We start from the raw sequence: 115,343 nt of genomic DNA on the forward strand, positions 1-115,343 counted from the left end.
ACCATATGCGGAACGATCTTCACCCAGCGTTTCTGCATCATAGCAGAACCCGCCCATTTCCAAAAAAATCGTAAAACAAACAATACAATACTCAGGGTTACAGTGAACAGATGCAGATACTTGATCCAGACATATGCCATGACCCGTTTCCTTTAAATTTACTTTTTTGGATTGATTTTCTTAGAATCCGCGTTAAGGGTGCCACTGTCCGAGGCTGACCCGATCGTTATCACCATAGTCTTTAATCGTCGCGATCTGCTGATAACCGGCATCGTGCAATAACGCCTGGACGTCAGCCGCCTGCTGCCAGCCATGTTCGAGCAGTAACCAGCCTCCCGGATGAAGATACGCGGGTGCAGCCTGAATAATATGCGCCAGATCAGCCAGACCGGCATTTTCTGCCACCAGCGCACTGGCGGGCTCAAAACGCACATCCCCTGCCGCCAGATGCGGATCGGCGGCATCGATGTACGGCGGATTACTGACTATCAGCGCGAAACGCTCACCGGCTACCGGTGAAAACCAGCTGCCGTGCAAAAAACACGCATTCAGGATATTTAACTTCTGCGCGTTATGTCGCGCGAGCCGGACGGCATCCGGTTGCAGATCGACACCGGTCACCTTGCAGTCAGGGCGTTCGCTGGCCAGCGCCAGTGCAACCGCGCCGGTTCCTGTGCCGAGATCCAGTATACTGACGGGTTCAGAAGGCAGACGGGCCAGTGCCTGTTCGACTAAGCATTCGGTATCAGGACGGGGAATCAATGTCGCGGGAGAGACTGACAGAGGCAACGACCAAAATTCACGCTCGCCGGTCAGATAAGCCACCGGTTCACCCTGCTCACGTCGCGCAAGCAAAGTATCCAGGCGTTGCAGTTGGTCGGCCGTCAGCGGTGTTTCACCAAAAGCCATAATAAAAGTTCTTGCCCGGCCGGTCACAAAGCCGAGCAAAATTTCAGCATCCCGCTTCGGGCTTTCACCCGCAGCAAGACGGCGGGCAGCCTCACGCAGCCAGGACTGAAAATCCATCAGTCCTGCTCAGATAACGCGGCGAGCTGATCGGCCTGATATTCCTGCACGATCGGCTGGATCAGACTGTCCAGTTTGCCTTCCATCACTTCATCCAGACGGTAAATGGTCAGATTGATGCGGTGATCAGTGACGCGCCCCTGGGGGAAGTTATAGGTACGATTACGATCTGAACGGTCACCGCTGCCAAGCAGGTTGCGGCGCGTCGAGGCTTCTTCAGCCTGACGTTTTGCCACTTCTGCCGCGCGGATACGCGCGCCCAGCACAGACATCGCTTTGGCTTTGTTTTTGTGCTGTGAACGTTCGTCCTGACATTCCACCACGATACCGGTTGGTATATGCGTAATACGAATGGCGGAATCGGTGGTGTTAACATGCTGACCGCCAGCGCCCGATGAGCGGAAAGTATCAATACGCAAATCACCCGCGTTGATTTCCGGCAGTTCAGCTTCCGGTATTTCTGGCATGACTGCGACGGTACAGGCCGACGTATGAATGCGTCCCTGAGATTCCGTTTCCGGCACACGCTGGACGCGGTGGCCGCCTGATTCAAACTTGAACTGACCATAGACGCCATCACCACTGATTTTGGCGATCACTTCTTTATAGCCACCGTGCTCGCCTTCGCTGGCGCTCACAATTTCCACCCGCCAGCGGCGCGCTTCGGCGTAACGGCTGTACATACGGAATAAATCACCGGCAAAAATAGCCGCTTCATCACCGCCGGTTCCGGCGCGAATTTCCAGGAAGCAACCGCGCTCATCATCGGGATCTTTGGGTAATAACAGAAGCTGTAGTTTTTGTTCGAGTTCTTCGATAGTCGTTTTGCAGTCTTTGATTTCTTCCTGCGCCATTTCGCGCATCTCAGGATCATCGAGCATCATTTCAGCCGCTTCTAAATCGTCCTGCGCCTGACGCCAGGCAAGGAAACATTCAGAGACGGCGGTTAACTGAGAATACTCGCGGGAAAGACTGCGGAATTTATCTTGATCGGCGATAACGCCGGCATCGCCAAGCATCGCCTGCACTTCTTCGTGGCGCTCTTGTAACGCTTCCAGTTTGGCAACAATAGAAGGCTTCATGCGTGGTGTATAACCCTGTGAGAAAAGGAGAACTATTGCTGACCCAGCCCGAGGCTGTCGCGTAAAATTTGCAAACGCTCCACGTCACCGTCGCTGGCTGCCTGTTGCAATGAACGGGTTGGCGCGTGAATAAGACGGTTTGTCAATTGGTGAGCTAATTCATGGATCACCGCTTCGACGTCAGCGCCCTGCGCAATGGCGGCCAGAGCTTTGGCCTGTGCGTCGGCGCGAATGATATCAGCACGCGAGCGATAATCACGAATAATTTCAACGGCTCCCTGCGAACGCAGCCAGGCCATGAAATTGGAACTCTCCTGCTCAACGATGGTTTCCGCCTGAACAGCCGCGGCTTTACGTTGTGCAAGATTGTTTTGAATGATGCTGTGCAGGTCATCGACACTGTACAGATAGGCGTTAGGCAGCTTACCTACTTCCGGTTCAATATCGCGCGGAACGGCAATATCCACCATCAGCATGGGTTGGTTACGGCGGGCTTTTAACGCACGTTCCACCATGCCTTTCCCGATAATGGGCAGCGGACTGGCGGTAGAACTGATGATAATGTCGGCTTCCGCCAGACGGGAATCGATATCCTGCAGGCTGATCACTTGTGCATTCACTTCGGTCGCTAGCGCCTGCGCACGTTCACGCGTCCGGTTGGCAATCATCATATGACGCACATTATGCTGATGCAGATGACGCGCGACCAGTTCGATCGTTTCACCTGCACCGACCAGCAACACGCTCACATCAGAAAGGGATTCGAAAATTTGGCGTGCCAGCGTACAGGCAGCAAACGCGACAGAAACGGCGCTGGCACCGATATCGGTTTCCGTACGCACTCGCTTGGCCACGGAGAAGGATTTCTGGAACAAACGCTCCAGTTCACCTGAAACCGCCTGCCCGTTTTGTGATTCTGCGAAGGCTTTTTTGACCTGCCCGAGAATTTGCGGCTCGCCCAGTACCAGAGAGTCCAGCCCGCTGGCAACACGCATCAGGTGGCTGACCGCTTCATTATCATGATGCCAGTACAGGCTTTTGCGCACTTCATCTTCACTCAGATGGTGGTAATCGCATAACCACTTCACCAGCTGTTCCTGCAGGTTTTCCTGCTGCTCAACACTCAGGTACAGCTCAGTGCGGTTGCAGGTAGACAACACGACGCCGCCCTGCACCAGCGGTTGCTGGAGCAGACTGGAGAGCGCCTGATCGAGGGTCTCGGGTGAGAATGTTACCCGTTCACGCAGAGACACCGGGGCGGTTTTGTGATTGATACCTAATGCAAGCAGGGTCATAGGGAGAGCGATTTTCGGCTTATACTTTATAATAGTATGGGTTTACGTCTGTTGCGCATTCTACAAGATGCGCGAGATCAATAAAAGGTGAACAGCATCTTCGGTTAAATATGATGTGGGTTTATGTCTGTCCTGGGTGAAAAAACGCACAGATAGCGGCTTGCAGCATGATTTTTGGAATGTATCGCCCATACTGTTATTCCTGTTATTCATTTGCATTCAGCGCAGCATTGCCCCCCAAGAATTTTCATCGCAATGCATCATCCAAAAAAATAATTCGCCTGCACTTAAATTTGATGTTCCATCGTAAAAATAAGTTCCGTTTAATTGCTCAACCGTATCCATTCGTTATATCCATTCAATTTGAAGGGTTTTAAAATACTCTTGGTGGCTGTTGCAGGCAAGATTGTAAGGTTTGCTGACCCGCGTGTCGCGTGTCATGCCTTGAAAGATGTCATCTAAATTAAATCGTTTTACACATCAGCATTGTCCCAAAGTCTTTCAATCGCTGATCATCTGCGCTGGGTTGAGATCACCCGCCGCGCGGGCTGTGCTAAACTGACGCTCGCCACATTTGTCCTGGTAACTCATTTCGCCAAAGCACAAAGGATTTAATCGGTTATGCCAATGCGTAAAGCACATTTCGTTCGCCTTCTTCCTCTTGCAAGTTTAGTTCTTGCCGCCTGTTCCATAAATGCACCCAAAGGCCCGGCAACCAGCCCGACCTCTGCGCAATGGCGTGAGCATGAAGCTCAGGTTAAACAGCTTGAGCATTATCAGACCCGTGGCTCTTTCGCTTATCTTTCCGATAAGCAAAAAGTTTATGCGCGCTTCTTCTGGCAACAATATTCCCCGGACAGCTATCGTCTGTTGCTGACCAATCCGCTGGGCAGTACGGAAATGGAATTGAAAGTGCAAAGCGGGATTGCGCAGCTGACCAACAATGAAGGCAAGCATTACACCAGTGATAATCCGGATGACATGATCCAGAAGCTGACCGGTATGTCGATTCCGCTGGCTAATCTGCGTTTGTGGATGCTCGGTTTGCCAGGTGACGGCACCGATTTCACACTCGACAGCCAGTACCGCCTGTCACAAGTTAAGTTCACGCAGAACGGAAAACCGGGTACCGTGGTGTATCAGAGTTATGATGAAGATGCCAAACCGTCCCTCCCGCAACGTCTGGAAATGACTCAGGGCGAACAGCGTATCAAGCTCAAAATGGATAACTGGACGCTAAACTGATATGACGCAGCAATGGTGGCCTTCTCCGGCTAAACTCAATTTGTTTCTTTATATCACCGGACAGCGTCCGGATGGCTACCATAATCTGCAGACCCTGTTTCAGTTTGTAGATTACGGTGACAGCCTGAGTTTTAACGTCCGCGCCGACGGCAATATCGTGCTGGCCACACCTGTTGAAGGCGTGGCGGATGCAGACAATCTGGTGACACGTGCCGCACATCTTCTGCAACAGCACACAGGCACGTCTCAGGGCGCAGACATTACATTGCAAAAACGTATTCCGATGGGGGGCGGTCTGGGGGGGGGGTCTTCCAATGCCGCCACCGTGCTGGTGGCACTGAATGCAATTTGGAACTGCGGTCTTTCCGATCCTCAACTGGCTCAAATAGGGGTGACGCTGGGCGCGGATGTGCCCGTCTTTGTGATGGGCCATGCTGCGTTTGCTGAAGGCATCGGCGAGATCTTACAGCCGGTCGAACCGGCAGAAAAATGGTATCTGATTGCACATCCGGGTGTCAGTATTCCGACGCCGGTAATTTTTGGTGATCCTGATCTGACCAGAAATACACCAAAACGCACTGTTAATGTGCTTTTGGACACGCCTTACGCAAATGATTGCGAACCGATTGCGAGAAAACGTTTTTACGAGGTTGAACAGCTACTTTCTTGGCTGTTAGAATACGCGCCGTCGCGACTGACCGGAACCGGTGCCTGTGTGTTTGCAGAATTCAACACCGAATCTGCCGCCCGTCATGTTTTAGATAAAACACCGTCGTGGAGTCGGGGTTTTGTCGCACAAGGTGTTAATGTATCGCCATTACACCGTTTTCGTGACGTCTGGTTGAGAACTGCGGGCAAAGCGTAGAGAGTCACAGAGATTTTGTGTCTGTTCTTTGCCAGCCAATTATTCAACAGATTTAAGTAGTAAGATTTAGAAGTATCGTGAGCATAATGCTTTGGTACCGCTCACCGCCCGGTGGTGCCAAAAGCCAATGTCTTCCCTGGACGCAAGCCTGAGGTTCTTCTCGTGCCTGATATGAAGCTTTTTGCTGGTAACGCCACCCCGGAACTAGCACAACGTATTGCCAACCGTTTATACACCAGCCTTGGTGACGCCGCCGTCAGTCGTTTCAGCGACGGCGAAGTAAGCGTGCAAATTAACGAAAATGTACGTGGCGGAGATATTTTCATTATCCAGTCCACCTGCGCGCCTACTAACGATAACCTGATGGAACTGGTGGTCATGGTTGATGCCTTACGCCGCGCCTCCGCTGGTCGTATCACCGCCGTTATCCCTTACTTCGGCTATGCACGTCAGGATCGCCGGGTGCGTTCTGCCCGTGTGCCTATTACCGCTAAAGTTGTGGCTGATTTTCTGTCCAGCGTTGGCGTTGACCGTGTTCTGACCGTAGACCTGCATGCAGAGCAAATTCAGGGTTTCTTCGATGTGCCTGTAGACAACGTTTTCGGCAGCCCTATCCTGCTCGAAGATATGCTGCAACAGAACCTGGAAAACCCGATTGTTGTTTCTCCGGACATCGGCGGTGTTGTCCGCGCCCGTGCCGTGGCAAAACTGCTGAACGACACTGATATGGCTATTATTGATAAACGTCGTCCACGCGCAAACGTTTCTCAGGTAATGCACATTATTGGTGATGTCGCCGGTCGTGACTGCGTACTGGTTGATGACATGATCGATACCGGTGGCACGCTGTGTAAAGCGGCTGAAGCACTGAAAGAACGCGGTGCTAAACGCGTGTTCGCGTATGCCACTCACCCGATCTTCTCCGGAAATGCAGTAGAAAACATCAAAAACTCCGTGATCGACGAAGTGATTGTATGTGACACCATCCCGCTGTCCGCAGAAATCCGTGCACTGAAAAAAGTACGTACCCTGACCCTGTCAGGCATGCTGGCTGAGGCTATCCGCCGCATCAGCAATGAAGAATCCATTTCTGCAATGTTCGAGCATTAATCATCATGCCCCTGTGTTCAGGGGGCATTTTGCTTTTGCAGAACCTGAAATGCAAAAACCGTTATCGCGAAAGCGACAACGGTTTTTTTATGACCCGGAACATCAGAACATTCTCTGATACACTCAGGAATGACGGTGTGATTTACCGTTCGTGCAGCGGGAATCGAAATGACGCACCCACCAGTACCTGTCTGCAACACGCTCTTGCCCACCGACTCTGGCACCGGCCAGCCATAAAATAGCACCGATAAAGATACTCCCAATGGCTCCGTGGGCCAGAAATTGCGGTAACCCCAGTTCAGGCATCTGATTCAGGATAGAATAACCAACACCACCGACCATTGTGAGCAAACCGAGTCCCATCAGGCCATTGCCGATTATTGTTGCGGTTTTACGTTTCATAAGTCACCTCCGGTTGTCGATAGTCTTAGCATCATTGCTGTCTTGTCTTTTCCTGCCTTTAACTATAGACGTCCCATCCGGTTCACTTTGCGGTCATGATCACAGACAGAGCATATTGAATGACAAATCTTTACGTTTTCCAGACAGATACGTTCGAAAGGTTAATAGTCAGCGCCATGAACTATTCAGTTTCTGATGCATCGGCAGGAATTAACGCTGCCAGGTGTTTGGCACAACCACCAGCGACAGGTAAACTAGCCCGCTACACCTCACCGGATTAAAGAAGCGAACATCGTGAGCAGCATTAAATTGATCGTTGGGCTGGCCAATCCCGGCGCAGAGTACGCCCAGACCCGCCATAACGCCGGCGCCTGGTACGTCGACCTTCTCGCCCGTCAGCACAATCAGCAACTGAAAGAAGAAAGTAAGTTTTTTGGTTACACCGCCCGACTGTCACTGGCAGGTCAGGATGTCCGGCTGCTGGTGCCGACCACCTTTATGAACCTCAGCGGTAAAGCAGTTCTGGCGATGGCTCAGTTTTATCGCATTGAGCCGGATGAAATTCTGGTGGCACATGATGAGCTGGATATCCCACCCGGTATGGCGAAAATCAAACTGGGTGGCGGCAATGGTGGTCATAACGGCCTGAAAGATATTCAGAGTAAATTCGGCAATAACCCGAACTTTTACCGTCTGCGTATCGGTATCGGTCATCCTGGCGATAAAAGTAAAGTGGTAGGATTTGTGCTGGGTAAGCCACCGGCCAGCGAACAGAAGCTAATCGACGATGCGATTGATGAATCACTGCGCTGTACTGAGTTGCTGATGAAAGAAGGTTTGGAAAAAACCATGCGTCGGTTACATACTTTTAAAGCAGAGCTTTAAACACCACTTTGCGATCAGTACTGACGATAACGGGCGCAAATGTTTGCGCCCGTTTTACTTTCCATTAATTTATCTAAAGTGGTTCGTCAAAACGCAGCAAACGTCCGGCATTGCCCAGCACCAGCAAGGTACTCAGATTATGCAGCAGTGCCGCAATCAGCACACCGCCTACGCCCAGTAAACCGGTGGCGGCAGCCACCATCACTAACAACGTCCAGCCCAGCCCGATGAACACATTGATTTTGAGCGTTTTACGGCACGCCCGGCTCAGGCGGACACAGGTGCCGAGACGACGCAAATCACTGCCAATCAGCACCACATCGGCGGAGGCCAGCGCAATATCGCTACCGCCCGCGCCCATCGCAATGCCGACAACGCCTGCTTTTAACGCCAGAGAATCATTAATGCCGTCACCGACCACCATCGGCCGGAATCCTTGCGCAATTTCCGCTGATACCTGATGCAGTTTATCTTCCGGTAAGGCCTGTGCGACCACATCACTGATGCCCAGCTCACTGGCAATACGCTCAGCCACACTGGCGCGGTCACCGGTCAGCAGAAGCTGTCGTTGCAGACCCAACTGACGCAGTTCGGTTAAGGCGGTTAGCGCCTCAGGCCGTAAAGAATCTGACAGAAGTAACCAGCCGAGAAAACGCCCGTTTAGCGCCAGCCCGACCAGCGGTCCGTCATGCTCAGGTTCGGCAGTCACCGGGATAGCATTCCGGCTGAAAAATGCCGGACGCCCTAACAGGGCCTCGCCTTGCGCCGTTCGCGCACGCACTCCCATCCCCTGTTGTTCTGATATATCTTCCAGCGGCAAGTATTGTTCACGCGGCAGTAACTTCGCCAGCGCACGGCTGACCGGATGGCTGCTCGCGGCACCGAGACTGGCTGCCAGACAGAGCACAGCGTCAGAAGATTCCTGTCCGGCCAGAACCGTACGCTGCAAATGCAATTCACCGTGCGTCAGCGTGCCGGTTTTATCGACCACGATGGCATTCAGATCCGCCAGTTCCTCAAGAAATGCCGAGCTGCGGATCAGAATGCCGTGACGCGCGGCCACAGCGATACCGGCTATTGCCGTCGCGGGTGCGGAAAGCACCAGCGCGCAGGGGCATGCTGCCACCAGCACCGCCAGCATGGAATGGGCATCCTGCGTGACGAACCAGGTCGCGGCAGCAATCAGCAGAATAAGCACCAGGTATTGCCCGGCATAACGCTCAAGCAAACGGGTGATCGGCGGTTTGGCATGCTCCGCTTTTTGCATCAACGCAATCACTTTTCCGAGCGTAGCATCCGCACCGGTGCGCGTGACTTCAACGCAAAGCAATCCGTCGAGATTAATGGCACCGCCGAACACATCGTCACCCACGCGGGCTTCCTGTGGTACTGATTCTCCGGTGATCGGTGCGGTATCGAGGCTGGCGCTGCCCGTTAACACGCGGCCATCGGCGGGTAACCGGTCACCGGCGCGCACTTCAATCCGGTCACCGGTTCGCAACCGGTGGTTATCGATTTCCTCAATCTCACCGCCGGGCAACATCCGCCTGGCGCGGCTGCGGGTCAGATGGCTGAGTGCATTGATGGCTTCCTGCGAACCGATAACGCTGCGCTCTTCTAGAATATGACCCAAAATCATAATGCCCGGTAACAGTGCCGCGGTCATCAGATCACCCGTAGCCCACGCCCCCAACATCGCCAGCGCAATCAGCTGATCGGTAACGCCATGCAGGCTGGGGCTGCGTAAACTGTACAGGGCCGAGCGCAGCACCGGAACCGCCACCAGCAGTGACGCCACACCAAATAAAATTTGCCCGATGTCACTTTGCTGCGCAAACAAGCACTGCCAGATCCAGCCGCACAGCAACAGACCAAACGCCGCCATTGCCAGAAGTAACTGCATCGCCATGTTTCGTTGCTCATGACGCGTTAACAGCACACTTTTTGCCGGCGATGTTTGCGGTTCTTCAGAAGAAAAAGAAGTCACAGGAGCAATACCTCAGGGTTGAGATGATGGACGGTCTGGCCCCGGCAGGATCAGATGCGCGTCGTCATGGGGATCAACAGCCGTGACGCTGCCGGCATGAGCGAGGATCCCCGGCATCCGTTCACGCCATAAACGCCACAGCAATTCAGGCGAGTGGTCGTTAGCCAGTTGTACAATGGTTGCTGTATCCGTTGAGGCGCGCGCGATCTGCTCGCTGGCTTTGGCATGGGAAACCTGCACGGCACGATCTGCCGACTGAACCGCCTCCTGATGAACATGTGCGGCCTCGTTACGGGCAGTGGCGATGTTCTGTTCCGCTTGCTGGCTGGCCGTCAGTACGGCATTAAAGGCATCAACCGCCGCCGGTGGCAGTGAAGATTGCACATCAACGCGACGGACTTCGATCCCCGGGCTACTGCCCGCCGCCGTCAGCGCGGCAAGTTGCTGATTAATTGCCTGACGTAAATCACCACGCAGCCGCTCACGGCGTTCTGCAACAGAGATGCCGTTACTCACCATTTCAGGCCGGGCGACCAGAATGGTATCCAGATCACGGGAAGCACAAATCGCGACCGCCGCATGCTCAGTTAAACGATCCAGGGCCGGTAACACATGTTCCCCTTGCAACACAAACGCGACCGGATCGGTTATCACGTAATATACCTGCACATCCAGCTGAACCACGCCGGAATCGCCGGTCAGTAAATACCCCGCACCTGCGACAGCATCATTTTTCTCACCGCCGGTATTGGTCCAGGCAGGCACAATATTCTCTCTGAGCAAAGCCGTAACGTGATGTTCGATCACCCGGTCGGCGGCAGGCAAAATTTCAACATGTTCCAGCGGTTCCGGCCAGGCCAGCAGCAGCCCGGCCCCCGCCGTACGCGAAACGGCCCCGAAGCGCATCACCACCGCGCGCTTATCCGGTGCTATCTGCCGGACATTAGAGAACAGCCAGTTTGCGGCCGCAATCAGCGTCATGGCAAACAGCGCCAGGTAGGCCATACGCCCTGCCTGAAACCACGCATTTCCGTGAAAACGGGACAGCGGATTCATGGCGGCGTCCCGTTACTGGCGGCAGGTAATGACGGCGGGCCTTCCACCAGTTGCCGGAACGGTGCCGCATCAGTGCGCAATATCAGCTGAGTGCCTGGCGTGATCACGTTGTTGAGCGTGTCCAGCGATCGCAGCAGATCGTACAATTCGGGGTTACCGGCCCGGGCTTTGGCGTATATTGCCGTGCTCTCCAACTGCGCCTGCGCCTCAATATTGGCCGCGCTGACCAATGCATCGGCCTTAATCACGCGGGCATCGCGCTCAGCGGATGAGCGGATTTCTGCCGCCTGACGCTTGCCTTCAGCAGACCGCTCGGTGGCAATGGTTTCGCGTTCTGCCCGCATACGATCTACCGTGGCATCTAAGGTGACCGACGGCAATGTCAGGCGTTCAACGCCAACCTGCACCAGTTCGATGCCGTAGCTGTCAAGCAACTGACGGGCAATCTGATCATGCAAATGCTGTTCGAAGCCGGAAAGGCGGATTTTGCCGGCGTCTGTGTTCACCAGATCAGCCAGCGCAAAACCGCTGGTGGTGGTTTCCAGCGCCGAGCCGATAAAGGTGCGTATCTGCGCGGCGGCGATATCCGGCTGATTTTGTACCGCACGGATAAAACGCTGTACATGTTGGGGATCGTTTTTCACCTGCCAGACGGTATAAGCCTGCACGATGATCCGTAGCCCGTCACGCGTGCCGACATCCTGCAAGCCACTGGACGTTGTACGGATACGTAAATCCACCGGGATCGCCGTTTCCAGCGGCACCGGCAGATGCCACGCCAGCCCGGGTTGCAGCAGTACACGCACCGGATTACCAAAGCGTGTAATTACCATCGCCTCACCGGAACGCACCTGTACCAGACAGGCTGTGGCGGCAATCAGCGCCACCAGGACAACGGCAATCGTGACCCGCCGCCAGAGTCCGGGGGTTGCAGGCCCGGAATGATGATGGTGATGATGTCCGGCGCCGTGATGATGCCCACCATGTGCGTCATGATCATGTCCGTGGACTTCAGGTTGTGGAGAATCAGTCACCGGGTAATCTCCGCTTTAACAGAATGCGCCGCTTTATCCGCTGCGGGCGTAAATGGCAGGGTAAAACTTCTCAGATCCAGCACCGGTGGCGTTCCGCCGCTGATACGATGATCGATAATCAACACCTTCGGATGCTGCTGCATTGCCAGCGTCAGCTGACTGAAATAACGCCCGGTCAGGAACGACTGCCCGCCGGCCTGATATGCCTGATTTTCTGCGTTGAAGCGCAGCGCCATGATCTGCGCCTGATCGCGATTTTCGTCATTTTTGGCGCTGGCGGCATCCAGCGCCAAACGGGCAAATTGCTGTGCCGCATTCAGTTGCTGTGCAGCTTGCCCTTTCTCACCGGCAATCGCGCTTTGCGCCAATATTTGTGCCGCCTGTACGCCATGATAAGCATCCGCCGCACCTGCAGGCGGATGGATAGATTCAATCACTGTGGCCAGCAATTCCACGCCACTGTTGAGATGATCAAGCTGACTCTGTACTTTCCGGCCAATGTCAGCGGCAAGGCGTGTCTGTTCGCTACCCAACAGACTGTCGAGTGTGCGCGAAGAAAAATCATGTACCAGTACCTGATTGGCGATACTGCGGATCAGCACCGGTATATTTGCGGTGTGATAAAGGCTTGCCATGGCAGCATCATCGTTCATGGCGACCCGGTATACGAAGCGCACGTCCATGTCCATGATTTGGAAACTTTGCCGGTCGTTCGCGGCGCTGGCGATAATTTGGGATTTGTCGCTGCTGTGGCCGGAGTCCCACAGACGGTTGGCACTTTCCGGCGCCGGACCTTCGGCGGTGTCAGCCACCGTGACGGATGCGAGCGTCGCAGCGTCTTCTGACCCCGTGGTAAGTTCATGCACCTCACCGTTATCGACCAACAGCGTGCGGCCAAAAGGCCATGGCAGCCCGGCATGCAAACCCGGTTGCCTGACTGCCACCGGTTTACCGAAGGATTCATAGATCCCACGCTGGGTCAGTGGCACCTCGCTGATGCCCGTCAGCAGCCAGCCGGTCAGTAACAAAATTGCGGCCAGAGGTAACAGCGCACGGCGCATAAAATGAAATGCCCAAATCTGACGAAGATCGATACCAAAATGCTGATGCAGTTCGTTTTGCACAAACTGTAACGGACGCGGCGGCCAGCAAATTTGTGCAGCCAGCAGACTGCCCGCAATAAACTCAGGTTCTTTACCCTCCCGCAGCGGCGAAAACATCGCCATCAGCGCCCGCAGGACAAGCTCCAGCGCCACCAGTCCCGGTAACAATCCGGTAAACATCAGCAGATGCGCCGGCCACACCGAAGCACCATGGGCAAACATCAGCGCTAATGCACTCAGCAAAAAAACGCCAATCAGCATACGCAATATTGGCGCGAGTTTTGCCGCTTCCGGCCATTCCAGCGGGCTTTTAAGCGTCCAGTGACGTTCCAGAACCAGCACCGCAAAAGCGCAAAGAATGAATACCGTACCGGCAAAATACCCCGCAGCACCGGCGTCATTTGCCGGTAACGGTAATCGCCACAATAATGCGATAAGTAATAGTGCCGCTAACGCGGGAAATGCCTGAAAGAACACCTGCGCGTCGACATAACGTAAAACCGGGCGTATCCACGGCCGGGACGCCAGGCGCTGAGAAAATCCTGAAGAGGTATGTGGTGTGGTGTTTTCAGCCGCCATGTCAATGGCAGGCGCAAACTGTTGCTCACGCCAGCGACTGATGCGCCTCGCGCATTGCAGAGAGGCCGCACAAACCCACATCGCGGCCATGATATTGCCGGTCACCCACGGCCAGACTGAGTCAGGGGAAACTATATACAGCATCAGCAATATCAAATATAGCACGCTGCTGATCACCATGATGCCGTTGATAAGCCCGGTCAGCCAGCGTGTGTGGGAGGCGGCCACCTGAAAACTCAGAGGTTTACCGGCGTCATCAGTCCCGGATGCCTTGTTTGTGCTCATGTCTGCTCCGGCAGAGAAAAAATAACCCGCGACGCGGGCACGGAGCCAGCAATTACGCAGTCAGATGAGCGTAACGGTATAACATTACAGAATTTTCAGCGATATGAATTTGGCCGTTTTTTGCCACGAATTGTAAGCGTTTATCTTAAAAGTATGCGGACAGGCAGGCCTGCCCGCTGTCAGCGGTTTGACATCTGCGAGGCCAGGGAATGACACCCACAGATCTTCACCGGAGGCTCCGTTAATCTCTGCATTACTGACTAACGACAATCTGCCCGGAGAAATAAAAACGACCGTATAGGTTGTAAAGTATTGCCTCTATTTCTTTATTAGGATCTCTGCCATCTATGCGATATAACCCATAATTAGGATCAAGAAAATAAGTCAGAATCTCACTCATTCTTATAGCAGCGGTAACATGAAGGTTCTGATTTTCCCTGAGAAGATCAACAGATATGATCACCCCTTGTTTCGTAGATGAGTATGCATTCTCAACATCCAGCCCTTTAATATCCCTGTAATAAGTAAGTGGGTATTCTCTGTAGTATAACCCCGGGACATTGCGTTTAATTTCATTTATTCGTTGTTTTTTGTCCTTGTAAGCGGCTAAGAATTTCAAATGGGACTCTTTACCACCTGATAATACGTAGGCACGAATTCTGTCCATATAATGCGTCTGTTTTCTTGTTGAACGCTCAAATAAGACTTGCAGTGCTGCCTCATCAACATCTTTCGGGAAAACAGACTTTTGTAAGCATTTTTCAGCACTCTGACCCATGGGGCTTTTTAAAACATCGCCAAGCCATGTCAGCACCATTCCCATACACGCGCCTTTAGTTCCAATCTTATCCGCATACCGAACATAAGCTGGCATAATATTACTTATTAATCTATACATAGATCATCCTTAACTTCCCTTCCATTTAAACGAGTTTAATCTGTTAACAGCGAAAGCTATTCACCACCCCGCTGAATGACCAGGATATGAAAACCATACGCTTTTTATATAACAATCAATGATTAATAACTATTAAATATGATTCAGAGTATACCGTTCGGAAAATGAGATGATTATAGTAAAGTGTAAAAATAAAATAGATAACTGAATTTATAATTTCAAATTCAGTTATCTGTCAGATCCACAAAGATGGAAAATAAATTACATTTAACCTATTCGTTACAAATTATCTTCCGCAACATAATATTGCGGATCGTCGAGTTCATGAGAGCAGAAAGGCCCGGCTTTCTTAAGCAGACTGATGCAGTCATGACTCAGATGGCGCAGGCGGATGCTTTTACCGGCTTCAAGATAACGCGCAGTCAGCTTATCAATCGCCTCAACCCCACTGGAATCCATGACCCGCGTACCGGCAAAATCCAGCACCACATTTTGCGGATCGTTTTCAGGATTAAACAGTTCAGCAAATGTCGCCGCAGAACCGAAGAACAGCGGCCCGTCTAGTTTATACACCGTCAGATCGCCTTTGGTTTTGTGCTCACGAATACGGATACGCGCCTGTTGCCAGGCAAAAACCAGCGCTGAGATAATGACGCCGCTGATAACCGCCACAGCAAGATCGGTGAAAATCGTGATGACCGTGACAATCAGCATTACCAGCACGTCGGCTTTCGGCATACGGCGAAGACGCCGCAGCGAACTCCACTCAAAAGTGTTGTAGCAGACAACCAGCATAATCCCGGCCAGCGCCGCGACGGGCAGCAGACCAATATAACCGGAGAGACTGACCACAAACAGAATCAGCAGGATGGCCCCCACCGTACCTGAAATCCGCCCGCGACCGCCGGAGGTAAAATTAATGATCGATTGCCCAATCATCGCACAACCGGCGAAGCAACCGAACAACCCGCAAATGGCATTGCCCGCGCCCTGGGCGATACTCTCGCGGTTACCGTTGCCCTTCTGATTCCCCATTTCATCCAGCACCGTCATGGTCAGCAGCGATTCAATCAGGCCGACCAGCGCGATCACGACGGCATAGGGCAGCACGACTTTCAGCATATCCACATTGAACGGTGCAACCGGCAGGCTGAAATGCGGCAATGCTCCTGAGATATCCGCCAGATCACCCACCCGCAAGGTATGCAGGTTAAAACCGATCGCGACGGCAGAAACGATGATCAGCGCCGCCAGCGAAGCGGGAATGATTTTGGTCAGTTTCGGGAACAGCACCACCACCAGTATCGCCAGTAGCACCAGCCCGTACATCAGTGGCCCCTGCCCGGCAATCATGTGCAACTGAGCCAGCATAATGACAATCGCCAGACCGTTCACGAAGCCGTGAACCGCAGGCAACGGCACCAGCCGGATAAATTTTCCGAGGCGGAAAACCCCAATCAGTATCTGGATCATCCCGGCAAAAATGGTCGCCCACAACACGTATCCCATACCGTGTTGCGCCGCCAGACTCATCAGCACAACTACAATGGAACCCGCCGCGCCCGAGACCATGCCCGGTTTACCGCCAAACAGTGCCGTTACCAGCCCGATAATAAACGCCGTATGCAGACCGACAATCGGTGACAACCCGGCAACCAGTGAAAAGCCGACCGCCTCAGGGATCATTGATACCGCCACCACGAATCCGGCCAGCGTTTCATTCTTCACTTCAGACAACTTCAGACTACGCGGACTAAACATAGAACATCCGGTACATTTCCCGATCAGTTAAAAAATTGTGACAAGTATCTAAAAATGAACCAGACGAGGCAAGGTTTATCCTGTGTGCTGATATCAGGGACGGCCACAAGCGGATCGAGATAAATGTGGTTCTCGTGTATAATGCGGGGAATTGTGGTCATTACATCGTGCGGTTATATTTAATCGTTTGATAATTAAGATATTAAGGTGAGAAAAACATGGGATTCAAATGCGGTATCGTCGGCCTGCCGAACGTCGGTAAATCTACGCTGTTCAATGCGCTGACCAAAGCGGGTATCGAAGCGGCAAACTTCCCGTTCTGCACCATCGAACCGAATACCGGTGTGGTACCTATGCCCGATCCGCGTCTCGACCAGTTGGCAGAAATTGTAAAACCCCAGCGTATCCTGCCTACTACCATGGAATTTGTGGACATCGCGGGCCTGGTAAAAGGTGCCTCTAAAGGCGAAGGTCTGGGTAACCAGTTCCTGACCAACATCCGTGAAACCGAAGCGATCGGCCACGTGGTGCGCTGCTTCGAGAACGACAATATTATTCACGTTAACAATAAAGTGGATCCGGCTGATGACATTGATGTCATCAATACCGAACTGGCGTTATCTGACCTTGATACCTGCGAACGTGCGATTCATCGTGTGCAGAAACGCGCCAAAGGCGGCGACAAAGACGCGAAAGCAGAACTGGCCGCACTGGAAAAATGCCTGCCACAGCTGGAAAACGCCGGCATGCTGCGCGCGCTGGCTCTGACTGAGGAAGACAAAGCGGCCATCCGCTACCTGAGCTTCCTGACACTGAAACCCACCATGTACATCGCGAACGTTAATGAAGACGGTTTCGAGAACAATCCTTACCTCGACGTTGTGCGCAAAATTGCAGAAGCGGAAGGCTCAGTCGTCGTTGCTGTTTGTGCTGCGGTTGAATCGGACATCGCTGAACTCGACGATGCTGACCGTGAAGAATTTATGGCTGAGCTGGGTCTGGAAGAACCGGGCCTGAACCGCGTGATCCGCGCCGGTTATGAGCTGCTGAATCTGCAAACTTACTTCACCGCCGGCGTGAAAGAAGTCCGTGCATGGACCATCCCTGTTGGCGCAACGGCGCCGCAAGCTGCAGGTAAAATCCACACTGATTTTGAGAAAGGCTTTATCCGCGCACAAACCATCGCATTCGACGATTTCATCACCTACAAAGGTGAGCAAGGCGCGAAAGAAGCGGGCAAAATGCGTTCAGAAGGCAAAGACTACATCGTTAAAGATGGCGACGTGATGAACTTCCTGTTTAACGTCTGATTCCAAACTCAGCGCATATTGTTCTGAAACCTCTGCGAAAATCCACGTCATGGCGTGGATTTTTCTTTTTATCGCAAAGGTCTGCTTAAAAGTGGCTGTCCGGGCCTTCTTTCATTTCTCCTTCTGCCGCATTACGGGATATATTAGCGGCACAAACGTAAAATTATCTTTTTGTAACGGATAACATTTCAATGGCACTGATCCCAAAAAACTACCAGCGTCTGGAAAGCGGATATCGCGAGAAAGCGCTGAAAATCTATCCGTGGGTATGCGGGCGCTGTTCGCGGGAGTTTGTTTACTCAAACCTGCGTGAATTAACGGTTCACCATATCGACCATGATCATACCAATAATCCGGAAGATGGCAGTAACTGGGAGTTGTTATGTCTGTATTGCCATGACCACGAACATTCAAAATACACTGAGGCTGACCAGTACGGCACAACCGTTGTGGCAGGAGAAGATGCACAAAAAGATGTTGGCGAAGCCACCTACAATCCCTTTGCCGATTTGAAATCGATGCTTAATAAGAAAAAATAGAATCCGATGCCGTAACCCTGCGCATTCGCTTAAAATCCACGCCCTGCCGTGGATTTTTTTATGCTGTCTCCGCCCGCTCTCCCGAAAACATTTGCCCCTGAGATTTTTCTTGCATCCCAAAGCGCCATACGCATAATCGCAAATTCAAATAATAATGATTCTCAGTCCTTTTTACATTAGGGTTACACTATGCGCGAAAAAATTTCACCTGCGGGGTTTACACCGACCCTGCTGGCCCTGTTTGTCAGCGTCAGCTGCACGCCTGCACTCGCGGCCACAGCCCCTGCTCCGGCGACCGGTTCAACAGCTGCGGCGGGCGATACGATGACCATCGTCAGTACGCCGGATAATGAATTCCGGCCCGGCGGTAATCAGCTGGTTCCGGCCTATCTGGACGGCCAGGTGGCACATGGTGGCCGTCTTGGTATGCTTGGCGAACAGAATGCGATGGATGTGCCGTTTAACATCATCGGCTTCACCTCAAAATTGATGCAGGATCAGCAAGCCAGAACCATTGCTGACGTCGTGCGCAATGATGCCGGTGTTCAGAACGTTCAGGGGTATGGCAACTTCGCGGAAACCTACCGTATCCGTGGCTTCGAACTCGATGGTGATGACATGACGTATGGCGGATTACCCGGCGTGGTTCCCCGTCAGGTAATTGATACGTCATTAATTGACCGGGTGGAAATCTTCAAGGGTGCGAACGGATTACTGAACGGCGCGGCGACAAGCGGCGTTGGCGGCATGATTAACCTTGAGCCAAAACATGCGGATGACGCGCCGCTGACCCGCGTGGGTGTGGATTATACCTCTTCCTCGCAGGTCGGCGGCACGCTGGATCTGGGCCGTCGTTTTGGTGATGACAATCAGTTCGGTGTCCGTCTCAATGCCGTTAACCGCGAAGGTGAAACCGGTATTGATGGTGAGAAAAAACGCACCACCGCAGCCTCGCTGGGCCTTGATTATCGCGGTGATCGACTTCGTACCTCGGTGGATATGGGCTATCAAAAGAAAACCTTCCACGACGCCCGTCTTGGCGTAAATATCAGTGGTGTGGATTTCATCCCGAAAGTGCCATCCAACAGTCACAATTACAGTCAGGACTGGATATACAGCAATATTGAGTCCGAATTTGGTATGGCCAAAGCGGAATATGATGTGACCGATAACTGGACAGTGTATGGCGGCGTGGGTGCACAACATTCGCATGAAACCGGTGACTATGCCTCCCCTGCGCTGAAAGAGGCTGACGGAACGGCAACAATAGGCCGTCTGGATACCAACCGCATCATCAATAACTTCAGCGGAATGGCAGGCATTCGCGGCAATTTCGATACCGCATTTATTACCCACAAGGTCAATTTCGGTTATTCCGCCCTGACTTCACGCAATAATACCGCGTGGCGTATGGCCTACGGTGCCAATGCCGAAAACACCAATATTTATCACACCACGAATGTCCCGAACCCGACACCTAATCTGTCTGGCGGTCATTATGACGACCCGCTGACCACCGGGCGTAACCGGACTCAGGGCTATCTGTTAGCCGACACGCTGGGCATTCTGGATGACACCGTACTGTTCACCGTCGGTGCCCGTCATCAGAAAGTGATCGTACGTAATTACAAGAATGCGACCGGCGCTGAAGACGTGTCATCACGTTACAGCGACAGCCGCTGGATGCCGACGTACGGCGTTGTGTACAAACCGTGGCAGGTTATTTCCCTGTACGCCAACCACACCGAATCTTTACAACCCGGTGATGTGGCACCGGACACAGCGAAAAACTACGGTACAACCACCGGCATTGCGCATTCAAAACAAAACGAAGTGGGTGTAAAAGCGGACTTCGGGCGTGTTGGCGGTTCGTTTGCGTTATTTGAAATCAAAAAACCTTCAGGCATCCTCAACAGTCAGGATTTCTACGGCATGGACGGTGAGCAACGTAACCGGGGTGCAGAACTGAACGTCTTTGGCGAGCCGGTGCTGGGCCTGCGTCTGAACGGCAGCGCCACCTGGATTGATCCGGAAATGACCAAAACAGAAGACAATACCTACAACGGTAAAGATGCGATTGGCGTGCCGCGTTACAACCTGGTTCTGGGGGCGGAATATGACATTAAACCGGTTGACGGCCTGACGGCCACCGCGCTGGTGAATCATTCCGGCTCCCAGTGGGCAGACTCCGCCAACACGAAGAAAATTGACGCTTATACCGTTCTGGATCTTGGCGTGCGCTACCGGACCAAAATTAACCAAAATGATATGGTCTGGCGTGCGGGTGTTGATAACGTGACCAACGAAAAATACTGGTCAAATATCGACAGCACCGGAACCTATATCTATCAGGGAGAACCGCGTTCGCTCAAAGTCTCAATGACGTACGACTTCTGATCCTGATGTAAAAAACCGATATAAAAAAGGGATGCACACAGCATCCCTTATTTTTTGCAGTGCGGAGTTTTTATTGGCTGTTTTCCGGCGGCGGTAAGATGACCGTGATCTTCAGCCCGCCCTGCGTTTTCTTCGCTGCACGGATCTGCCCGCTATGAGCTTCACAAATCGCACGGGCGATGGATAAACCTAATCCGCTACCCCCGGAATGCCTTGCACGAGAAGATTCTGCCCGGCTGAAGCGTTCAAACATAACAGGCAGAAAACTGTCATCCACACCCGGCCCCTTATCCTGAAACGTTATCTCATAACCGCCATTGCGGGGGGCGATCGCGATGTCCAGACGCTGTCCTTCCAGCGCATAACGCAATGCATTCTCCATCAGAATGGTAAATACCTGCCCGAGCCGGAACGGATCACCGATATAACGGCACGGGGCACCCGGCGTCAGGGTGATATCAAAACCGGCTTTCGCCGACTGAGGTTTCAGCCATGTAATCCGCTCGCGCAGCAGTTCTGCCAGATCCAGCTCTGTCTTACTGAGGTTCAGCTGACCGGCATCCGCCAGCGACAGCAAATGCAGTTCGTCGATCAGACGGTTCAGATGCAAAAGCTGTGTCATCACCATCTGCAACTGCTGCGGCTCCGGGCGGAACACACCGTCCAGCATGCCCTGTAAACGCCCGACCGCCGCCGTGAGCGGCGATCGCAGTTCATGCGCCATCGCCACATGGGAGGCCCGCAACTCCCGCTCATAGCGTGAAAGTTGCAGCATCATGGCGTTAAAATCATCGGTGAACTGTATCAGCTCCGCCGGGGCATTTTTCACCGGCTCAGCCCGCGTATTGAAATCCCCCTGCGTGACCGCACGCGCCACCTGCGCCAGACGGCTAAATTGCGACGAAAGCGGACGCGCGGCTTTTAATCCCAAAATAGCGATAAACGGCGTCACCACTAATACCAGGATGCCAACCATAAGCCAGTCGGCCGAAGCGATGGAAGGATCGGAGTACCGCGCCCCCCAGCCCTGATCGACAATCTCATGAAAGCGCGTGAGGTTAAGATCCGGATTGTCCCGCAGCAGGTAGAATTCTGCCCTGAGCGCGGGAGACATATGGTGCAATACCCAGAGATTCTGAATGGCAAAACGCAGCCACATGCACAACGCGATCACGACCACACTGCCGATGGCCAGCGTCAGGACCCGCACACAAATCCAGCGCCACAAGGACTGATAATTTGACGGATTCATGGTTGTCTGAACCGGTAACCGACGCCACGCACGTTGACTAATACGTTAACGATACCTGCGGACTCGAGTTTTTTGCGCAGGTTATAGACATGCGTATCAACCACCCTTTCCAGCGCCTCGCTTTCCGGCAGACAATGTTCCAGTAAGTACTGACGTGAGAACGGTCGTGTCGGTGCCCGCATCAGTGTGCTCAGAACGCCAAATTCTGTTGGTGTTAAATCAAGATAATGCGATTCGCCCGAGGTTGAGCGAACCGCCGCCGTCAGCGCCTCGACATCCACGTCGAGTCCCTGCCAGCGCAACACGGCGGGGGTGCTGTTTTCCTCTGCTGCAACACGGCGCAGCACTGCCTGCACCCGGGCCACCACTTCCCCCGGATTATAAGGTTTGACCACATAATCATCCGCACCGAAACGCAGCGCGCCAATTTTATCGGGCATGTCGCCCATCGCTGTCACCATGATCACCGGCGTGGTGCTTTCACGCCGCAGCGATGCCAGAACATCGGTGCCACGCATTCCCGGCAGCATGACATCCAGCAGAATGAGATCCGGCTTCCAGCGCAGCGCGTGCTCCAGCCCGGAAAGGCCGTCACCGGCAATTTGCACGTCATACCCTTCACGTTTTAAATAAGCATCGAGAACATCTGCCGCATCGGCATCATCTTCAATAATCAGGATCCGCTTTGTCTGCATCGTGGTCGCCTTGACTGTTTCATCATAAATTCCCGGCAGTTTACTGCACTGCCTCTTCTTACTTCAGGTTTCAGACGCGGCTGCAATCCGCTACGAAACATACGTTTGGGTGATGAGGGATTATAATGATATCCAGAAAACTAATACTGCACATTACCTGTTTCAGTGTTTCCTGTATTGCCTCCCGGTTCGGCCTCCGGCGGGTGATCGTTACTGTCACCCGATCCGCAGGCAAAACCCTGCAAATTTCGCGGGCCACGCGCTTTCTGAGGGCTCAAAAGCATAAAACCCCGGATCCGGTTCATGCGATTATCGGGCGGCTATTTCGGGGATAATTGTCACAGGCAACGCCCCGCTTCCAAATTTATCCTTCAGGAAAAAAAGATGACGACCTTAAACGAAAAACTGGCCTGGCGTTACGCAACCAAGAAGTTTGATGCGACCAAAACGGTACCGGCCGAAAAGATTGAAAATATTATTGAGGCCGTGCGTCTGGCACCGACCTCAAGCGGCCTGCAACCCTTCGAACTGTTAGTGATCACCAATCCTGATATTCGTGCAAAAATCCGCACCGTTTCCTGGGATCAGGCACAGGTTACTGACTGTTCTCACCTGCTGGTATTCGCAGCATGGGATGACATCACACCTGAACGCGTGAACATGATGTTTGACCTGACCAATGAAGTCCGTGGTTTTAAAAACGAAGGCTGGGAAAGCTACCGCCAGAAGCTCTTGGCTATCGTTGCTGAACGCGGTACCGAAGCCAATTATCAGGCCGCCGCGCGTCAGGCCTACATTGGTTTAGGCGCCGCGTTGATTGCCGCCGCGTTTGAAGAAGTTGATGCGACGCCGATGGAAGGGTTTGATCCTATTGCCGTGGATGAAATCCTCGGCCTGAAAGACAAAAACCTGCGCAGTGTCGTGATCCTGCCGCTGGGCTATCGCGCCCATGAAGGTGACTGGCTGGTGAACCTGAAGAAAGTTCGCCGCAGCCGTGAAAACTTCGTGACCGAAATCAAATAATATCAGGCCACCGGCCCTGTCCGACCGGTGGCCTTGCCCCCTAAAAGTCTGCGTGCTTTACTGACTCCCTCTTGTCCACAGTGATCAACACCACAAAAATCCGCAATAAACAGATCCCTTATTAAAAAAACCGTATCCGGGCTAAATATCTGCATAAAAATGCCGATAACACATGCAGATAAATTATTTTCACTGACTTTGTGACTTATTGTGAGGTTATATATGTTAAGAAAGCTTCGCAATAAGGTAAAAGTCGAGTTGTATTTTTGGATCGGGTTATTCATAGTAATTTATTTAATTTCTCTGTATTTTAATATGAATGAAATTCTTTATTCTTTCTTTACTTCATATGAAACCTACAATTTAGATGAAATTTTCATCGCACTCAATGTGACTGGTTTTCTTGGCCTGATTTTTTCCTTTATGAGAATAAAGGCCATGGAGAAGGAAGTGACCCGTCGAATGGAGGCCGAACAGAATTTTCATTGGGTTGAATGTCATGATCCCGTGACGGGATTACCCAATACAATCACATTAACCTCTGCCATTGCCCAATATAATAATGAAAACAAAAACAGCTTCGGTGTATTCACTATAGAAATAAACAGACTGAAGGATATTAATGATATTTTCGGCCATGACTATCATAATGGAATATTTAAGATCGTGGCAGAGAGACTGGTGAATATTTTTCCGGGTTGCGTTTATAAACTCACAGCAGATAGTTTCCTTGTTCTGAAAGCTAATATTGATAATACCAATCTGACATTGCTGTCCGGGCGGGTTATGCGCACCTTATGTTCACCTGTTAATCTGGACGGAATTACATTCAATATTTCTGCCAATATGGGTATTTCACGATTTCCGGAAGATTCGTCCGATCTTAAAAAGGTCATTCAGCAGTCCGATTGTGCCATGCACGTTGCTAAAAAAGCCGGCAGAGAGCAGATCAGAGCATTCGCTGCGGGCATGGAAGATTCTCTGTTATCCATGGCACAACTGGAACGTGATTTTAAATCAGCGTTGCAAAACAAAGTTTTTGTCAGTTATTACCAACCCTTAGTGGATCTGAAATCAGAAAAAACTATAGGTTTTGAAGCCCTTGCCCGATGGGAAATCTCGGAGGGAAAATTCATCCCACCCTCCAGGTTCATTGCTCTTGCTGAAGACACGGGGGCAATAGCGGAACTGACAGAATATCTCTTACGGGAGGCTTGCCTTGATGCGCTAAAATGGCCATCTGACAAACTGTTGTCCTTTAATCTTTCACCTTTACTTTTATGTAACAAGGATCTTAAATCAAGAATCATAGATATTCTTGACGATGTGGGTTTTCCGCCGGAGCGTCTGGAAGTTGAAGTCACGGAAAGTGCGTTGTTTAGCGATAAACACCTTGCCAGGCATACCCTTAAAAGACTCCGTGACGCAGGCGTTAAAATTGCTCTCGATGATTTTGGCACAGGATATTCAAGCCTTTCCCAGCTCTGCAACTTCCCTTTTGATACCTTAAAAATTGATAAGAGTTTTATTGATACATTCCAGACGAATGAGAAACAGAATAAAATTGTTTGTTCGATTCTCTCCCTTGCCCATGCACTCAACGTGAAAGTTGTTGCTGAAGGCATTGAATATGAAAGTCAGCTTGTTATTTTACAGGAACTCGGATGTGATATTGGTCAGGGGTATTTCCTCGGAAAACCGGCCCCTGTAGCCCATATTCATCAATCAATAAAATCACCTTTAACAGAAGCCTAAAAGGTCACACCGGCATGACGCGGTGACCGGCGGGTGAACTGTTGTTCGGTCATCGTCATGCCCCACTGGTCGCCCTGCCATTCTTTCATCAGTTCGAAACCAAACGATTCATACAGACGTCGCGCAGCATTAAGACCACTGAAGGTCCAGAGCTGAACAGCGTCGAATCCGCGCCCGTCGCAAAACGCTATCGCTTCACTGAGCAGTTTTCTGCCCATGCCCGCTTCCCGGCAGCGGTTATCAAGAATAAACCAGCGCAGGTGGGCTTCGTTATTTCCCAGATCCTGACCGTCTATAGCCACTGAACCTATCACCCGACCATTGCTGACCGCCAGCCAGACCCGGTTGCAGGGTTCATGCAGACGCCCGCAGAACTCGGCCAGTCCGCTGGCAACCTTTCCCTCAAAGAAATGCCCGAAGTTGTAATTATTGGCGTAATACGTGCCATGCATTTCCACAATCCGGCCAATCATGCCCGGCTGATATCCCGTGACGATTTCAATGGTTTGTTGGGGTGCAGCATTGTCCGCGTCGCGACAGCGTTCAAGGGCGCGGGCATACGCCGTCAGGCCGTTGGCGACGGCTTGCTGCTGCGTAGCATCCAGATTTTCCAGCGCCTTGATCACGCGCATGGCGCCGTATTCATTAATCCGCCCGACCGTCTGTATGCCCTTTTCCGTGAGTGTCAGCTGTTTCACCCTGGCATCATTTTCCACCGGTACTTCCTGCAGTTCACCCGCAGCCAGCAAGCGGGCAAGCATGCGGCTGACGCTGGATTTTTCCAGCCCGAGGATCTGCACCAGCTGTGCGGCGGTCATCGCGCCCTGATTTTCAATTTCCACCAGGCTGTGTACGGCAGAAGGTGAATATTCCGTGGCTGCCAGTGTGGCGTTCATAAAACCCAGTTCGCGTACCATAAGGCGCGAGGAGGAACGGATTTCTTCGATTAAGGCGTGGTCTGGCATGAGTTTACCCGGGCTTCTGGTTGATAGTTGTATCATACAACCATCAACCTCTGTGCACTGTCAAGATCGCGATACAGATTGTGCATGACAATCCGGCACGTTATGTGCAGGATGGATTTTTTCTTTCCGGGGATCATTCATGAGCGTAAAAACGGCATCGCTGGAAAGCCGTATCCGGCAGCAATGGGATCAGCTTTCGTTGCATGAACAACGTTTAGCCGATGTCCTGTTAGCAGCGCCGGGCCAGCTGGCGATGAATACCGCGACTGAACTGGCGCAGAGCGCGGGCGTATCCAAAGCGACCGCCACACGATTCTTTCGCCACATCGGTTATGAAAGCTACGATGCTGCCCGCCGTCAGGCGCGTGAAATGCAAAACAGCGGCTCGCCTCTGTATCTTCAGGCCGCACCCAGCGCTTCGCCTCTCGGCACGCTGATACAAAATCATCTGGAAAAAGAGGTTTCCAGCCTGGTGAACACGTTCCGTTCACTGGAAGATGACCAGATGGAAGCCTGCGTGAAGGCCATTGCCAAAGCGAAGCGTGTGGTGGTGATGGGCTGGCGTCACAGTCAGACCATCGCCATGCTGATTTACCGCGACCTGATCCACGTTCACCCCGACGTCCGCCTGCTGCCGCGCGCCGGTGATTCGCTGGCAGAACATCTGGCAGCGCTCGGCCCGCAAGATGTGGTGATCTGCGTCGGGCTGCGTCGCCGTATGCCTGTACTGGAAACCGCCATGAGTGCCCTGGCTGACATGCAGGTGCCGATGCTGTATATCTCCGATGTGTTGGCCGGTAAACCGGCGAAATATGCCAACTGGGTCTTGCGCTGCCATACCGACGTTAATCTGATTTTCGACAGTACCGTGGCGCTCTCCGGCGTCTGTAACCTGCTCTGTTCACTGGTCGCCCGTAGCATGGGTAAAACCGGCAGCTACCATCTCGCCACCATCGAAACCCTGCACCAGAGCCTCGAAGAACTGGAGTAATGCGCCGCACTGGCGCAACGGTTGAACACTTATCCCCAAATCAGTGCAGCGGCGGATCTTTCCGCTGCTTTTTCATTCCCGCCAATGAAACCAGAGAAATAAAAATATTATAATAAGAAACGTTTGTTTCTCATTGATTATCGAAGAAAAAAATGTTTCCCATCATATTCAGGCGGCGACTGTTTAAAAAAGTGGCATGGAAACTGCTCTGTGGTCAGTGACATTTCACCCACACCAGGGAATCACCATAATGAGAAAAATAGCACTGCTGATCGCTGCTTTAATCACTGCTGGCGCGGCCGGCACCGCACACGCTGACACGCTGTCAGACATCAAAAGCAGCGGTAAAATCACCGTCGGCATCGACCCGACCTTCCCGCCTTATGAGTTCACCAACGATAAAGGCGAGATCACCGGCTACAGCGTGGCGATCATGCAATCTTTCGCCAAAGACCTCGGCGTGAAACTGGAGTTTCAGAAAACTGCGTTCAGTGGCATCCTGCCCGGCCTGATCTCCGGCTCATTCAATGCCGAAGGTTCTTCCCTTAACGTCACCGCCGAACGCGCCAAAAAAGTACTGTTCACGGTGCCTTACAGCAAAACTGTCAATGGTGTGCTGGTGCGCGCGGAAGATGTGAAAAAATTCAGCGGCAAAACGTTGTCGCCGGAACAGTTGTCTGGCCTGAGCGGAGCTGTGAAAAGCGCCAGCGTGCCGGAACAATTGCTGAAGGGCTTTAACGAAACGCTGACCAAAGAAGGCAAAAAGCCGATCACCATCATCAGCGTGGATACGCTGGATCAGACCGTCAGCACGCTGATGACTAAACGCGCCAATTTCGTGTTTGACGACATTTCGGTGCTCGCGCCGATCGTTAAAAAATACCCGAACAAAGTCGCTCAGGTTGGCGAAGCCGGTCCGTCGCAGTGGATGGCGTGGGCAACACGTAAAGACGACACCAGCCTGAACAAAGCCATCAGCAATCATATTTTGGCGATGCAGAAAGACGGCGAACTCACCACGCTGCAAAAACAGTATCTCGGCACCACCTTTACCGTACCCGCCAGCGATTTCATTCCTCAGGAGTAAGTTATGTGCCAATCCCTGCTGACGGTGCCCGCCGGTCATGGCAAAACCTTTACCGTGAACAAAGGGCAATTTATTACCGTCACTGATGCCCAGGGGCAGCAGGCCGCCGATTTTGTGGCCGTGAATGCCGCCGACCTGAATGAAAAACTGTCGCCGGTGCATACGCGTCAGCATCTTCGTTCGCTGCTCTTCAAACCCGGTGAGGCGCTGTGGTCAAGTGAAAACCGCCCGATGTTGCGCATCGTCGCCGACACCATTGGTATTCATGATGCCAATGTTCCGGCCTGTGACCGCACGCGTTTCAGTATTGATTTCGGCGTTGAAGGCCATCGCAACTGCGTCGATAACCTGCTTGAAGGCATGAAGGCACACGGCGTGACCTATTTCAGCCTGCCGGAACCGTTCAACCTGTTCCAGAACGGGCCGGTCACCGCCGATGGCCGCATGGAAGTCACGGATCCGAACAGTAAAGCCGGTGACTGTATTGTCTTTGAAGCCCTGTGTGACCTGATTTGCGCGGTGTCGTCCTGCCCGCAGGACATCATTCCCGGCAACGGTTTACAGGTCACGCCGATTGATATTCAGGTCAGCAATCATTACCACGGGGGAAATTCAGCATGCTGTTAATGCGTCAAGGCTGGGCCGAAAGCGAAGTCCGTCCGCTGGCCAGGCCGGTAGATATCAAAGCCGGTGAGACGGGCTCCATTCGCGTGCTACGCGGGCAACTGTTACGCATCACGGCAGCGGGCGAAGGCGCGGTGGCCTCACTGTTTGGCTTCAGCCTGAGCGACCCTGCCGTCTGGCTGTCGGTTCATCACACCCGCGTATTCAGCAACAGCTATCTGTTGGGTTCCGGGATGCGTCTGGTGAATAACCGCCGTCGTCCGGTGATGGTGCTGGGCAAAGACAGCGTAAAACGCCATGACCTGCTGCTGCCGGGTTCGACCACCGCATGGCTGACTGAGCGTGGTTATCAGGGGGATGGCTGCATTGAATCGGTAAAAAGTGAACTGGCACGTCTGGACATGAACGTGCCGAAACTGCCGGATCCCATCAATCTGTTCATGCACGTCCGGCTGACACGCGAAGGTGATATTTTGCCGGAAACCAACCGCACACAGCCGGGCGACAGCATTACCTGTCGCGTGGTGGCCGACACGCTATTTATCGTTTCCGCCTGCTGCACCGGTATTGAAGGCAATGATAAACCCGCGCCGCTGAAGCTTTCGGTCGCGGAAAATCTGTCAGCATTTGACGAGGAATAACGCATGTTGGGGCTGGATAACCAGGTGATTGCAGCACTTCCCGAATTAGGCCATGGCCTGCTGATGACGCTGACACTTACCGTCCTGGCGGCGCTGCTGAGTCTGTTGTGTGGGCAAATCATCTGCTTTATCCAGTTGCGCAATGCCAGGCTATGGCGCGTCACCGGGCGGTTGTATGTCAGCCTGATGCGTGGCACACCGGCTATCGTGCAGCTCTTTGTGGTGTTCTTTACCCTGCCGCGTCTCGGCCTCGGTGGTCAGCCAATGCTGGCGGCCGTGCTGGCGATTGGCCTGAACAGCGGCGCGTACGTCGCGGAAATCTTGCGGGTCAATCAGAGTCTGGTGACCCGTGGACAACGTGAAGCGGCGCGCACGCTGGGGCTGAACCGCTGGCTGACATGGTGGTATGTGATCAATCCGCAGGTGATCCGCGCCAGCCTGCCGATGCTGGTGAACGAGTTTACGATTTTACTGAAAACTACGCCGCTGGCGTCCGTTGTGGCGCTGACCGAACTGACCTATGCCGGACAAATCGTGATCGCCCGTACCTACGACGCCACGCAGGTACTGTTACTGGTATCAGCCGGATATTTGCTGATCGCACTGCCGCTCATCAGCGTAGTACGACATCTTGAAACAAAACGGAGGATGGCGTAATGGACTGGCAGGCAATTCTCATGTCATTGCCGTCGCTGGGCGATGGCATGTTGTCGACCCTCGGCCTGTGTGCCCTGGCGGCCATCTGTTCCCTTCTCTGGGGCACACTCATGGCCGTCGCACTGATGCGTGCCCCGCCATTCTGGCAACGGTTACTGCATCTTTACACCAGCCTGACGCTGGCGCTTCCGCTGCTGATCGCTATTTATCTGCTCTATTTCGTGCTGCCGGAATACGACATCACTTTTACCTCACCGCAGGTCGGTGTGCTGGCGCTGACATTGTATTACGCGCCGTATATTGCGCAGGTTGTACGCTCGGCGATTGAGATGTTGCCCCGCGGCCAGTGGGAAGCCTGTCGTGTGTTAGGGCTGAGCCGTACGGAACAGTTGCGCGATGTGGTGTTACCGCAAACGCTGCCGCAGATGCTGTCACCGCTGGTCGGGCTGATGATCGGCCTGATTAAAGACTCCGCCCTGCTGTCGATTGTGTCAGTGCAGGAGTTTATGTACGCCGCCAGACAGGCGATTTCTGAGACTTACGCGCCGCTGGAGATTTATCTCACGGTCGCGCTGTGTTACTGGATGCTGAACAGTTTGATTGACTGGCTGGCGCGCCATATTGAATTTCGCATGACGCGCTATCGTCGTGGCATGCAACATTAACCAGGAGAAAAAAATGTCGGTTGAATTTGAGCATCGTGACATCCGGTTGATCCCCGCCCGCCACGGTAAAGCCGTGCGTCTGGCGAAAGGCGAAGCCGTGCAGGTCGTGAATTTGTACGGCACACAAGTGGTGGATTGCTGGGCGTATAACGCCGAAGACGTCAGTGAATATATGTGTATGGAAGCCACGCGCGTGTGGAATCAGAGGCTGAATCCACAGGTGGGTGACAGCTTTATCACCAGCCAGCGCCACCCGATTCTGACGCTGGTCGCCGACACCTCACCCGGCGTGCATGACACTTTTATGGCCGCCTGCGATGCGCGTCGTTACGAGTTACTCGGCTGCACCGAACCGCACCGCAACTGCCACGACAACCTGTTTGAAGGCATGGCGGAACTGGGCGTAACACTGCCGCACGGCAATCTGGCCTCGTTCAACATCTTCATGAACATTCAGGTACAACCGGACGGCCGTACCCTGAAAACCCTGCCCGTGGTCACGCGCCCTGGCGACTACATTATCCTGCGCGCCGAAATGGACTGCTACGTCGCCTTCTCCGCCTGCCCGCAGGACATCGTCAGCATTCAGGGCCAGGGTGATAACACCCCGCGAGATGCGGAGTTACGCATTCTGACCTCAGGTTTCCCGCAGGTACAGTTGCAGGGGGCCTGGGTACCTGAAGGGGTTTAAGGCGGCGCAAAGAAACGGGCTGATAGCCCGGTCAGATCCTCCCCTGCGCAGGGGGAGGAGCAAAATCCCCTTTATCTTCCTGCCGGTTCCGGCCGGACTGCGCCTTCCAGCGCAGCCTTTAATTCACTTTCGGTCATCCGCACACAATAGGACGGCATGCCGCACTGGAAGCGCCAGCCTTCGGAAAGTGCGCCGACATCAACGGCGTCAAAACCAAATGCGTCGTATAACGCAATGACCGTTTTTTTCGTTTCCGCATCATCGCCGGCGACAGGCAATGCCCGGCGTTGCGGGTTTCCGGCAGGTAAGCCGTCTTTTTCAAGATCCGTCATCTGAATCGCATTGAACGCTTTGGTGATTTTTGACTGTGGCAGGGAGCCTGCAAGATATTCGCTGGTGGTCGTGGTCTGATTGTCCAGTTCTGCCACCTGACCGTCACGTTCGGGATAATAATTCACAGCATCGATGACCGGTTTTCCGGCGATTTCCGCGACCGGCAATTGCCCGATAGCCGTCAGTGGCACAGCAATCACCACGATATCGCCAAAAGCAGCCGCTTCTGTGGCCGTACCGATTTCACACCCGATCATCGGCCTGAGGCTGAATAACGTCTGAGGCCCCCGCGAATTACTGAGCATGACCTGATGTCCGGCTTTTATCGCCAGTTTCGCCACTGCCCGGCCCACAAAACCTGCCCCGATAATGCCTATTTTCATGATTTTTACCTTTCATTTTGTTGTCGATAGGTTAAGAATAATTCCCTACTCAATATTGATAAATCGTCGCTATCGACACACACAAACAACATATAAGAGGGAATCGTGGATCGTTTAACCAGCATGAATGTATTCGTCAGAACGGCCGATCTCGGTTCTTTCGCGGCCGCAGCTGAGGCATTACGTATTTCCCCGCAAATGGTCGCGAAGCATATTGCCCGTCTTGAATCGCGACTGGGGACGCCACTGATCAACCGCACGACACGGCGTCAGCATCTTACGGATATCGGACGCAGTTATTATGAGCGCTGTAAAATCGTGCTTTCAGAAGCCGAAGCGGCGGATGCCATCGCCCTTGAGATGAAAATCACGCCTTCAGGCACTTTGCGCGTTAACGCTCCGGTTACCTTCGGCACATCCTCGCTGACGCCTTTCATCACGCACTATCTTGCACAATATCCGGAGACACAAATAGAGCTGACCCTGAGCGACCGTCTGGTCGATCCGGTTGAAGAAGGTTATGAGGTGATCCTGCGGATTGGTGAACTCACTGACAGCCAGATGATTGCTTATCCGCTGCGACCGTACCGGCTGATTGCCTGTGCGTCTCCGGACTATCTTGCCCAAAATGGGGTGCCGGAAACGCCTGCAGAACTGGCCAACCATTCATGTCTGGTTTACGGTATCTGGTCGCCACAGGCCCCCTGCCGCTGGCAATTTTATAAAGAAGGAAAAATGCAGGAAATTCACCCAGAGGGCCGTTTGCGCTCGAACGACTGGCGCGCGCTGCTGCACGCCGCTGTCAGCGGATATGGCGTGACACTGGGGCCGGAAGATGTGCTGAAGGAAGAAATAAATGCAGGACGGCTGATACAGGTTTTACCCGGCTACGAAGGCCCTTCGCGACCAATGCATGTACTGACACCTGCCGGTTTACGGCAAACTGTGAAGATCCGCAGTTTTATTCAGGCGGTAAAACAAGCATTTGGCTGAACCCCCGGGCCAAAAAAAATCCACGCTTGTGCGTGGATTTTCACTTTGACGCGGTGAACAGTCAGAAGGTTACCGTTTCGCCAGCGCCGCCGCATTTTTACCGGCCAGAATGCCGAAGATAATAATATCGGCGACAGCATTACCACCGATGCGGTTCGCACCGTGGATACCACCGACCACTTCGCCTGCGGCCCAGGCACCGGTGATCGCCTGTTTCTGCACATTAAGCACGGCGGTATCAGGGTTAATGGTCACGCCACCCATGGTGTGATGCACACCCGGTGCGATGCGGATGGCAAAGAACGGGCCCTGATTAAGCGGGTGACGCAGCGCAGTCGTGCGGCCAAAGTCTTCGTCTTTTTTCTCCACGACAAACAGGTTGTAGCGCAACAACGTTTCCGACAGCGTGTGCGGATCCATATTCAGCTTCACCGCCAGTTCTTCCGGCGTAGGCGCGCTGATCACAAAGCCTTTGGCGATATACTCGTCGGCCGCTTTGTTACCCGCCCGCACCTGTTCGTCGAAGATCACCCATGCACTTTTTTCCGGTAACGCGATAATCCCGGCAGATACTTTGTCGCGGGTTTCCATTTCATTATAGAAACGCTTCCCGGCCTGACTGATCAGGATCGCACCCCCGCCACGGATCGCCTCTGAAATCAGATAAGAAGTCGTCTGCTCTACCGTCGGGTGGATCTGAATTTCGCCCATGTCAACGGTATCTGCGCCCAGTTTTTGCAGCAAGGCAATCCCGCTGCCGGTTGCACCTGCATGGTTCGTGGTCACGAAACCATCCAGTTCAGGGCGATATTTCACCACCATCTCGCGGTTGGCACTGAATCCTCCGGTGGCGACAATCACGCTTTTGGCATTCAGAATGCGGCTGTCATTGTATTCATCCACCACTTTAACGCCGGTCACCACGCCATTTTCAGACAGAATTTCGGCGACGGTGGTTTCGAGCAGCACTTCGATATCGCGCTTGTTGATGTTTTTCACCAGACCGCTGATCAGGAAGCCGCCGACTGCTGAACGATCCGCCGGACGATGCGTGCGGTCGATGCTCATCCCGCCGGTGATGGTGATATCGTTCAGTTCGATCTCTTTCGCCGCCAGCCATTCAACCGCTTCCGGGGCCAGTTCCACAAACTCTCTCAGCAGCACCGGATTGTTTTTGAATTTGCCGCCCTTCAGCGTTTCGTCATAAAACAGCTCTTTGCTGTCTTCGATGCCTTTCAGTTTCTGGAAACGGGTTTCTGCGGCGTTCATCCCCACTGAAGCTTTGATGGTATTGCCGCCGATGGTCGGCATTTTTTCGATAATCACCACATGCGCGCCTTCGTCATGTGCCTGAATCGCCGCAGCCAACCCTGCGCCACCGCTGCCCACCACCACAACATCATAGTTTTGCGGCGCCTGCGGGTTACCGCCCTCTTCAATAACATGTTCTTTACTGGACGTCGCCAGCGCACGTGAGACCGCTTTTTTCAGCGCCTCACTCTGGGTGGTCGCGCCGGTAATGGCATCGACATGCGGACTGTTGGCGACCAGCATACGGGTTCGCAGGCTTTCAAACGTGGTGGTGAAATCGACGTCCAGCGAGTCATCTTTGACCAGTGCAATATCAGTAATACGGTCAGTATCGAGCGTAACGCTGATCTTCAGCTTCAGCGCTTCAGCTTCGACTTTTTCCTGATAAACCCCGGCTTTGTATTTACGGCCGGTGACGCTGGTGTCGCGGATCATGGCATCAACCAGCGAGAAGCGCCACAGCGGCTCAGGGATGTTCAGTTCTTCGCGTTTATGGCTGTCGATAAACAGCTCGAGATGATCGTTATTGATAATACGGTCAGCCCAGTCCGGATAAGCAATACAGGCTTTCCCGACGGCGATCAGATCAAAGCCGTATTCCAGCCCCTTTTCGGCATCAGCTTTATTGATCACCCCGCCGACGCCAATCACCGGCACTTTGGCGAGGGTTTCAGATCGCATGGCACGGTATTTAGTGATGAGTGGCGTCGGATCCTGGGTATCGACAATGGAAGGACGCAACAACTGCCCGACTGAGAAGTGTACGTAGTCCAGCCCGCGGGCGGCGAGTTTTTCCAGCAGATATATTGTATCGTCAAAACGGATACCGGGGACTTCCAGTTCTTCCGGCGAGAAGCGGTAGCCGATAATAAAAGACGCATCCGCCAGGCGTTCCGCCATTTTGTGGGTGATCTCGAGGACTTCCAGCGGGAAACGTGCGCGTTTGTCGCGGTCACCGCCCCATTTATCAGTGCGCTGGTTGGAGTTCGGCGAGTAAAACTGCTGGATCAGGTAGGTGTTTGCGCCATGGATTTCCACGCCATCGAAACCGGCTTTAATGGCACGGTTCACGGCATCACCAAACTTGGTGATCAGCGTGTCCACTTCTTCGCCGGTCAGCTCTTTCGGCCGGGTCGCACCTTCACGCGGCGCAGCAATGGCGCTTGGTGCCACTGGCGTACGGCCGCCGATCAGTTCCGGCTCCACCATTCTGCCGCCGTGATAAATCTGCAGAATCGCTTTTGAACCTTTAGATTTAATGGCATCAGCAATTTTCTTCAGACCGGAAATTTTGTTGTCGCTGTCGATAGCGATCGCGCCCGGGAACGCCGGCCCCATACGGTCAATGAAGCAGCATTCGACGATGATTGTACCGATACTACCGGCACGGTCGCGGTAGTATTCCACCAGTTCACTGGTCACGGTACCGTCATAAAAGCCGGTACAGGTCGTCATGGGGGCCATCAGCAGACGGTTTTTCAGTACCGCACCGTTAGGAAGCGTGAGCGGATTAAGTACCGGTGTCAGCTTATTCATTATGATCAACTCCGAAATGTGTAAGTCTTGAATTTTTTCGTGGCCGCATTGCTTATCCTTGCTTACCGTAAATAAAAACTACCATTTAATTAAGCAACCCGGAGCAGGTGATGAATACAGAAATCTGTGGGCTAATGTATTTATATCAGACGATAAAATTAGCGTTATAAACGTTGTTTAAGCAGGAGTTGTTTATTTAACCGGCATGAAAACCGATACCATCATCAATTGTTAATGATGAGTTGACAAAAATCAACTTTAGAATAACATAAAAAACTCCACCTTGAAAATCAGTACGTTGACCGCAAAACTGGCGTTTACTCAAATTTACTCTACAGTCATTTAAACGGATTAACGTCAAAAAAAATTAACCACAATTTCTGTAATGTCATGGGTTGCTGAATGAATGCATTACGCCATTTTGCCTGAGAACATTTACCTCAGAATAATAGTAACGTCTTAATTTCGTCACAAAGGATCCACCATCATTACGTACCGCTTAACGCATTTCAGATCGAAAGAATAATTAATGGTTTTCTGAATCAGAACACCCTCTCAGATAACCGTGGCGTAACGCTCACTCTCAATTACGGGCAGACAAAATTTATGAAACCCACATCCACATTGAATGATCCCGGCACAGCCGATCCGGCCTCCGGGGTACTCACAAAACGTCTGATTATGCTGTTCCTGCCGGTGCTGGTGGCGGTGCTTTTACTGCTGACCCCGGTCCCTGCCGGGCTTGAACCCTATGCGTGGCATTTCTTCGCTATCTTTGTCGGCGTCATAGTCGGCCTGATTTTTGAACCCTTGCCTGGCGCCGTGATCGGCCTGACCGGTGTGGTGGTAATCGCCCTGTTCAGCCAGTGGCTGTTATTCAGCCCGGCCGAAATCGCTAATCCAAAATTTAAGATGCCCGCCGAGGCATTCAAATGGGCGGTGAGCGGCTTCGGCAACTCGACGGTCTGGCTTATCTTTGGCGCGTTTATGTTCGCCGCCGGGTATGACAAAACGCAGTTTGGCCGCCGTCTGGCGCTGATCCTGGTGAAATATCTCGGCCGCCGCAGCCTGACGTTAGGTTACGCCATTACCTTTGCGGATCTGCTGCTTGCACCTTTCACGCCATCCAACACCGCACGCAGCGGCGGGACCATTTACCCGATCATTGCCAACCTGCCACCCTTATATGGCTCCAAACCGAATGACCCGAGTGCGCGTAAAATCGGCTCTTATCTGATGTGGGTAGCGATTACCGCGGCATGTATCACCAGTTCGATGTTCCTGTCGGCGCTGGCCCCGAACCTGCTGGCGCTGGCGTTAGTCAAAAGCATCACCGGCTTTACTATTTCCTGGGGGATGTGGTTCCTGGCCTTCCTGCCCCTGGGCGTACTGCTGATCCTGACCATGCCACTGCTGGCCTATTGGTTCTATCCGCCGGAAGTGAAAATTAATGATGAGGTGCCGCGCTGGGCGAAAAGTGAGCTGGAGAAACTGGGTAAGCTGTCGCGCAACGAGATCCTGCTGCTGATCTTCGTGTGTTCTGCGCTGCTGATGTGGATTTTCGCTGCGGCGTGGATTGAACCCGCGCTGGCTGCACTGCTGGTCGTGGTGCTGATGCTATGGACCGGCGTGCTGAACTGGAACGATATCACCAGTAACAAACCGGCCTGGAATACCTTTGCGTGGTTTGCCACCCTGGTGGCGCTGGCGGATGGCCTGGCCCGTGTCGGTTTTATCGCCTGGCTGGGTAAAGAAGGCGGCCAGTTGCTTAACGGTTTCGACCCGCAGGTCGCCGCTGTTATGCTGCTGATTGCATTCTTCCTGCTGCATTACCTGTTCGCCAGTACCACGGCACACACCACCGCTCTGTTACCGGCTATGCTGACAATCGCGGCGGCCATACCGGGCATAAACATGCCGGTTTACTGCCTGATGATGGTGACCTCGCTGGGTGTGATGGGGATCATCACCCCGTACGGCACCGGCCCCAGCCCGATTTATTACGGCAGTGGCTATCTGCCGACCAAAGATTACTGGCGTCTCGGTACCATTTTTGGTGCGATTTTCCTCGGTAGCATGATGCTGATTGCCTACCCGTGGATGGTCATGATGTTCTGATACGTGCCCCCGCCAGACCGCCTCCCGCAGTCTGGCAACCCTTTCTGCATCACCGCAACAATCTGTCATTCCTGTAGAAAATAATGCTTACTCAGGATGGCCGCGCCGTCATCAATCGATTTGTGGATAAGCTTCACGCAGCGTTTATCATCACCGGCTTCCAGCGCCAGTAACAACTGATCGTAATTGTGCTGCCCCTGCGCCATATGCGGCGACTGGGGATAAAGATAGTTAAAGCAAGGGCCAATCTGCACCCACAGTTGCTCAATCAGCGCGGTCAGCGTGGGCATCGCGGCCATGTCATACAGCGTAAAGCGAAACTCCCGGTTCGCCTCTAAAGCGCCCTCCACGTTATTTTCCACTTTCGCTGCCATAAATCGGGCATTCAGGGTTTTCAGTAAGGCAATCTGTTCCGCAGTGATCTGCCCGCAAGCTTGCGACACCGCCAGACCTTCAAGATTTTTACGTATAAGCGTAATTTCCTGATAGCGCGCAGGCGCAATTTTAGGCACAAGAAAGGCCTGTGCCGGTGTGGCATCAAGCGCACCGGCCGATACTAAACGCAGCAACGCTTCGCGCACCGGCGTCACGCTGGTACCCAGTTTTTCAGCGATTTCTTTGGTCACCAGCCGCGCGCCTGGTTTGAGTACGCCGACGATTAATGCCCCTTTCAGTTTGGCTTCCACCTGCATGGTCAGGCTGACACGCTGCGCTTTTTCCATCTCAAACATGTGACGTTTTCCTTTAGCAAAATAATGGCTTTTCTTTTGCGGTTTAATCCGTAGCTTGCAAAAAATACATTATATAGGATATATCATGTATTGAAGAATTGAATATTGACTGACCTTTTTTGTGACGCACACCTTCACGTTAATTCCGTCAACTCTTCTGACGGCTTCACTTTGGGAATGACCGTAATGAGAATACCTGCCTTCAAACTGGCTTCACTCGCCCTGCTTATCAGCCTGGCAACACCGGCTGCTTTCGCCTCTGAACTGGTGATCGCCCAACCGGCTTCCGCCACGGCCATGGATCCGGGCTTCCTGAAAGAGTCTGCCACGCTGGTGGATAACCTCTTCGATACGCTGGTGCTGCGCGACGCCAATATGCAGTTGCAGCCTGGGCTGGCGACAAGCTGGAAACCACTGGATGATACCACCTGGACCTTCACCCTGCGTCAGGGCGTGAAGTTCAGCGACGGCGAGCCGGTTGATGCGAAGGCGGTAAAATTCTCCATTGACCGTATTCTTGACCCTGCTAATCACGCACCGACCATTTCCTATATCCGCACCATCAAATCCGTGGAAATCACCGGTGAGTATCAGGTGAACATCCACACCGCCGGCCCCGACCCGCTGCTGCCAACGCGCATGAGCCGCTACCCGACCTATATTGTGCCACCGGCGTATGTCACCAAAGTCGGTGCGGCAGAATTTTCCCGTAAGCCGGTCGGTTCAGGCGCCTATACCCTTACCGCGTTTATTCCCGATGAAAAAGTGGTGATGCAGGCCAATCCGGATTACTGGCGCGGCAAACCCGCCATTGATACCGTGACCTGGCGTCCGATCCCGGAGGCTACCGGACGCATCACTGCTCTGCTGACCGGCGAAGTACAGCTGGTTGATGGTGTACCGGCTGATCTGGTACCGGCGCTGAAAAACAAGCCGGGCGTACATCTTGAGCAGGTAAAAAATGGCGGGCTGACCATTTACCTCGGACTGAAGAATGACCAGAAACCGCTGAACGATGTGCGCGTACGCCAGGCGTTATCACTCGCACTGAACCGTGCGGCTTATACCCGCGATTTATTGCACGGTTTTGGCACACCGACCGGCACCATGGCCGGACCGAAAGATTTTGGTTATGAGGCCATCCCCGCCCCCGCTCAGGACATCGCCAAAGCCAAAGCGTTGCTTGCAGAAGCTGGCTATCCGCAAGGTTTCACCCTGCGCTTCCAGGCTCCCCGCCGTTATATTGCCAGCGCCGACGTCGCCCAGGCGATTGTGCAGGATCTGGCTGCGATCGGCGTGAAAGCGCAACTCGAGGTGCCGGAATGGTCGGTCTATACCCAACAGGTAGCGGCGCAAAAACAGGCACCGATGTACATGCTGGCATGGGGTTCAACCCAGACGCTGGACGCCGATGCCGCGCTTTATCCGATCCTGCACTCCGGCGAGCCGTATTCCACGGTGAATTCGCCAGAGCTGGATACTCTGCTCAACAGCAGCCGTACCCTCGTCGATCCGGCCAAACGTGAGAAAATTTTGCAGCAGATACAGGAGTTTGTCGCCAGGCAGCAACCGCTTATCCCGCTGTACAAAGAAGATTCCCTGTATGCCAGCGCCGACAACGTAGCCTTCACCGGCCGCGCTGATTCGCGGATCCCGCTGTTTGATCTGAGGATTAAATGATTTCACTGCGTACAACCCTGCAACGGAAATCCCGCCGCCGGTTTTATGGCGACGGGGTCCTCGGCGCACTGTTGCTGTTACTGGTGATTGTCCCGGCGCTGCTGGCGCCGTGGCTGCCCCTGCCTGATCCGCTGACAAACAATCTGGCTGCGGCCTTTTCACCGCCGGACGGTCATCATTTGCTGGGCACCGATCAGCTGGGGCGTGATTTGCTGTCGCGGATTTTATCGGGTACACGTCTCTCGCTGATGGTGGTGATGCTGGCCGCAGTCATTGCCGCCGTTATTGGCTCGGCGCTGGGCATGATTGCCGGTTACACCGGCGGCTGGCTTGATGCGCTGATCATGCGTCTGATGGACATTCAGCTGGCGGTGCCTTTTATCCTGCTGATCCTGCTGGTAATGGCGCTGTTCGGCGCGTCGCTGACTAATATCATTCTGATCATGGGCGTGACCAGCTGGGCGATTTATGCCCGCGTCGCCCGCGCCAAAACGCTGGAGATCCGCGAGCTGGAATTTATCGAATCGGTCAAAGCCATGGGATTTTCCACCCCGCGTATTGTGCTGCGCCATGTGCTGCCCAATCTGATGACGCCGCTGATTGTGCTGCTGACGCTGGATATCCCGCGCCTGATCGTACTGGAAGCCTCGATTGGTTTTCTCGGCATGGGCATTCAGCCGCCGACGCCAACACTCGGCAATCTGATCGGCGAAGGCCGTTCTTACATGCTGCTTGCACAGTGGCTGGTGCTGTACCCGGGGCTGGTGATTGCGGCACTGGTCATTGGCTGCAATCTGCTTGGCGACAGCCTGCTGCGTAAAACCCACACGAGGCTCGACTGATATGCTGCGTTATATTTTGCAACGCCTCGGACAATCGGTACTGGTGATGTTTGGTGTGTCACTGCTGATTTTTTACAGTCTGCACCTGACCGGTGACCCGGCGGCGGTGATGATGCCGCCGGGCTCCAGCCAGCAGGAAATTGATAACTTCCGGCACAGCATGGGTTTTGACCGTTCACTGACATGGCAGTACTGGCATTATCTGACCGGTGTTTTACAGGGCAACCTTGGCGAATCGCTGCGCTACAGCCAGCCGGTCACTGAACTGATTGGCCAGCGCGTTCCCGCCACCCTGCTGCTGGCCTTTACCGCGTTACTCTGGAGCACTGCCGCCGGTTTACTGCTCGGCATCATCAGCGCGTTATATCAGAACACAGTGTGGGATCTGATTTCGCGCCTGCTGGCTTTCAGCGGCCAGGCGGTGCCGGTGTTCTGGCTTGGCCTGCTGCTGATTATCGCCTTCAGCCTTAACCTGCGCTGGCTGCCTTCCGGCGGTTATGGCAGTGCCAGTCAGCTGGTGATGCCTGCCATCAGCCTTGGTGCGTATTACATGAGCGCCATTGCGCGTCTGATCCGTGCCAGTCTGATTGACGTTCTTCAACAAGATTACATCCGCACCGCCCGCGCCAAAGGGCTGAGCCGCTGGCGTATTGTGGTTCGCCACGGTTTACGCAATGCGCTGATCCCGGTCATTACGGTGCAGGGCATGTATTTTGCCTCGCTGCTTGGCGGTGCGCTGGTGACTGAAATCATTTTTGCCTGGCCGGGTATCGGCCGCCTCGCGGTCCAGGCGATCCAGAACCGCGATTTCCCGCTGGTACAGGCCATTGTGCTGCTCGCCGCGCTGGTGTTTGTTGGCATTAACCTGATCATCGATTTGCTCTATGTGGTACTCAATCCGAGGATCCGCCTGTGACACGTTCCATTTCCCCCTCACTGCAAGCGACGCTCGGTTTACTCAATGCGATGACGCCGTTTGCCAGTGTGTCCGGCCAGCTCAGCCAGCAGCGCGAACTGGCACAGTGGCTGGAAGACTGGATCCGTGAGCAGTTGAACGGCATGCCGGTGTTGCCGGTCAGCCTGCAAAACGACGAAAGCACCCCGCCGCTGGTACATATGCGCATTGAGCGTCAGGCGGCGAAAACGCTGGTGCTGTACAACATGTACGACGTAATGCCCGCCACGGATGAAGGCTGGGAATTCCCGCCTTTCACCGGCGGCATGACTGAATGGCCGGGCACCGGCGCGGTGTATATCTCACGCGGTGCGGAGAACAATAAAGGGCCGCTGGCAGGCATGCTGATGGCGATAAAATCGCTGTACGACACTGGCGGGCTGGACGTCAATCTCGAGATCATCCTCGAAGGCGAAGAAGAAACGGGCAGCGGCCGGTTACGCCGTTATCTGGCGCAGGAACCGTGCCCTGTGCCGCCCGCCGGGGCAGTATTTTTCCCCTCCCTGTGCGAATACGGCGGGGGCGAACCCCGCGTGTATCTTGGTTTCAGCGGACTGAGCGGCGGCCGTTTACGCGTCAGTGGCGGCGCATGGGGCGGCCCTCATGCAGCGATCCACGCCAGTAATGCCAACTGGATTGCCAACCCCGTCTGGCGGCTGGTTCATGCCCTTCATACCATTGCGCCCGCCGTAAACAGCGGCGTCATCGCGCGTCTGCCCGTCGATGAGGCGGCAAACGAGCTGCTGCATACGCTGTCGGAACACTTCAGCATTCCCGATGAACTGCGCTTTCGCCACAGCGAAACCTTATCGGTCAGCGGCGATACGCTGGCCTGCCTGCAACAACTGATTAACGGCGCGGTGCTTAACATTTCAGAAATCCGCAGTGACCCGCAACAGGCACGGGGTGTAATCCCGCACAGCGCCAGCGCGGAACTCGCCCTGCGCGTGCCGCCGGGCATTGACGGTGAAAATCTGCTGGCAGACGTCCGCCGGACGCTCAGCCAGGCGGAATTTGGCGGCGTGGAGCTTGAGCTGGACGACAGCTATCCCGGCCACCGTTTCCCGCGCAACAGCCCCGGCGTCGATGCCCTGCTTGCCAGCTACCAGCTACAGGGCGCAAAACCGCAGATCTGGCCGTGGGCACCAGGCTGCGCACCGGCGTATACCTTTGCCCGCATCGCACCGGCCTTCCTGATTGGCGGCCTGGGTCACGGTGGCAATGCGCACGGCGTGAATGAATTTGTCACCCTGCACGGGCTGGAGCGCTTTCAGCAATCCGTCACTGACTGGATCCGTTTTTATACCCATGACAGCTCTTTTTCTGCTTTGCCGGAATAAGCCGGCGAAGCTTTGCGTCAACATCCGGGAATGTTTAAAAGATAATCAGCAGGAAAATTATGATGAAACAAACAGATGATTTTGAACGTGTTTCACTGGGATTTTTCCCCACACCGCTGGAGCGCCTGAACACACTTGGCGATTCACTTGGCATCACGCTGGATATTAAACGTGATGATTACACCGGTTTTGGCGGAGGCGGAAACAAAGTCCGCAAACTGGAATATCTGATGGCCGACGCCTGCCGTCAGCAGATCAATGTGGTGATCACCACCGGCGGACATCAGTCCAACCACGCCCGCATGGTAGCGGCAGCGGCACGTAAGTTCGGCATGAAACCGGTGCTGGTGTTGCGTGGCAATCAGCCGGATGTCTATCAGGGCAATCTTCTGCTCGATAAGTTGTTCGGTGCGGAGCTGGAATTTCTCGATCCCGAGGGCTATTTCACCCAAATTGAAGGCGCGATGAATGCCCATGCCGACGCCGCACAGGCGCGGGGCGAAAAGGCGCTGATTATTCCGCTCGGCGGCGCCACACCGCTCGGGGCACTGGGTTACGTGCGTGCCATAGAAGAAATGGACGCCCAGCTGAGAGAACGCAATCAGTTGCCGCCGGACGTGATTGTTGCCCCGACCGGTTCCGGCGGCACGCTTGCCGGGCTTTACGTCGGCGCACGCAAATACTGGCCGGACACCAGAATTGCCGGCATCAGCGTCAGCGCCAAAGCAGAATGGTTTCAGACACGGATTTCCGCTATGGCGCAGGATTGCGCGGATTTGCTGGAATGGTCGCAAAACTGGACGCCGGAAGATATCTGGATTGAGGACGGATTCGTCGGCACCGCGTATGGCGTGCCGTCTGACGGCGGCATTGAAGCCATCTATCGCGTCGCCCAGGCCGAAGGTTTACTGCTGGATCCGGTCTACACCGGCAAAGCCATGCACGGGCTGATCAGTCTGGTGGAGCAAGGTAAAATCAGCGCCGGTTCACGGGTGATTTTCGTCCATTGCGGCGGCTCTCCGGCGCTGTATCCCTTTGCGCAGACCTTGCTGGAGCACTGAGATGACGCAGGGTTTCCGCTATCTGAGTCAGCAGGATGTGATGACGCTCGGCGGTACGCAGGCGCAGGCTGCACTGGATGATATTCGTGACGTTGTCACCTTAATGCGTCAGCAACAGGCGCAGATGCCGTCGGAAACCCATGTCACTCTCGGTGGCGACCGGGGAAAAGCCTACGCGCTGCCCGCCAGTGTGGGTGGCCGTTTCAATGCCGCAGGAGTGAAATGGACGGCACATCGCCCCGATGCACACGACGGTCTGCCGCAGGCGATGGCGATGACGCTGATTAACCGCGCAGATAATGGTTTGCCGCTCGGGCTGGTGGAAAGCGCCGCGCTGACGGCCACCCGCACCGCCGCCGTCTCGGCGCTGGCGTTGCGCCATGCCGCACCGCGCCCGGTTCAGCACGTCCTCCTGCTCGGCACCGGCGTGCAGGCCACGGCGCATCTTGAGATGCTGCGCCAGCTTTTCCCTGAGCTGAAACAGGTCAGCTGGTGGAGCCGCAGCGCAACGGTTTTTGCCCCGGACAGCGAAAACCTGCCGTGGCCGCTGATCAGGTTCAGCAATTTACAGCACGCCTGCGCACAGGACGCCGGTGCGGTGATCACCTGCACCAGCGCCGCAGAACCCCTGCTGGGCACGGAGGCAATCCGTCCCGGAAGGCTGGTTATCCAGGTGGGTTATCACGAAGTCACGTTCGAAGCGATTGCCCGCGCCACACGGGTGGTGGTCGATTTGTGGGGAGATTTCTGCGAAACCAGCGCCAAAAGTCTTTTTCAGATGTACCGCGCCGGAAAATTTTCGCCGGACCGCGTGGATGCCGATTTACCCCATCTGCTGCTCGATGGCTGGCGGCCTGCGCCGGATGACAGTGTGTATTTCTCCTCGTTTGGCCTCAACGTCTTCGACATCGCCCTGGCAGCCCGCGTACTGGCACTCGCGCAGCAACAGGGAACCGGTACGTTGTTACCGCTTTTTCCGGAGTCATTTTACCTTGACTGATTATTCTGCATTACCCTTGCCGCGCATCCTTATCAGCGCCGCCGAACTGCTTGAACGCCACAAAAATGGCGAGCAGTTTGCGCTGATTGATGTCCGTGAAATCACGCAGTGGCAGGCCGGAACCCTGCCGGGCGCACATCATCTGAATGTCTATGATTACTTTATTCCCGACAGCACCCAGGCCGGTGTGAACAGCCTGTTCAATGCCTTTCGGTCTGCCTGGCAGGAACTGGCTATAAGTGACAGCGTCACGCCTGTTTTCTTTGAACAACAGGTCGGTATGCGCTCCCCGCGCGGTGCATGGTTTGCGCTATGCGGCGGTATCTGTCAGCCACTGGTGCTCGATGGCGGACTGGATGCCTGGCAACGCGCAGGCGGCGATCTCATACCGGGAACCGGCAACAGCGCAGTGATAAGCGCCGACAATCCGGATTACCGTACGGACGCCAGCATGAACATCGCACTGGCGGCCACGCGGGCCGAAGTGCTTGCGGCACAGGCAACGGGCGCAGAGATTGTGGACGCACGCCGTCCGTCAGAATTCACGGGGGAATTTGCGCATGAATGCTGTCAGCGGGCAGGAAGGATCCCCGGTGCGAAGTTGCTGTTCTGGGAGGATGTGGTGCATAACGGCGGGTTTCTGGATGCCGGCGAAATCCGCCATCGCGCGGAAAAAGCCGGACTGCGGCCCGACCGGCGGAACATTATTTATTGTCACCGGGGCGCACGCGCCGCCACAGTATTCATCGCTTTGCAGCTGGCGGGTTACCGGCAACTGGCCATTTATGTCGGTTCCTGGCATGAATGGGCAGGTCATCCTGAACTGCCCCTGCTGACGGATTTTAACTGACATTGCGCAGTTTCAGCGCCTGCGTGATATCCGGCGCTGCCGCCAGTAAAGTTTGTGTGTAAGCATGCTGCGGCGCGCCCAGCACCTGTGCAGTGAGTCCGCTTTCCACAACCTTGCCATGATAAAGTACCACCACGCGGTCACACACTTGTTTCACCGCGGCGAGATCATGGCTGATAAACAGCACGGTCAGGCCGAGTTGCCGGCGAAGTTCATCCAGCAATGCCAGTATCTGCCCGCGAACCGAGAGATCTAACGCCGACACGGCTTCATCCGCCACCAGTAACTCTGGCTCTAATGCCAGCGCACGGGCAATGGCCACGCGCTGACGCTGACCGCCGGAAAATGCGCCGGGCAAGCGGCTGGCGTGATGTGCTTCCAGTCCCACCCGTTTCAGTAATTCATCTACCCGCACCTGAATCTGTCCGGCAGGACGCAATTTCCAGACACGTAGCGGCTCAGCAATTTGCTCACCGATGGTCATTTTAGGGTTCAGACTGGCGTAAGGATCCTGAAAGATAATCTGCGCACGGCTGCGCATTTTTTGCCGTGTGGCGTGACTGGCACGGGTCAGGGAAACGCCGTCAAATTCGATATCACCGCTGTCAGTTTCCGTCAGGCCAATGATCGCCCGGCCCAGCGTGGTTTTCCCCGAGCCGGATTCACCGATCAGCCCCAGAATTTCACCGCGACGGATATCCAGCGTTGTCGGGAAAAGTACGGTCTGCCGTTTTGCCGGTACAAAAGGGAGATGCTGCGCCTGCGGATAGCTTTTGCTCACGTTGTGTAAACGAACCAGCGGCGATGTCGCGCAGATTTCTGCGGTGACCGGGCGCGGTTCCGGCTGGGAAGCGGCAATCAGTTTACGGGTGTAAGGCTCCTGAGGATCGGTCAGCAGTTTTGCCACCGGCCCTTCTTCCACCCGACTTCCCTGATGCATGACGTAAGCACGGTCGGCGTAACGCGCTACCACGCTCAGGTCATGGGTGATCAGCAGCACACCCATCTGCATTTCCTGCTGCAATTCCAGCAGCAACGCCAGAATTTGCGCCTGAATGGTGACGTCCAGCGCGGTGGTTGGTTCATCGGCAATCAGCAGTGACGGTTTACAGCTGATCGCGCTGGCGATCATGACCCGCTGACGCATGCCGCCGGAAAGCTGATGGATATATTGTTTCGCCCGTTGCTCCGGATTCAGAATACCGACACGATCCAGCAAAACGATGGCCTCACGGTGTGCCTGTTTCCAGTCCAGCCCCTGATGACGTACCAGCACTTCGGCTATCTGTTCCCCGACTTTGAGCACCGGATTCATACTGGTCATCGGTTCCTGAAAAATCATCGCCAGCCGTTTACCCCGCGCAGATGCGTCAAACGTCCTCTGCGGACTGGCAATGGATTTACCGGCCAGCCAGATTTCTCCCCCCGTCATACTCACTCCCGGCGGCAGCAATCCCATCAGCGCCAGCGAACTCAGTGTCTTACCGGAACCGGACTCCCCCACCAGTGCCACCATTTCACGGCGGTTCACCTGCAGGGAAAGCGGTTTGACCAACGGTAATCCGGCATCGGTATGAATGGCGAGGTGGCGAACGTCGAGCAAAGGTCTGGCAGTCGTCATGGCGGTGATCCGGCGAAGAATTAAGCATTAAGGATATATCGTATATCTTCGAGCGACAATCCTTAAAATATCCCATCCATAGATTAATTTCTGCTAATTAAGCATGATTTATCAGGGTTTATCCCTCAGACGCAAAAACCTGCCGACAGTCTCACCGTCGCCGAGTGTCATGGGGAAAACGCCTCAGACCTGCCCCATACCGCCATCCACAAACAGTTCCGTGCCGTTGATAAAGCTGGCAGCATCCGAGGCCAGAAACGCCACAACTTTGCCGATTTCTCCCGGTTCTCCCAGACGACCCAGCGGCACCTGTGCGGCAGGCGCATCAAATAAGCCCTGACGGTGCTCATCCGGCACCCGTCCACCCAGACCTGGCGTCCGCACCGGACCGGGACTGACAACATTCACGCGGATCCCACGTCCCTTGAGATCCAGCGCCCAGGAGCGGACAAAGGAGCGACCTGTCTGTGGATCCTTGAAGCGACATACGAAGAATGGAAAGCAGACAACGCCCGCAAGGTTGAGTGATATTATCCCCTGAAGTACAAAACCCGGTCGGCTGACCGGGCTTTCCTCACGTTCCATCCCCATTGATTTCCCGTGTAAATCATCCTTAGTTGCTGGACCCCCTCAGCCGCTTTCGCACGTCTTCAGCTCGCACAATACCCCTACTTGTTAACGTGGCTTTCACCACCCGATGCTACTGGCAGCAGTGGAGCCGGTACGGCTGTCTCCATTGTTCCTCAATCAAAACTCGTCATGGTTTGGGAGCGTACAGCCTGAAAAAATACCCTACTCATAGGGGCATTCATCACTCTTATCTTCCGGTTCTTCACGATGTCGGCAGCGATTTACGAGAAAGCCAACCATCAGCCACAGCACCATAAAAACCGTAAATATCTTCCAGAACATGACACGTCTCCTTAAGTTTTGGAGACCATAGCCAGATAAACCACAAGATGATAATGGTTAATAACGATCAAATTGTTGGTATTGATCGGTGACACCGATCAATATTTTTTAAGCGGGTTATCAGGTGCGGGGTTTTAACGGCGTTACAATCAATTCCGGACAGTCCAAAAGAGGCATTTTAAAGGTCGTTAGACAGTCCGGAATTGAGCGCGAAACAGTCCGGAAGATTTCGCCGCGCTACAATTATTGGCCAGATAACACCAATAATGTCTGAAAAAATCATTTGACCAGGGTTTCTGTCAACAGACCAACATGCTGATGGTAATAATAATAGTTATCACTCTCCGGTATTTATTGCCTCACTGAAAAAATGCGTATTTATTGGAAGATAGTTTTAAAATTAAGGTTACGTTAATAATTCTTTCGTAAGATTCATAATGTCGATAAATCCATTAAGGCAATGGCTATGAAATCACGAATTTGGAATAGGTTACCTCACGAGTACGCCCCTTTTTTCCGTGCTCTTCACATTGTTGTGGCACTTTTAATATTTTCACAAATTATCAATTCCAATTTTACTGAAACTGAAGCGCTTACCGAACATGGCCTGGACTCAGTGATAACCTGGGTACATGTAATTTCCGGGTTTGGGCTGATCATCTGTGGTTTCATGTTGCTTGGCTGGATGATGACCCGGAGAGGTTTTACTTACTATTTTGCATGGGCAAAGCTTGATTTTTCGGGTATTAAACAAGATATAAATACGCTGATGAAATATCGCTTACCAGAATCTCACTCTGGGGGTATTGCCAGTACTGTTCAGGGGCTTGGTGTTCTGGCGTTATTATGCGTCGCAATGTCGGGGGGGTTATGGTTCTTACTCAATGCTGTTAAATCTGATTTGGCCGACACTATTATCGGGTGGCATAAGTTTCTTACCACTTTTATTGAAGTGTATTTTTATGCGCACGGGGCAATGGGAGTTTTACATCTGTTAATTGAACGATATAAAAACCACTCCCCGGCTATTAATGATTAAATTATTGCCGGGTGAATGATGACATTCAGCAGTTTTTAATTATGTGATACCGCCTTTCGCACAATAGCGGCTGCAAGATTCTTTTTGTGACCAGACGGGTCGACCCAATTGTTGCCAGAGCTGCGGGGCAAAGTGACATTCACACTCAGGCCCGGATTTTGCGCTTAAGACAGATAATTTGCCGTACCGATTCGCGCAAGCTGATGGTCCGGAATATATCGCGCATCATCGATATATCGGCCTGTAATCCACGCCACCTGCCGATTTTAGCGGCTTTATACGGGCTGATAACGCCCTGCCATCTGATGACCTGTAAGCGAAATCCGGCGGCAATCCAGCGCTGATTGATCCAGACTTCCAGCCCGAAATGCGGCAACCGGCGGATCTCCCCGAGATGCTTCGCCACTAACCCGCGCGCAAACACCCGCTCACCGGAGATATAATCCAGCCCGATAAACCGCCAGACCCACGGGCTGTTACGCCTCAGGCTTATCGTGACATCAGCCTGATGTTGCATCACCGGCCGGATGAGCGCCGTAATATCGTCATCATTCAGCCCGACAAGATCCGCGTCAAGCATCAGCAGATGGCTGCCCGTTGCCACAGCAATGCCTTCGGCCACGGCGTAACTTTTACCGCGATTTTCAGGCAGGCTGATCACCCTGATCCCCCTGCCTTGTGCGACTTGTGCGGTATTATCGCCGGAGCCGTCATCCACCACGATAATCTCCAGCAGCAAAGGGTGATTCTGCACCACATCCAGCACCCTGCCGATACGACCGGCCTCATTGTGTGCCGGAATAATGCAACTCACCGTGATCATTGTTTAGACCTCACCCAGAGCACCCCCGTCACGGCCAGCAGGATGAACAGGCCAAGGGATACCCAGGCTATCCAGTTATTCACCTCTGCGATAATATCGCCGAACATCCAGCCGAGGCCCAGAAGAAACAGGCTTTTAGGAATGGCCGCGATGATGTTATAGAACAGAAAAGGCACCAGCGGCATCCGCGCTATTCCCGCGCCGGTCAGCACCAGTGCGCCAGCGGAATGGGTCAGTTTGGCGAGCACCAGCAACCGCCCGCCTTTGCGATCAAAACTTTTCACCATTTTTTCCAGCCGCGGCTGTGTCAGCCCAAGACGGGCCAGCCAGCCGGGCGGTTGTCCGTCAGCTTTGATCACCCAGCGTCCGAGCGAGTAAAAAATGATATCCCCCAGCACTTCCCCCACCATCACCACGGTAAACATGGCGGACACGCTGAAATAGCCGAGACGGGCGAAGTAACCTGCAATCACCGTCACTACCGGCCCTTCAAGGATGGCCAGCGGCGTCATGATCAACAGGCCGTGCGTTCTGATAAGCGTTTCGAGTGTTTCAAGAGAAAACATGCTGTCCTTATTTCCCTGAGTGCTGACTGGCAGACACCGGTTGTTTTTTGCTTAAGTGCCCTTCACCCAAAATAGTGCCGCGCCACGTAAAACCGCGCCCGGTCCAGCACCATAACCACAAGGCGGGCAGCAGGATATCGCGGATGCACATCGCCAGAATATCTCTTAGCTGATGCGGCCAGCCGAGCGCTTTGGCCAGCGCCCATTCGCCGCCATACCACAACACAAAAAGCACAGGAGCTGCAAACAGGGGTAAATCACCGCGGAGGGTCAGCCAGACCACTGCTGCCAGAGCAGGCAGGAAACCCATAATAATTTCAGGCACAAACAGCCAGAAAAAACCGGCACGCCGGATGCGCGCCCAGCGCAGTTGTCTGCTCCAGACCGCTTCCAGGCTGCGATGCCCGATAGGCTGCACAAAAGGTTGCGCGGGCAGACGGACTTTCAGCCCCGCGCGGCGTACCAGTTTGGTTGAGGCGACATCTTCCGCCAGCTCACTGCCCAGCGCTGCCATTCCGCCACCATTATCAAGCACCTCGCGCCGCCAGCACAACGTTTTCCCCTGCGCAAAACCGTTACCCAGAAAATCCGACAGATACTGCCAGCGCGCCTGATGCGTATTCAGCATTGCGGCTTCTACGGCACCCCATAAATTCTCCGGGATCATCCCGACTGCCGGAGAACTCACCAGCCCGGTCTGACTGTCAAAAGTATTCGCCAGTGAACGCAGATAATCCGGCGGTAACAGCAGATTGCTGTCTGCCATTGCCACCACGCCTGCGGTGGTATTGCTCCAGGCTTTATTAAGATTATTCACTTTCGGATTGGCGGATATCTTGTCATCGCCAATCAGCAGTCGTGCAGGCTTATCGGGGAATTCCGCCATCAGTTTTTCCACCAGCGGGATCACCGGATCAAACCGTGACGCCACGCAAAACACAATTTCATAAGCGGGATAATCCTGATAAAAACTGGAGCGCATGGTCTCCTCTTCGAAGGCGTTATGCCCGCACAATGGCCGCACCAGCACGATAAATTCCGAGGTTTCATGCACTTCATCGCGCAGGACGCCACTGCGCATCCGCCACCAGGCGATGACGAGAGAGGAAAACTGAAGGGTAATCAGTACGCTGCCAATCGTGGCGGTCACTGCGGTGTTTAATACCATGACGATGCCCCTATATTGAAAATATCTGCGATGAGAATTCCAGACTTCCGGCAGTCAGAACGCTCATCCTACAGACGTTACGTTAAGGAATTCTTAAAGGGACATCGCGGGGAGACGCTATCCGTCACGTTCAGTTAAAAGTAATACAGCAGGCACCCTGTTCCGTGCCGGAAAGCGGGCTGCGCACGGCCATAACCGATATGTTCTGCGCTCAGATCAGGCTGATAAGGCTGACGTTGTGCCAGTACGGCAGGTTCAAACTTAATTATTAGCAGTGAAACATTTTCCGGGTTACGTATTAACAGGCAAATAACATACACAGCGGGTATTAAATCCCCGGGGATGTTTGCGCGGGATTGATGGTTTAACACCGTATTCGCCGCTTAATTTTCCTTTCCGCCTTGTAATTATTTACTTCCTTGTCTATTACTAAATGCAGTGATAACTCATTGTTTAAAAGGTGGGTTATTGTTTAACAGGGATTTCAATCAATAAGCGTCTTCCTGTTGTTCTCCTTCAATTTACTGAGCAATTTTAAATCTGAGGCTTACATGAAAATATCTAAAGCTCTGCTGGCACTGGCTGTGATGGGTTGTGTCTCTTTTAGCGCTTATTCAGCTGAATTAATGAAGAAAGTAGATTTTGAAAAAGTGGCTTCGCAGTATACCAAAGTCGGTTCTGTCACTACCTCAAATAAAACCTCGCAGTCCGGTGCCATTGAAGATCTCTCGAAGAAAGCCGATAAAAAAGGCGGCGATGTATTTGTATTAACCTCCGGTAATACCAACAATAAAATTCACGGCACTGCTGACGTTTATAAGAAAAAATAAATCTTTTGGTTGATACTCAATATAAAAAGGCCCGCAAAAATTGCGGGTTTTTTGATGCACACTGATGCTGATTATCATTTCCTGTTTCTGGCCGTAAGCCGGACCTTTGCTTCCTCTTCTTGAAAGGGACATTTTATGCTGCTGTCGGCTCCGCTGATGCTGGTTGTAATTGGCCTGGGATCGTTACTCGCGCAGTGGCTGGCCTGGTTGCTGAAAATCCCTGCGATCCTGCCTTTGCTGTTACTGGGTGTAGTGCTGGGGCCGGTCACGCACGTCGTTATGCCCGATGCCCTGTTTGGCGATTTGCTGTTTCCGCTGGTCTCAATATCGGTGGCCATCATTTTGTTCGAGGGCGCGCTGACGCTCAGAATTGATGAAGTCCGCGGATTGGGTGGCGTGGTCCGCAATCTGGTCACGATTGGCATGCTGGTCACGTTCTGCGTGATCAGCCTCGCCTGCTGGTGGCTGCTCGGGTTTGAACCGGAACTGGCAGCGCTGGTCGGTGCGGTAACGGTGGTGACCGGTCCGACAGTGATTGCACCGTTAATGCGCGTGGTTCGCCCGAACGCGGCGATTAATCAGGTTTTGCGCTGGGAAGGAATTGTGATTGACCCAGTAGGCGCGATTTTCACGCTGCTGGTATTCGAATTTATCACCCTGCGCCAGCACGCCGAATCACTGATGCATCTGTTCTGGACACTCGGTGCAACCGTCGCCGTCGGGCTGGTGCTGGGCTCGGTTTTTGGTTATGCGCTCGGCGTGGCCCTGCGCCGCGTATGGATCCCCGCCTATCTGCAAAACCTGGGAGTACTGGCGGTGATGCTGACCGCTTTTGGCGTTTCCAATGCCATTGCCGATGAATCGGGCATGCTGACCGTCACCGTGGCGGGCATCTGGCTGGCCAATATGCGTGATGTGGATACCACCGACATTCTGGCATTTAAAGAGGAACTGTCAGCAATTCTGATCTCCGCACTGTTTATCATTCTGGCTGCCAGGCTGGATCTCCATGCACTGATGGCGATGGGCTGGCCACTGATTATTTTGCTGCTGGTGGTGCAGTTTGTTGCGCGTCCGCTGTGTATAGCCGTGTCAACCTGGCGGTCATCGTTGCACTGGCGGGACCGGTTATTACTGTGCTGGATAGCGCCGCGGGGCATTGTCGCCGCCGCCGTCAGCTCCCTGTTCGCCCTCACGCTACAACGCATGCATTACCCGCAGGCCGACAAACTGGTGACCGTGGTCTTTGCCGTGATCATCGGCACCGTGGTATTACAAAGCCTTTCCAGCCGTGCCATCGCACGCGGATTACGGGTGCAACAAAAAGCACCGCGCGGCGTGCTGATCATCGGCGCGAACGGTGTGGCCAGAATGCTGGCAAAAGTACTGATGAAGCAGGATATTCCGGTGCGGCTCACCGACAGCAGCTGGGAATATTACCGGCAGGCGCGGATGGACGGCATTCCGGCGTATTACGGTAACGCGTGGTCTGAACATGCGGAAAACTATCTGGATCTGAGCAGCACCGCGCAGGTGCTGGCACTGTCTCCGAACCGCCATCAGAATGCGCTGGCAGTCTACCATTTCAGCCACATTTTCGGCCGGGAAAAGGTATTTGCCGTACGCTCAGGTCCGGTGCCCAAAGGCGGACGCTCGCAGGAAAACAGCCGTTTTCAGCGTCACGAAGTGCTGTTCAGCACCGAAGCCACTTACTCCAGGCTCAGTTCCCTGCTGGCGAAAGGCGCGGTGATTAAGGCCACACAGTTAAATGAGAGTTTTGGCTGGATTGATTATCTTGAGAAAAACAGCGGCGTGCTGCCGCTGTTTGCCGTGCGCGAAAACCATTCACTGACAATATTAAAAGAAGGCAATATTCCGCCGGTGCCTTGCACCCTGATTGCCCTGGTGAACGGCGAGTCATAGCGCCATACGGATAATGAATAAATTTTAGAAAGGCCTGATTATCGCCAGAATACCGATGAAGATCACACCGGTAATAATGACCACACCGGCGTTGCGCACCAGCGCAAAATCTTTGACCGGCTGACCGGTGGCGCGGCGGCGTAAATCCCCGGAAAGCAGGCCGTGCAGCGCGGAGAGGATCAATACCACGACCATTTTTATCAGCAGCCAGGCATGCGGGAATTTGCCATAACTGACAATCATCACGATGCCCGCCACCCACAACAGGATCATCGCCGGGCTGGTGACACTGCGCGTCCATTTGCGCACCGTCTCAAGCAGTAACTTCTGCCCTGCACTTTCCGCCGCGCCGGATGTGCGCGAATATGCCATCGACACCAGCGCCATGGCCAGCATGCCGCCAATCCACAATACACCCGCAATGATGTGCAAGGCGTTGAACCACTCATGAAGCATTTTTATCTCTCCGGAAGTTAACAACAATTCTGCCTGCGGCGGATGGCTCCAACCCGCTGTCTCTCCGCCGCTTTTAACGGATTATGTCTCTTTCCCGTACTAAAGGCACGGTTAAGTCGTCACTTTTTCTTATTCATACCGGGTGTTTACAAGTAGTAGGTAGACTGGTATACCTACTCGTATCTGTACAAGACGAGATAAATAAAATGTCCACACCTGAATCCGCACGTGACCGGCTGCTCGGTGCCGCCCGCGTTCTGTTTTATAACGACGGCATTGCCGCGACCGGGATTGATGCCATCGTCAAACGCGCCGGTGTCGCCAAAAAAAGCCTCTATAACAATTTCGAATCTAAGGCTGCACTGGTCGCGACGTACATTGAAATCCGTCACGATGAATGGCTGGAGCTGTACGCCCTGCGCGTTAAAAAAGCCAAAACACCACAGGAAAAAGTGCTCGCCGTATTTCAGGCCTATGACGATCACGCTGAATTTGCCTATGAGCATGGTTTTCGTGGCTGCGGGTTGCTGAATGCCGCCGCCGAACTGCCCGCCGGAGCACCCGGCAGACAGGCCGTGCGCGGGCATAAAGAACATGTCGAAGCCATCGTAACCGCACATCTTCTGGAACTGTTTCCTGATGACGACGCGAAAGCCCGGCTGATGGCACGGCATTTTTCCTTTTTACTGGAAGGTGCGATTTCGCGTGCGGGTCTGGAGGGCAACGGTCAATGTGTCCGTCAGGCGATGGACATGGCGGCCTCAATGATGGAGGCATCATGACGATAACGCCTCGTGAACGCATGACAGGTGTACTCGCCGTGGTATTTGCTTCCTTTCTCTGGGGGTCAACCGGTACGGCTGCGACATTTGCACCCGACGTCAGCCCGCTGGCGATCGGGGCCGTGGCGATGGGGCTGGGCGGATTGTTGCAGGCGCTGATTTCCGCCAGAGGGATTGTCGACAGCCGGGTAACACTGCGGCAAAACGGCCGCATGTTACTCACCGGCGCACTGGCGGTCGCGGTTTATCCCCTGGCGTTTTACGCATCGATGCATCTGGCGGGCGTCACGGTCGGCACGGTGATTTCCATCGGTTCCGCCCCGCTGCTGTCAGCGCTGATTGAATATTATCTCGACGGACAACGCCTTACCCGCCGCTGGATGACCGGTGCGGCTATTGGCGTAGCGGGCATGGTGTTGCTTTGCATCGGTAAAAGCGCAGGTCATGCCGTCTCCGGTCAGGGCGACCATACGATTGCCGGTGTGGCGCTTGGCCTGGTTGCCGGGCTGACTTACGCGCTTTACTCCTGGGCGGCACGTCATTTAATGCAGCGCGGCGTCCCTTCCCGTGCGGCGATGGGTGCCACCTTCGGGCTCGGCGGTTTATTGCTGATGCCGGTACTGTGGGTAACCGGCGCGCCGCTTCTGGCCTCGTGGAATAACGCCCTGGTCGGCGCCTACATGGCGCTGATCCCGATGTTTGTAGGTTATGTCTGTTTCGGCTATGCCCTTGCGCGCATTCCGGCCAGCATGGCAACCACCATAACCTTGCTGGAACCGGCGGTCGCGGCGGTGCTGGCGGTCGTGATTGTCGGTGAACGTTTGCCGCCGATGGGCTGGACGGGCATCGGCCTGGTCGTCGCATGCCTGATTTTCATCACCGTACCGCTGAAAAGACGCGCAACCGTACCGGTTTCTGCCTGAAAAAATGGCTCCCGCAGGAGCCATTGCTGTTTTACTTACGCAGGGAGATTACACCACCGCAGGCGCGGCCAGCGAGGCCATATCAATCACAAAACGATAGCGCACATCGGCTTTTTCCATACGCTCAAACGCTTCATTAATTTCATCCATGCGGATCATTTCGCAATCCGGCAGAATGTTTTTCTCCGCGCAGAAATCGAGCATTTCCTGCGTTTCGCGGATCCCGCCAATGGGCGAACCCGCCACGCGGCGACGGCCTAACAGCAGCGGAACGGTGTTAAATTCTTCCATCGGCCCGACCTGCCCGACCAGCACCAGCGTGCCGTCCACATCCAGCAACGGCAGATACGGCGTGATGTCGTGTCTGACCGGTACGGTATCGATGATCAGATCAAAATGATCGTGTGCCTGCGCCATGGCGTCACTGTCGGCACTGACCAGCAGACGGCTTGCGCCTAATTCCAGCGCATCGGCTTCTTTGGCATTGGAACGGCTCACGACCGTAACCTCTGCCCCCAGACCGGCCGCCAGTTTGACCGCCATATGCCCCAGACCGCCCAAGCCGATCACGCCGACGCGGCTGCCCGGCCCGACGTTCCAGGTCTTCAGCGGCGACCAGGTGGTGATACCGGCGCACAGCAGCGGCGCGGCTTTGGCAAGATCTAACCCTTCCGGCATGCGCAGACAAAACTCCTCGCGCACCACTAAATGCTTGGAGTATCCGCCCTGCGTCGGTGCTTTGGTGAAACGGTCATAACCCGCGTAAGTGCCGGTATTACCTTCGCGGCACAACTGTTCTTCACCTTTTTTACACTGATCGCATTCCTGACAACTGTCTACCATGCACCCCACAGCGACATGATCGCCCGGTTTATAGCGGGTGACGCCTTTACCAATCTGTGTGACGCGCCCGACGATTTCATGGCCGGGAACAATCGGATAGTAGCTCCAGCCCCAGTCATTTCTTGCGGTATGTAAATCAGAATGGCAAACGCCGCAATACAGAATTTCCATTGCGACATCGTTATCACGCAGGCCGCGACGTTCAAAGGTAAACGGTGCCAGCGGTTTTTTAGGATCGTAAGCAGCAAATCCGACAGTTTTCATCAGTCAATTCCTGAGTCGTTAATGACCTATTCACTATAGAATTTAACGCCGAAGTCACAAGCCACAGTCCTCCTGAATCCTTGCCTGATCCTGCCCGGTTTATTTCTTAAAGCTGCCGAACATCTTGTAACGGCCGCCCGGATATAACAGCCGGGCGCAGGTGACGACTTTTTCATGATGCCAGGTCCGACGCAGGGTTTGCAGGCATGGCTCGGTCTGATGAATATTCAGCAGGCGCTGCTCGTCGTTACCGGCCATCACGGCCTCAATGGTATGTTCACCCGCCGTCAGCGGTGCCAGCTGGGTGAGATAGGCGAAAGGCGTCGTTTTAGTAAAGTCCTGCTGTAAATACAACGGTGCAATATCCGGATTCACCAGCCGGTCCTCCAGCTGTACCGGAATATCATTTTCGTAATGCACGATCAGCGAATGGAACAACGCTACGCCCGGCGGCAGCATAAATTTCATTGCCATATTGTGACTGGCAATTTGCTCATCCAGTTGCAAAACGCGGGAAGTATGAAAATGCCCGCGGTTTTTGATCTCATCAGAAATGTTATTGACTTCCAGCATCGGCGTAAACGCCTTCATTTCATTGACAAAGGTGCCAACGCCCTGTAAACGCAGCAGGTAGCCTTCGGTGGTTAATTCGCGCAGTGCCCGGTTGATGGTCATCCGGCTGAATCCCAGCTCAGCAACCAGTTCACTTTCTGAAGGCACACGCTGGCGCGGCTGCCAGTGTCCGTGCAGGATCTGGTTGATGATCCCCTGTTTCACCTGCTTATACAGCGGAGATGGCTCGTCTCCGGCGTCCGCAATGACTTCGGATAGCGTTCTGTTTGTTGACATCATTCCTGCCTTGTATATTGCCTGGCGCGCGTTGCCGGAGGTCATTCGCCGGTAAACACCGCCTGTTCTTTCGCCGCCAGTGCGCGCATGCCTTCGTTGCGGTCTTCGCTGGCCGCAATCAGGGCGGACAACGAACGCTCATAACTGATGCCTGCCGTTAAGCCCATATCGAAACTCGCCAGCACGGCTTTTTTGGCCATCTTAATAGCCAGCGGTGCGGCACGGGAAATATTATGCGCAATCGTCAGCGCCTGTGCCGTTAATGCTTCAGGTGTGGTGATGCGGCTGACCAGCCCGGCAGCCAGCGCTTCGGTGGCGCTGATTTTTCGCCCGGCGAGGATGATTTCCATCGCCAGTGATTTCCCCACAGACCTGACCAGCCGCTGCGTCCCCCCTGCGCCGGGGATAATCCCGATATGTGTTTCCGGCAGCCCGATAACGGTTGTGTCATCAGCAATCACGATATCGCACAGTAACGCCAGTTCCAGTCCGCCACCCAGCGCATAACCGGACAGTGCCGCGATCACGGGTTTTTCAATGGCGGCGATCTGATCCCATTTTTCGCTGAAACCGCTGGTGTAAAGGGCTATCGCTGAGGCGGTAGCCAGCGTGCCGGTGTCAGCACCGGCGGCAAACGCCCGCGCTGAGCCGGAAATCACCATGGCGCGGATCTGCTTATCCCCGTCCAGTTCACGCATTTTCTCCAGCAATTGCGTCAGCATCTCCGCACTCAGTGCATTGAGTTTTTCCGGCCGGTTAAGGGTGATATGCGCCACGCCCTGATGTCGTTCACAGCGGATGAGTTCGCTCATGGTTTTTGCATCCTGCTGATGGCGCGGATTGTGGAATTACGGTGCGCGAGCCCTTCTTCAATATCCTGTGCCGTCCACGGATAAAACCCGGCGCCGGTTTTGGTACCCAGGTGGCCCTGCTCAATGTGCGCCAGCAACCACGGCGGCAACGCGTCGTCACGGGATAACACCGGCAATAAGATCGCCGCAACATTCTTCACCGTATCCAGCCCGGCAAAATCCATCAGTTTCAGCGGCCCCATAGCCGACCAGCGCGGTGCAAGTGTGCTTTGCACAGCAAAATCTACGTCTTCGATGCTGGCTATACCGGCCGTCACCAGATGCAACGCCTCGCGCAGCATGGCGTATTGCAGCCGGTTGACGATAAACCCTGGTACGTCTTTATGAAGGGTCACTGTCTGTTTGCCCAGTTGCTGACACAATGCACCGGCCTGCTGACGCGTTTGGTCACTGGTTTGCGGCCCGCAGACAATTTCCACCATCGGCATGACATCAGCCGGATTAAACCAGTGCAGGCCAATAAAACGCGACGGCACCGCCAGCGAAGAGGCAATCTGCCCGACAGGGACGCTGGAGGTGTTGGTGGTCAGCAGACAGTCGTCACTGACCTGTTTTTCGATCTCCTGAAAAATCTGCTGTTTGAGTGCCAGCACCTCAGCGATATTTTCCGAAACAATCTTCGCGCCTTTCAGACATTCCGCCAGGGATGTCGTAAAAGTGACCGCTGATGCCAGTCCGGCGTCGATGCTGTCGATCACTTTTGCAGCCTTGTGCAGCGAGTTTTCCGTACGCGAATAAAGCGCCACCTTAAAACCGCTGGCGGCAAATACCGCCGCGATGCGCGCACCCATGGTGCCCGCGCCAATCACCGCAACCTGTGTTGATGCCATATTATCTGCCTCCGGTTAAATAACGCCCTGTTGCTCCAGTGTGTCCATCTCCTGCGAAGACAGCCCCAGTTGCGCGCTGAGAATGGCGCGTGTGTGTTCACCAAGCCGTGGCGGCATTAAATCGGGTATCTGATGCATGCCGCTCAGCTTCACCGGCTGCGGTAAAATACTGATTTCACCGGCGACCGGATGCATCACCTGATGCAGTAGTCCCCGTTCAGCGGCATGCGGGCTTTGCAGCAGTTGATCCAGCCCCCAGACCGGGGCGGCAGGAATGCCGTCTGCATCAAGCAGGGCGAGCGCCCCGTCCACGGTTTTGTCGTGCAGCCATTCTTCAATCAGCACCCGTAATGCGTACTGATGTTTCAGGCGCTGCGGATCCGTGGCAAAACGCACATCCTGCACCACTTCCGGTTTACCTATAGTCTGTGCCAGACGGCGGAACAGGCTGTCATTCGCCACGGCAATCACCAGATAACCGTCGGCCGCACGGTAGCTGTCCATCGGGGCGCTGATGGGATGTGCATTGCCCAGTCGCCCGGCCAGCGGCATGCCGCCCAGCAGTTGTGTCAGCGAGACCATTTGCATCGATACCATCGCGTCGAGCATGGCGACATCCACATGCTGCCCGAGACCGCTGATGCCCCGTTGCAGCAATGCCGCCAGAATGCCCCACGAACAGTACAGCCCCGACACCACATCACCAATCGCATCCCCCACCCGGGTCGGTTCACCATTCGCCCAGCCGGTGACCTGCATAATGCCGCCCATTGCCTGGATCACATGGTCATAAGCTGCTTTGTGCGCCAGCGGCCCGTGCTGACCAAAGCCGGAAATACTGGCATACACCAGCTTCGGATTGATCTTCTTCACAGCGTCATAATCAATGCCCAGACGCGTGGTCACGCCGGGCCGGAAGTTTTCCACCAGCACATCAGCGCCTTCAATCAGTTGTTCCAGCACCGCCCGTCCCTGCGGAGATTTCAGATTCAGCGTCAGGCTTTTTTTGCCGTGATTAAGCAGCATGAAGTAGGTACTTTCACCATGAATATGCGGCGTGAAATCACGGGAATCGTCACCTTTACCCGGCATTTCAATTTTGATCACTTCCGCACCCAAATCATTGAGCAGCGAAGCGCAGTAAGGCCCGGCCAGCACGCGGGAAAGGTCAAGCACTTTGATCCCCTCCAGCGGCCGTGATGTCGCGGATGTACTCATACATTTTCTCCGTCAGCAAGGTCTGCGAAAATCAGGGGGGTCAGCGCGCGCAAGATATCGCCCTGTCCGATCAGCTGACGGATAGCCAGCATATCCGGATACATTTCCTCGTCACTCTGCCGGAAGGCCACCTGCCCGCGCACCAGAGACAATACGGTTTCCGTGCCCGCTGAGGCGCGCAGCGGACGGTGGAATTCCACCGCCTGCGTGGCACACAAGATTTCTATCGCCACAATATCAATGGCATTTTCAACGGCATCAATCGCTTTACGCGCCGCTGTTACCCCCATGGAAATGTGATCTTCCTGTCCGGCACAGGTGGATACGGTATGCACGCTGGCCGGTGCTGCCAGTGCACGGTTTTCCCCTGCCAGCGCGGCCGCAGCGTAAGGCGGGATCATCATGCCTGAATGCGCCCCGCCATTGGCCACCAGAAAAGCCGGTAATCCGCTGAGATGACTGTTTGTCAGTCGGTCAGCGCGGGCCTGCGAACCGGTGCTGAGTTGCGCAATGGCAATCGCCAGTGCATCCAGACACAACGCCACCGGCGCACCGTGCCCGTTGCCGCCCGGCAAAACATTCAGCTCCCCCTCTTCCACAATAAACACCGGATTATCTGTGACCGAATTAACTTCGGTAGTCAGCGTTTTCAGGCAGTAACTCAGTACATCCCGTACCGCGCCATGCATTTGCGGAATGCAGCGCAGGCTCAGTGCGTCCTGAACGCGAAAATCCCGGTATTTATCCAGGATCTCGCTGTCACGCAGGAAACAGCGCAAAATCCGCGCGGTTTCCTGCTGGCCGTCGTGCGGGCGCAATGCGTGAAGGCGGGCATCATACCCGCGGATATTCCCCTTCAGCACTTCCAGGCTCATGCCACCAGCAGCATCAGCCGCCGGCAGTAATTCGCGGAAGGCTTGCGCCGCCAGACAGCCCAGCGCAGTGATTTCATAGGTGCCGCTGACCAGCGCATGGCCTTCGCGCGGACCGGGAATGCGCACGGCAATCCCCGCCCGTTCCAGTGCTTCCCGTGCCGGTAACAGTTCGCCCTGATAGAACGATTTTCCGTAACCAAACACCGACAGCCCGATATGCGCAGTGGCAATCAGGTAACCAACCGACCCCTTGGCAGGCGACCAGGGCGTCACCCCCTTGTTAAGCATGTCGGCCATCGTTTGCACCAGCGCAGGGCTGACGCCACTGTAGCCCTGCAGCAGCGATTTCATCATCACCGCCATCATCGCCCGCACTTCATGCTGCGCCAGCACCGGCCCCGTACCGCAGGCGTGACTTTTCAGCATATTGAGCTGTACGTCAGAAATTTGCTCCGGTGATAAGCGCTGAGTGACCAGGTCACCCACGCCGGTGGTCAGGCCGTAAATGACTTTGTTGTCGGCAATCGCCTGCCTGATTTTCTCATGCACGATCAGCATGGCATCTGACGCTGACGGGTCCGGCAACACCGGTGCCCCGTAAGCGATATCCGCGATATCACGGACGGAGGTTTCCGCCGTGCCTAAGATGACAGTGCGCGTCATCATTTATCCAGCCCGTGCCCGGCCAGCCACTCTTTTGCTACGGCATCCACACTTTCAAAATTCGCCAGTTTACCGTTCATCACGATCAGATCGCTGGTGGTCAGTTGTCGGGACACGTTGTTCAGCGTGGTTTCGACCACCTCGCTGGCTTTGTCTTTAGCAATCAGCGGCACAATATTTTGCGCCGGGAATAAGTGTCTGGAATCTTCCAGCGCCACCAGATTTTTCGTTTTAATCGCCGGGTCGGTTGAGGTCATGTCCGCGACCTGAATCTGATTATTGGTCAGCGCAGACAGTGTCAGCGGGCCGGCGACGTCGAGCACTTTGAAGTTTTTAAAGGTCAGGCCGTACACTTCGCTCAGCCCTCTCACCCCTTCACGACGGGTTTTCCATTCTGCCGGACCGCCCAGAACCAGCGTTTTCGCCACCGGTGCCAGATCACTGATGTCTTTCAGATTGTGTTTTTTGGCCGTTTTCTCAGTCACAGCCAGCACATCACTGTCCTGCGCGGCTGAGATATCCAGCATTTTGATTTTTTCCGGTAAAGCTTTTGCCAGTGCCGCCGCCACATCTTCAGAAGAATGAGCCTGCGTTTTTTCGTCGAGATAACTCAGGGTGGCACCACTGTATTCCGGGATCAGATTAATGGAGCCATCAAGCAGCGCGGGCATATACACCTCACGGCTGCCAATATTAAGTTTGGTTTCCACCTTCACATTTTTTGCTGCCAGTGCCTGCTCATAAATAGTGGCAATCAGCTGGCTTTCGGGGAAATCCGCTGAGCCGATGATAATAGTGCCCCCCGTATCAGCGGAAAACGCAGCAGGGACGTGTACGACGGCAGCAGAAAACAGGGCAACGGCGAGCAAATTTTTCAATTTCATTTTTGTCAGGCTCCGGAATGAGTGAGTAGATAATTCAGTGATTCGATAAAGGAATGGTTTTTTTACGGCGGCGCTCACGCTGCCGCAATCCTGGTGAAACAATGAAACGAATTAAAAAAGAGAAAAATACATCAACCAGTAACGCTAATATTCCCACCATAAAAGCACCCGCAACCATTTGCGGATAATCATTCTGTGCACGGCCATCAATAATCAGCCGCCCTAAGCCACCAAGCGAAACATACGCTGCAATCGTGGCTGTAGACACAATTTGCAGCGCAGCACTGCGGATACCGGATAATATCAGCGCCAGCGCGCAGGGTATTTCTACCGCCAGCAACAGTTTCAGCGGTGAATACCCCATACCGGTTGCGGCATCAATAACTGCCGGATTAATTGCCCGGATGCCGGAATACACCCCCATCATAATGGGCGGTAAGGCCAGAATAATCAGCACAATCAGACAAGGCACAATAAAAGCCAGGTCCGATTCAAATACCGGCCCGAACAGAATTACCAGCAAGATGATTAACCCGAATGAAGGCAGCGCCCGCATGGCATTGGCGCTGCCGATTAATAGCGTCGCACCTTTACCGGTATGGCCGACATAGCAACCAATCGGAAAAGCAATAATCACCGCGATGAACAACGCTTCAATGCTGTAAATCAGATGCTGAAAGATGAGCATCAGCAAACCGTCATCATTGAGCCAGTGACCGGAGTCCAGCAACCAGTTAATCATTTCGCATTCCTTTTCGGTTGCCATGTGGTCATTTTATTGCCGGTACGCAGCACCAGATTATCCAGCAGCAACGCCAGCACAATGCACAGGAAAATACCGGCAATAATCGGTGTCAGGAAATGCAACTGAAAACCCTGGGTGAACAATGCCCCCAGTTGCGGCATGCCAACCAGCGCCGAAATCGACACAATACTGACATTCGAAACCACCACCACCCGCATACCGGCGGCGATGACCGGCACGGCCAGCGGTAATTCCACGCTCAGGAAACGCTGCAAGGGTCGGTAGCCCATGGCGACAGCGGCCTGGCGGGTATCATCCGCCACAGAATCCAGTCCGTCGCATACGGTGCGGATCAGCAACGCAAATGCATACAATGTCAGGGCCACCACGACATTAACCACATCCAGAATCTTTGTGCCCAGCAGACCGGGCAATAGAACAAATAACGCCAGTGAAGGAATGGTATAAAGCAATCCTAATAAATTCAGAATACCGTCTTTAAATTTTCCGCATCGGTGTAAAACACCGCCTACCGGAATAGCCAGTGCCAGCCCGATCAATACCGGAATAACAGACAGGTAAATATGCCAGCCGAGCAGCGTTAATATATTTTCCCGCTGCTGAAATAACCAGTCAAAACGCATGGCACTACCTCACAGTCCGGGAATAAGAAAGTGAAAAGACGTGTTCTATAGTGGCCGTGCCGATAAAACGCTGATGTTCATCTACCACAATACCGCGCTGACAGGGAGAACTTAATACGGCATCCATTAGCTGTCGCAGCGTGCCATTTTTCGGCGCGAAGGTACTGCCGAGATTAATATCTTCCGCATCCACGGTTATTTTATTTTGTGTGACATCATACCAGCCGAGCGGACATTCATTTTCTACCACCAGCACCCAGGCACTTTCTCCGGCAAGGGCTCTGGCTGCATTGACGGAAATACCCGGCTCGATGACAGGTTCTTTCGTCAGACTGATATTCCCGGGGATGCTGTCGAAGGAAAGTTTACGGTATCCGCGATCACGACCAATAAAATCAGCAACAAACGCATCCTGTGGTTCATTGAGTAATTTCACCGGCGAGGCGACTTGCGCCAGACGCCCCCCGGGGCGGAAAACGGCGACCTGATCGCCTAATTTCATCGCCTCATCAATATCGTGAGTAACCATAATAATGGTCTTGCCGATTTCACGCTGTAACCTTAAAAACTCATCCTGTAACTGTTCGCGCACCACCGGATCGACAGCGCTGAAAGGTTCATCCATCAGCATAAATTCCGGGTCCGATGCCAGCGCACGCGCCACGCCCACCCGTTGTTGCTGACCGCCGGATAACTGCCACGGATAGCGCTCCGCCATCGACAGGGAAAGCCCGACCAGCTCAAGTAATTCGAGGGCCTTTTTACGCGCAGCCGTACGTGTCGCACCGTTGAGCAGCGCCGTGACCGCGATGTTGTCCTGCACGGTTTTATGCGGAAACAGCCCCGCGTTCTGGATCACATAACCTATTTTGCGGCGTAATTTTACCAGGTCCATTCCGGCGGTCGGCTGCCCGTTCAGCAAAATGCTGCCCGAAGAGGGTTCGATTAACCGGTTGATCATACGCAGCGAGGTGGTTTTGCCGCAGCCCGAGGGCCCGACCAGCATGGTGATTTTCCCTGTCGGCGCACTGAACGACAGCCTGTCTACAGCCACCGTACCATCTGCGTAAAATTTGCTTATGTTCTCAAATGAAATCATTACATTTCCAGCCACATTACGGAGTGTTTTTCACAGGACGCCTGCTTGTGATCATTTCGCAGACCTGACATGTACTAACTTGTATGTACAACCTAGCAAGCAGAATGCCAACTTATCAAAACGGAGGAATAGCGGCAGAATATGGCGATTGTGACGGGCAGTGAGGCATAAAAGTGAACAAAAAATGACGTTTTTTTGCACCAGAAAAAAACAATTCGCCCCATTGCGGTGCGGAATGTTTTACTTTCTGGCTACAGGCTGGCTACGACTTTCGATCCGACAACTGGCTCAGCCACTGACTGCGATATTCAGAAGGCGAACGGGCGGTGCTTTTGCGAAAAACGCGGCAGAAATAGTTGCTGTCAACAAAGCCGCTGCTGGCTGCCACTTCTTTGATTTTCAGCTCATAGCCTTTAAGCAGCAGTTTCGCCTTTTCCAGCCGGACATGATTCAGATACTCACTGAAGCCGATATCACCGGATTTCCGAAATAAATGAGACAGGTAATTGGGGGTGATATGGAAACGCTTTGCCACGTTTTCGCGCGTCAGCGGCAGTGCGGCATTCTCTTCAATATATTTTTTGATGACCTCAAACAGCGCACCGCTGCGGGTGAGGATCTGCGCCCGGTTGGCGAGCTGTTCCTGACAATGACTTAACAACCCCGCGACCACGCAGCGCGCGGTTTGCTGGTCGTCAGGATTAGAGATAATTTCATTCATCGCCTGCAACAAAAACGAGCCTACCCGCGGACCAAGGCGCGAAACACTTTGCTTATCGGTACCGGTAAATGTCACGCCATCCCAGAACTGCAAACTGAAACCCAGTTTTTCTTTACTGAACAGAATACTCAGCACTGTCGCGGACTGATCCCACACCATCAGATTCCACTTCCCGCCCGGAATATACAGTGCATCGCCCTGCCTCAGCAGCCCTTTACCGGCGGCGATGCTGCGATCACGGACTTCGCCTTCAACCACAAATTCGATACGCGGAAAACTAACCACCGAGGCCAGCTCGGGCGCAGGCAGGGAATTATCAGGGAACCGGACAGCAAACGCATCACTGCCGGATACCGATCGGAACAGTGTTTCTATCACGTCTTGCAGCATGGCAGCCTCTCAGAGGATTTCTTTTGATCATAACATACACCTAACAAATACGCGGTAATCCCGCCTGCCACACCGTGCCCCTTCTGGTGTCCATTATAAGACCCGGTAAAATGCAATAAAAAAGCCTGACCGGCGGCCAGGCCCGGAGGGAAACAGCCATTCAGAGCACGTCGAGCAACCATTTTTGCGCAGGCGTCAGGCGGCTTGCCGTTTCCGGCGTCAGCCATTTACGCTGATCCTGCTGCTGCGCATCGGCACGATCAATATACAAACTGTGCAGCACCCGGCGACGTGTGCCGGCGTGGTTATTGGTACCACCGTGCCACGCATGAGCGTTATAGATCATCACACTGCCTGCCGGTGCCTCAAACACCACCTCATCCGGATGCGGCAATTCGACATCCGCCAGCACGTCCTCCGGCAATTCCGGGCGGTGATGAGTGCCCGGAATAATACGTGGCGCACCGTTGGCGGCACTTAAATCGTCAATCGCCACGATAGCATTGACCAGATGCACCTTTGGGAAATCCGGACGCGGTTTTTTCCAGTCAGCATGCAGCGGCTGATGTCCTCCCCGGTGCAGCGCTTCACGACCATTGAGACTCGAAACCTTAAACGCGCCGCCGAAAATATGGTGGCACACGGACAGGATCAGCGGATGCGACCAGACCTTTTCCCACACAGTGCCTTTGTTGATCATATTGGCGATACGGGTGGCGGTGGCTTCCTGATGATGTTCCACCGCGAGATTATCGCCCTCTTTTTCCACCAGCGCGTCAAACGTGACACGCATATCCGCCAGCCAGTCCTGGTCAATCACATCATGAATAATCAGGTATCCGCGCGTCTCCAGTTCGTCCGCCTGTGCCGGTGTTAACGGTTGTGTTGCGCCCAGTGCTGCAAGATATTGCTCAGATGAATGATTCATTTCCCGCCCCTTCAGTTAACGTTTGCGTAACATGAAAGTACGGCAGTTTTTATAGGAAAAAACGATGCTAATCCTACGAAACACTGGATTTATGTGTGATCGCCAAAAAAGTGTGAGACAGATCGGCTTACATCCGCAGCATGTCTCTCAGACCGCCACCAGCAGTTGTGCCTTGAGTCTCTCCTGTAAAAAGTCGAGAAATACCCGGGTGACTTCGCTGCGCTGACGATGCTGCGGATAAAGGGCGTGCAGGCTCAGCGGGCCGGGATGAAACGCATCGAGTACGCGAACCAGCGCCCCGTATTGCAGTGCCGGGCCGACGATAAATTCCGGCAGTAATACCAGCCCCAGTCCGGCGACGGCCGCATCGCGTAACACTTCACCGTTATTGCTGACAATCGGCCCGCGCACATCAAACAGACGGCGTTTGCCGTGCAGCTCCAGCTCCCAGCCGGTCTGTCCTTCACGCCCGTAACGCAGGCAGTGATGGCTGAGCAAATCCTCCGGCGTTTCCGGCGTTCCCTTGCGCTGAAGATATTGCGGGCTGCAACAGATCACCCGCTTCAGCTCGCCCAGGCGCCTCGCCACCAGCGACGAATCGGCCAGATTACCAATGCGCAACGCAATGTCGAAACCTTCACCCACCAGGTCAACATAGCGGTCGACCAGTTCTACCTGAAACTGAATAGCCGGATGCTGACCTAAAAACTCGGCAATCAGCGGTGAGAGATGGCTGATGCCAAACGACATCGGAATGCTGATGCGATATGCCCCCTGAAGCGCCTGCCGTTTGGGCGACACCGCGCGTTCGGCTTCTTCGATGTCATCGAGGATCCGCTGAGCATGTTGCGCGAACAACTGACCGGATTCGGTCACCGACAGTTTACGGGTGTTGCGGTTGAGCAGCCGGGCATTTAAGCCAGCCTCCAGCGACGCCATACGGCGACTGACATATTGTTTTGATAGCATCAGTTGTTCAGCCGCTGCGGTAAAACTCCCGGCCTTTACCACCGCAACAAAAATACGAAGATCTTCTATCTGCATCTTATCCGCATCCTTGATTATCATGCCGCTGATTGTCCACCAAAACGTGACATTGATAGTCAAACCAGCGCATTGTTGAGCAAATTAGTTTACGTGTATTCTCTGTTCATCGGAAGCGCAAACGCACTTCCCCCCTGACAAACTGAGGAGCACATCATGATCGAACAACGTCTCTCTGAACAACGCGGCCTGGGTGATCACGGCTGGTTACATTCACGCCATACTTTTTCCTTCGCCAGTTACTGGGATCCGAAACAGGTCGGTTTCTCAGACCTGCTGGTCATTAACGATGATCAGGTTGCACCGGGCCGCGGCTTTGGCGCACATCCGCACAGCAATATGGAAATTATCTCTTATGTTCTGGAAGGCGCGCTGGAGCATAAAGATTCGATGGGTACCGGTTCTGTGATTGTTCCCGGTGATGTACAGCTGATGAGCGCCGGTTCCGGTGTGACACACAGTGAGTTCAACCACTCCGGCGACGAGAATGTCCATTTCCTGCAAATCTGGATTGTGCCGTCTGAAACGGGTACCAAACCGGGTTACCAGCAAGTTTCTGTGGCTGAAGCGGAAAAACGTGGCCAGTTCCGTCTGGTTGTCTCGCCGGAGGGTGACAACGGCTCACTGACGGTGCGTCAGGACATGAAGATTTACGCGGGTTTCTTCGACGGCGCAGAACAGGCCACGTTTGATCTGGATCCTGACCGCTATGCCTATATCCATGTGGCACGCGGCAGCATCAAAGTGAACGGCATTGAGTTCAGAACCGGTGACGGTGCCCGTATCCGTCAGGAAGATAAACTCACCTTTACAGACGGTGATCAGGCAGAAGTATTACTTTTTGATTTGCGACCGGTGGAAGTGAATCACCCGTCCCGCTAATTAAAGCACTTAACAGGCATATTGCAGACATTTTCAGCAATATGCCTGCCTTTTTGCGCCCTCTCCCTCATGGGTAAAAATGCCTGCTGCAAAGCTCTGCAACATATATTTTTCTCTGGAAAGCAAATCCCATCTCAGTGGTTATCCAGTTGGTTTAGCACCCTTGCTTACGTTATATTTGCCTTGCTGCGTCAAAAAAACGCGGCGAGGTTTCGCAGCCTGAATACCACATCGGAAATACATATGTAATAATTATGTATTAGCCTCGGTACACCTGTCAGATGCAGATGCTTGTAATTTGTACATCCTATGGTGACTCAGGCAAGGCAGCCCCCGGGCTGGCCGGATTCCGATGTGACCGGTACTGCGAACCTTGTCTGAGCCACCACCAAAAAGAGTTTCGCAGCTCCGGTGGTGGTTAACTATCACATCGGAGAATACACATGAAACTGCCCCATAGTCCGACATTTCTGCCGTTTCCTACCTCATATATTCAGCAACATGAGGGTGAAATCCTGATTAATCAGGACTGGCACCCTGCCGACATCATTGCTGCACTGCGCAAAAAAGGCACCACCCTGTCTGCGGTTTCACGCGCGGCGGGTTTATGTTCAACCACCTTAGCCAATGCGCTTACCCGTCCCTGGCCAAAGGGTGAGTTGCTGATTAGCCAGGCTATCGGTGTGCCGCCTTCTATCATCTGGCCAAGCCGGTACTTCGATAAGCGCACCATGCAATTTGTTGAACGTCCGCTGCGTACACCGGCCAAGAAACCCCCTACAGACGAGTAGTAGCATCTCCTCAGGGCGTTGTAAAAACGCCCTTTTCCTTCCTCTCCCTGCTCTTAACTCCCTGAATTCGGCACATCGCAGCCGTGGCGCGGGAAAAAGCCTGCGCGCTGTCGCCAGACACTCTGTTTCAGTTGGCGCCGTGACAGACTGGAAATCTTGCCCGTAGGATCTTAAATGCAAAGGAAGATAGTTTTTTCTCTTTACTCCTCCCCTGCGAAGGGGAGGGAGCTTTATGACCGGCCCTATTCCATCTCCCGCAACTGCATAGCAACTATTGTTGTTTTACATCGCTTGTCCCTGACTTTAATAATCATTGTTAACGATGTGTTGTGAACTAAAGGAACGGAATATGAGCCATGTGATCCGCCTTGCTCAGGAGTCTGAAGCAGCGGCGCTGCACAGTCTTTTGCAAAAGGCTTACGAGCCGCTGCTGGAACATAACATTCATTTCACCATTACCCGCGCCAGCGTTGAGGATGTGCGGGATGTTATCCGTAATGAAACCACTTATGTGCTGGAAAAAGACGGTGTACTGACCGCGACACTGACCACCCGTTTTCTGTGGACACCCGCGAAAAATCATCTTGCGCCATGGCCGTTTGTGCACTGGTTTGCGGTGGCAGAACACGCCAAAGGCCAGGGATTTGGCAATGAAATTATCCGCTACGTGGAAGAGACGTTTTTGCGGGACACGCTGAAATCACCGGCGGTGTATCTGGCAACGGCGGTGAAACATCCGTGGCTGACCGGGTTGTATCAGCGACGGGGTTATGAGCCATTTCATACCGCGACCAACCCGCTGGGTGTGGAACTGGTCTATTTGCGCAAAATTCTCAACCAGCAGGCATTCGAAGCACTGGAGCAGGCACCGCTGGTGCGCTCTATCGCTGAATTACGCACGCTGGTTTAACAGCGGCTGAATAATATATTCTTAAGGATGAAACAATGAGTCAGAAAAAACAAATACGCCTGGGTGCCATTATTCAGGGCGCATCCGGAAATATGTCTGCATGGCGTCATCCGGATGCGGTTGCTGATGCCAGTATTAATATTCAGTTCTGCCAGCAATTAGCGCAACGAGCTGAACAGGCTAAATTTGATTTCTTATTTGTCGCCGACGGACTTTATATTACTGAGAAATCTATTCCGCATTTCCTCAACCGTTTTGAACCGATTACCCTGCTTTCTGCCCTGTCGCTGGTCACCCGCAAAATCGGACTGGTCGCCACATTATCCACCTCCTACAGCGAGCCGTTTACCGTCGCGCGTCAGTTCGCCAGCCTCGATCATCTGAGTGGTGGCCGGGCGGGCTGGAACGTCGTGACCTCACCGCTGGAAGGCTCGGCGAAAAACTTCTCCCGCGATAAACATCCGGAACATGATGAGCGTTACCGCATCGCCAGTGAATACGTCAGCGTGGTGAAAGGACTGTGGGATTCCTGGGAAGAAGATGCCTTTGTGCGCAACAAAGCCACCGGCCAGTTCTTTGTGCCGGAGAAACTGCACACACTTAATCATCACGGCAAATACTACTCGGTGCAGGGGCCGCTGAACGTCGGACGCTCGCCGCAGGGCCGTCCGATCGTCTTTCAGGCCGGAGCATCGGAACAGGGCAAAGCTTTTGCCGCCGAAGCCGCTGATGCCATTTACACCCGTCAGGAAACCCCTGAACTGGCCCGCGAGTTCCGGCTCGACGTCAGGCGTCAGCTGGTGTTAAACGGCCGTGACGCTGACGACATCCGCGTCTTTCAGGGTATCAGCGTGATTATCGGTGACTCGCCCGCCGACGCCGAACGCAAATATCAGGAAACGGCGCAACTGGTGACGCTGGAAAGTGCTCTGGATTATCTTGGCCGCTATTTCGAGCATCACGATTTTGCGCAATATGACCCCGACGCCCCCTTCCCCGACATAGGTAATTTGGGGCAAAACAGCTTCCGCAGCACCACGGATGAAATCAAACGCAACGCCAGCGAGCGCGGGCTGACCCTGCGTCAGGCCGCGCTGGAAGCCGCCACGCCACGCCCGACCTTCTCCGGTACTGCCGAAGACGTTGCTGACGGACTGGAACATTGGTTCACGTCGGGCGCTGCCGACGGCTTTATTGTCCGCGGCGGAACCCCGACGGCGTTCGATGATTTCACCGACAGTGTGATCCCGATTTTGCAGGCACGGGGAGTGTACCGGACGGAATACGAAAGTGAGACGTTGCGGGGAAATCTGGGGTTGCGGGAGCCGGAGAATCAATTCACTGCTAAGAGTGTGCCTTCCGATGCACTGACGGTTTAGAATCAATACCTTGGGTTGCCACTCAAACTGGCTTTAAGGTCAAGGTCGTGGGCTCGCCGCCCACACTGGCCCAAAGGGTTTTAAACGAAACCCTTTGGAATCCTGCGTTTTTTAACTGCGCGCTCCGCCCGCAGTGAAAGAGCCTGGGGGGTCTTGGGGGAGTGGGCCGACGCCCACGACCTTGATCTACGGCAGTCTGGATGCTAATCCAAGATTCCCCCTGAAATCCTCCTCCCCGTATTCGGTATCGATAAGTTTCCTTTTCCGTAACTCCGGCAACAGGCCGTTGATCAGCAAGTCTTCCTGATCCACCTGCCCGAGGCCATGCAGGGAAATGACATCCAGCACACCGGCGCGGTAGCGTTCTTCGATGGCGTCGGCCAGCTGTTCCGGCGTACCGGCGACAAACCAGTGGCCGGTTTCCTGCGCCTGTATGATCAGTTCGCGCAGCGTCAGTCCCTGCAAGGCGAAACGCTTAAAAATCTCTGCCCGGCCGCGACGGCGGTTTATCTGATCGACATCCGGTAACAACCGCAGCGGAACGGGCTGATCCAGCGCAAGGTCGCGCAAATCAATGTCACCGCCCAGCATATCCGCCACTTTAAGACGCCCCTGCTGATAATCAATACGCTCGTGTTTTTCGAACAACCGGCGCGCCACATCAGAAGGGCCTGAGCCGATGACCGAGTGGAGCGAGTTCATGATGAGCGGCCGGTTTTCATGTCGTCCGAAGGCATCAGCATGATGATGAACGCGCTCCACGAAGGCCCGGGCGTCTTCCAGTGTGGGTTGCGAGGTGTAGATCACCTCCGCGTATTTCGCGCCAAGTTTCAGCCCTTCTTCTGACTGCCCGGCCTGAAACTGTACCGGCCGGTGTTGCGGCGGCGGCGGAACGTTCAGCGGGCCCTGGACGCGGAAAAAATCCCCGTGATGATTGATCGGATGCAGCTTGCGCGGATCTATACTCACCCCGCCGCTTTTGTTGCGCACCACGGCATCCGGCTGATTGGCATCGAACAGCGCGTTAATCACTTCAATAAACTCTGTGGCTCTGGCGTAACGCACTTCAGGCGCAGGCAGCCGGATATCGCCGAAATTCTCTTCGCCGACTGAAGACGTTACTGCGTTCCAGCCCGCACGCCCGCCGCTGACGTGATCAAGCGTGCCGATCAGCCGCGCCAGATTATACGGATGCTGATAGGTGGTGGAAACCGTGGCTATCAGACCGATTTGTGACGTGACCTGACTCAGCGCCGCAAGGGTTATCAGCGGATCCTGACTCCCGGTCGGGCCGGAAAGCCCGTCAGGATCAGCCTGTAATAAATCGGCCGTAAACAGCCCGGTGATTTTTTCTTTTTCTGCGATATTAGCCAGCGTGATGGCACGTGAAATACCCGTCTGGCGGCGGGTATCGTTCGAGGCGTGGATCACGCTTCCTGCCCCGACCAGGGTCTTTAAGCGTCTGCGGGATGTATTCGTCAAGCTGCTCTCCTTTATCTGCACATAACTGCCTGCGTTTAAATTGCCTGCGTTAAAAATAGAGACCGCCGCTGATTACACCACGAAGAAAAAAGCATTTTATTACCCTCAAATGAGATAAGCCGGTATTTCGCCTCTTGGTTAAGCCATAGAAACCCCTTAAGTCATTTATTGTTTCTGAAAAGCAAATATTGTGATTTTACAACTTAGCAACGTGACATTAATAATCCCTCAAGCCGCCCGGAATAAAGCGGCGTTACAGGTTGAGTTTATTTGAATAATTCACGGTTTATCATCTGACGGGAAATGTATGAAATCCTCTGTTCACGTTCGTTCTCTCTCTGCGCTCGCGCTGTTAGTGCTCTCTTCCGGCCAGCCGCTGTATGCAGCTGAACAACCGCAACAAGGTGGCACACTGACGTGGGGCGTGGAAACTGAACCTAATACGCTCAATCCGCAGTTAAACGGCCAGTCAAAAGCCGAGCTGATCCTGCGCGTCGCTTATGAATCACTGTTAGCGCGCAAGCCGGACGGTTCGTATATCCCGTGGCTGGCCACCGGCTATAACGTGTCTGGCGACGGCAAAACCTATACGTTTACCCTGCGCGATGACGTGAAATTCTCCAATGGAGAAAAATTCGATGCCGCCGCCGTCGCCGCAAACTTCCGTCATGCACAAGATCCGGCGTATTGCGCAGGGTCGAGTATTTGTGCGCTGGCCGGGCGAATCGCCAGCGTCGCTACGCCGGATGCACACACCGTCAGCATTACGCTGAAAGATGTTTACAGTCCGTTTCTGTCCTTTGCTGCCGGTCTGAAGCTGATTTCGCCCTCTTCCTGGTCTTCGCCGCAGCTGAAATCCGGAGGCACCGACATCGCGGGTACCGGCCCGTTTATTCTGAAACGCTATGAGAAAGGCCAGCAGATTGAGTATGTGCGTAACCCCGCTTACCACTGGGCATCAGCCAATGCTAAACATCAGGGCGCGGCGTATCTCGAGGGGGTGACTTACCGTTTCCTGCCTGAATCGTCAGTGCGCACCGGCGCTCTGCTTTCCGGCCAGGTGGATGTCATTGAAGGCGTTTCGGGTAACGATGCCGGTGAGTTCAAAGATAATCCTGATTTCTCTTACCAGCACGCACTCAATACCGGCACGCCTTATTCATTGTTTCTTAATGTGAAATATGGGCCGACACAGGATGTGAATGTCCGTCAGGCGATTTTACAGGGGCTGGATATTTCCCCGATCTTGCAGTCGATTTATCGCGGCGAACGCACCCGCGTCTGGGGCATTACATCACCGGTGGATCCGCTGTATGACGCCAGCCTGAGCGGTAAATACGGCAATAACCCGACCCTCGCCAACCAACTGCTTGATGACGCAGGCTGGAAAACCAGAGGGGCTGACGGTATCCGCACCAAAGACGGCCAGCCCCTGCGCATTGAAATCATTCAGGCACAGGCAACGGTGCGCGATCAGCGTGATGTGCTATTACAGGCAATACAGGCGCAGGCACGGCAACGCCTGGGCATCGACCTGAAAATTCGTTATGTCGATTCCGGGACCTATACCGAAGTGCGCAAAACCGGTCAGTTTGGCTCGATTGCTAACTCCAATACGGATACCGACGGCATCGATATTGAAAACCACTATTTGCCGGTCGAGGGCGGCGGTTCAATCAACTACAGCCGCACCGATGCGCCGGAAATCATTCCGCTGCTCAAAGGCGCGTCGCTGACGCAGGATAATGCACAGCGCAAAACGTTCTACGGGCAGTTGCAGAATTTCGCGGTGTTGCAGCAGGCGCTGGCGATCCCGCTTTACGAGCCGGAAGACCAGATTGCGGCAGCGGCTTACGTCCACGGTGTCGGCTTCAGGCCGTTCAAACAGATGCCGGAAAATGCCTATGACGTCTGGCTGAGCAAGCATTAATCAGAAGTAAGGAGTCAGCACATGTCGGCTGAAACTGCATTTATTTCACCCCGCAGGCCGAAGGCCAAACCGTCATGGGGCGGGCGGATCACCCGGCGGATACTCACCGGCGTGCTGGTACTCTGGGCGGCGGTCACTTTGTCGTTTATCAGCGTTTACCTCGCGCCGGGCGATATTGTCAGTTTACTGATGGGCGAACAGGTGCACACCCCGGCGATTGAGGCGGCGATCCGCGCTGAATGGGGATTGGATCAGCCGTTGTATCTGCAATATCTGCATTACCTGTGGCGGGTATTGCACGGCGATTTTGGCCGTTCGTACCTGCTTAATACGGACGTCAGTTCACTGGTGTTATCGCAACTGTGGCCAACGCTGAAACTCACCGCTCTGGCGCTGGTGGTCAGCCTGGTCTTTGCCGTGCTGATGGCGGTCACTACCGCGCATCGTCGCTGGGGACAGCGTATCGCCGGTTGCGTGGAACTGATTCTGGCCTCTACGCCCTCTTTCTGGCTTGGCATCGTGCTGCTGTTTATCTTCAGCTTTACCCTGCGCTGGTTTCCGGTCGCCGGTGACCGCAGTTTTTCGTCACTGGTGTTACCGGCGTTGTCACTCGGGCTGGCACAAGGCGCTGTCGTTTCGCAGGTGCTGCGGCGCGGGCTGGAAGATGCACTCAATGAACCTTTTGTTCTGACGCTGCGCGCCTGGGGTTTGGGTAACACCGTTATCCGTTTACGCCATGCGCTGCGCCATGCCGCGCTGCCAGCCGTCACCCTCACCGGCTGGCTGATCGGCGGTCTGCTCAGCGGTGCGGTGATCACTGAACAGGTGTTTGGCCGTCCGGGTTTGGGCAAAATTACCGTCGATGCCGTGCTGGGTAAAGATTTGCCGGTAGTACTGGCGGTGGCGATTTTTTCGGCACTGGTGTACGTAGTGCTGAGCACACTGGTGGACATTTTGTACCTGTTTATCGATCCGCGCCTGCGCGACGCACCCGCTGCCGGAGAGGAAAATCCATGAGTCAGTTTCTGATGTCCGGGCGCATCACACGCCGCTTTCCCGCCGGCTATTTACTGGCTGCCGGTTTTTTATGTCTGGTGCTGCTGGCGGTGGTCTTCCCCGGTTTGCTGACCCATCACGACCCGTTAAATGCCGATCCGGTCAATGCGCAGCTTCCCCCTTCTGCCGGGCACTGGCTGGGGACCGATCAGCTTGGCCGCGACGTGCTGGCGCGCATTATTTATGGCAGCCGCTATTCCCTGCTGATCAGTCTGGCGGCGATGGCCGTGGCAGTGAGTATTGGCAGCCTGCTCGGCCTGCTGGCAGGCTTGTTCAAAGGACCTGCGGATGAACTGATCAGCCGCGCGGTGGACGTGGTTTCTGCCTTTCCCGATCTGCTGCTGGCGCTGATGCTGATCGCGTTTACCGGCCCCGGCACCACCAATCTTATCTTCGCCCTGGGGGTGGCCTCGGTGCCTCGCTTCACCCGCGTGGTGCGGGCACAGACCTTCGTGGTGATGTCTTCCGGTTATGTCGAACAGGCCCGCACGCTGGGGCTGAAACGTCATGTGCTGGTCTGGCGTCACGTTTTGCCGCACGCCATTGCGCACGTTCCGGCGCTGGCTACGCTCGGGCTGGGCACAGCAATTATCGGCACCGCCGGGCTGAGTTTTCTCGGTATGGGGCCGCAACCGCCGACCGCCGAATGGGGGCTGATGCTGGCCGAAGGCCGTAATTATTTGCGCAATGCCTGGTGGATTGGTGTCTGGCCGGGTGTGGCGATCACCCTGACCGTCATTTCTGTGAATACCCTCGGGCGTCACTGGCAGGCGACTTTTGAAGGAAAACGCCCATGAGCAGCGAACTGTTTATTGATATCCGAAACTTGTCGATTTTCTTTCCGTCTGCGGGTGGTGAGAAAGCGGCGGTCAGCGGGCTGAATCTGCAACTCCGGCGCGGTGAATCCATTGCATTTGTCGGTGAATCCGGTTCGGGGAAAACGGTCACGGCGCGCAGCCTGCTTGGCTTGCAGGATGACAAAGCGCGTATTACTGCGGATCGTTTTATGATCGGCGGCGAAGACATGCTCGGCGCGAGCCAGCGACGCTGGCGTAAAATTCGCGGCAGCCAGATTGGCTATGTATTGCAGGATGCGCTGGTCTCACTCGATCCGCTGCGACAGATTGGACGACAACTTCGCGATGCGCTCACTGCCAGCCGCCAGACCGATCCGAAGACACTCAGTGCACAGGTGATCGCTTCGCTAAAATCGGTGGGATTTCCCGATGCGCAAAACCGCCTCGGTGCCTATCCGCATCAGCTTTCCGGCGGTTTGCGCCAGCGTGTTTTGATTGCCAGCGCGCTGGCCGGAAATCCCTCTTTGCTGATTGCCGATGAACCCACCACTGCCCTGGACATGACAGTGCAAAAGCAGATTTTAGATCTGCTCCAGCAGCGGCGTGACAACGGCCAAAGCCTGCTGCTGATCAGCCACGATTTGGCGGTCGTCGGGCAACTGGCGGACCGCATTCTGGTGATGCATCAGGGGAAAGTGGTCGAAGAAGGCCCCGGTGAAAAACTGCTGACCGCACCGGATCATCCGTATACGCAACAGTTGCTGGCGGCGGTTCCGAGCCCGGCAACGCGCGGTTTGCAGCTCTCCGGTCAGCGTGGCGTCCCCCTGCCTGCACGCAATATCTCAACGCAAAATCCTGTACTGGAAGCCAGTAATCTCAGCAAAGAGTACGCCGGAAAAACGGTGGTCAGTCACGTCAGTCTGCACCTGTTTGCCGGAGAAACGCTGGGTATTGTCGGCGAATCCGGCTCAGGGAAAACCACGCTGGCGCGCATGATCCTCGGGCTGACCGAACCGGTTTCCGGCACCATTAACATCCAGGGACACCGCTGGAGCCAGGTTGAGGAAGCGCAGCGCAGGCTGCGACGCCGGGGTATTCAGCTGATTGCACAGGATCCGCTGAGTTCGTTTGACCCGCGCTATAACGTGGAGAAAATCATCGGCGAAAGCCTCGACAATGCAGGCATTTTTGGCGCACAGCGGCGCAACCGCATCCGGCAGTTGCTCGATGAAGTGCAGCTGGGCGACAGTTTTTTGCACCGTTATCCGCGCGAACTTTCCGGCGGCCAGCGTCAGCGTGTGGCGATTGCCCGCGCCTTTGCCCCGAATCCGGCGCTGCTGGTGGCCGATGAGCCGGTGAGTGCGCTGGATGTCTCCGTTCAGGCCCAGGTGCTGGACTTACTGGCAAAAATGCAGGCCGAGCACCGTACCGCGCTGTTATTTATCTCGCACGATTTAGGTGTAGTCCATCATCTGGCTGACCGGGTAATGGTGATGAAAGACGGCAGCGTGGTGGAGCACGGGCATGTCGATGATGTGTTTCACCGCCCTGCCCATCCGTGGACGCGGCAGCTTATCCACGCGCTGCCGTCGGCGGGTTTAGGTGTGCAAACGGCGGCGACGCCGTAAGACTTTACCGGCTAACGCAGCAAGCGACGCGCACAGCAGGTAATACATCAGCCCGACAAACAGGAAGATTTCCGCCGGGTAAATTTGCACCCGGTTATTGACCTGCCCGGCCACGGTGGTCAGCTCCGGCACATTCACGATGAACGCCAGCGACGTATCTTTCACCAGCGAAATCAGCAATCCGAGATATGACGGCAACAGGTTCGGCCATGCCTGCGGCAGTAACACGAACAACAGCACCTTGCCGTAGCTCATGCCGGACGCGATCCCCGCTTCGGTTTGCCCGCGCGGCAAGGCTTCCAGACCCGCCAGCGTCGAATGCATCACCGCCGCCGAGGTAAACCAGGCCAGTGCCAGAATCACCGTCAGCGGGCCGGGAATCGATCCGCCAAACACCACCGGCAGCAGGAAATACAGCCAGAAAATCACGAAAATCAGCGGGATCCCGCGGATAAAGGATGCCCAGATGAACAGAATTTTTCGCGTCCGGCCGCCGAAACGCCACGCCAGTGCCGCCATCAGCACCCCGGCCAGTAACGCCAGAACGCCCGCCGATGCCGCCATGATTAATGTGAGCAACACCCCGCCCGGCTCACCGTCGCCCAGTCTTCCCCACAGCAGATAAGTGAAATTATCCTGCAAAACAGACCAGTCAAATTCCATCGCGGGTTTCCTCCGTCATTGCCGCCTGCGGCCTGCGCTGCGGACGTTTCGGACCAAACGCCGTCATCAGCCCGCCGAGGAACAGCCCGAGCGCCAGATACAGCAATGTTCCGACCGCAAACCCTTCGAAGGCGTGTGCGTTATAGCTTTCAATCTGACTGACCTGATACGTCAGTTCCGAAAAACCGATGCCGGTCGCCAGCGAGGAAAGCTTCATCAGATTCAGATACTGGCCGGTGACTGGCTGCCAGGCGTTGGTCAGCGCCTGCGGCAAAAGAATGGAAAGCAGCAATGTCTTGCGGCTGAACCCCTGCGAAATCGCCGCTTCAGTCTGGCCTTTGGGCACGGAATTCAGACCCGCCTGCACTTCTTCCACCAGAAACGCCGCCGTGAACAGCGCCAGCCCCCAGGCGGCACACAAAAATTCCGGCGTCAGCCATGAAATGTTGCCCGGAAACGTCGCCCACGGATGATTGTCGCCGATGTAAAAACGCCAGCTTTGCGGCAACGCGCCGTAAGCGGCGAAATACCAGAACAACAGTTGCACCAGCAACGGCGTATTCCTGAAAACAGAAACAAACGCCGCCACTGTGCCGCGGGCAATACGTGACGTGCTCAGACGCAGCGCGATCAGCAGCACTGTCAGTAACGTGGCGATCAGACTGCCCGCAAGGCTGACATACAGCGTGGTAAGAAAGCCGGAGATAATCCACTGCAACGGCTGGCCGCTCAGCACACCCGCCCAGTCAGGATGCCAGATCATCGCCCTGCTCCTGTCTGCGGATGCAGCGGAAACAATACTTTCTGCAAAAACCGCTGCGCACGCGGGTGCTGCGGACGCAGGAAGAAATCTTCCGGCTGTGCCTGTTCAAGAATTTCGCCTCCGTCCATAAAAATCACCCGGTCGGCAATTTCACGGGCGAAGCTCATTTCGTGCGTTACCACGATCATCGTGATGCCACTTTTCGCCAGCTCCTGCATCACCAGCAATACTTCGCCAATCATTTCCGGATCGAGCGCTGATGTCGGTTCATCAAACAAAATAATGCCCGGATCGGTGACCAGCGCACGGGCAATCGCCACGCGCTGCTGCTGACCGCCGGATAGCTGCTCGGGATAATGCAGCGCTTTATCGCCCAGCCCGACACGCCCGAGCAATGCCCGTGCTTTTTCGCGTGCCGCATTTTTCTTCCAGCCATGCACTTTGATCAGCGCCAGACTGACATTGTCCTCGGCAGTGAGATGCGCATACAGGTTGAACTGCTGAAACACAAAGCCGATATGCGTACGTAACTGGCGTAATGCCGCACCTTTGAGGTTTTGCGCCGGCTGATCGTTGATGAGAATTTCACCGTGGGTGACGGATTCAAGCTGGTTTATCAGGCGGATCAGGGTGGATTTGCCGGAACCGGAAGGCCCGCAAACGGCCACCACTTCGCCGCTGTCCACACGCAAATCGACGTTGCGGATCACCTCATGCGGACCAAAAGATTTACTGACCTGACGAAATTCGACGGCGGCGGTTTTAGCGGCCGGTGAATGTGAAAAAACCGCAGGCGATGCTGCGGTTGAGATAGTGTCCTGCTGCATGTGTCTTACCTTGCATAAAACAAATTATTTGGCTTCAATTTTGAACAGTCGCGGCTGAGGAGATTTAGTCTGCGGGCCGAACCAGACGTTATAAATGCTGACCGCCTGGCCATTTTTCTCCAGATTCAGCAGTTCGTCGTTGACCACTTTCAGCAGGCTGGTTTCGCCTTTTTTCACGCCAACGCCAATCTCTTCCTTGCTCAGTAATTCAGGCAGCACTTTGTATTTTGCCTTGTCCGGCGCGCCATCCAGCAGACCGGCCAGAATGGTGCTGTCCTGGGTAATCGCCTGCACGTTGCCGTTACGTAAAGCGGAAAGCGCCAGCGGAATATCGTCATAAGACAACACACGGGATTGCGGGAAGCGGTTATGCAACTCCTGCTCGCCGGTGGTGCCTTTCACCGCGCCAATGCGCGCCGTGGCATAGGCATCCAGTTTATCCGGTGAACCCGCAGGCACCAGGAACTGCTGGCCGGTGACGAAATAAGGCACGGAGAAGTCGATTACTTTCGCGCGTTCCGGCGTGATGGTGATATCAGCCACAATCAGATCCGCCTTGCCGGACTGCAACAACGGAATACGGTTGGCCGGATTAGTCGGCACCAGTTGCAATTTCACACCCAGTGTTTTCGCCAGCGCTTTGGCGAAATCGACGTCATAACCGACAATATCGTGCGTTTTCGCATCCACAGACCCAAACGGCGGATTGGAATCAAAAGTCGCCACTTTCACAACACCGGCTTTTTTGATATCCGCCAGCTGGTCAGCGTGAGCAGCAAAAGTGGAAAGCGTGCTGAGTGCCAGAAACAAACCGGCAGCAATTTTGCTTGTTTTCATTTGACGTTTATTAAACTGAATAACGGCCATCGTTTTTCCTTATGAATAGTCTGCAGAGGGCTCGCGCCCCAAATTTACAAAGCAGGAGATTTAATTTTTTTTCTTTTGTGAGTCAGAGGATTGCATAAGGAATGAGGTCGGTGCCACTAACAAAAAAGGATATAGATGGATCAATTAAGCATAAGCTTTTCGGATGATCGTACGGGGAAATTGTGCATGCAGGCCATTCAGGGATCTTGCTTAACGGAGCAGCCTGGAGAGCAAAGGCTCCAGGCCGGAGAGATTTAAGAGGCGCGGCGGTAGTCGCCTCTTAAGGCCAGCGGGAGTGGCAACCCACAGTCTTGACGCTGCCCCTCTGCCCGGTACATCCCCACCACCTCACCGACAATCAGCAGCGCAGGCGTTTGCACCTGTCCGGTAAGGATCATGTCTGCCAGTGTCTCCAGCCTGCCGGTCAGTACCCGCTGTTCCGGCCGGGTGCCGCGCTCAATGACTGCGACCGGGGTCGTCCCCGGTAAGCCATGCGCCATCAGCTGGTGGCTGATGGTTTCGCTGTTGGCAATGCCCATATAAAACACCAGCGTCTGACGCGCTTCGGCCAGCGCCCGCCAGTCAACATCCGGCTCACCCTGTGCGCCATGACCGGTCACAAACCGTACCGATTGCGCCAGACTGCGGTGGGTCAGCGGAATACCCGTGGATGCCGCACACCCCATCGCCGCCGTGATACCCGGCACGATGTGACACAGCACGCCGTGCTGCTGGCAATGTGCCATCTCCTCGCCGCCGCGACCGAACACAAACGGATCGCCACCTTTGAGGCGCACCACGCGATACCCGGTCTGGGCCAGACTGACCAGCAACTGATTAATTTCTTCCTGTCCCAGCGTGTGATTGCGCGTCGATTTACCGGCATCGATACGCAGCGCCTCGTCCGGGATCAGCGCCATCACCGGCTCAGACACCAGCCGGTCAAACACCACCACATCCGCCTGCTGGATCACGCGCAGCGCTTTCAGGGTCAGCAGCTCGACATCCCCCGGCCCCGCTCCGACCAGCCAGACTTCACCGCGACACACCGGATTACGCCGGCTGGCACCCGCCAGAATTTGCGCGATCTGCTGCATCTGTAATGTTTTTTCGGGAATGTTGTTCATTGGCTGTCTCCCGCCGTCAGCGTGGCACGCTGACCGGCAATGATTTTTTTGAGTTCAGGAATGCATGAGCCGCAATTTGTGCCGCATTTTAGTTTTTCGCCAAGCTGTTGCACGTTGTGACATCCCTGGCGGACGGCTTCAGTGATTGGCATTTCCCCCACGGCATAACAGCTGCAAATAATGGCACCGGCGGGTTTTTTACCGCTGCCGGCACGGCCGGCCAGTAATGCCAGTCGCTGCTGCGCCGTATGCGGCGGTGTGGTGAATGCCGCCAGCACAGCCTGCCGGTCGGGTGACGGCGGCCTGCGGCGGGCATAGAACGCCAGTTGTAACGCGCCGTCAGACCAGGCCAGCAGGCTGAAACCGTCATCGCCCAGTTGCGCGGTCTGGCAGATCAGGTTGTCCGTGGCGTAAGACTCCTTCAGCCACGCCATCCAGTCTGCCGGCAGCGAAGAGTCGGCCAGCGTAAAGTGGGTCACACCCGGCTGGGTGATCAGGCTCCAGTACGTCGTCACTGGTGGCGTAATATTTTCACCACGCACAAACAGTTCGGCCTGCCACGCGGCAGGCCAGCGGCTCAGGCTGACCGGCATATGTTTGCTTTCCGGCTGTCCCGACAGCGGATCAACATGCGCTTCAATCAGCGCATCAACCCGTGCCTGCTGGCTGAACCGGCTGTTCCAGTGCATCGGCACAAACACACTGCCGTGCCGTTGCAGAGGATCAGGTTGGGCGCGCAGCAACAGCCAGCCGTGCGAGGAGGCAACGCGCACCAGATCGCCGGACCGGATCTGCGGCGCATCGTCGGGATGAAACTGACAAAACGGTTCACTGATGTGCTGCATCAGCCGCGCTGACTTACCGGTGCGCGTCATCGTGTGCCACTGGTCACGAACCCTGCCGGTGTTCATGATCAGCGGATATGCAGCGTTTGGCTGATTGACCGGCAGCCTGGGCGTGACCGGGATCAGCCGCGCTTTGCCGTCAGGATGGAAGAACGTGTTATCCGTAAACAGGCGCGTCGTGCCCTGCGGATTTGCCGCATTCACCGGCCACTGTACAGGCCGCAGGGTGTCCCATTCCTCATCCGAAAGCTGCGCCAGCCCGCTGATATCAAATGCCCGCGAACCGTGATTTTCAAAGCCGGAAAGCGCCGCATGTTCACGGAAAATCTCCGCCGGATGCTGGTACGCGAATGCTTCGGCAAACCCCAGACGCTGCGCGACCTGACAGAGGATCCACCAGTCCGGTTTCGCCTCACCCGGTGCGGGCAGAAACGCACGCTGGCGCGAGATACAGCGTTCGGAATTGGTCACGGTGCCGTTTTTCTCGCCCCAGCCCAGCGCGGGCAGGCAGATATGCGCGGCGCGGGTGGTATCGGTGTCGCGCATCATGTCAGAGACTATCACCAGCGGGCAGCGCGCCAGTCCGGCCCGCACCCGGTCGGCATCCGGCAGCGATACCAGCGGATTAGTGCCCATGATCCACACCGCTTTTATCCGGCCTTCTTCTACCGCGCGGAACAGATCCACAGCGTTCAGTCCGGCTGTTTTTGTTACGGCGTCACTTTTCCAGAAGCGCCCTACGCGGCTGATATCTTCCGGCGTAAAGCCCATGTGCGACGCCAGCTGATTGGCCAGCCCACCGACCTCCCGTCCGCCCATCGCGTTCGGCTGACCGGTAATCGAAAACGGTCCGCAGCCCGCGCGGCCGATATGGCCGGTTGCCAGATGCAGGTTAATAATGGCGTTGCATTTATCCACGCCGGAACCGGACTGGTTGATCCCCATCGAATACAGCGTCACCAGCCGCTGGCTGTGGCCTATCATCTGGTAAAACGCCAGCAACTGATCCACCGGTAATCCGCAATACGCGGCGGTACGCGCCACTGTCCAGTCCCGCGCCGCCCGCAAGACATCTTCAGCCCCCTGCGTATGGTGTTGCAGGTAAGCGCTGTCGAGTTTTCCGCTCTCCGCCATCGCGTTCAGCGCACCACAGAACAACGCCGCGTCACTGCCAGGTTGCAACGCCAGATGCAAATCGGCGATATCACAGGTGGCGGTCTGGCGCGGATCAATAACAATAATGCGCATCTGTGGCCGGTCCTTTTTGGCCTGTGCCAGCCGCTGATACACGACAGGATGCGCCCATGCTGTATTCGACCCGGTCAGCAAGACGCAGTCGGCCAGTTCCAGATCCTGATAACTGCACGGCACGGCGTCGGCCCCGAACGCGCGTTTGTAACCCGCCACGGCAGAAGCCATGCACAGCCGAGAATTGGTATCCATATTTCCCGCGCCGATAAAGCCTTTCATCAGTTTATTGGCGACATAATAATCTTCGGTCAGTAACTGACCGGAACCGTAAAACGCCACCGCCTGCGGCCCATGTTCGCCGATGACCGCCCGCAACCGCTGCGCTATCGTATCGAGAGCCAGCGCCCAGCTGACCGACTGATGATCAATTTCCGGCTGCAACAGCCGCCCCTGTAAACCCAGCGTTTCTCCCAGCGCGCTGCCTTTTACGCATAAACGCCCGTGACTGGCCGGATGTGTTTTATCACCGCTGGCACTGAACCCTCCGGCCTGCGGCTGCATGCTGACACCACACCCGACGCCACAATAGGCGCAGGTGGTCAGTGCTGGTGTTGTGGCGACAGTTTTTTTCATACACTGACCGTCGCGATAACGTCGGTGTCGGCGGTTTTCTCCCCCGGCTGTTCCTGTACCCAGACGCGGCCATTTTCCACTTTCACCGGCCACACGTTCAGTGTCGTCTGCGCGTCGTCTACGCTGCGCCCGTCGTGTAAACGGAAACGCTGTTTGTACAGCGGCGAAATTACCACCGGCTCACCTTTCACATCACCCACCAGCCCGCGTGCCAGCACGTTGGCGTCGCTGTCCGGCTCATGGTTACTCAGCGCGAAAACCTGCTGCGGATGATCCGGTAAATGGAACAGCGCAATCTGCCGGTTAGCCAGCCGCGCCGCCATACCGGCATTGGCCGGTATGGCACTCAGATCGCACAAAGCCACCCAGCCCTGCACCGCCATCACCGGCGGGTTGACCGCGTTAACGGCAATAACAGCACGTTCCTGCGACGTTGCCGGTCGAACCTGCTGACGCTCCGTCACCATCACTACCGTTTCATCCGGCTCGCTGCTGTTGACGAACGGGCGGAACAGCGCCAGCCGGTCCGGATCTGCCAGCGTGGTTTGCCATTCGCACTGATACGTGCCGACCACTGCGTTCATCTCACTTTCCAGTTCTGCGCCGATGTGCAGGCTGTCTTCCAGCACCACCTGACGCAGATAATCCATACCGCCCTCGAGATTATCCATCCAGGTACTGGTACGTTGCAGACGGTCAGCGGTACGGATGTAAAACATCAGAAAGCGGTCTACGGTGCGGATCAGATCTTCCGTGCTCATGTCCTGCGCCAGTAAATCAGCGTGGCGCGGTTTCATGCCGCCGTTGCCGCACACGTAGAGGTTCCAGCCCTTTTCGGTGGCAATCACGCCGACGTCTTTGCTCTGTGCTTCGGCGCATTCACGGGTACAACCCGAGACCGCCATTTTGATTTTATGCGGGGAGCGCAGCCCCTTGTAACGATTCTCCAGTTGCAGCGCCAGCCTGGTGGAATCCTGCACCCCATAGCGGCACCAGCTTGAACCGACACAGGATTTCACCGTGCGCAGCGATTTGCCATAGGCGTGACCGGTTTCAAACCCGGCGTCCACCAGTTGCTGCCAGATTTCCGGCAGTTGCTCGAGGCGGGCACCGAATAAATCCACCCGTTGCCCGCCGGTAATTTTGGTATAGAGGTTGTAACTTTTTGCAATCTGGCCGATAGCGATAAGCCCGTCGGGGGTGATTTCACCGGCCGGAATGCGCGGCACCACGGAATAGGTACCGTCTTTCTGAATGTTGGCGAAGTAACGATCGTTGGTGTCCTGCAACGGTAAATGCTGAGGTTTGAGCAGGTAATCGTTCCAGCAGGACGCCAGAATGGATCCCACCAGCGGCTTGCAGATTTCACAGCCGCGGCCGTGGCCGTGTTTCTCAATCAGTTCATCAAAGCTGCGAAGCTTGCCCATACGCACCAGGTGATAAATTTCCTGACGCGAATAGGCAAAGTGCTCGCAGACGTCTTTTTTCACTTCTACGCCCATTTCGGTCAGCGCGAATTCCATCACCTGTTTGGTCAGCGCTGCACAGCCGCCGCAGCCGGTCGCCGCTTTGGTGCAGGCTTTGACCGCCGCCATATCGCCGCAACCGCCCTTCACCGCGTCACAGATATCTGATTTGCTGACGTTATGGCAGGAACAAATTTGCGCGCCGTCCGGCAGTGCCGCGACACCCGGCGTGTGTGGTGCTGCACCGGCACTGACGGGCAGGATCAGGTTTTCCGGACTGGCGGGCAGCGGCATATCGTTAAGCATCATCTGCAACAACGTGCTGTATTCGTTGCTGTCGCCGACCAGCACCGCGCCGAGCAGGCGTTTGCCGTCCTGCGAGACCACGATTTTTTTGTACACTTCCGCCGGACCGTCGACCCAGCTATAACTCTGACTGCCCGGCGTGCGGCCATGCGCATCGCCGACTGAGGCCACTTCTACGCCCAGCAGTTTCAGTTTAGTGCTCATGTCCGCGCCTTTAAACGCCACCTCGCTGCCGGAAAGCGTATCGGCCAGCGTGCGCGCCATCTGGTAGCCGGGGGCGACCAGACCGAAAATCTGCCCGTTCCATAAGGCACATTCGCCGATAGCAAAAATGGCCGGATCAGAGGTACGGCACTGATCGTTAATCACAATGCCGCCACGCGGCCCGACCTCCAGCCCGCACTCTTTTGCCAGCTGATCGCGCGGACGGATACCGGCGGAGAACAGCACCAGATCGGTTTCCAGATGACCGCCGTCAGCAAATTCCATACGATAGCGACAGGTTTCACCGGTCACGATAGCGCGGGTTTCTTTGCCGGTATGCACCTGCACATCCAGCGCTTCAACTTTGCGGCGCAGCATGGCGGCACCACCTTCATCAAGCTGAACCCCCATCAGCCGGGGCGCAAACTCCACCACATGTGTTTGCAACCCGAGATGTTTCAGTGCATTCGCTGCTTCCAGCCCCAGCAAACCACCGCCCACCACCACACCGGTTTTGCCGGTGGCTGCACAGGCCTGAATCGCCGCCAGATCATCCAGCGTGCGGTAAACCAGGCAGCCCGGCGCATCGTTGCCCGGAATTGGCGGCACAAACGGGTAAGAACCGGTCGCCAGTACCAGCAAATCGTAAGCCGTCTGGCGCCCCTGATGATCGACCACAAACCGGTGGCGGGTGTCGATATGACCGATGCTGTGCCCGAGGCGCAGTTCAATGCCGGTCGACTCAAAGAAACCCTCTTCTACCACCGACAGCGACTCAGCACTGCGACCGGAGAAAAACTCAGACAAATGTACCCGGTCGTAAGCGGGTGACTTTTCTTCTGCAAAAACAATTACCTGGTATTGAAGATGCAATTCACGCTCGACCAGTTGTTGCAGGAAATGGTGGCCGACCATGCCGTGTCCGGCCATAACTAATACGGGTTTCGACATTACTGTGCTCCTGGTTACCCCGGCGGGTAACTGTTCTGATTTAACGGGCGGAAGGCCGTCAGCGGCCGGTTCATCGCCGGGGCTGAAGATGCTCAGTTGCATCCGGTGGATGACGGGATTGCTGATGCGGGCGAAGTACGCCGGTCCGTCGCTGATATCGCCCCACAGCAGTACGCCGGTAAGCTGGTTGTCGCGCAGCAACAGGCGGCGGTAGTGGCCGTCAACCGGATCAGACATCGTGTGAATTTGTTCGCCGTCACCGCCGTGCAGTTCACCGGCGCAGAACAGATCAATGCCGGTTACTTTCAGACGCAGCGGTGCCCTGTGCTCCACCGAAGAAACGACCGGTGCACCCGCCAGACGGGCCGCCAACGTCTCAGCCTGTTGCCAGCACGGCGCGACCAGACCGGCGGTCAGGTCCCCCTGCTGACAGCATTCACCGATGGCCGAAATAGCCGGGTCGGTGGTTTGCAGCGTGTCGCTGACCAGAATGCCGCGATCACAATCCAGTCCGGCAGCCTGCGCCAGCGCAATATCGGGCCGGACACCGGCGGCCACCACCACGCGCCGCGCAGGAATTTCACGCCCGTCGCTGAGTATCACCGCTCTGACGTTGCCGGAAGGGTCACCGGCATATGCCACCGTCTGCGCCTGCAAAACCGACCTGATACCGCGTGTCCCGAGGCTGACACGAAGCAGTTCTGCGGTATGTTCATCAAGCTGGCTGTCCATCAGATGAGCGCCGCGATGTAACAGGCTGACCTGCATGCCTCTCAGCGCCAGTGCGGCGGCGGTTTCTACCCCTAAAACGCCGCCGCCAATCACCGCGACCGGTTGTCCGTCGTCCTCTCCGCGGAGGATGTTTTCCACATCCTGCTGATTTCTGAAACCGTGAATACCCTGCAGTTGTGCGCCCGGCACCGGCGGCATAAAAGGCCGCGAACCGGTGGCGAGCACCAGATGGTCATAATCAAACACCCGCCCGCCAGCCCGCACCCTGCGGGCAGCGCGGTTAATTTCCGTCGCTGCCTCCCCGGCGATAAACGTGACGTTGTGACGTTTGTACCACTGCGCGTCATGGGTCACGATTTCATCGAAATGTTTCTCCCCGGCAAGTACCGGTGTAAGCAGAATGCGGTTATACGCGGGTTGATTTTCTTCGCCGATGACCAAAATGCGGTAACGGTCCGGCGCACGTTCGCACAGCCTTTCCACCAGCCGTACGCCCGCCATTCCGTTGCCGATCACTATCAGAGTGGGTTTATCCATTGCGCTTATCCCGCCTGCTGAATCAGGCAACCGACCGGTGTTTTTCATACAGGAACTGCAGAACCTGCTGACGGTACTGGTGGAACATAGGGTCGTTCGCCAGTGCCAGCCGTGAGCGCGGGCGCGCCAGTTCCACCTGCAACACGTCGCCGACTTTTGCTGCCGGTCCGTTGGTCATCATCATTACGCGATCCGAAAGCAGCACCGCTTCGTCCACGTCATGTGTAATAAGCAAAATCGTGGTTTTCAGGCGCGACTGGATCTCCATCACCGCATCCTGCAAATGCGCACGGGTTAAAGCGTCGAGTGCGCCGAAGGGTTCATCCATCAGTAACACTTTCGGTTTCATCGCCAGTGCACGGGCGATGCCCACCCGCTGTTTCATACCGCCGGAAATCTCACCCGGACGTTTATCGGCAGCGTGTCCCATGTGCACCAGGTCGAGGTTGTGCGAAATCCAGTCACGCATTTCACTTTTACTCATTACCCCTTTGAACACCTGATTCACCGCCAGCGCGACGTTCTCAAAAGTGGTCAGCCACGGCAGCAGAGAATGGTTCTGAAACACCACGCCGCGTTCCGGGCCAGGACCGGTAATTTCCTGGTTATCACACAGCAGCACGCCTTCCGTCGGACGGCTCAGCCCGGCAATCAGGTTCAGCAAGGTGGATTTTCCGCAACCGGAATGACCAATCAGGCTGACCGTTTCACCCTGTGCAATATCAAAGCTGACATTGTCGAGCGCCAGAAACGGGCCTTTGGCGGTCGGGAAACTCTGGCTGACGTTCTGCACGCGGATAATGGCTTGGTTGTTTTTCATCTCAGGCTCCTAACGGTTGTCATAACTGAAGCGGCGGGCAATGGCCATCAACCCCTGTTCCAGCATCATCCCCACCACCCCAATCAGCAGAATGGCGATAATGATGTTTTCCACGTTGAGGTTGTTCCATTCGTTCCAGATCCAGAAACCAATCCCGACACCACCGGTGAGCATTTCGGCGGCAACAATCACCAGCCACGCGATACCAATCGACAGACGTACACCGGTGAGGATGTAAGGCAGTACGGCAGGAAAAAGGATCTTGCGCATCACGGTGAATTCACTGAGTTTCAGCACCCGCGCGACGTTGAGATAATCCTGCGGAATACGCATTACGCCCTCAGCCGTGTTGAGGATCATCGGCCAGATCGAGCAGATAAAAATGGTCCACGCCGAGGCAGGTTCTGCGCGCTGGAATAACAGCAAACCGATAGGCAACCAGGCCAGCGGACTGACTGGTCGCAGCAATGAAATGATCGGATTGAGCATGCTGGCGATAAAACTGAAGCGCCCGATCAGAAATCCCGCCGGGATGCCGATCAGTGCCGCCAGCCCGAAGCCCATCGCCACACGTTTAAGCGACGCCAGAACGTTCCAGCCAATGCCCATGTCGTTCGGCCCGGCGATGTAAAACGGATCGGCGAAAATCACTTTCGCCGCTTCCCAGGTTTTCAGCGGGGTCGGAAACCCTTTACTGCTGAGCGCGGCAATTTGCCAGATGGCGATCAGTACGATGGCTCCCAGCAGCGCCGGAATAGCTTTTTGCAAAACACGGTGCATCACAACGCGCAACCGTGCGGTATCAGTCGTTTTTACGGCACTGACCGGCGCGGCTGCGTTCTGCGTTACCGGGGCGATCGGTACAATTTGTGCACTCACCGGTTCAGGCAGCGCGACAACATGGGATTTTGAATTCATGGACATCAGCGACCTCACTTAACGTTTCATGGCAAAACTGTTGGCATATTCAGCAGGGTTGCTGCCGTCCCAGACTTTTCCGTCTGTCAGCGTGCTGCTGCGCATATCACCGGACGGCAGGTTGATGCCACCGGCTGCAGTCGCCGCCTGTTTATAGACGTCAATACGGTTAATTTTTTGGGCGACGGCCAGATAGTCCGGATCATTGTTCAGCAATCCCCAGCGTTTGTGCTGAGTCAGGAACCACATGCCGTCGGAGAGATACGGATAGTTGACCGCGCCGTCGTTGAAGAAACGCATGCTGTGTGCGTCTTTCCACTTTTTGCCCAGTCCGTTTTCGTAATCGCCCAGCATCCGTCCCTGAATCGTTGCCACCGGCGTATTGATGTAGGCACGTGCTGAGATAACCTGCGCGGTTTCGATACGGTTGGCGTCAGAAGTGTCAATCCAGCGTGAGGCGTCAAGTACCGCAGCGGTCAGCGAACGGGCGGCGTTGGGATTAGCCGCGACCCAGGCCGACGTGGTGCCGAGAATTTTTTCCGGATGATCCGGCCAGATATCCTGTGACGTGACCGCAGTGAAACCTATTTCGTCCTGAATGGCGCGCTGATTCCAGGGTTCGCCGACGCAGTAACCGCTCATGTTGCCGATCTTCATGTTCACTGCCATTTGCGGCGGCGGCACGACCACGTTACGCACATCGTTAAACGGGTGGATACCGGCGTTCGCCAGCCAGTAATACAGCCACATGGCGTGAGTACCGGTGGGGAAAGTCTGCGCAAAGGTGTAGGTGCCTTTCGCGCTGGCATCGACCCTTTTTTTCAGCGAGTCCCCGTCGGTGACACCGGCCTGTTTCAGCTGATTAGAAAGCGTGATCGCCTGTCCGTTATTATTGAGCGACATCAGCATTGCCATGTCGTGCTGTGGACCGGATACGCCCAGTTGCAGGCCATACACCAGCCCGTAAAGCACATGCGCGGCATCGAGTTCGCCGGACACGAGTTTGTCGCGCACTGATGCCCAGCTCGATTCCTTGCTGGGGATAATTTTGATGCCGTACTTTTCATCAAATTTTTTCACTGCCGCCATCACCACGGAGGCACAATCGGTCAGCGGAATAAATCCGACGCGGATTTCTTTTTTCTCGGGCGCATCTGAACCGGCCGCCCAGACGCTGTTCATAAAGCCCGGCATCATCATGCTGCCGCCCAGTACCGCACTGCCGGCAATAAAGCGGCGGCGGGAGAATTGTCCCGGAGTTTTTTTATCATCTGGCGTCATTGCGGCTTCCTGTGATGTTGAAAAATGAACAAAAAAAAAGCGTCCAGTCAGCGCTCAGTTTCCTGAACGCTGACGGACGCCTTTATCCGTAATCCTGACTAAACCGCCATTGGTTTAGTCCTTATGTCGTAAAAACAATGCAGCTTATATGCCAACTTCGTACATCACTGTAAAAACAGACTGTTAGCGGCTTTGCCGCGTCATTCCCGCCGCCCGGTGCACCGCGACAGAACGTGGTGCACATCACAATGGCACACCAACAGTGCAGATACTCCTTAAGGATTAATCACTTTTCTTCCCTAATACTGCCGACACCGCGAGCATCGCTTCGGCGATGTCCGACAGTTTCTTGTTCTGGTTCATCGCCATATCACGCAGGGTTTTATGCGCCTGCGGTTCGGTCAGTCCGTGATGTTGCATCAGCAATCCTTTGGCGCGTTCCACCAGCTTTCGCTCAGCCAGCGTCGCGCGAAGCCCGGCCAGTTCAGCGTCGAGTGCCTGTAACTGACGGGATTGCTGCTCGACCAGTTCCAGGACGGAACGACTCAGTTGCGGCGGGATCAGCGCCGGATAATGCGAATCCTGCGGGGGAATTTGCCCGATATCCTGCTGCTGAAGGGCAAGAGACGCCTGCGCTTCACGGATCCGCTCGCGGCAGCACGCCATCAGAACGTCTTCAAGCACATCTTCCACCACTTTCATCCCGTCAATACGTGCCGTGGTCACCTCAAACCAACGCAGTGCGGCAGCCGGACCCTCGTCCGCCGGTGTGGTGCGGGTACAGGCAATTCGCCGCAGGCGCTCGAACTCGCTGCTGTCGGTGTCCAGTTGCTGTTGCCACAGCGCCAGACAGCGGGCATCGGCAAACTCCCTGAAGGTTTGAAAACACCGCTCCTGGCCTTCGATCAGTGCCAAAAGCTGCTGGTGTGCCACGTCATCGAAATGCCGTGCGGCAAATCCTGCCGCGCCGGTTGCACGCTCCTGTCCGGCCAGTTCTTTACCCTGCATAAAACTGAACATTGCCAGTAACGTACGCGAAATGGACGGATCACCTGAAATATCAGCGGCTTCAAACACCAGCGCCAAATGTGTGCGGATAATCTCGCTGTATTGCCGCATTGCTTCCGGCTGGCTGATATCCTGTACCTGCACCTGACGGCGCAACACCGGCAAGGTGCTGAGGCTGTGTAAGACGGCAGCGATACGGCTGAACAGACGCGGCGCATTACCTATGCTCTGACCGTTCAGATCCAGCGCAAGCAACTGCTGATCCACTGCCTGTTCCGCCATCCGGACCTGTAGCGCCCTCTCACCCAGTTGCTCCGCCCACAGTTCGCCGTGCGAACATAAATAGATATTCGCCGTGCCCCGTTCACGTTGCAGCATGTGGATCAGCCTGCTGACCGCGCCGACCAGCCTGCCCATTTCCAACAGCTGTTGCAGGCAGAGAATTTCACTTTTTTTCGATGCCAGTACAAAATTAAGGGCAGAAAGGGACATGAATGAACCTGATATTGGCCAGAGATTGAGAAAGTAAAGCAAGAAGTGTGCCGGAAGGGGTAAGGCAAAACGGCCCGGTCAGCGCCCTCTCCTGCGAAGCGGAGAATCGGGGTGGGTATGACAGAAAGATTCAGAAATTTAAGTGGAGGTAAACGGGAAATTCCGGGCGCATTACTGTGCCCTTTTATGATAAACCGGTGAAAGTCATCTTAAAGATAAATATATTGTTCATAAAAAGCTCTCCCTGATGATAATTGAACGTATCAGGTATTTTGCGGTGCTTAATAAGTGATTCATCAAATCACACGCAGACCACACAACCCCTATAAAAACAGAGAGTTGCAAAAGATCCTATCCGGCGTGAAATTTATCTGACTATTAAAATCTTCCGGCAGGCGTTATATTCCTGCCGGTTTGTGATCCGGCCTGTGAGGCCGCGAATATTCAGAAATACCTGAACATCATTTATATATGAAGAAATTTATAACACCGGAGGTTATATGTATTTACTGGGCTACCATGGCACAAGTGCCGCTTCTGCTTTGCAATTAGTAAAATATGGCCCCAGGGAAAGCCATGCCTACGCTGCTTTAGGTTCAGGGTTATATGTCGCAAGAGATGATGATTTTTTAGTGGGTTATTTTTCACGAGCCGCCGAGTCACGTGATATGTTCAATCCCGCGCATCATGGAAAAAAAGCTGTCGGTATTAATCCTTTCAAAGGCCCCACTATTTTGAAAGTATTTTCGCGTGTACCTTTATTCCAGCTGAAGGAATGCCGCTGGGATATTATGGAGTACAGTCAGTGTAAGTTCCATTGCCGCGATAATTTAAATGACTTACAAGGCATGGCTAATAATCTGCAAATGGTTATTCCCCCGCAATATTTCCGATTCCTGCGTATAGTTCAGCATGTAAAAACAACGGCCAGAAGTGAACGTCCGGTCTCCTGGCCGGTTAATGAGTCTCCGTTAAGCAATAGCCGGGATAAGGCGTTGCCCCTTAAGAGACGTCACTCTTTTTAACACGCGTTAAACGGCGCACCAGATCCATTTCGGCGCGCCGGAACGGAATACCGTATTCGTCGAGTACGTCGTGAAACCATAAATGAGCGTAATCGTGATTGCCCTTGCGTACCGAAGGCCAGGGCAGTGTCGTCTGGGTTTTGCCGCGCACTAATCCCCATTGATAACACCCGGCATTCAACGCGCTGAACAGGGGAAGTTGCTCCTCGAATACGCTGCCGACATGGCGCGCCAGCCACTCGGTACATAATATCGGGCGGCCAAATTTCTGCCAGAAACGCAATGCCTGTAAAAGTTTTGGTGTTGCGACATACGCATGAAAACTGATGACATCAGAAAGCCCGGCCGCCGCAACGTCAACCGGATGCGTGAAAAACTCGCTTTCGGGCTGATCCAAATCCTGTGAGACATGCCATGCACCCACGGTCAGCGGCTGAACCGGATCCTCCCCGCGCGCCCAGACAAACACCTTTTGCATCAGTTCGAGAGCAAATACTTCCAGTTTTTCGTCATACAACACTTCTTCCAGTCCGGTAGCGAACGTGCCACGGTTTCCCGGCTCGTTGTACAAATCCCAAATAGCAATGCGATCATCGGTGCGGAAATGACGGATGATGTCACGCACATAGCGTTCCACTTCCGGCCACATCTCGCGGTTGCAGACCACATCACGCCCCGGACTGGCGGCCGCCTGACTGTTGTGTTTACCCGGTTCCGGCGCTTTTTGCGGCCCCAGAAACGGCTCGTCACCGGAAAATCCGCAATCGTCCAACAGCGTGAGCATGACCCTGATTTCATGACGACTGGCAATCCTGAGAAACTGATCGATGCGCGACAGCAAACCGTCGCGATCGGCCTGCCAGACGATGAACGGCAGGTTGATGCGCAACTGGTTATAACCCGCCTCCTGCGCCCAGGCGAGTTCCTGATCAATGGTCAGTGCATCAAAGGTTTCACGCTGCCACAGTTCCGTCCAGTTCACCGCCGTGCGCGGCAGATAATTAAATCCGCAAATCCAGCCCTGTTGTTCACTCCACACTGCCGCCTCTTCCCTGCTCCATTGCGCTTTCATTTATCGCTCCTGATATAAAATGCATTAACGTCTATAAAGAGCCATTTTTTATTCCCTCTTAACCACGACGGCAAATTGCATGTCCAGGTTATTCAATTGAGATCACACTCTTTTTACGTAATTTGCAGAGCCGGCAGACAAATTTAAGCGTTCTGAAAGCGTGTAAAAGGCAAAATACGGCGACGTGATGCCCCGCAGGGAGAGGCGGGAATACCCGGTTTTGGGTATTCCCGTGACGGGTCAGTCCAGATCTGCGCCGTTACTGGCAATCACTTTCTTATACCACCAGAATGATTTCTTTCTCTTTCTTTCCAGCGTGCCATTCCCGGCATCGTCGCGGTCGACATAAACGAAGCCGTAGCGCTTGCTCATTTCACCGGTCGAGGCGGACACCAGATCGATACAGCCCCATGACGTATAACCGATCAACGGAACGCCGTCGGTGATCGCCTCCCCCATGGCGCGGATATGTTCACGCAGGTAGCTGATGCGGTAATCGTCATTGATTTCACCCTGCGCGTTGATTTCATCTTTCGCGCCGAGGCCATTTTCGACCAGGAATAATGGCTTCTGGTAACGGTCGTACATCATATTCATGGTGATGCGCAGACCAAGCGGATCAATACCCCAGCCCCATTCGCTGGCTTCGATGTACGGGTTTTTGAGTGATTTAACAATATTCGCCGCGCTGCTGTTGTTGTCGTTCATATCTGCCGACGCACAGCGTGAGGCGTAGTAGCTAAAGGATACGAAATCGACGGTGTTTTTCAGGATGTCATCGTCGCCCGGCGCGGTCACCACGTTCACGCCCTTCTCTGCAAACACGCGCCGGGTATAAGACGGATATTCGCCCCGTGCCTGAACATCAATGAAAAACAGGTTCTCCCGGTCCTTTTGCAGGGCCGCCCACACGTCAGCCGGTTTGCAGGTTTGCGGATAGAAGTTCCCCCCCGCCAGCATACAGCCGACCTGATTATCAGGATTCACTTCATGGGCAATTTTTGTCGCTAAAGCACTGGCCACCAGCTCATGGTGCGCCGCCTGATATTTCACCTGTTCCTGATTTTCACCCTCTTCAAAGACCAAACCGGCACCGGAGAACGGGCTGTGCAGCAGGATATTGATCTCGTTAAAGGTCAGCCAGTATTTCACCAGCCCGTCGAACGCTTCAAAGCAAGTTCGGGCATAGCGGGCGAAAAATTCCACCATTTTACGGTTGCGCCACGAGCCGTATTCGATCACCAGATGCATCGGCACATCAAAATGGCATAACGTTACCAGCGGCTCAATGCCATGCTTTTTGCACTCCGCAAACACATCCCGGTAAAACGCGATACCTTCTGCATTCGGGGTCAGCTCATCACCTTTCGGATAAAGACGGCTCCAGGCAATCGAAGTGCGAAATACGGTAAAACCCATTTCTGCCATCAGCGCGATGTCTTCTTTGTATCGATGGTAGAAGTCAATCGCCTGATGCGCCGGATAAAATTCACCGGCCCTGAGGGAGAAACGTTTTTCCTGACCGGTTTTGACTGCCAGACGCTGCGCGCCATGCGGGATCATATCTACCGTCGTCAGTCCCTTACCCCCTTCAAAACTGCCACCCTCGGCCTGGTTTGCGGCAATTGCGCCGCCCCATAAAAAGCCCTCAGGAAATGCTGATGCTGCCATGTGAAATCCTCTTCTTTAATGTGATTTTGCCGCGCCTGATGAAACTGCAAAGGCAACGGAAGCCGGGGTATCTGCCGGTTTTATGTCTTTCGGTGCCACCGTGTCGACAGGAATGTCTTCAAATCCGAGCAGCAGCGTGGTGAAGAAGGAGATCACCACGGCGAGGATCATCACGCCCGCCACCCAGACAATACTCATCGGATTCGACGGGTCGAAGAACTGCACACTGGTAAACAGCCCCGGCGATGCCATCGAATGGCTGGCGAGTCCGCCTAATCCCGCCACCCCCCCGCAGATAAATCCGCTGATTAAGCAGGCGATCAGCGGACGTTTGAGGCGCAGTGCCACACCATACAATGCAGGTTCGGAAATCCCGGCGACAATGGCTGAAGCCGCCGCGGCCAGCGCCGTCTGACGCAGTTCCGGATTTTTGGTACGCCATGCGACCGCCAGTGAAGAACCGCCCAGGGACAGGTTTGCGCCGATTTCGGATGGCATGACCATGCCTTCTTTACCGGTTTCAGCAATGGTCTGAATAATGGTTGGCGTAAACACACGGTGCATGCCGGTCATCACCAGCAGCGGCCAGGCCGCCCCCATAATAGCGACTGACAGCCAGCCCAGATAACTGTGTACGGTATACACCGCCGCAGAAATCCCGGTGCCAATCCAGATGCCCAGCGGGCCGATCAGCATGATGGCAACGGGGGCTGCGATCAGCATAATCAGCATAGGTTTCAGGAAGTTTTTAGTGACGACCGGCGTGATACGGTCCACCCATTTTTCAATGTAAGACAGCAGCCAGGTCATGCACAGCGCCGGAATAACGGTGTAGGTGTATTTCACCGCCGTGACTGAAATGCCGATAAATTCGACTTTCTGCCCCTGCGCCGCTTTCGCCATTAAATCGATAAATGCAGGATGGACAAGGACACCGGCAATCGCAATCGCCAGCGACATATTGGTTTTGAACTTCACCGCCGCTGATGCCGCCACCATAACCGGCAGGAAGAAGAATGCGCCGTCGCCAATGGTGTTGAGAATGACGAGCGTTGAAGCGCCCTTACCTAACACACCGGTCATATCCAGGATCATCGCCAGCAGTTTCACCATTGACCCGCCGATAATGGCCGGGATCAGCGGTGACATAGTGCCGATCAGCGCATCCAGGATGCCGGAGCCGATGCGTTTGAGGGTGATTTTGTTTTTTACCGGCGCGTCATTGTTACCGGCAGAAAACCCTTCCGGCAGCAATTTCAGCACTTCAGCGTACGCCTGGGAAACGTTGTTACCGATGATCACCTGACACTGTTTTTCGTTGCGCACCACGCCCATCACGCCGCTAATGGCTTTCAGTGTCGCGGCATCAACGGCCGATTCGTCATTCAGTACGAAACGTAGCCGCGTCATGCAGTGCGTCACTGCCGCCACGTTCTGTGGGCCGCCGATGGCATCAACAATCGACTGTGATATTGCTGCAAAATTTTTAGACATGAGTGACAACTCTCTCGGATTCATAGGGTTATGAATGTTTTTCAGAAGCACTGACTTCTGTGAAACCGCTTTTTATGAAACATGGTGGTTTTGGTGAAACAATAGGTAACCGGTTTCACACGAGAATGTGCAGTTCCTTGCGAGACTTCAATAAAAAATTGCAACGTCGTTTTATTTTTGTGATGGTGATCTCTCACTATCGTTCTGTTATGCCAAAAACATCGCAAAACCGCTGAAATGTGTAGAATGGCGGCTCATTTTTATCTTTCAGGAAACCCTGATGTCGACAATGCAGGAAGTGGCAACCAAAGCGGGCGTTTCCAAAGCCACCGTTTCCCGTGTGCTTTCCGGTAAAGGTTATGTAAGCCAGGAAACCAAAGATCAGGTCTTTAAAGCCATCGAGGAAGCGGGATACCGGCCGAATTTACTGGCGCGCAACCTGGCGACCAGCAAATCGATGTGCATCGGTCTGGTGGTGACCAACACGCTGTATAACGGCAACTATTTCAGTGAGATAATTTCTCAGGCGGCCAAAAAACTCGACGCCAACGGACGTCAGCTGATCCTGGTTGATGGCAAACACAGCGCCGAAGAAGAACGCGAAGCCATTCAGTTTCTGCATGATTTACGCTGTGACGGCATCATTATTTATCCGCGTTTTTTATCCGTGGATGAAATGGATGAACTGATCGACAAATATAATAAGCCGGTGATGGTCGTTAACCGTAAACTGCGCAAACACCAGAGCCATTGTATTTATTGCGACCACAAAGGATCCGGTTTTAAGGCCACGCAGGCGCTGATTGAACGTGGCCACCATCATATTGCGTTTATCACCGGCTCCCTGGATTCCCCGACAGCCATTGAACGTCTTTCCGGTTATAAAGAAGCGCTCGCAGCAGCCGGACTGCCGGTCAAGGAATCGCTGATTGTGCAGGGGAAATGGTCTGCGGCCAGCGGTGCTGCCGCCGTCGAAACCCTGCTGACGAGCGGCGAACCGTTCAGCGCTATTCTGGCCAGTAATGATGAAATGGCGATTGGCGCGATGAAAAAACTCAACGAAGCCGGTATTTCGGTACCTTCACAGGTTTCGGTGATCGGGTTTGATAATATTCCCACCGCACCGTTTCTTATTCCCGCATTGTCGAGCGTGAAAGACCCGGTCAGCGATATGGTCAGTGAAGTCATTAATCAGATTATTTCTATGCTCGACGGCGGCTATTTATCTGAACAGAATAAATTCGGGTCAGAGCTTATTCTGCGGGAGTCGGTGATTGACGGGCCTTATCTAAACCGAGCTGACGTGGTAGACTCAAACTATTAATTCGTTGTTTTTATGGATATTATTATTGAAATTACTTATAGGGAATAGTTAGTCAAACAAGTGTTTAGAAGGAGTTAAACGATGAGTGAAATGATTCACAAAAATATTCGCACGCCAAAAATTTTATCAGAAGGTGATATTGGACGCCCTGTCAGTGCAGGCGCAATGACAATTCAAAACTGTGCCGTTATGCGCCCGCTTCCCTGTATTGTCATTCTCGTCCACGGCGTGAATGATGTCGGTGAGGCTTATCAGGATCAGGATACCGGCATTTGTGCCGGACTGAATACCCGCCTCGGGCGTCAGGATCTTCATCCCCATGAATGGAAAACGCATGAATTCATGATTTCCGACGCCGGTGACAATGTCGCGAAACTCACCTGTAGTGTGCAGGATCACACCTGTATCGGGGTCGCTAACCGCTCACCGGTTATTCCGTTTTACTGGGGTTATAAACCGGTCGACCATAACACCTGGGAGCAGGATCAGAAGCAGTACCGAAAAGACTTACCCGAAAAACACCATAACGCTGACCTGCCTTATGATACCTACCGCGAAAATGATGCTGTCAAAATACGACAACATGACAACCAAAATATCGACAATCTCAATAACTGGCTTGACCCGACATTCGCCAAAGGCGGCGGCACTTTTGCCAATGCCACCACCTGCATTCCGGATATGTTTGGTCCCGGTGCATCCGGCCGTATTTTAGAAGCCGTCGGGCTGTTCAAATCCCGCAGTGATCTCGAAAATCACGGCGACTGGAGTCATCCTATTTACCAAAACCCGCACCGGATTTATCAGGCTTATGCCGCACGCCGTCTGGCGGATCTGATTTTAGATATTCGTCGCAATGAGCTTACACGCGATGACACTATTAATATTGTTGCCCACAGTCAGGGCACGATAATTACCATGCTGGCCAACATGTGGGTGCAGGCTGAAGGCGCGGCACCCGCCGATTGCGTAATACTCAATCATTCACCGTATGCGCTGGAAAACCGCTGGCTGGAAAACGCCATGCCCGGAAATCAGCAAACCCGTCAGGGACGACAAAAAACGCTGCGCAATTTTTGCCAGCTTATGTCTCAAAACGCTCTCTACGCACCGGGTGCAACCTCTCATGACAGTGCCTATCTTCAGCAATTGCACGACACCGGCTGTATTTCATTAAATAAATCGCCGTGGGACGACCCGCTATATAACCGTAATAATTTCGGCAAGGTGTATAACTATTTTTGTCCTAACGATCAGGTGGTCTCCATGTCGCCCATTCAGGGGTTCGGCTGGCGGGGGATCCCCGATAAAATCAAAGCACAGTCAGGTGACAACCTCTATCAGCGTGTTTTCTGTAAAGACGTCATCGTCGGCGATAAGACAGCGTTTCATTTTGAGATGCCTGCACGTCAACCTGATGACTCAGCCGATACCGGCTATTCATTTACCGACGTCACCGTCAATGCCCCGGTTTTACCCGATCCTTTTGTCTTTAAGCTGATGGCACAGGGAAAAGGTTATAAGGCGGCGCTGAGCGGTAACGATCCTAAAATGGCTAAAGCCGCGATGAAAGCCGAATGTTTTCCTGCCGAATGTATTGATGTCCCCGCCTCCGCACAATTTCAATATCTGGATAATGGTGTGGCGCTGAACGAAGCCCAGCTGGAAGAGCTGAGAAGCCAATATCCCTGGGATATTGTCAGCGGCATTTATCATGAACTTAATGGCTATTTCCGCCAGCTGGTAGTGCTGCGCCGGATGACAGATAAAGAACTGAACCGGGCAATAAAAATGGATACCACGTTCAGCCAGCACTCCTCTATTGTGACCAACATTGAAGTGGCGCAGAAATCTACCGCGTTTGATCTGGCCATCGGACAATGTCAGGCATTTGAATATCAGGTGTTTTGGGAAGGATTGTTATTAAAGGCTGACTGGCGTCGTGAAATGAATCCGGATCCAAGTGTTAAAAAGTACTATCTGGATGGCGTACTACCGAAAGCAGTAAAGGCACTTATGAACAAACCCGAACGGGAAAAAGGAATGCCTATGGGAGATTTCGGTGTTTTGAATGATTATGGCGCTCGTGTCAGGCCAAATAGTCTGGGTACGAATCTGACAGATGTTTTGCAGTGGGAAATGCCAGCGCCTCAGATTTGAGCAAGGAAGTTCTATGAAAAGCACTAAAATAACATTAACAAGCCTGTTGATTTTTTGGTCTGGAGTCGGACAATCAACCCCCTACAAGACGCCTCTACAAGTTGTTTATCAATTTGACGCTCATCGTTATCTCGAACTTGAAGGAAATCATTGCGAAGGCGCGTTGTGGTACGTCGACATAACAAGAAATATACGGACTGAAGTGGTCCATCGTGACAACCCAATATTTCGGATTTCATTTTTTAAATTTGTGCATCCATCTGAAAAATATATTGCAATTCCATGGGATGACTTATCTGGTTTCTTGATTTCAAAAGATTATGGCCGTACATGGGAGGGAGGCCGTTTCTCCCCCGGTACCGGCGCGGTTCAGTACGGGGCTGACGGCCCGCAACGGGACGAAATCGAATCCATCACTGTCGTCAACGATCAGGGCTATGTGTTGACCAAACAGGGCGACCTTTATATGAGTTCAAAACCGTTTGACGACCCACGTCTTGAACCCGGCGGAAGCGGCATTGATTATACCGTTGCAAATAGCCGTGGACAGATGCAAACCCATCATATTCGCCCCGGATATGGCGGAGGTAAATGGGGCAACGAATACGTTTCGTGGAACTCATTCGCCGGACCAAAACACTGGACCATCGATACTTACAGAGCCAATTTCCAGAACATCCCCAACAAAGTCCCAGAGGTGAAAAATTATACCGGCTGGGATCGTATGCGGTGTGATCCGGATTTGGGGTTGGCAGCAAAATGAAGCTCTCGCAAAATCTTTTCATCCTGTCTGGGCTATTAGTGATGACGGCTTGTGATACAGCGGCCACAGCCCCACCCACGCAAATCGTCTACCGGTTTGATGACGCCCGTTATCTCGAACTTGAAGGAAATCATTGCGAAGGCGCGTTGTGGTACGTCGACATAACAAGAAATATACGGACTGAAGTGGTCCATCGTGACAACCCAATATTTCGGATTTCATTTTTTAAATTTGTGCATCCATCTGAAAAATATATTGCAATTCCATGGGATGACTTATCTGGTTTCTTGATTTCAAAAGATTATGGCCGTACATGGGAGGGAGCCCGTTTCTCCCCCGGTACCGGCGCGGTTCAGTACGGGGCTGACGGCCCACAACGGGACGAAATCGAATCCATCACTGTCGTCAACGATCAGGGCTATGTGTTGACCAAACACGGCGACCTTTATATGAGTTCAAAACCGTTTGACGACCCGCGGCTTGAACCCGGCGGTAGCGGCATTGATTACACATTCAGTAATAGTCGCGGGCAGTCTCAAACTAACCATATAAGGCCAGGATATGGCGGGGGGAAATGGGGAGAAAATTACGTTTCATGGAATTCATTGCAGGGTACACCACCACGAACCATTTTCGCTTACAGAGCCAATTTCCAGAACATCCCCAACAAAGTCCAAGAGGTGAAAAATTATATCGGCTGGGATCGTATGCGGTGTGATCCGGATTTGGGTTTATCGGCAAAATGAAGCCGAAACCGCAAATAAAACCTGAGTGCTTTTAAGCGCCAAAGACGAAGCCGCACCCTGTTGCGGCTTTTTTAGTGAAATTTTAACAGTATGTAAAACATGAACATTCTGTGCCTTTTTATTAAAGCCTTAATCTGTGCTGCCGATAACTTCCCTGTTATTTAAAACTCCAATAACACATTTCACTTAAGACCGTTATTTTTGCTAAATATTCTTAAATTTAAGTAGGTTAGAAGCAAAATTTGGCGAAGTGAGAATTTTCTTATGCTAACGTTTCACAAGCACACCACAGCAAAAATGCGTCGGGAACAGGCGCACTATTTAGCCGGACTCTGATTTGGACGGACCCCGTGCAGAGACGGCCAGCTATCAGGCAAATAATATGAGTGAAGATTCTGATGTACTTTATCGATTGCTGGTTCAGCGCGTAGAAGACTACGCTATTTACATGCTGACGCCCGATGGCCATATTGCGAACTGGAATGCCGGTGCGCAGCGGGCAAAAGGTTATACGCCAGAAGAAGTTGTCGGTAAGCATTTTTCCTGTTTTTACACCGAAGAAGACCGACAAAACGGATGGCCACAACGCGGGCTGGAAACAGCACGTTCCACCGGCCGTTACGAATCCGAAGGCTGGCGACAGCGCAAAGACGGCACGCGCTTCTGGGCGCACATCATTATTGAAGCCTTGCGCGAAGCCGGGGAGATCATCGGATTTGCCAAAATCACCCGTGATATCACGGAGCGTCGCGAAACGGAACAGGCACTGTTACAGGCCAAAGAACTGGCCGAATCCAACAGCGAACAACTGTCGTCTTTATCACAGTTCCTTAATACCGTGATCGCGAATATCCCCTCCTCGGTGATTGTCGAGAATGCTGTCTCACGTGAAATTCTGCTGGTCAACCGCCAGGCAGAGCGTCTGCTGGGGATCCCCCGCGATAAAATGCTCGGCAAGCGCCCGCAGGATTGTATGGGTGTCGGGCTGAGCACTTTTATTAATAAACAGTCGGATGAATGTCTGCGTGCAGAAGGCGTACACCGCAGCGAGCAGCAATTGCTGACCGCCATTGGCGACCGGACATTGCAGACCACCAGTTCAGTGATCCGCGGGCACGATCCGCAGACCAGTTACGTTATGATGATTGCCGATGACGTGACAGATCAACAGGCCGCGCATGCCCGTATTCATCACATGGCGCATCATGATAATCTGACCAGCCTGCCGAACCGTATCCTGTTCAGCCAGCGCCTCAACGAGGCGTTGCAGCGCGACAGCTATACGCAAAGCCATACTGCCACACTGTGCCTGGATCTCGATAATTTCAAGAATGTGAATGACGCGCTTGGCCATCAGATTGGTGATGAGCTGCTGCGTGCAATTGCCAAACGTCTGCGCATGACGCTGCGCGATGACGACACACTGGCGCGCATCGGCGGTGATGAATTTGCCGTGGTGCTGCCGGGGCTGAAAGACATTTCCGCCGCACATCAGATTTCCAAACGCCTGATTGAATCGGTACGTCCTCCGGTGATCATCGACGGCCATTCACTGACCGTCGGCCTGAGCATCGGTATTGCGCTCGCCGGTTCGGCGCAAAGCACCCCGGATCAACTGCTGCGTCGTGCGGATATGGCATTATATGAAGCCAAACGTAACGGCCGTAACCGTTACGAAGATTTCCGCCTTGAGATGGATGCCGCCGCGCGCAAACGCCGTGTGGTGGAAATGGATTTACGCGACGCCATTACCTGTAATCAGTTACGTCTTTACTACCAGCCGATCACTGATGCCCGTCACGATGCGGTGATAGGTTACGAGGCGCTGATGCGCTGGCATCACCCGGAAAACGGGCTGATCATGCCGGTCGATTTCATTCCGATTGCCGAAGAAACAGGGCTGATCCACAGTCTGGGTTCCTTTGCCTTGCACGAAGCCTGCCGCGAAGCCGCCACCTGGAAAGACAATCAGACGATTGCCGTTAACCTTTCGCCAGTACAGTTCAAAAACAGCGGCCTGGTGTCGGTGGTGGAATCAGCACTGGAAGCCTCGGGTCTGGATCCGTCACGTCTGGAAGTAGAAATCACGGAATCGGTACTGCTCGACAATACGCTCGGTAATATCAGCACATTGAGAAAACTCAAATCGCTGGGTGTACGGATTGCGCTGGACGATTTCGGCACCGGTTATTCATCGCTGAGTTATCTGCGGTCATTCCCGTTCGACAAAATCAAAATTGACCGGTCATTCATTAACGACATGCATGACAGCCGCGAAGCCCTGGCGATCATCCGTGCCATTACCGGCATGAGCCGCAGCCTTGATATTCAGACCACGGCAGAAGGTGTGGAAACTGATGAGCAGTTCCGGCGTCTGAAAGAAGAAGGTTGTACGTTGTTCCAGGGATATTTCTTCGGACGACCTCAACCCTCAGAGTTACGGCTAACCGGGTTTGCACCCCTCTGATGATAGTTATTAGACACGGGTTTTGTCGGGAGTGATTGGGGGAACAGCGGTATATAAACCTGTTATTTCTGACGATAACCTCAAACAAAGACCGTGGGTTGCCACCCACACTGGCCCTAAGAGGCGCCTGTCGCCGCGCCTCTTAGGAATCTCCGGCTCTTTCACTGCGCGCTCCGCTCGCTGGCTATGTTTCAGGTATCTCAGCGACAGGCTGGAAATCTTGCCGCTTCGCGGTTCCTTCACCCGGTCCTGGAGCCTCTGGTCTCCAGGCCGCTCCATTCAGCAAAATTTCTGAATCGCCCGCACGATCATAAATTCAAAGGCGGATTATTTTGGGTTTTGCCCTGCACGCTCCCTGCGAAAACCTGACCAGTAGTCACAAACTGGCAGACGAAACCACTGCCCGCGTCCTCTCCGGCCTGCGAATTATTCCTTAATACTCCGCCCGGGCCTTTCCTTCTTTGGTGAAGCAACGATATAGCGAACCATTAGCTAAGTTATTCCGCTTATTTGATCGACTTCTCATACCGATAAATCACGCACCATTACGATCCGTTAACATTATTTTAACGCACTACGCTTGTGCATATCAGATAAATATCAATATCTTATAAACCATAAATCGATCCTCTCTCTAAAGCGGGTGATTTTTTATACATTTGAAATTAAAAACAAATTCTCCGTTTTGCAAAACTTTCTCATGAACCATTACAAAATTGGTTCGGAAAATGCAAAGGACTGACTAACGATTTAATTCCCAGCGGGAAACTGAAATATGACAACACACTCCGGGGCGCAATCTCCTTCTAACGGCACCTCGAATTCAGCGCTGGAACAGCTGCGACAGCTGATACACCAGCATCCGGATCAGACTCAACCGCTGCCGGCAGAACGCGATCTGATGCAGATGTTTGATGTCGGCCGCCGGGAAATTCGCCGGGCGCTGGATGTGCTGGAAGAAGAAGGCCGGGTGTGGCGCAAGCAGGGGAAAGGTACGTTTATCGGACCGAATGGCCCTGCCCGGCCGTTGAGTCTGCAGGCGTTGCCGAAACAATCTAATTTGCAGGAAGTGATGGAAGCCCGTCTGCAAATTGAACCGGGGCTGGCGAAATATGCCGCCCTGCGTGCCACGCCGGAACAGATCCAGCTGATGCGCCGTTTACTGGACAAGGTGAAAACGATGTCACGCGGCGACCCGGATCAGATTGAGCTTTGGGACAGCGCCTTTCACCGCGCCATCGCCGATGCCGCCGGTAACCGGTTGTTGCTCGGTCTGTTCGATGCCGTCGACGCCATACGTCGGGATCCGAGCTGGCTGGCGGTGCGCAACGCGGCGCGTAATCAGGAGCGCCTGAACCGTTACGACGATCACCACGAACGCATCGTAGAACACATCGCCGCACGCCAGCCGAAAGAGGCCGCAAAAGTGATGCGCGAGCATCTACTGGCGCTGCAACAGGCATTTCTTTCCACCCTGCATGATGAGGAGGATTTTACTGATGACTGACCCGGCAGGCCACGTCACACCACTGTTACACATCAGCAACCTGCGTGTGCAGTTTTCCGGTTCACCGGCCACCGTACTCGACGACATTTCCTTACAGCTTGAAGCCGGAGAAACACTGGCTCTGGTGGGCGAGTCCGGTTGCGGTAAAAGCGTCACTTCGCTGGCACTGATGGGATTATTGCCCGCCGGCGCAAAAGTATTGCAGGGGGATATCCGCCTGAATAACACCTCCCTCACCGGTCTGTCGGAGCGTCAGTATGCTGACCTGCGCGGTCAGGAGCTGGCAATGATTTTTCAGGAACCGATGACTTCACTCAATCCGGCGCTGACACTCGGCGATCAACTGGCCGAAGCGGTGATGCGTCATCAGGGCGCCGGCAAAAAACCGGCTCGTGAACAGGCCCTGGAAATGCTCAAAAAAGTGCAGATCCCGGCCCCGGAACTGCGGATGGATGCCTATCCGCACCAGCTTTCCGGCGGCATGCGTCAGCGCGTGATGATTGCCATGGCACTGGTCAACCGTCCGCAACTGCTGATTGCCGATGAACCTACTACCGCGCTGGACGTCACCATTCAGGCGCAGATCCTCGCCCTGCTCAACCGTATTCAGCAGGAAACCGGCAGCGCGTTATTGCTGATTACACACGACCTGGGCGTGGTGGCAGAAGTCGCCGACAGCGTGGCGGTGATGTACGCCGGGCAGATTGTCGAGCAGGGTCAGGTAGCCGATATTTTCAATAATCCGCAGCACCCTTATACCATCGGACTGATGGGGTCGATGCCATCGCTGGCCTCACGGCAGGGTGCACTTTCCACCATCCCCGGTGCCGTGCCGTTACCCAAAGACATGCCGCAGGGATGCCGTTTTTCAACGCGCTGCCCGTTTGCCGCCGAACGCTGCCACCGGGAGCGCCCGCCGTTGCGCGCCCTGAATCAGTCGCCGCATCACGTCGCCTGTTTCTTCGCACCGCTGGAAAACCATTTCACGTTGTCCGCCGAAGGAGCCTGCGCATGAGCTTCGCCCCCCGCCCCATTCTGGAAGCCGCCGGACTGAGCAAAGTCTTTAAAGGCCCGTCATCATTATTCAGCACACCGAAAATCGTGCAGGCAGTCGATCGTGTGTCCTTACGCGTCTGGCACGGCGAAACGCTGGCGATTGTCGGCGAATCCGGCTCAGGAAAATCGACACTGGGCCGGCTGTTGTTGCAACTGCTCAGCGCCTCTGACGGTGACGTATTCTACGAAGGCGAAAACCTGAAACGGTTTTCCGCTGACCAGATGAAAAAGCTGCGCCGCGACCTGCAAATCATCTTTCAGGATCCGTTTGCCTCACTCAACCCGCGCATGACCGTGGAAGAGATCGTTGGCGAGCCGCTGTGGCTGCACAACATTGTCAGGGGTAAAGCGGACAGGCAGGCGAAAGTACGTGAACTGCTGACCACCGTCGGCCTGCCATCCGCTTTCAGTAACCGCTATCCCCATGAGTTTTCCGGCGGCCAGCGCCAGCGCATCGGTATCGCCCGCGCGCTGGCGTCCTCGCCGAAACTGCTGCTGGGAGATGAACCGGTGTCGGCGCTCGATGTGTCGGTGCAGGCGCAGGTGGTCAATCTGCTGGAAAGCCTGAAACAACAGTTCGGGCTGACGATGATTATCGTCGCACACGGTCTGGCCGTGATCCGCCATATGAGCGACCGCGTAGCGGTGATGTACCTCGGGCAAATCGTCGAACTGGCCAGCACCGATGACATTTTTGATCAGCCGCTGCATCCGTATACCCAGGCGCTGATTGCGTCCGCGCCGCTGCTCACGCCCGGTGTTAAACGGCCGGTGCCGGTGCTGCAGGGCGACATGCCCAATCCGGCCAATATGCCTTCCGGCTGCCGTTTCCATACCCGTTGCGCCTATGCCACCGACGCATGTCGGCAGGTGGAGCCGCAACTTGAAACTGTCAGTGACAACCGCATGGTGGCCTGCCACCGCTGGAGCGAACTGCAACGGGATCGCACCTCGGTGCTGATTCCGTCGCCGTCCGCTGCATTTACCTTACGGCGTGCGCTGTTTGAACAGGCAAGCCAGTCCCGGCTTTCACTTTCCAACCCAACATCAACCCAGGGAACCCGACCATGAGATATGCACCCCGCTTAACTGCCTGCATTCCGGCCTTAATGTTGCTGACGTCTGCGGGCCTTGCCCACGCAGAAAGCACCCTGCGCGTCGGCCTTGGCAGCGATCCTGACATGCTGGATCCGGCCACGGCGCGCACCTATTACGGACGTTTCGTGTTCAGCGCCATGTGTGAGCGTCTGGTGGATGTCGATCAACACCTTAAAATCGTGCCGGGCCTGGCGAAAGACTGGTCATACAGCGAGGACGGCAAAACGCTGACCATGAATTTGCGCGAAGGCGTGACCTTCCATGATGGCGAGAAATTTGATGCACAGTCGGTGAAATACAACATCGAACGCTACCTGACGCTGCCGGGTTCCCTGCGTAAAAGTGAGTTGTCATCTGTTGAATCCGTCGACGTCACCGCGCCGTACACCGTGGTTTTCCACCTGAAAACGGCAGACGCCGCGCTGCTGATGCAACTGACCGACCGCGCGGGCACCATTCTGGCCCCTGCGGCCACTGCCAAAGGCAACGTGGCGGCGCACCCGGTCTGTTCCGGTCCGTATGAATTTGTCAGCCGCGTTCAGCAGGACCGCATTGTGCTCAAACGCTTTGATAACTACTGGAACAAAGGCGCGTATCACTTTGATAAAGTGGTGTTTCTGCCGATTCCGGATGCGTCCGTACGCTTAGCCAACCTGCGTGCAGGCGATCTGGATATTACCGAAGGCATTGCTGCCAGCGACACCGCAACTGTCAAAGCCGACAGCAATTTGCAACTGGCGAGCACCACCGGCCTCGGGTACATGGGGCTGACGATCAATATCGCCAACGGCACCGCCAACACCAATACGCCGCTGGCGAAAGATGCCCGCGTGCGTCAGGCATTGTCGCTGGCGATTGACCGCGACGCACTGAACCAGGTGGTCTTCCAGGGGCAATACACCCCGGCGAATCAGGCCTTCTCACCTGCCAGCCCGTATCACGCTGACATTGCGGTGCCCAAACGCGATATCGAAAAAGCCAAAGCGCTGCTGGCACAAGCCGGTGTAAAAACCCCACTGACTATCGATTTCCTGGTCGCCAACAACCCGACGTCACAGCAGGTTGCGCAGGTACTTCAGGCGATGGTCAGCGAAGCGGGCATTAACCTGAATCTGCAAATGACGGAGTACGCCACGCTGCTTGATCGCCAGCAACGCGGTGAATTCAAAATGAGCATGTCCGGCTGGTCAGGACGTCCGGATCCTGATGGCAATATTTTCTCGTTCATCCATACCCAAGGCGGCCTGAACGACGGCAAATACAGTAATCCGCAGGTCGATCAGTGGTTACAGGAAGCGCGTCTGACCAGCGATGTGGAAAAACGTAAGGCACTGTACAAACAGGTGGTTGAGCAGGAAAACATCGACGACCCGCTGTTATACCTGTACTTCGAACCGCGTATTTTCGGCATGAGCAAAAAAGTCAGCGGTTTTGTGCCTTACGCCGACGGCCTGATCCGGTTACGGGGTCTGACACTGAACAAATAATTGACTGGGGATAGACGATGTTAGAACTGGTGATGAA

Annotated in this window: 98 protein-coding genes and 3 pseudogenes (2 of these 101 cut by a window edge); 49 read left to right on the plus strand and 52 right to left on the minus strand. The window is 54.4% G+C overall.

All coding sequences use genetic code 11. The features are described from left to right. From ACOZIO_RS01990 to ACOZIO_RS02010, 5 genes and pseudogenes are all read right to left on the minus strand, one after another. Window positions 1-140, minus strand: partial view of a SirB2 family protein gene (locus ACOZIO_RS01990; RefSeq protein ID WP_129951339.1) — the 5' portion only. Its footprint begins 250 nt before the window's first position; only the first 140 of its 390 coding nucleotides appear in the window; it begins with the start codon at window positions 138-140; its stop codon lies off the left edge, out of view. Between the two features lie 52 nt (window positions 141-192). After that, window positions 193-1,026, minus strand: a complete 834-nt coding sequence (prmC, locus tag ACOZIO_RS01995) for a peptide chain release factor N(5)-glutamine methyltransferase (RefSeq protein ID WP_129951340.1) — start codon at window positions 1,024-1,026, stop codon at window positions 193-195. After that, entirely contained in the window at window positions 1,026-2,108 is a 1,083-nt protein-coding gene (gene prfA, locus ACOZIO_RS02000; RefSeq protein ID WP_129951341.1) for a peptide chain release factor 1, read from the minus strand. The genes prmC and prfA overlap by 1 nt, the downstream gene beginning before the upstream one ends. Before the next feature lie 32 nt (window positions 2,109-2,140). After that, window positions 2,141-3,403: a glutamyl-tRNA reductase gene (gene hemA, locus ACOZIO_RS02005; RefSeq protein ID WP_129951342.1), complete on the minus strand. Its 1,263-nt coding sequence runs from the start codon at window positions 3,401-3,403 to the stop codon at window positions 2,141-2,143. 258 nt (window positions 3,404-3,661) lie between these two features. Continuing rightward, window positions 3,662-3,748: pseudogene (locus ACOZIO_RS02010) on the minus strand (STM2901 family protein); the annotation flags it as partial. A gap of 276 nt (window positions 3,749-4,024) precedes the next feature. Here ACOZIO_RS02010 and lolB point away from each other — a divergent pair. The 3 genes from lolB (at window position 4,025) to prs (ending at window position 6,623) form a co-directional block, all read left to right on the plus strand. Beyond that, entirely contained in the window at window positions 4,025-4,648 is a 624-nt protein-coding gene (lolB, locus tag ACOZIO_RS02015) for a lipoprotein insertase outer membrane protein LolB (RefSeq protein ID WP_129951343.1), read from the plus strand. Window position 4,649: 1 nt separating this feature from the next. Then, window positions 4,650-5,513 (plus strand): 4-(cytidine 5'-diphospho)-2-C-methyl-D-erythritol kinase, encoded by an 864-nt coding sequence (gene ispE, locus ACOZIO_RS02020; protein ID WP_421594873.1) that lies wholly within the window; start codon window positions 4,650-4,652, stop codon window positions 5,511-5,513. A 162-nt stretch (window positions 5,514-5,675) separates the two neighbouring features. After that, window positions 5,676-6,623: a ribose-phosphate diphosphokinase gene (prs, locus tag ACOZIO_RS02025; RefSeq protein WP_013575591.1), complete on the plus strand. Its 948-nt coding sequence runs from the start codon at window positions 5,676-5,678 to the stop codon at window positions 6,621-6,623. Window positions 6,624-6,746: 123 nt separating this feature from the next. Here the strand turns inward: prs and ychH are convergent, their stop codons facing one another. After that, the gene (ychH, locus tag ACOZIO_RS02030) at window positions 6,747-7,025 is read right to left on the minus strand and encodes a stress-induced protein YchH (RefSeq protein ID WP_129951345.1); all 279 of its coding nucleotides are present in this window, start codon (window positions 7,023-7,025) and stop codon (window positions 6,747-6,749) included. Between the two features lie 294 nt (window positions 7,026-7,319). Here ychH and pth point away from each other — a divergent pair, with 294 nt between their 5' ends. Continuing rightward, window positions 7,320-7,910, plus strand: a complete 591-nt coding sequence (gene pth / locus ACOZIO_RS02035; protein WP_037034067.1) for an aminoacyl-tRNA hydrolase — start codon at window positions 7,320-7,322, stop codon at window positions 7,908-7,910. A gap of 73 nt (window positions 7,911-7,983) precedes the next feature. On the opposite strand, the gene ACOZIO_RS02040 is transcribed toward pth, so the two are convergent. The 6 genes from ACOZIO_RS02040 to ACOZIO_RS02065 form a co-directional block, all read right to left on the minus strand. Further along, entirely contained in the window at window positions 7,984-9,897 is a 1,914-nt protein-coding gene (locus ACOZIO_RS02040) for a cation-translocating P-type ATPase (protein WP_421594874.1), read from the minus strand. Window positions 9,898-9,909: 12 nt separating this feature from the next. Beyond that, complete coding sequence (gene hflK, locus ACOZIO_RS02045) at window positions 9,910-10,953, minus strand: protease modulator HflK (protein WP_129951347.1); 1,044 nt, start codon at window positions 10,951-10,953, stop codon at window positions 9,910-9,912. Next, window positions 10,950-11,987 carry a protease modulator HflC gene (gene hflC, locus ACOZIO_RS02050; protein WP_377422912.1) on the minus strand — a complete coding sequence of 346 codons (1,038 nt, stop codon included), beginning with the start codon at window positions 11,985-11,987 and terminating at the stop codon, window positions 10,950-10,952. Before hflC ends, hflK begins: the two co-directional genes overlap by 4 nt. After that, window positions 11,984-13,954 (minus strand): SPFH domain-containing protein, encoded by a 1,971-nt coding sequence (locus ACOZIO_RS02055; RefSeq protein WP_421594875.1) that lies wholly within the window; start codon window positions 13,952-13,954, stop codon window positions 11,984-11,986. Before ACOZIO_RS02055 ends, hflC begins: the two co-directional genes overlap by 4 nt. 253 nt (window positions 13,955-14,207) lie before the next feature. Further along, window positions 14,208-14,852 (minus strand): hypothetical protein, encoded by a 645-nt coding sequence (locus ACOZIO_RS02060; protein WP_129951350.1) that lies wholly within the window; start codon window positions 14,850-14,852, stop codon window positions 14,208-14,210. Window positions 14,853-15,131: 279 nt separating this feature from the next. After that, window positions 15,132-16,613, minus strand: a complete 1,482-nt coding sequence (locus ACOZIO_RS02065) for a SulP family inorganic anion transporter (RefSeq protein ID WP_421594876.1) — start codon at window positions 16,611-16,613, stop codon at window positions 15,132-15,134. 218 nt (window positions 16,614-16,831) lie between these two features. Between ACOZIO_RS02065 and ychF the strand changes: the two genes are divergently transcribed. The 3 genes from ychF to ACOZIO_RS02080 all read left to right on the plus strand — a co-directional run bounded on the left by ychF (window position 16,832) and on the right by ACOZIO_RS02080 (window position 20,859). Continuing rightward, window positions 16,832-17,923: a redox-regulated ATPase YchF gene (gene ychF / locus ACOZIO_RS02070; RefSeq protein ID WP_129951352.1), complete on the plus strand. Its 1,092-nt coding sequence runs from the start codon at window positions 16,832-16,834 to the stop codon at window positions 17,921-17,923. 191 nt (window positions 17,924-18,114) lie between these two features. Beyond that, on the plus strand, window positions 18,115-18,462 hold the full coding sequence (gene yajD / locus ACOZIO_RS02075) for an HNH nuclease YajD (RefSeq protein ID WP_129951353.1): 348 nt from the start codon (window positions 18,115-18,117) through the stop codon (window positions 18,460-18,462). Between the two features lie 189 nt (window positions 18,463-18,651). Beyond that, window positions 18,652-20,859: a TonB-dependent receptor gene (locus ACOZIO_RS02080; RefSeq protein WP_129990689.1), complete on the plus strand. Its 2,208-nt coding sequence runs from the start codon at window positions 18,652-18,654 to the stop codon at window positions 20,857-20,859. Between the two features lie 70 nt (window positions 20,860-20,929). On the opposite strand, the gene ACOZIO_RS02085 is transcribed toward ACOZIO_RS02080, so the two are convergent. After that, a complete protein-coding gene (locus ACOZIO_RS02085) occupies window positions 20,930-22,111 on the minus strand; it encodes a sensor histidine kinase (protein WP_129951355.1) in 1,182 nt (393 codons plus the stop codon). Further along, window positions 22,108-22,806, minus strand: a complete 699-nt coding sequence (locus tag ACOZIO_RS02090; protein ID WP_421594877.1) for a response regulator — start codon at window positions 22,804-22,806, stop codon at window positions 22,108-22,110. Before ACOZIO_RS02090 ends, ACOZIO_RS02085 begins: the two co-directional genes overlap by 4 nt. A gap of 384 nt (window positions 22,807-23,190) precedes the next feature. Here ACOZIO_RS02090 and ACOZIO_RS02095 point away from each other — a divergent pair, with 384 nt between their 5' ends. Next, on the plus strand, window positions 23,191-23,829 hold the full coding sequence (locus tag ACOZIO_RS02095) for a nitroreductase family protein (RefSeq protein WP_129990686.1): 639 nt from the start codon (window positions 23,191-23,193) through the stop codon (window positions 23,827-23,829). 222 nt (window positions 23,830-24,051) lie between these two features. Then, window positions 24,052-25,584: a putative bifunctional diguanylate cyclase/phosphodiesterase gene (locus tag ACOZIO_RS02100; protein ID WP_129990685.1), complete on the plus strand. Its 1,533-nt coding sequence runs from the start codon at window positions 24,052-24,054 to the stop codon at window positions 25,582-25,584. On the opposite strand, the gene ACOZIO_RS02105 is transcribed toward ACOZIO_RS02100, so the two are convergent. Continuing rightward, window positions 25,581-26,549 (minus strand): bifunctional helix-turn-helix transcriptional regulator/GNAT family N-acetyltransferase, encoded by a 969-nt coding sequence (locus ACOZIO_RS02105; RefSeq protein ID WP_421594878.1) that lies wholly within the window; start codon window positions 26,547-26,549, stop codon window positions 25,581-25,583. The genes ACOZIO_RS02100 and ACOZIO_RS02105 overlap by 4 nt on opposite strands. Window positions 26,550-26,688: 139 nt before the next feature. Between ACOZIO_RS02105 and ACOZIO_RS02110 the strand changes: the two genes are divergently transcribed. From ACOZIO_RS02110 to ACOZIO_RS02140, 7 genes and pseudogenes are all read left to right on the plus strand, one after another. Beyond that, the gene (locus tag ACOZIO_RS02110) at window positions 26,689-27,540 is read left to right on the plus strand and encodes a MurR/RpiR family transcriptional regulator (protein WP_129990683.1); all 852 of its coding nucleotides are present in this window, start codon (window positions 26,689-26,691) and stop codon (window positions 27,538-27,540) included. 250 nt (window positions 27,541-27,790) lie between these two features. Then, a complete protein-coding gene (locus tag ACOZIO_RS02115; protein ID WP_129990682.1) occupies window positions 27,791-28,627 on the plus strand; it encodes a transporter substrate-binding domain-containing protein in 837 nt (278 codons plus the stop codon). A 3-nt stretch (window positions 28,628-28,630) separates the two neighbouring features. Beyond that, window positions 28,631-29,258, plus strand: a pseudogene (locus ACOZIO_RS02120) (DUF1989 domain-containing protein); the annotation flags it as partial. Further along, window positions 29,245-29,892, plus strand: coding sequence for an urea carboxylase-associated family protein (locus tag ACOZIO_RS02125; protein WP_129990680.1), 648 nt, complete (start codon window positions 29,245-29,247; stop codon window positions 29,890-29,892). The pseudogene ACOZIO_RS02120 and the gene ACOZIO_RS02125, both read left to right, overlap by 14 nt. A 3-nt stretch (window positions 29,893-29,895) precedes the next feature. Beyond that, window positions 29,896-30,549, plus strand: a complete 654-nt coding sequence (locus ACOZIO_RS02130) for an amino acid ABC transporter permease (protein WP_129990679.1) — start codon at window positions 29,896-29,898, stop codon at window positions 30,547-30,549. Further along, a complete protein-coding gene (locus ACOZIO_RS02135) occupies window positions 30,549-31,214 on the plus strand; it encodes an amino acid ABC transporter permease (RefSeq protein WP_421594879.1) in 666 nt (221 codons plus the stop codon). Before ACOZIO_RS02130 ends, ACOZIO_RS02135 begins: the two co-directional genes overlap by 1 nt. A gap of 13 nt (window positions 31,215-31,227) precedes the next feature. Beyond that, entirely contained in the window at window positions 31,228-31,905 is a 678-nt protein-coding gene (locus ACOZIO_RS02140; protein ID WP_129990677.1) for a DUF1989 domain-containing protein, read from the plus strand. Window positions 31,906-31,976: 71 nt separating this feature from the next. On the opposite strand, the gene ACOZIO_RS02145 is transcribed toward ACOZIO_RS02140, so the two are convergent. After that, entirely contained in the window at window positions 31,977-32,621 is a 645-nt protein-coding gene (locus ACOZIO_RS02145; RefSeq protein ID WP_421594880.1) for an NADPH-dependent F420 reductase, read from the minus strand. A 105-nt stretch (window positions 32,622-32,726) separates the two neighbouring features. Here ACOZIO_RS02145 and ACOZIO_RS02150 point away from each other — a divergent pair, with 105 nt between their 5' ends. Beyond that, the gene (locus ACOZIO_RS02150; protein WP_217157543.1) at window positions 32,727-33,614 is read left to right on the plus strand and encodes a LysR family transcriptional regulator; all 888 of its coding nucleotides are present in this window, start codon (window positions 32,727-32,729) and stop codon (window positions 33,612-33,614) included. Between the two features lie 69 nt (window positions 33,615-33,683). Here ACOZIO_RS02150 and ACOZIO_RS02155 read toward each other — a convergent pair whose 3' ends face one another. Then, window positions 33,684-36,461 (minus strand): flavocytochrome c, encoded by a 2,778-nt coding sequence (locus ACOZIO_RS02155; RefSeq protein WP_421594881.1) that lies wholly within the window; start codon window positions 36,459-36,461, stop codon window positions 33,684-33,686. Window positions 36,462-37,067: 606 nt separating this feature from the next. On the opposite strand from ACOZIO_RS02155, the gene ACOZIO_RS02160 reads away from it, so the two are divergent. Continuing rightward, entirely contained in the window at window positions 37,068-38,579 is a 1,512-nt protein-coding gene (locus ACOZIO_RS02160) for an anion permease (RefSeq protein ID WP_129951368.1), read from the plus strand. A gap of 65 nt (window positions 38,580-38,644) precedes the next feature. Here ACOZIO_RS02160 and ACOZIO_RS02165 read toward each other — a convergent pair whose 3' ends face one another. Next, entirely contained in the window at window positions 38,645-39,310 is a 666-nt protein-coding gene (locus tag ACOZIO_RS02165; RefSeq protein ID WP_129951369.1) for a GntR family transcriptional regulator, read from the minus strand. Window positions 39,311-39,496: 186 nt separating this feature from the next. On the opposite strand from ACOZIO_RS02165, the gene ACOZIO_RS02170 reads away from it, so the two are divergent. The 7 genes from ACOZIO_RS02170 (at window position 39,497) to ACOZIO_RS02200 (ending at window position 47,038) form a co-directional block, all read left to right on the plus strand. After that, window positions 39,497-40,990, plus strand: coding sequence for an ABC transporter substrate-binding protein (locus ACOZIO_RS02170; protein ID WP_421594882.1), 1,494 nt, complete (start codon window positions 39,497-39,499; stop codon window positions 40,988-40,990). Continuing rightward, window positions 40,987-41,832: an ABC transporter permease gene (locus ACOZIO_RS02175; RefSeq protein ID WP_129951371.1), complete on the plus strand. Its 846-nt coding sequence runs from the start codon at window positions 40,987-40,989 to the stop codon at window positions 41,830-41,832. The genes ACOZIO_RS02170 and ACOZIO_RS02175 overlap by 4 nt, the downstream gene beginning before the upstream one ends. 1 nt (window position 41,833) lies before the next feature. Continuing rightward, entirely contained in the window at window positions 41,834-42,748 is a 915-nt protein-coding gene (locus ACOZIO_RS02180) for an ABC transporter permease (protein WP_129951372.1), read from the plus strand. After that, window positions 42,745-44,127: a M20 family metallopeptidase gene (locus tag ACOZIO_RS02185; RefSeq protein ID WP_421594883.1), complete on the plus strand. Its 1,383-nt coding sequence runs from the start codon at window positions 42,745-42,747 to the stop codon at window positions 44,125-44,127. Before ACOZIO_RS02180 ends, ACOZIO_RS02185 begins: the two co-directional genes overlap by 4 nt. A 62-nt stretch (window positions 44,128-44,189) precedes the next feature. Continuing rightward, a complete protein-coding gene (locus tag ACOZIO_RS02190) occupies window positions 44,190-45,188 on the plus strand; it encodes a 1-aminocyclopropane-1-carboxylate deaminase/D-cysteine desulfhydrase (RefSeq protein ID WP_217138743.1) in 999 nt (332 codons plus the stop codon). A 1-nt stretch (window position 45,189) separates the two neighbouring features. Continuing rightward, a complete protein-coding gene (locus tag ACOZIO_RS02195) occupies window positions 45,190-46,188 on the plus strand; it encodes an ornithine cyclodeaminase (protein ID WP_129990671.1) in 999 nt (332 codons plus the stop codon). Then, a complete protein-coding gene (locus ACOZIO_RS02200; protein WP_421594884.1) occupies window positions 46,181-47,038 on the plus strand; it encodes a sulfurtransferase in 858 nt (285 codons plus the stop codon). Before ACOZIO_RS02195 ends, ACOZIO_RS02200 begins: the two co-directional genes overlap by 8 nt. On the opposite strand, the gene ACOZIO_RS02205 is transcribed toward ACOZIO_RS02200, so the two are convergent. Beyond that, window positions 47,031-48,659: a dipeptide ABC transporter ATP-binding protein gene (locus ACOZIO_RS02205; RefSeq protein WP_421594885.1), complete on the minus strand. Its 1,629-nt coding sequence runs from the start codon at window positions 48,657-48,659 to the stop codon at window positions 47,031-47,033. The two genes, ACOZIO_RS02200 and ACOZIO_RS02205, sit on opposite strands and share 8 nt — an antisense overlap. 183 nt (window positions 48,660-48,842) lie before the next feature. Beyond that, a pseudogene (locus ACOZIO_RS02210) lies at window positions 48,843-49,118 on the minus strand (SDR family oxidoreductase); the annotation flags it as partial. Between the two features lie 919 nt (window positions 49,119-50,037). On the opposite strand from ACOZIO_RS02210, the gene ACOZIO_RS02215 reads away from it, so the two are divergent. After that, on the plus strand, window positions 50,038-50,610 hold the full coding sequence (locus ACOZIO_RS02215; RefSeq protein WP_129990668.1) for a cytochrome b/b6 domain-containing protein: 573 nt from the start codon (window positions 50,038-50,040) through the stop codon (window positions 50,608-50,610). 145 nt (window positions 50,611-50,755) lie between these two features. Here the strand turns inward: ACOZIO_RS02215 and ACOZIO_RS02220 are convergent, their stop codons facing one another. From ACOZIO_RS02220 to ACOZIO_RS02230, 3 genes are read right to left on the minus strand one after another with little or no spacing between them, the layout of a single operon-like run. Beyond that, window positions 50,756-51,433: a glycosyltransferase family 2 protein gene (locus ACOZIO_RS02220; RefSeq protein ID WP_235172870.1), complete on the minus strand. Its 678-nt coding sequence runs from the start codon at window positions 51,431-51,433 to the stop codon at window positions 50,756-50,758. Further along, on the minus strand, window positions 51,430-51,999 hold the full coding sequence (locus tag ACOZIO_RS02225; RefSeq protein ID WP_129990666.1) for a DedA family protein: 570 nt from the start codon (window positions 51,997-51,999) through the stop codon (window positions 51,430-51,432). The genes ACOZIO_RS02220 and ACOZIO_RS02225 overlap by 4 nt, the downstream gene beginning before the upstream one ends. Before the next feature lie 7 nt (window positions 52,000-52,006). After that, complete coding sequence (locus tag ACOZIO_RS02230) at window positions 52,007-53,167, minus strand: ceramide glucosyltransferase (RefSeq protein WP_421594886.1); 1,161 nt, start codon at window positions 53,165-53,167, stop codon at window positions 52,007-52,009. Between the two features lie 551 nt (window positions 53,168-53,718). On the opposite strand from ACOZIO_RS02230, the gene yahO reads away from it, so the two are divergent. Together yahO and ACOZIO_RS02240 are read left to right on the plus strand one after the other, a co-directional pair. After that, window positions 53,719-53,997 (plus strand): DUF1471 family periplasmic protein YahO, encoded by a 279-nt coding sequence (gene yahO, locus ACOZIO_RS02235; protein ID WP_129951380.1) that lies wholly within the window; start codon window positions 53,719-53,721, stop codon window positions 53,995-53,997. A 135-nt stretch (window positions 53,998-54,132) separates the two neighbouring features. Next, on the plus strand, window positions 54,133-55,920 hold the full coding sequence (locus ACOZIO_RS02240) for a cation:proton antiporter (protein WP_129990664.1): 1,788 nt from the start codon (window positions 54,133-54,135) through the stop codon (window positions 55,918-55,920). 24 nt (window positions 55,921-55,944) lie between these two features. On the opposite strand, the gene ACOZIO_RS02245 is transcribed toward ACOZIO_RS02240, so the two are convergent. Continuing rightward, window positions 55,945-56,376, minus strand: coding sequence for a CopD family protein (locus ACOZIO_RS02245; protein ID WP_129951382.1), 432 nt, complete (start codon window positions 56,374-56,376; stop codon window positions 55,945-55,947). 206 nt (window positions 56,377-56,582) lie between these two features. Between ACOZIO_RS02245 and ACOZIO_RS02250 the strand changes: the two genes are divergently transcribed. Next, on the plus strand, window positions 56,583-57,158 hold the full coding sequence (locus ACOZIO_RS02250) for a TetR/AcrR family transcriptional regulator (protein WP_217157524.1): 576 nt from the start codon (window positions 56,583-56,585) through the stop codon (window positions 57,156-57,158). Then, window positions 57,155-58,081: a DMT family transporter gene (locus ACOZIO_RS02255; protein WP_421594887.1), complete on the plus strand. Its 927-nt coding sequence runs from the start codon at window positions 57,155-57,157 to the stop codon at window positions 58,079-58,081. Before ACOZIO_RS02250 ends, ACOZIO_RS02255 begins: the two co-directional genes overlap by 4 nt. Before the next feature lie 48 nt (window positions 58,082-58,129). Here the strand turns inward: ACOZIO_RS02255 and ACOZIO_RS02260 are convergent, their stop codons facing one another. The 13 genes from ACOZIO_RS02260 to ACOZIO_RS02320 all read right to left on the minus strand — a co-directional run bounded on the left by ACOZIO_RS02260 (window position 58,130) and on the right by ACOZIO_RS02320 (window position 70,950). After that, on the minus strand, window positions 58,130-59,188 hold the full coding sequence (locus tag ACOZIO_RS02260; RefSeq protein WP_274384014.1) for an NAD(P)-dependent alcohol dehydrogenase: 1,059 nt from the start codon (window positions 59,186-59,188) through the stop codon (window positions 58,130-58,132). Between the two features lie 99 nt (window positions 59,189-59,287). Next, complete coding sequence (gene hutC, locus ACOZIO_RS02265; RefSeq protein WP_129990904.1) at window positions 59,288-60,037, minus strand: histidine utilization repressor; 750 nt, start codon at window positions 60,035-60,037, stop codon at window positions 59,288-59,290. A gap of 41 nt (window positions 60,038-60,078) precedes the next feature. Then, the gene (locus ACOZIO_RS02270) at window positions 60,079-60,849 is read right to left on the minus strand and encodes an enoyl-CoA hydratase-related protein (RefSeq protein WP_129951386.1); all 771 of its coding nucleotides are present in this window, start codon (window positions 60,847-60,849) and stop codon (window positions 60,079-60,081) included. Continuing rightward, complete coding sequence (locus ACOZIO_RS02275) at window positions 60,846-61,739, minus strand: 3-hydroxyacyl-CoA dehydrogenase family protein (RefSeq protein ID WP_421594888.1); 894 nt, start codon at window positions 61,737-61,739, stop codon at window positions 60,846-60,848. Before ACOZIO_RS02275 ends, ACOZIO_RS02270 begins: the two co-directional genes overlap by 4 nt. Before the next feature lie 15 nt (window positions 61,740-61,754). After that, window positions 61,755-62,957, minus strand: a complete 1,203-nt coding sequence (locus ACOZIO_RS02280; protein ID WP_421594889.1) for a CaiB/BaiF CoA transferase family protein — start codon at window positions 62,955-62,957, stop codon at window positions 61,755-61,757. Beyond that, window positions 62,954-64,498 (minus strand): HAL/PAL/TAL family ammonia-lyase, encoded by a 1,545-nt coding sequence (locus ACOZIO_RS02285; protein ID WP_129990660.1) that lies wholly within the window; start codon window positions 64,496-64,498, stop codon window positions 62,954-62,956. The genes ACOZIO_RS02280 and ACOZIO_RS02285 overlap by 4 nt, the downstream gene beginning before the upstream one ends. After that, the gene (locus ACOZIO_RS02290) at window positions 64,495-65,379 is read right to left on the minus strand and encodes an ABC transporter substrate-binding protein (RefSeq protein ID WP_129951390.1); all 885 of its coding nucleotides are present in this window, start codon (window positions 65,377-65,379) and stop codon (window positions 64,495-64,497) included. Before ACOZIO_RS02290 ends, ACOZIO_RS02285 begins: the two co-directional genes overlap by 4 nt. A 34-nt stretch (window positions 65,380-65,413) precedes the next feature. Beyond that, window positions 65,414-66,121 (minus strand): ABC transporter permease, encoded by a 708-nt coding sequence (locus tag ACOZIO_RS02295; RefSeq protein ID WP_129951391.1) that lies wholly within the window; start codon window positions 66,119-66,121, stop codon window positions 65,414-65,416. Beyond that, complete coding sequence (locus tag ACOZIO_RS02300) at window positions 66,118-66,768, minus strand: ABC transporter permease (RefSeq protein WP_129951392.1); 651 nt, start codon at window positions 66,766-66,768, stop codon at window positions 66,118-66,120. The genes ACOZIO_RS02295 and ACOZIO_RS02300 overlap by 4 nt, the downstream gene beginning before the upstream one ends. 4 nt (window positions 66,769-66,772) lie before the next feature. Continuing rightward, complete coding sequence (locus ACOZIO_RS02305) at window positions 66,773-67,867, minus strand: ABC transporter ATP-binding protein (RefSeq protein ID WP_217157515.1); 1,095 nt, start codon at window positions 67,865-67,867, stop codon at window positions 66,773-66,775. 262 nt (window positions 67,868-68,129) lie between these two features. Further along, complete coding sequence (locus ACOZIO_RS02310; protein WP_129951394.1) at window positions 68,130-68,978, minus strand: AraC family transcriptional regulator; 849 nt, start codon at window positions 68,976-68,978, stop codon at window positions 68,130-68,132. A gap of 160 nt (window positions 68,979-69,138) precedes the next feature. Further along, on the minus strand, window positions 69,139-69,906 hold the full coding sequence (locus ACOZIO_RS02315; protein WP_129951395.1) for a phytanoyl-CoA dioxygenase family protein: 768 nt from the start codon (window positions 69,904-69,906) through the stop codon (window positions 69,139-69,141). 147 nt (window positions 69,907-70,053) lie between these two features. Then, on the minus strand, window positions 70,054-70,950 hold the full coding sequence (locus ACOZIO_RS02320) for a LysR family transcriptional regulator (RefSeq protein ID WP_129951396.1): 897 nt from the start codon (window positions 70,948-70,950) through the stop codon (window positions 70,054-70,056). Window positions 70,951-71,106: 156 nt separating this feature from the next. Between ACOZIO_RS02320 and ACOZIO_RS02325 the strand changes: the two genes are divergently transcribed. From ACOZIO_RS02325 to ACOZIO_RS02340, 4 genes are all read left to right on the plus strand, one after another. Beyond that, window positions 71,107-71,832, plus strand: coding sequence for a pirin family protein (locus tag ACOZIO_RS02325; protein WP_129990656.1), 726 nt, complete (start codon window positions 71,107-71,109; stop codon window positions 71,830-71,832). Between the two features lie 515 nt (window positions 71,833-72,347). Beyond that, entirely contained in the window at window positions 72,348-72,623 is a 276-nt protein-coding gene (locus ACOZIO_RS02330; protein WP_235174269.1) for a helix-turn-helix domain-containing protein, read from the plus strand. Between the two features lie 349 nt (window positions 72,624-72,972). Further along, entirely contained in the window at window positions 72,973-73,533 is a 561-nt protein-coding gene (locus ACOZIO_RS02335) for a GNAT family N-acetyltransferase (RefSeq protein ID WP_129951399.1), read from the plus strand. A gap of 35 nt (window positions 73,534-73,568) precedes the next feature. Further along, window positions 73,569-74,912, plus strand: a complete 1,344-nt coding sequence (locus ACOZIO_RS02340; RefSeq protein ID WP_129951400.1) for an LLM class flavin-dependent oxidoreductase — start codon at window positions 73,569-73,571, stop codon at window positions 74,910-74,912. A gap of 186 nt (window positions 74,913-75,098) precedes the next feature. Here ACOZIO_RS02340 and ACOZIO_RS02345 read toward each other — a convergent pair whose 3' ends face one another. Next, window positions 75,099-76,394, minus strand: coding sequence for an NtaA/DmoA family FMN-dependent monooxygenase (locus tag ACOZIO_RS02345; RefSeq protein ID WP_129951401.1), 1,296 nt, complete (start codon window positions 76,392-76,394; stop codon window positions 75,099-75,101). Between the two features lie 307 nt (window positions 76,395-76,701). Here ACOZIO_RS02345 and ACOZIO_RS02350 point away from each other — a divergent pair, with 307 nt between their 5' ends. The 4 genes from ACOZIO_RS02350 to ACOZIO_RS02365 are packed head-to-tail and all read left to right on the plus strand — an operon-like array spanning window position 76,702 to window position 81,805. Then, window positions 76,702-78,324 (plus strand): ABC transporter substrate-binding protein, encoded by a 1,623-nt coding sequence (locus ACOZIO_RS02350; RefSeq protein WP_129951402.1) that lies wholly within the window; start codon window positions 76,702-76,704, stop codon window positions 78,322-78,324. Window positions 78,325-78,345: 21 nt separating this feature from the next. Further along, window positions 78,346-79,341 carry an ABC transporter permease gene (locus tag ACOZIO_RS02355; protein ID WP_129951403.1) on the plus strand — a complete coding sequence of 332 codons (996 nt, stop codon included), beginning with the start codon at window positions 78,346-78,348 and terminating at the stop codon, window positions 79,339-79,341. Next, a complete protein-coding gene (locus ACOZIO_RS02360; RefSeq protein WP_235172884.1) occupies window positions 79,338-80,177 on the plus strand; it encodes an ABC transporter permease in 840 nt (279 codons plus the stop codon). Before ACOZIO_RS02355 ends, ACOZIO_RS02360 begins: the two co-directional genes overlap by 4 nt. Continuing rightward, window positions 80,174-81,805: a dipeptide ABC transporter ATP-binding protein gene (locus ACOZIO_RS02365; protein WP_421594890.1), complete on the plus strand. Its 1,632-nt coding sequence runs from the start codon at window positions 80,174-80,176 to the stop codon at window positions 81,803-81,805. Before ACOZIO_RS02360 ends, ACOZIO_RS02365 begins: the two co-directional genes overlap by 4 nt. Here the strand turns inward: ACOZIO_RS02365 and ACOZIO_RS02370 are convergent. The 11 genes from ACOZIO_RS02370 to ACOZIO_RS02420 all read right to left on the minus strand — a co-directional run bounded on the left by ACOZIO_RS02370 (window position 81,776) and on the right by ACOZIO_RS02420 (window position 97,436). After that, complete coding sequence (locus ACOZIO_RS02370) at window positions 81,776-82,468, minus strand: amino acid ABC transporter permease (protein WP_421594891.1); 693 nt, start codon at window positions 82,466-82,468, stop codon at window positions 81,776-81,778. The genes ACOZIO_RS02365 and ACOZIO_RS02370 overlap by 30 nt on opposite strands. Further along, window positions 82,458-83,231: an amino acid ABC transporter permease gene (locus ACOZIO_RS02375; protein ID WP_129990649.1), complete on the minus strand. Its 774-nt coding sequence runs from the start codon at window positions 83,229-83,231 to the stop codon at window positions 82,458-82,460. The genes ACOZIO_RS02370 and ACOZIO_RS02375 overlap by 11 nt, the downstream gene beginning before the upstream one ends. Continuing rightward, window positions 83,228-84,058, minus strand: coding sequence for an amino acid ABC transporter ATP-binding protein (locus ACOZIO_RS02380; RefSeq protein ID WP_129951407.1), 831 nt, complete (start codon window positions 84,056-84,058; stop codon window positions 83,228-83,230). Before ACOZIO_RS02380 ends, ACOZIO_RS02375 begins: the two co-directional genes overlap by 4 nt. A gap of 24 nt (window positions 84,059-84,082) precedes the next feature. Next, window positions 84,083-84,895 carry an ABC transporter substrate-binding protein gene (locus tag ACOZIO_RS02385; RefSeq protein WP_421594892.1) on the minus strand — a complete coding sequence of 271 codons (813 nt, stop codon included), beginning with the start codon at window positions 84,893-84,895 and terminating at the stop codon, window positions 84,083-84,085. Between the two features lie 284 nt (window positions 84,896-85,179). Beyond that, window positions 85,180-86,022, minus strand: coding sequence for a uroporphyrinogen-III C-methyltransferase (gene cobA / locus ACOZIO_RS02390; RefSeq protein WP_370278315.1), 843 nt, complete (start codon window positions 86,020-86,022; stop codon window positions 85,180-85,182). A gap of 26 nt (window positions 86,023-86,048) precedes the next feature. Continuing rightward, the gene (locus ACOZIO_RS02395; RefSeq protein WP_421594893.1) at window positions 86,049-88,721 is read right to left on the minus strand and encodes a molybdopterin-dependent oxidoreductase; all 2,673 of its coding nucleotides are present in this window, start codon (window positions 88,719-88,721) and stop codon (window positions 86,049-86,051) included. Beyond that, window positions 88,718-92,917 (minus strand): nitrite reductase large subunit NirB, encoded by a 4,200-nt coding sequence (gene nirB / locus ACOZIO_RS02400; protein WP_421594894.1) that lies wholly within the window; start codon window positions 92,915-92,917, stop codon window positions 88,718-88,720. The genes ACOZIO_RS02395 and nirB overlap by 4 nt, the downstream gene beginning before the upstream one ends. A 22-nt stretch (window positions 92,918-92,939) precedes the next feature. Then, window positions 92,940-93,737 carry an ABC transporter ATP-binding protein gene (locus ACOZIO_RS02405; protein WP_129951412.1) on the minus strand — a complete coding sequence of 266 codons (798 nt, stop codon included), beginning with the start codon at window positions 93,735-93,737 and terminating at the stop codon, window positions 92,940-92,942. A 9-nt stretch (window positions 93,738-93,746) separates the two neighbouring features. After that, complete coding sequence (gene ntrB, locus ACOZIO_RS02410; RefSeq protein ID WP_421594895.1) at window positions 93,747-94,661, minus strand: nitrate ABC transporter permease; 915 nt, start codon at window positions 94,659-94,661, stop codon at window positions 93,747-93,749. Between the two features lie 12 nt (window positions 94,662-94,673). Beyond that, window positions 94,674-95,936 carry a CmpA/NrtA family ABC transporter substrate-binding protein gene (locus ACOZIO_RS02415; RefSeq protein ID WP_217138718.1) on the minus strand — a complete coding sequence of 421 codons (1,263 nt, stop codon included), beginning with the start codon at window positions 95,934-95,936 and terminating at the stop codon, window positions 94,674-94,676. Window positions 95,937-96,218: 282 nt separating this feature from the next. Next, window positions 96,219-97,436: a nitrate regulatory protein gene (locus ACOZIO_RS02420; protein ID WP_217233225.1), complete on the minus strand. Its 1,218-nt coding sequence runs from the start codon at window positions 97,434-97,436 to the stop codon at window positions 96,219-96,221. Between the two features lie 500 nt (window positions 97,437-97,936). Here ACOZIO_RS02420 and ACOZIO_RS02425 point away from each other — a divergent pair, with 500 nt between their 5' ends. Continuing rightward, the gene (locus ACOZIO_RS02425; protein WP_129951416.1) at window positions 97,937-98,461 is read left to right on the plus strand and encodes a hypothetical protein; all 525 of its coding nucleotides are present in this window, start codon (window positions 97,937-97,939) and stop codon (window positions 98,459-98,461) included. Here ACOZIO_RS02425 and ACOZIO_RS02430 read toward each other — a convergent pair. The 3 genes from ACOZIO_RS02430 to ascF all read right to left on the minus strand — a co-directional run bounded on the left by ACOZIO_RS02430 (window position 98,439) and on the right by ascF (window position 102,698). Continuing rightward, a complete protein-coding gene (locus ACOZIO_RS02430) occupies window positions 98,439-99,533 on the minus strand; it encodes a 1,4-beta-xylanase (protein ID WP_421594896.1) in 1,095 nt (364 codons plus the stop codon). The genes ACOZIO_RS02425 and ACOZIO_RS02430 overlap by 23 nt on opposite strands. A gap of 240 nt (window positions 99,534-99,773) precedes the next feature. Further along, window positions 99,774-101,204, minus strand: coding sequence for a 6-phospho-beta-glucosidase (locus tag ACOZIO_RS02435; protein ID WP_421594897.1), 1,431 nt, complete (start codon window positions 101,202-101,204; stop codon window positions 99,774-99,776). Window positions 101,205-101,219: 15 nt separating this feature from the next. Continuing rightward, window positions 101,220-102,698, minus strand: coding sequence for a PTS cellobiose/arbutin/salicin transporter subunit IIBC (gene ascF / locus ACOZIO_RS02440; RefSeq protein ID WP_217138722.1), 1,479 nt, complete (start codon window positions 102,696-102,698; stop codon window positions 101,220-101,222). Window positions 102,699-102,978: 280 nt separating this feature from the next. Between ascF and ACOZIO_RS02445 the strand changes: the two genes are divergently transcribed. From ACOZIO_RS02445 to ACOZIO_RS02490, 10 genes are all read left to right on the plus strand, one after another. Beyond that, on the plus strand, window positions 102,979-104,022 hold the full coding sequence (locus tag ACOZIO_RS02445; RefSeq protein ID WP_421594898.1) for a LacI family DNA-binding transcriptional regulator: 1,044 nt from the start codon (window positions 102,979-102,981) through the stop codon (window positions 104,020-104,022). Window positions 104,023-104,103: 81 nt separating this feature from the next. After that, window positions 104,104-106,182 carry a T6SS effector phospholipase Tle3 domain-containing protein gene (locus ACOZIO_RS02450; protein ID WP_421594899.1) on the plus strand — a complete coding sequence of 693 codons (2,079 nt, stop codon included), beginning with the start codon at window positions 104,104-104,106 and terminating at the stop codon, window positions 106,180-106,182. A gap of 13 nt (window positions 106,183-106,195) precedes the next feature. After that, entirely contained in the window at window positions 106,196-106,945 is a 750-nt protein-coding gene (locus tag ACOZIO_RS02455; RefSeq protein WP_421594900.1) for a T6SS immunity protein Tli3 family protein, read from the plus strand. Then, entirely contained in the window at window positions 106,942-107,691 is a 750-nt protein-coding gene (locus tag ACOZIO_RS02460) for a T6SS immunity protein Tli3 family protein (RefSeq protein WP_421594901.1), read from the plus strand. The genes ACOZIO_RS02455 and ACOZIO_RS02460 overlap by 4 nt, the downstream gene beginning before the upstream one ends. Before the next feature lie 382 nt (window positions 107,692-108,073). Further along, window positions 108,074-110,158: a putative bifunctional diguanylate cyclase/phosphodiesterase gene (locus tag ACOZIO_RS02465; protein WP_129951422.1), complete on the plus strand. Its 2,085-nt coding sequence runs from the start codon at window positions 108,074-108,076 to the stop codon at window positions 110,156-110,158. A gap of 775 nt (window positions 110,159-110,933) precedes the next feature. Beyond that, window positions 110,934-111,665, plus strand: coding sequence for a FadR/GntR family transcriptional regulator (locus ACOZIO_RS02470; protein WP_266060137.1), 732 nt, complete (start codon window positions 110,934-110,936; stop codon window positions 111,663-111,665). Further along, window positions 111,655-112,680: an ABC transporter ATP-binding protein gene (locus ACOZIO_RS02475; RefSeq protein ID WP_370278313.1), complete on the plus strand. Its 1,026-nt coding sequence runs from the start codon at window positions 111,655-111,657 to the stop codon at window positions 112,678-112,680. The genes ACOZIO_RS02470 and ACOZIO_RS02475 overlap by 11 nt, the downstream gene beginning before the upstream one ends. After that, entirely contained in the window at window positions 112,677-113,792 is a 1,116-nt protein-coding gene (locus tag ACOZIO_RS02480; protein WP_421594902.1) for an ABC transporter ATP-binding protein, read from the plus strand. Before ACOZIO_RS02475 ends, ACOZIO_RS02480 begins: the two co-directional genes overlap by 4 nt. Further along, window positions 113,789-115,306 (plus strand): ABC transporter substrate-binding protein, encoded by a 1,518-nt coding sequence (locus ACOZIO_RS02485; protein ID WP_129990636.1) that lies wholly within the window; start codon window positions 113,789-113,791, stop codon window positions 115,304-115,306. The genes ACOZIO_RS02480 and ACOZIO_RS02485 overlap by 4 nt, the downstream gene beginning before the upstream one ends. Window positions 115,307-115,323: 17 nt before the next feature. Continuing rightward, on the plus strand, window positions 115,324-115,343 hold the 5' portion of the coding sequence (locus tag ACOZIO_RS02490) for an ABC transporter permease (RefSeq protein ID WP_421594903.1). 925 nt of this gene lie beyond the right edge of the window; the window shows 20 of its 945 coding nt (coding positions 1-20); the start codon lies at window positions 115,324-115,326; the stop codon falls past the right edge of the window.

It is taken from the genome of Rahnella sp. PD4 (genome assembly GCF_049199325.1).
In the GTDB taxonomy this organism is placed as follows: Bacteria; Pseudomonadota; Gammaproteobacteria; order Enterobacterales; family Enterobacteriaceae; genus Rahnella; species Rahnella perminowiae.

Coding starts and splice junctions, on each gene's coding strand:
- prmC (WP_129951340.1), bottom strand. CDS start 1,026: ATGGATTTTCAGTCCTGGCTGCGTGAGGCTGCCCGCCGTCTTGCTGCG.
- ACOZIO_RS02425 (WP_129951416.1), top strand. CDS start 97,937: ATGTATTTACTGGGCTACCATGGCACAAGTGCCGCTTCTGCTTTGCAA.
- ACOZIO_RS02365 (WP_421594890.1), top strand. CDS start 80,174: ATGAGCAGCGAACTGTTTATTGATATCCGAAACTTGTCGATTTTCTTT.
- ACOZIO_RS02275 (WP_421594888.1), bottom strand. CDS start 61,739: ATGGCATCAACACAGGTTGCGGTGATTGGCGCGGGCACCATGGGTGCG.
- ACOZIO_RS02395 (WP_421594893.1), bottom strand. CDS start 88,721: ATGAAAAAAACTGTCGCCACAACACCAGCACTGACCACCTGCGCCTAT.
- ACOZIO_RS02125 (WP_129990680.1), top strand. CDS start 29,245: ATGCTGTTAATGCGTCAAGGCTGGGCCGAAAGCGAAGTCCGTCCGCTG.
- ACOZIO_RS02300 (WP_129951392.1), bottom strand. CDS start 66,768: ATGCGTTTTGACTGGTTATTTCAGCAGCGGGAAAATATATTAACGCTG.
- hutC (WP_129990904.1), bottom strand. CDS start 60,037: ATGTCAACAAACAGAACGCTATCCGAAGTCATTGCGGACGCCGGAGAC.
- ACOZIO_RS02095 (WP_129990686.1), top strand. CDS start 23,191: ATGACGACCTTAAACGAAAAACTGGCCTGGCGTTACGCAACCAAGAAG.
- ACOZIO_RS02375 (WP_129990649.1), bottom strand. CDS start 83,231: ATGATCTGGCATCCTGACTGGGCGGGTGTGCTGAGCGGCCAGCCGTTG.
- ACOZIO_RS02240 (WP_129990664.1), top strand. CDS start 54,133: ATGCTGCTGTCGGCTCCGCTGATGCTGGTTGTAATTGGCCTGGGATCG.
- ACOZIO_RS02470 (WP_266060137.1), top strand. CDS start 110,934: ATGACAACACACTCCGGGGCGCAATCTCCTTCTAACGGCACCTCGAAT.
- ACOZIO_RS02435 (WP_421594897.1), bottom strand. CDS start 101,204: ATGGCAGCATCAGCATTTCCTGAGGGCTTTTTATGGGGCGGCGCAATT.
- ACOZIO_RS02445 (WP_421594898.1), top strand. CDS start 102,979: ATGTCGACAATGCAGGAAGTGGCAACCAAAGCGGGCGTTTCCAAAGCC.
- ACOZIO_RS02280 (WP_421594889.1), bottom strand. CDS start 62,957: ATGAGTACATCCGCGACATCACGGCCGCTGGAGGGGATCAAAGTGCTT.
- ACOZIO_RS02460 (WP_421594901.1), top strand. CDS start 106,942: ATGAAGCTCTCGCAAAATCTTTTCATCCTGTCTGGGCTATTAGTGATG.
- ACOZIO_RS02155 (WP_421594881.1), bottom strand. CDS start 36,461: ATGAATAAGCTGACACCGGTACTTAATCCGCTCACGCTTCCTAACGGT.
- ACOZIO_RS02055 (WP_421594875.1), bottom strand. CDS start 13,954: ATGAGCACAAACAAGGCATCCGGGACTGATGACGCCGGTAAACCTCTG.
- ACOZIO_RS02370 (WP_421594891.1), bottom strand. CDS start 82,468: ATGGAATTTGACTGGTCTGTTTTGCAGGATAATTTCACTTATCTGCTG.
- ACOZIO_RS02145 (WP_421594880.1), bottom strand. CDS start 32,621: ATGAAAATAGGCATTATCGGGGCAGGTTTTGTGGGCCGGGCAGTGGCG.
- ACOZIO_RS02485 (WP_129990636.1), top strand. CDS start 113,789: ATGAGATATGCACCCCGCTTAACTGCCTGCATTCCGGCCTTAATGTTG.
- ACOZIO_RS02480 (WP_421594902.1), top strand. CDS start 112,677: ATGAGCTTCGCCCCCCGCCCCATTCTGGAAGCCGCCGGACTGAGCAAA.
- ACOZIO_RS02170 (WP_421594882.1), top strand. CDS start 39,497: ATGAGAATACCTGCCTTCAAACTGGCTTCACTCGCCCTGCTTATCAGC.
- ACOZIO_RS02105 (WP_421594878.1), bottom strand. CDS start 26,549: ATGCCAGACCACGCCTTAATCGAAGAAATCCGTTCCTCCTCGCGCCTT.
- ntrB (WP_421594895.1), bottom strand. CDS start 94,661: ATGTCCATGAATTCAAAATCCCATGTTGTCGCGCTGCCTGAACCGGTG.
- prfA (WP_129951341.1), bottom strand. CDS start 2,108: ATGAAGCCTTCTATTGTTGCCAAACTGGAAGCGTTACAAGAGCGCCAC.
- ACOZIO_RS02355 (WP_129951403.1), top strand. CDS start 78,346: ATGTCGGCTGAAACTGCATTTATTTCACCCCGCAGGCCGAAGGCCAAA.
- ACOZIO_RS02305 (WP_217157515.1), bottom strand. CDS start 67,867: ATGATTTCATTTGAGAACATAAGCAAATTTTACGCAGATGGTACGGTG.
- ACOZIO_RS02220 (WP_235172870.1), bottom strand. CDS start 51,433: ATGATCACGGTGAGTTGCATTATTCCGGCACACAATGAGGCCGGTCGT.
- ACOZIO_RS02060 (WP_129951350.1), bottom strand. CDS start 14,852: ATGTATAGATTAATAAGTAATATTATGCCAGCTTATGTTCGGTATGCG.
- ACOZIO_RS02190 (WP_217138743.1), top strand. CDS start 44,190: ATGAAACAAACAGATGATTTTGAACGTGTTTCACTGGGATTTTTCCCC.
- ACOZIO_RS02140 (WP_129990677.1), top strand. CDS start 31,228: ATGTCGGTTGAATTTGAGCATCGTGACATCCGGTTGATCCCCGCCCGC.
- ACOZIO_RS02360 (WP_235172884.1), top strand. CDS start 79,338: ATGAGTCAGTTTCTGATGTCCGGGCGCATCACACGCCGCTTTCCCGCC.
- ACOZIO_RS02465 (WP_129951422.1), top strand. CDS start 108,074: ATGAGTGAAGATTCTGATGTACTTTATCGATTGCTGGTTCAGCGCGTA.
- ascF (WP_217138722.1), bottom strand. CDS start 102,698: ATGTCTAAAAATTTTGCAGCAATATCACAGTCGATTGTTGATGCCATC.
- nirB (WP_421594894.1), bottom strand. CDS start 92,917: ATGGATAAACCCACTCTGATAGTGATCGGCAACGGAATGGCGGGCGTA.
- lolB (WP_129951343.1), top strand. CDS start 4,025: ATGCCAATGCGTAAAGCACATTTCGTTCGCCTTCTTCCTCTTGCAAGT.
- ACOZIO_RS02180 (WP_129951372.1), top strand. CDS start 41,834: ATGCTGCGTTATATTTTGCAACGCCTCGGACAATCGGTACTGGTGATG.
- ACOZIO_RS02255 (WP_421594887.1), top strand. CDS start 57,155: ATGACGATAACGCCTCGTGAACGCATGACAGGTGTACTCGCCGTGGTA.
- ACOZIO_RS02165 (WP_129951369.1), bottom strand. CDS start 39,310: ATGTTTGAGATGGAAAAAGCGCAGCGTGTCAGCCTGACCATGCAGGTG.
- ACOZIO_RS02250 (WP_217157524.1), top strand. CDS start 56,583: ATGTCCACACCTGAATCCGCACGTGACCGGCTGCTCGGTGCCGCCCGC.
- ACOZIO_RS02430 (WP_421594896.1), bottom strand. CDS start 99,533: ATGAAAGCGCAATGGAGCAGGGAAGAGGCGGCAGTGTGGAGTGAACAA.
- ACOZIO_RS02285 (WP_129990660.1), bottom strand. CDS start 64,498: ATGATGACGCGCACTGTCATCTTAGGCACGGCGGAAACCTCCGTCCGT.
- ACOZIO_RS02270 (WP_129951386.1), bottom strand. CDS start 60,849: ATGAGCGAACTCATCCGCTGTGAACGACATCAGGGCGTGGCGCATATC.
- ACOZIO_RS02385 (WP_421594892.1), bottom strand. CDS start 84,895: ATGAAAACAAGCAAAATTGCTGCCGGTTTGTTTCTGGCACTCAGCACG.
- ACOZIO_RS02085 (WP_129951355.1), bottom strand. CDS start 22,111: ATGAATCCGTCAAATTATCAGTCCTTGTGGCGCTGGATTTGTGTGCGG.
- ACOZIO_RS02295 (WP_129951391.1), bottom strand. CDS start 66,121: ATGATTAACTGGTTGCTGGACTCCGGTCACTGGCTCAATGATGACGGT.
- yahO (WP_129951380.1), top strand. CDS start 53,719: ATGAAAATATCTAAAGCTCTGCTGGCACTGGCTGTGATGGGTTGTGTC.
- ACOZIO_RS02415 (WP_217138718.1), bottom strand. CDS start 95,936: ATGACGCCAGATGATAAAAAAACTCCGGGACAATTCTCCCGCCGCCGC.
- ACOZIO_RS02135 (WP_421594879.1), top strand. CDS start 30,549: ATGGACTGGCAGGCAATTCTCATGTCATTGCCGTCGCTGGGCGATGGC.
- ACOZIO_RS02310 (WP_129951394.1), bottom strand. CDS start 68,978: ATGCTGCAAGACGTGATAGAAACACTGTTCCGATCGGTATCCGGCAGT.
- ACOZIO_RS02340 (WP_129951400.1), top strand. CDS start 73,569: ATGAGTCAGAAAAAACAAATACGCCTGGGTGCCATTATTCAGGGCGCA.
- ACOZIO_RS02065 (WP_421594876.1), bottom strand. CDS start 16,613: ATGTTTAGTCCGCGTAGTCTGAAGTTGTCTGAAGTGAAGAATGAAACG.
- ACOZIO_RS02090 (WP_421594877.1), bottom strand. CDS start 22,806: ATGCAGACAAAGCGGATCCTGATTATTGAAGATGATGCCGATGCGGCA.
- ACOZIO_RS02350 (WP_129951402.1), top strand. CDS start 76,702: ATGAAATCCTCTGTTCACGTTCGTTCTCTCTCTGCGCTCGCGCTGTTA.
- ACOZIO_RS02080 (WP_129990689.1), top strand. CDS start 18,652: ATGCGCGAAAAAATTTCACCTGCGGGGTTTACACCGACCCTGCTGGCC.
- ACOZIO_RS02175 (WP_129951371.1), top strand. CDS start 40,987: ATGATTTCACTGCGTACAACCCTGCAACGGAAATCCCGCCGCCGGTTT.
- ACOZIO_RS02230 (WP_421594886.1), bottom strand. CDS start 53,167: ATGGTATTAAACACCGCAGTGACCGCCACGATTGGCAGCGTACTGATT.
- ACOZIO_RS02100 (WP_129990685.1), top strand. CDS start 24,052: ATGTTAAGAAAGCTTCGCAATAAGGTAAAAGTCGAGTTGTATTTTTGG.
- ACOZIO_RS02315 (WP_129951395.1), bottom strand. CDS start 69,906: ATGAATCATTCATCTGAGCAATATCTTGCAGCACTGGGCGCAACACAA.
- ACOZIO_RS02160 (WP_129951368.1), top strand. CDS start 37,068: ATGAAACCCACATCCACATTGAATGATCCCGGCACAGCCGATCCGGCC.
- hemA (WP_129951342.1), bottom strand. CDS start 3,403: ATGACCCTGCTTGCATTAGGTATCAATCACAAAACCGCCCCGGTGTCT.
- ychH (WP_129951345.1), bottom strand. CDS start 7,025: ATGAAACGTAAAACCGCAACAATAATCGGCAATGGCCTGATGGGACTC.
- yajD (WP_129951353.1), top strand. CDS start 18,115: ATGGCACTGATCCCAAAAAACTACCAGCGTCTGGAAAGCGGATATCGC.
- ACOZIO_RS02130 (WP_129990679.1), top strand. CDS start 29,896: ATGTTGGGGCTGGATAACCAGGTGATTGCAGCACTTCCCGAATTAGGC.
- ACOZIO_RS02205 (WP_421594885.1), bottom strand. CDS start 48,659: ATGACGACTGCCAGACCTTTGCTCGACGTTCGCCACCTCGCCATTCAT.
- ACOZIO_RS02260 (WP_274384014.1), bottom strand. CDS start 59,188: ATGAAAACTGTCGGATTTGCTGCTTACGATCCTAAAAAACCGCTGGCA.
- ACOZIO_RS02450 (WP_421594899.1), top strand. CDS start 104,104: ATGAGTGAAATGATTCACAAAAATATTCGCACGCCAAAAATTTTATCA.
- ACOZIO_RS02225 (WP_129990666.1), bottom strand. CDS start 51,999: ATGTTTTCTCTTGAAACACTCGAAACGCTTATCAGAACGCACGGCCTG.
- ACOZIO_RS02290 (WP_129951390.1), bottom strand. CDS start 65,379: ATGAAATTGAAAAATTTGCTCGCCGTTGCCCTGTTTTCTGCTGCCGTC.
- ACOZIO_RS02110 (WP_129990683.1), top strand. CDS start 26,689: ATGAGCGTAAAAACGGCATCGCTGGAAAGCCGTATCCGGCAGCAATGG.
- ACOZIO_RS02380 (WP_129951407.1), bottom strand. CDS start 84,058: ATGCAGCAGGACACTATCTCAACCGCAGCATCGCCTGCGGTTTTTTCA.
- ACOZIO_RS02115 (WP_129990682.1), top strand. CDS start 27,791: ATGAGAAAAATAGCACTGCTGATCGCTGCTTTAATCACTGCTGGCGCG.
- ychF (WP_129951352.1), top strand. CDS start 16,832: ATGGGATTCAAATGCGGTATCGTCGGCCTGCCGAACGTCGGTAAATCT.
- ispE (WP_421594873.1), top strand. CDS start 4,650: ATGACGCAGCAATGGTGGCCTTCTCCGGCTAAACTCAATTTGTTTCTT.
- ACOZIO_RS02405 (WP_129951412.1), bottom strand. CDS start 93,737: ATGAAAAACAACCAAGCCATTATCCGCGTGCAGAACGTCAGCCAGAGT.
- hflK (WP_129951347.1), bottom strand. CDS start 10,953: ATGAATCCGCTGTCCCGTTTTCACGGAAATGCGTGGTTTCAGGCAGGG.
- ACOZIO_RS02335 (WP_129951399.1), top strand. CDS start 72,973: ATGAGCCATGTGATCCGCCTTGCTCAGGAGTCTGAAGCAGCGGCGCTG.
- cobA (WP_370278315.1), bottom strand. CDS start 86,022: ATGCAGCAGATCGCGCAAATTCTGGCGGGTGCCAGCCGGCGTAATCCG.
- ACOZIO_RS02325 (WP_129990656.1), top strand. CDS start 71,107: ATGATCGAACAACGTCTCTCTGAACAACGCGGCCTGGGTGATCACGGC.
- ACOZIO_RS02195 (WP_129990671.1), top strand. CDS start 45,190: ATGACGCAGGGTTTCCGCTATCTGAGTCAGCAGGATGTGATGACGCTC.
- ACOZIO_RS02245 (WP_129951382.1), bottom strand. CDS start 56,376: ATGCTTCATGAGTGGTTCAACGCCTTGCACATCATTGCGGGTGTATTG.
- ACOZIO_RS02320 (WP_129951396.1), bottom strand. CDS start 70,950: ATGCAGATAGAAGATCTTCGTATTTTTGTTGCGGTGGTAAAGGCCGGG.
- ACOZIO_RS02455 (WP_421594900.1), top strand. CDS start 106,196: ATGAAAAGCACTAAAATAACATTAACAAGCCTGTTGATTTTTTGGTCT.
- ACOZIO_RS02420 (WP_217233225.1), bottom strand. CDS start 97,436: ATGTCCCTTTCTGCCCTTAATTTTGTACTGGCATCGAAAAAAAGTGAA.
- ACOZIO_RS02215 (WP_129990668.1), top strand. CDS start 50,038: ATGAAATCACGAATTTGGAATAGGTTACCTCACGAGTACGCCCCTTTT.